Here is a 111504-nt window from a genome sequence, read left to right on the forward strand (position 1 = left end):
CATCGCAGGCTTGCCCCGCGATGGCGGTTTTACAGTTGTTGCAGCCGGGTCAGGACTTGGCTGGATGAATGATTCGTTCGATCTTGTCCTTGATCAGCAGCCGCTCCTTGCGCAATAGCGTGACGGTGTCATCGGTGGCGGCGGTGCGTTCAGCGACGTCCACCTCTTTGTCCTTGGCCTGGTAAGCCTTGTGTAGCTTGAGCAGCTCCGGGTCCTTGGCGCTCAGTGCGTGAAAGTCGTCAGGCTGGATGCTGAGGTCTGCGAACAGATCATGCGGTACGGGCATTTCTTCACCTCCGTCAGGGGTTGGACACTGGTGCAGAACCTTGAGGATAGCCGCGTTTGCCAAAGACGTGGGTGGGGGTGGTCCGGCAGCGATTGGCTGAACGTCGGCTGAATGAAAGGTAAACAAGTGTAATTGTTGCTGGATGTTGGAGTTTGTTGGCGGGTTTTTCACAAAAAAACGATGGTCTGCTTCCCACAATCCGCTTCGAATTGCCACGCGCTGAATCGCGCCTGGGCCAACATCAAACTCGATAGCGAAGACCATGCTGAAACTCGACAATCTGCGGACCGAATGGGTCACGTTACTGGCCAGCCTGTACCTGTTGATTGGCTTCAACAGCCTGCTCTGGAGTCACCTCCAGGCGGTGGTGCCGCCAGGGTTGACGGGGCTTTGGCTGATGCTGGCGTTTGCCCTGCTGATGCTGTTTGCGTTCAACCTGGTGTTGACCTTGATTGCCTTCAAGTATGTGTTGAAGCCGGTCTTGATGGTGCTGTTTGTCAGCGGTGCGGCAGTGGCTTACTTCATGAATCAGTACGGTGTGCTGATTGATGCAGGCATGTTCCGCAACGTTGCCGAGACCAACATCAGCGAAGTGCGTGATCTGCTCTCGTTGAAGTTCATCGGCTATATCGTGCTGCTGGGTTTGCTGCCGGCCGCACTGGTGTGGAAGGCGCCGATCGCCTATCGCCCGTGGCACCGCGAAGTGTTCGGCAAACTGCTGGTCGGGGGTGCCTGTACGGTGGCGTTGGGCGCGGTGGCCCTGGCTAACTATCAGGGCCTGTCTTCGCTGTTTCGCAACCACCACGAAATCCGCCTGATGCTCACCCCAAGCAACGTTGTTGGCGCCTCGTTTGGCTATGCCAGCGAGCGGTTGGGCAGTGCGGCCGCGCCGTTTCAGCGCTACGGCGAAGACGCCCGCCGCGATGCCGCTGCCTGGCAGCAGCACAAGCGCAAGTCGTTGACGGTGTTGGTAGTGGGTGAAAGCGCCCGCGCGGAAAACTTTGGCGTGCTCGGTTATGGCCGCGATACCACCCCGCGCCTGAGCAAGGAAGACGGCCTGCTGGGCTTCACCGATGTGCATTCGTGCGGCACCGAAACCGCTGTCTCGGTGCCGTGCATGTTCTCCGGCATGCCGCGCAAGGACTACGATGCCAGCGTCGCCCGTAACCGGGAGGGGCTGCTGGACATGCTCCAGCGCGCCGGCCTGACGGTGCAGTGGCGTGACAATCAATCAGGCTGCAAGGGTACCTGCGACCGCGTGCAGTTCGTCGACGTCAGCAACCTCAAGGACCCCGCCCTGTGTGCCGGCGGCGAGTGCCACGACGAAATCCTCCTGCAAGGCCTGGCCGAGCTGCTCGACAGCCTCGACCAGGACACCGTGCTGGTCCTGCACCAGATGGGTAGCCACGGCCCTGATTACTACAAGCGTTATCCGCAAGCGTTCGAGCAATTCACCCCGGTGTGCCGCAGCAATGCCCTGAACCAGTGCGATCAGCAGGCAATCATCAATAGCTACGACAACACCCTGGGTTACACCGACCACGTGCTGGCCTCGCTGATCGACCTGCTGCGCAGCCGGCAGGACAAAGTCGACACCGCCATGCTGTACCTGTCCGACCACGGCGAATCGCTGGGTGAGTACAACCTCTATCTGCATGGCACGCCGTACATGCTGGCGCCCGAGCAGCAACGCCATGTGCCGATGCTGGCGTGGTTCTCCGACAGTTACCGGCAGGACTTTGGCCTCGACAACGACTGCCTGGCGCGCCTGCGTGATGCCCCGCTGAGCCAGGACAACCTGTTCCACTCGATGCTCGGCCTGCTGCAGGTGCACAGCGCGGTCTACCAGCAATCACTGGACCTGTTCGCCGGCTGCCGGCCGTGGCTGGCGGCTGGCCGCTGACAGAAGCGCCGGGCGATGGTCGCCATGTTTCGCGTGCGCGGCCCACGGCGTATATACTGCGCGCCACTGTTTGTGGGAGAGCCTCGTGGCCAACGAAATACACTGGATCTGTGACGACCAGAGCCTGGCCGAGCACTGCCGGACCTGGCGCGAATTGCCCTTCGTAGCGCTCGACACCGAATTCATGCGGGTAGACACCTTCTACCCCAAGGCCGGGCTGCTGCAGGTTGGCGACGGTCAAAAAGCCTTTCTTATCGACCCGTTGCGGGTTCGTGACTGGCAGCCTTTGGCTGACCTGCTCGAAGACCCGCAAGTGGTCAAAGTGGTGCATGCCTGCAGTGAAGACCTTGAAGTTCTCCTGCGCCTGACCGGCAAGCTGCCACAGCCGTTGTTCGACACCCAGTTGGCCGCAGGTTACCTCAACATCGGTTTCTCGATGGGTTACTCGCGCCTGGTGCAGGACGTGCTCGGGCTCGATCTACCCAAGGGCGAAACCCGTTCTGACTGGCTGCAGCGGCCTCTGTCGGAAACCCAGGTCAGCTACGCCGCCGAAGACGCCGTCCACCTCGCCGAGCTGTTCACCGCGCTGCGCCCGCGGCTGTCCGATGACAAGTACGCCTGGGTGCTGGAAGACGGCGCCGAACTGGTTGCGCAGATGCGCCGTGAAGTCGAACCGCAGCTGCTCTACCGTGAGGTCAAGCTGGCCTGGAAGCTGTCGCGTCAGCAGCTGGCAGTCCTGCGTGAGCTGTCGGCCTGGCGCGAGCTTGAAGCGCGCCGCCGCGACCTGCCGCGCAACCGCGTGCTGCGTGAGCATTCGCTGTGGCCGATCGCCAAGACCCAGCCAGACAGCCTCTCGGCCCTGGCCAAGATCGATGACATGCACCCGCGCACCCTGCGTCAGGACGGCGAGTTCATCCTGCAATTGATCAAGCAGGCCGGCAGTGTGCCGGCTGAGCAGTATCCGCCAGCGCTGCCTGAGCCATTGCCGATCGAAGCCTCGGCCATCCTCAAGCGCCTGCGCGCCATCGGCCAGGCCGAAGGCGAGCGGCTGGGCATCGCCCCGGAGCTGATGCTGCGCAAGAAAACCCTCGAGGCGCTGCTCAAGAGCGGCTACCCCAATGGGCCCTATCAACTGCCCGATTCGCTGCGCGGCTGGCGTCGCGAGCGAATGGGCCAGGCGCTGCTGGATGATCTGGCCGCGCTCGGAGAATCCTCATGAAACGCATCTGCTCGATCTACAAGAGCCCGCGCAAAAACGAAATGTACCTTTACGTGCTCAAGGCTGACGGCCTGGAGCGGGTCCCAGCAGGTTTGCTGCCGGCCTTCGGTACGCCGATTCACGCCTTCGACCTGGTGCTGTCGCCGGAGCGCAAGCTGGCCCGGGAAGACATCGAACAGGTGCTGAACAACCTCGAGGCCCAGGGCTACCACCTGCAGATGCCGCCGCTCGAAGACGAGTACATCGAGCACCTGCCTGAAGAGCTGCTGCGCCGCAACGACCCGGTCTGATAGGCCCGCGCTGCCCATCGTTCGCCCAAGCGGCCCGCTACCCGGGCCGTTTTCCGTTATCTGCCAAGGTTGTCTTTTGAGATGCGCGTTCTGATCGCTGAACAGGATCATGCCAACTATGCCGGCCTGCTGGCCGCTGCCGCCCCCGACCTTGAAGTGCTGACCAGCGGTAACTCCGCCGAGTTGGCGCTATTGGCGCCGCAATGCCCGGTGTGGCTGGGTCAGCCAGACCTGCTGGCGACCCTGCTGCGCCAAGGCCATAAGCCAGAATGGGCGCAGTCGACCTGGGCGGGGATTACCCCGCTGCTGGCCGACGGCCTGACGCGTGACTACCGCCTGACCCGCGCTGTGAGCATCTTTGGCCAAGTCATGGCCGAATACATGCTGACCTACATGCTTGGCCACGAGCGCGAGGTGTTGTCGCGCCTGGTCAGCCAGGTCGAGCGGCGCTGGGATGAACGCCCTGGGCACAGCCTGCAAGGGCGCCAGGTGCTGATCGTTGGCACGGGCGATATCGGCCAGCGTGTGGCGGAGTTCCTCGTGCCGTTCGGCGTGACCCTGTACGGCGTTGCCAGCAGCGCCCGCGAGCAGGCGCCGTTTGTTGAAGTGGTTGGGCTCGATCAATTGCCACAGCGAGTCGAGCAGGCTGATTACGTAATCAACCTGTTGCCTGATACCCCGGCCACCCATGACCTGTATAACGCCGCCCTGTTCAAACGCTTCAAGCCCAGTGCGCTGTTGATCAACGCTGGTCGCGGTGTTTCGGTGGTGGACGCCGACCTGGTCGCAGCGTTGAAGGAAGGTCATCTGGCCGGCGCCGTGATCGACGTATGCCGGCAGGAGCCGCTGCCGCAACAACATCCGTTCTGGACGGCGTGGGGTTTACTGCTGACCGGGCACAGCTCCGCGCCGACCTCGCCTACGGCGATGGTGCGTTTGTTTGTCGAGAATCTGCGGGACTATTTAGCGGGGCAGGCACTGCGCGGCGAGGTGGATTTCCAGCGCGGTTATTGATGTGTAGCGCGGGGCGTCTGGAGCAAGCGTCGCCTCGCGCTGCGGTAGATCAGAGGCTGAAATCGCCTTCTGCAGCCAGCTCGGCCAGTGGCTTGCGCGGGCTAGGTACTTCACGGGCCTGCAGGCCTTCGGCGAGCGTGGCCTTGTCGCCCAGCTTGCCGATCGCGACCATCGCCTGCAGCTCATAGCCTTCGGGGATCTTCAGTTGTTCGCGGGCCATCGCCTGGTCAAAGCCGGCCATGCCGTGGGTGTGCCAACCGCTGAGGCTCGCTTGCAGCGCCAGGTGGCCCCAGGCCGAACCGGTATCAAATGCGTGCCACAATGCTGGCGACTCTTCGCTGGCACCGGGTGCGATAAAGCTGGTCTTGGAAATCACCAGCACCAGCGCCGAGGCGTGCTGGGCCCAGCTGCGGTTGAACGGCACCAGCAGCTCCAGGTAGCGCTGCCAGTTTGGCGTGTCGCGACGGGCATAAAGGAACCGCCACGGCTGCGAGTTATAGGCCGAAGGCGCCCAGCGCGCCGCTTCGAAGAAGCTCAGCAGGGTTACTTCGCTGATCGGCTCGGGGTTGAATGCGCGGGGCGACCAGCGATTGATGAACTGCTCGTTGATGGCGTAATCGGCAACGCGTGGGTTGGCGCTCATGACAGCTCCTGCAAGACACAAGGGGAAGCCGGCACGCTACTGCGTCTGGACACCCCTGACAAGCGGTCTGGCTTTGCCCAAGGCCAGGCTCTAGACTGGCGCCGCCGCCTGCTGCGGCCCAAGAACAACTGCGAGAAACCGTGTGATGATGGCCCAGACTGCGCCCTTCTGGCAGCGCAAGACGCTCGATCAACTCGACCCGCAAGAGTGGGAATCACTCTGCGATGGCTGCGGCATGTGCTGCCTGCAGAAACTCGAGGACGAGGACGACAACAGCGTCTACTACACCCGCATTGCCTGCAAACTGCTCGATCTGAACAGTTGCCAGTGCAGCGACTACCCTAATCGCTTCAAACACGTGCCCGACTGCATCCAGCTCACCCCGGGCAAGGCCGATCAGTTCAAATGGTTGCCGCCGACCTGTGGCTATCGGCTGGTCAGCGAAGGCAAGGACCTGCCCGCCTGGCATCATCTGGTCTGTGGCGACCGCACCCAGGTGCATGAGCAACGTATTTCGCAGTCCGGGCGCATGCTCAGTGAGAACGATGTGGCTGAAGACGACTGGGAAGACCATTTGATTTTCCGCGCCGGCTGAGCGCCGCGGTGATTGGCCTGTGCCGAACAAGGAGTTTGTCTATGCGTTGCCCTTTGCTGCTTGTTCTGGCGCTGGCGGCTTGCTCGCCAGCCTGGGCCAAGAAGGTCGATCTGGATTACCAGGTGCGCCTGCTGCCCAACAGTGGCCAGGCCGAAGTACGCCTGACCCTGGCTGATGGCAGCGCGGTGCGTAGCCTGGATTTTGCCTTGGGCAAGGCCAATGCCTACAGCGGTTTTCAGGCCGACGGCCAGTGGTCACAGCAGGGTGAGCGTGGCGTGTGGCGCCCGGCTGCGGGCAAGACCAGCCTCAGTTACCGCGTCCGGCTCGACAGTGCTGCATCAGGGGGTGCCTTCGAGAGCCGCATGACCGCGCATTGGGCGGTGTTCCGTGGCGATCAGTTGGTGCCGCCGGCACGTCTTGATCAACAGGACGGCACCGAGTTGGTAGCGCGCCTGGCAGTCGAGCTGCCTCCCGGCTGGAAGAGCGTGGAAACCGCCTGGCCGCGGATCGGCCAGCACAAGTTTCGTATCGATAATGTCTCGCGCCTGTTCGATCGGCCGACTGGCTGGATGCTCGCCGGTAACCTCGGCAGCCGCCGCGCGCGCCTGGGCGAAACCGACGTCACCGTGGCCGCGCCGCAAGGGCAGGGCATGCGCCGGATGGACACGCTGACGTTGCTGACGTTCGTCTGGCCTCAGTTGCAAGCGGTGTTCCCGCGCAATCCGCCCAAGTTGTTGCTGGTTGGCGCACGCGATCAGATGTGGCGGGGCGTGCGTGGCGAGCACAACTCATTGTTCATCCACAGCAACCGCGCCTTGATCAGCGAGAACGGCAGCAGCCCACTGCTGCGTGAGCTGGTCCAGCTGTTTGCGCAGATCAAGGTGCGCGATGACAGCGACTGGATCAGTGAAAGCCTGACTGACTACTACGCCACCGAACTGCTACGCCGGGCCGGCGGCATCAGTGATGATCGCTATGATGCCTGGCAGGCACGCCTGCACAAACAGGGCGCCAAGGTCACTCGGCTGGTGGCCAGGCAGGCTAACGCCGGGCAGATCGCGCGAGGCGTGCAGGTGTTGCAGGCATTGGATCGGGAGATCCGCCTGCACACTCAGAATAAACGCTCACTGGACGACGTCACCCAGGCGTTGATGCGCATGCCGAGTGTGAATACTGCAGAGTTCATCCAGATCAGCGAGAGCGTGCTTGGGCGCAGCTCAGACGTGCTTCAGAGCAAATTGCTACGCTAGCCCTGCTTGCACGCAGTTGGTGTAGGAGCGGCCTTGTGTCGCGAAAGGGTCGCATAGCGACCCCGGCATTTTGTGGTGCTGCAGAAATCCTGGGGCCGCTGCGCGACCCTTTCGCGATACAAGGCCGCTCCTACACAGGGCGTGTTACAGCTTCGGGGTATGGACGGGGTCGTCACCGGTTACGGTTACGCCGCGGGTAGCAGCGTCGGCACTGGCGCGAAGCACTTCCAGCTCGGCGGCGCCACGGTCAATGTCACCCTTCAGACGCTGGTATTCCTGACGATGACGCAGCCACCAGGCCTTGGTCGCACAACGGCCCTTGACCCCGCGTGCCAGCGCTAGGCCGCCAACGGCAACCTGCAGCAGGCCGATCACGCCGCCGTGGCGCATACCTTTGCTGATCATGAGGGCGCCACCGGCCAAGGAACTGGCGCGTTCCCAGCCATGCACGTTCTTTTCCTCGGTATGGGCATTGGAATCTAGATCAAGCATGAGCAGAGCCTCCAGGTAGGTTGGTAAATAACTGACCCTGGCGGTTGTCGCGCCGTTCATTTCATATGCCCAGCGGCCTGCCTGTTACTTGAATTTAGGCCCCGAGCGGGTGTTCAGGCCCTTGGCCAGGCGGTCGTAAAGCACCACGTTGACGGTTGCCGCAAGGTTCATGCAGCCTTCGGTGGGGATATAGATGGTTTCTTCGCACCAGGCGCGCACGTTTTCGTCGAGGCTGCCGTCTTCCGGGCCGAAGATATAGATGGCGCGATCAGGGTGGGTGTATTCAGGCAGGGGGCGGGCGCCGTCGACCAGCTCCACCGCCACCGGCGTGCAGCCCAGCGGGATGATGCGTTGCAGGTCGTCGATGCCGATCAGCGGAATGTCGTAATGCACCCGCTTGGTGTCGGTGACGAAATCACGCGCGCGCTCATACCGCTTGCCGGTGTAGAACACCGAACTGACGCCGTAACAACCCGCAGCGCGCATCACCGAACCGACGTTCTCTGCAGACTTGGGGTTGAACAGGCCGATGCAACTGTACCGTTTGTTCGCCACGTGCCGGGGCCCTTCGCAAAAAAAGACGCGATTATACGGGGTTGCCCGACCGCTGTGGGCTCAGTCTTTCTTGAGCAGACCGGCCAGCCCGGCGAACGGGTTGTGGGTAGCCTTGGCGATGCTCGGGGTGGCGGTCGAGCCTTCGCTGAAGTACTGCTGATCGGTGTAGCGCGAGTGCTCGTTGTCGTGGCAGTAAAGGCACAACAGCTCCCAGTTGGAGCCGTCCTGGGGGTTGTTGTCGTGGTTGTGGTCGCGGTGGTGCACGGTCAGTTCGCTCAGGCGCTTGCCTGCGAACTCACGGGCGCAGCGGCCGCAGACGTGCGGGTACATCTTCAGGGCCTTGTCGCGGTAGCCCATTTCCTTGTCGCGCTTGGCGTCAGCGATGATGCGGTCCAGGCGGGCGGTGGCGGAGAGGGTGGAACTCATGGTGTGACCTTTCTTGTAATCAGGCTGATGACGGTTATGGCGTTGAGTCTAGCGTGGTTACAGGCCAGGCGGACAGGCAAAAACCCGCAGATGGGCGTAGCCTGTAGATGAATTTTCGACAGGAGGTTGCCGATGCTCCACGCGATCCTCAGCGTACTGATCCTGCTCGCCGCGCCGCTGGCCGACGCTGCCGGGCAACAGCCACGCATTAGTACGCCGGTGCCCGGTGCTCCGGGTACCGCCACGCCCACGCCGTATCCGCAGATCACCCCGAGCGCGCCACCCAAAGCCTACGACAATCAACCCGGTGGGCCGCTGTTGCCACCGATGCCGCTGCCTAGCCCGCGCCGGGACGAGCCGCTGCCCGGCTTGCAGCAGGACGCGCCCAGGCCGCAGGGCAAAGACGACTAGACCTGCGCCAGGCGCTGGCCGTCCTGCATGCGCAGGCGTTTGGACAGCGCCACGGCGAGTGCGCGAATGATCCGCGCAGCGATGCGCGGCGCTTCGTTGAGCATCTTCTCCAGCGAATCCTTGCCCAGCGTCAGCAGCTGGCATTCGCTGGCGGCCACGCAACTGGCCGAGCGCCGCTCGCCGTCGAGCACCGCCATTTCGCCAAAGGCGCCACGGCGCAATACGGCGATTTCGACGGCCTGGCCACTGCTGTCGGTCTTGCGCACCGAAACCTGGCCGCGGTGCAGAATGCACATGAACGTGCCGGCGTCGCCCTCGGCAAAGATAGTCTCGCCGGCGCTCATGTTGCTCAGGCTGAAATAGCCGGCAGCGGCAGCAAATTCGCTGGCCTGCAAGGTGTCGAACAGGCCGCAGTCCATGAGCATGTCGCGGATTTCGGCATTGAGGTGGGAATGGTCGGACATGGTCTGGTCTTCTGCGCTTGGCGTGGCAGCGTTGATCACGCGGCCACGCAAGATTGTTCACGGTTGTGCATAGGACAACAGCAAAGCCGGTTTACACCACGCCGAGCTCATTGAGTACGAACGCATATTCCAGCGCTACATCGCGCAGCCCCTGATAGCGGCCGCTCATGCCACCATGGCCTGCACCCATCTCGGTCTTGAGCAGCAGCAGGTTGTTATCGGTCTTGAGCGTGCGCAGGCGTGCTACCCACTTGGCTGCTTCCCAATACTGCACACGGCTGTCGTTGTAGCCGGCCACTACCAGCATCGCCGGGTAGGCCTGAGCCTTGACGTTTTCATAGGGCGCGTACGCCTTGATCCTTGCATGCACCTCGGGTTGTTCAGGGTTGCCCCACTCGTCGTACTCGGTCACGGTCAGCGGCAGTTCAGGGTCGAGCATGGTGTTGAGTACATCGACGAACGGCACCTCGGCAATCGCGCAGCGGAACAGCTGCGGGCGCAGGTTGAGCACCGCGCCGATCAGCAATCCACCGGCGCTGCCGCCGCTGATCGCCAGTTGTTCCGGGCGGCTGACACCGGTTGCGATCAGGTGCTCGGCGCAGGCGATGAAGTCGTCAAAGGTGTTCTGCTTGTGTTCTTGCTTGCCAGCGCGGTACCAGGCCTCACCCAGCTCGCCGCCGCCGCGCACATGGGCAATGGCAAAGGCCACGCCGCGCTCGAGCAGGCTCAGCCGCGCATGGGAGAACCACGGGTCGAGGCTTTCGCCATAGGCGCCGTAGCCATACAGATAGAGTGGCACCGTCTTGCCGACGTCGTCGCGGCGGCGTACCAGGCTGATCGGGACTTGGGTGCCGTCGTTGGCAGTGGCCCACAGGCGTTCGCTGACGTAGGCGTCGGCGTCAAAGGCACCGAGCACCGGGGTCTGCTTGAGCACTGACTGCGCGCCGTTGGCCAGTTCCAGCTGGCGCACCTGGGCCGGGCGATTGAGTGCCTCGTAGCGCAGGCGGATGCGCGTGCTGGCAAATTCCAGGCTGTCTTGCACGTATAGGCTGTAGGCCGCATCCGGCAGCTCGACGCGGTAAGGCGCTTGGCTTTGCGGGCGTACTTCAATGATGGGCAGGCCGCCTTCACGCAGGCTCAGCGCCAAGGCACTGGCATTCAGGCTGAGGCCTTCGAGCATGATGTTGTCGCGGTGGGCTACCAGCACCTGCCACTGTGCACGGCTGGGCACTGCCGCAGAGGGCGCCTGGTACAGGGCGAAGTTGATACCGTCCTGGTTGCTGCGGATAAACCAGCGCCAGTCGCCATCGAGCTGGCCGTGATCGGGGAAGTATTCATGGCCTTCTTCGCGTGCAGCCAGGCAGGTGAACTCGGCCAACGGCGTCTCGGCATCCAGCACCCAGGCTTCGCTGGTGGTCTTGCTGTTGAGCAGCAGGATCAGCTGGCGCTCGGAGCTGGCTCGGTAGCAGTGCAGAAAGAAGCGCCCGTCGTCTTCTTCGAACACCGTATGCGCATCAGCCTCGCCCAGGCTGAACCGGCGCAGGCGGCAGGGGCGATGGGTGTCGTCGAGTTCGGCGAAGAACAGCGTGCGGCTGTCGTTGGCCCAGGTCATGCTGCCGTCGCAGTCCTCGAAGGGCAGGGTGGTGATGGCGCCAGTGGCCAGGTCCTTGACATACAGCGTGTAGGTTTCTTCGCCATTGGTGTCGAGGCTGTAGGCCAGCAGCTGGTGGTCGGGGCTTACATTGAACGCGCCAAGCGACAGGAAGCCGCCGGCCGCCAGCTCGTTCGGGTCAAGCAACAGCTGTTCGGCGCTGGTGTCGACGGTGTTGGAATCATCTGCCGGGCGTGGGCAGCGGTAGTGGCGCGGGTACTCATCGCCAGCAGTGGTGCGGGTGTAGTACAGCCATGGCCCCCACGGCGAGGGCAGCGACAGGTCGGTTTCCAGAATGCGCCCTTTGATTTCCTCGAACAGCTGCTCGCGCAACGGCGCCTGATCGGCCAGGCAGGCCTCCTGATAAGCGTTTTCGGCCTGCAGGTAGCCGAGCACTTCGGCGCTGTCGCGCTGCTGCAGCCAGGCGTAAGGGTCGTTACCGGGGGCTTGCTGGGCGATCGGGGCAGTAATAGCGGGCATGTATGGTCTCTGGCGAAAGCGAATAGGGCCGGGCGACAGTGGCACCGGTGATCACGGGCAGACAGGCACCTGTGCCTAAAAGTGTTTATCATAGGCATCTCTTCGCCTGGCTTGCACGAACACCATGACCGAGAACGACTATACCCTTGCCTGGGGCCTGTATGCGGTGGCCGCCATCGGCTGCCTGCTGGTGACCTTCAAGCTGACTGGCTGGATGTGGCGCTGGCTGCGCGAACCGCTGCGGGTGCTGGTTGCGGTGCTGCTGCTGACGCCGACGATTGTCGACCCGGTCAAGGAAAGCTTCGCCCCGGCCATTGCCATCAGCGCGCTGGATATCGCCTTCAAGGTTGGCAACAACGCCTGGCGCGCGGCGTCCGATCTGGCCATGTACGGCATGATCGCCTTTGCTTTGTATCTGTTGTTCGTGCTGTTGCGCTGGCCGCTGGAAAAACGCGCCCGTGAGCGCCGCGAGCAAGCTGATGCAGCTGCCAAGCGGCAAGCCGCAGAAGACAGCGAAGTGCTGGTCGAGGCGCCGGTTGCCGCCGATCGCCACGACCGTTACCGCAATGATCCGCCGGCACCGGCCGCGCCTGGCCGTGGCCGGGTCGAGCCACGTCTCTGAGGGGAGCTGCAAGGCATGTGCGAACTGCTCGGCATGAGTGCCAACGTCCCCACTGATATCGTTTTCAGTTTTTCCGGGCTGATGCAGCGCGGCGGCCGCACCGGGCCGCACCGCGATGGCTGGGGCATCGGCTTTTACGAAGGGCGCGGCCTGCGCGTGTTTCAGGACCCGGCAGCGAGCAGCGAGTCGGAAGTCGCCAAGCTGGTGCAGCGCTACCCGATCAAGAGCGAAGTGGTGATCGGCCACATCCGCCAGGCCAACGTCGGCAAGGTCTGCCTGAGCAACACCCACCCGTTCGTGCGTGAGTTGTGGGGGCATAACTGGTGCTTCGCACACAACGGCCAGTTGCCGCAGTTCAGCGGCCAGCGCACCTTCTACCGGCCGGTCGGTGATACCGACAGCGAGGCGGCCTTCTGCGACCTGCTCAACCGCGTGCGCGATGCCTTCCCCGAGCCGGTCGAGGTCGAGCAACTGCTGCCGGTGCTGGTCGAGGCCTGCGCCGAGCACCGCAGCAAGGGCGTGTTCAACTGCCTGCTGAGCAACGGCGACTGGCTGTTCTGCTTCTGCTCGACCAAGCTGGTGCACATTACCCGCCGCGCGCCGTTTGGCCCGGCCCGGCTCAAGGACGTCGACATGATCGTCGACTTCCAGGCCGAAACCACGCCCAATGATGTGGTCACGGTGATCGCCACCGAGGCCCTGACCGAGAACGAAACCTGGAACCGCTACGAACCCGGACAATGGGCGTTGTGGCGGCATGGCGAATGTATCGCCCACGGGCAAAGCTAAGGACGCGGCATGTTCAGAAGTTATCTGCGGTTGCTGTTGTTCACCTGCGGCCTGCTGGCCGGCATTCAGGTCCCTGGCCTGGTCAAGGATTACGGCCAGCGCGTCGAGGCCCGTGTGCTGGAGTCGCGCGAGGCCTTGTCCGGCTTCCAGGAAACCGCCCAGCGCTTCTTCAAAGGCGACCTGCAAGCGCTGCTGCAGCATTACCGCACCAGCGAGGATCCGGTATTCATCAGCGATGCCAACAGCATCGAGAGCCTGCTGGTCCGCAACCAGTTGCTGGAAAACGAGTGGCAGGCCATGCAGGGCTCGTGGCTGAGCCAGAGCTGGCACGTGCTGGCGCAGGCTGACCCGCAATTGCGCGAAGAGACCCTGAACAGCTACAGCTACCAGATTCTGCTGGTGCCCGAAGCCATCGGCTGGGGCCTGAGCGCAGGCTTTGTGCTGGCGTTCGTGGTCGAAAGCGTGCTGGTGCTGCTGGGCTGGGTCATCCTTGGCGGGCGGCGCAAGGTGGTCAAGGAAAGCTGGCGCTAAGCCGGCTGGCCGCCTCGGCGCCGCCGTACTCTGTTCTAGTCGATTCAGGAGTCCGCCCGATGCAAACCCTGCTTCTCAACTGCGACATGGGTGAAAGTTACGGCAGCTGGCGCATGGGTCTGGATGCCGAGGTCATGCCCTACATCGACTGCGCCAATATCGCCTGTGGTTATCACGCGGGCGACCCGAGCATCATGCGCCGCACCGTGGCCCTGGCCCTGCAGCATGGTGTGACCATTGGCGCGCATCCGGCCTATCCGGATCTGGTCGGCTTTGGTCGTCGCTCGATGGCCTGCAGCAATGAAGAAATCCGCGATCTGTTGCACTACCAGATCGGTGCACTGGACGGCATCTGCAAGGTCCAGGGCGGGCGCGTGGCGTACGTCAAACCGCACGGCGCACTGTACAACGACATGATGGCCGACCCAGTGAAATTGCGCGCCGTGCTCGAAGCCGTAGCCGCCTACGACAGCAGCCTGCCGCTGATGCTGATGGCTACTGCTGATGACCGTGCGGCGCAGCAGCTGGGCGAGGAGCTGGGTGTCACCTTGTGGTTCGAGGCATTTGCCGATCGTGGCTACACGGCCAGCGGCCACCTGCTGTCGCGGCGGCTGCCGGGGGCGGTGCACCATGAGCCGGCGTTGATCATCGAGCAGGCGCTGCGCCTGGCCCGTGGCGAGACGTTGCTGGCAGACGACGGCAGCGCGCTGCGACTGAACGCCAGCACCTTGTGCGTGCACGGCGACAACGACAGCTCGCTGGCGGCGGTACGGCAGATTCGCCAGGCCCTGGATGCGCTGGTGCAGCCATGAACCTGCGCATCGAGGCGGTGGCCATCGACAGCCTGATGGTGCGCCTGTTCGATCGCATAGATGAAGCCAACATGCCGTGGATCCTCGCTGCCAGCCAGCGCCTGAGCAGTGCCTTGGGCGCCGATCTGGTTGACCTGGTGCCGTCCTATACCACCGTAATGGTGCAGTTTCGGCAGTCGCCGACTGCGGCGCGAGGGCTGATTATCGAAGCGCTGCAAAATCTGCAGCCGGATGCAGGCGCGGCGGGGCGCAAGCACGAAATTGCCGTGTGGTATGACCCCAGTGTCGGCCCCGAATTGCCATTGCTGGCAGCGCGCAGTGGGCTGTCCGAGGCCGATGTGGTGCGCCTGCACAGTGAGCGTGAATACCCGGTATTTGCCCTTGGCTTTGCCCCAGGGTTCGGCTTCATGGGGCTGGTCGATGAACGCCTGGCCACGCCACGGTTGAGCACCCCGCGCAAGCGTGTGGCTGCAGGCAGCGTCGGCATTGCCGAGCGCCAGACGGCGGCCTACCCGGCAGTGTCGCCGGGCGGCTGGAACCTGATCGGGCGCACGCCAGTACGTCTGTTTGACCGCGAGCGCGAGGGCTACAGCTTGTTGCAGCCGGGTGACCATGTGCGTTTCGTCGCGGTGGACCACGCCGAATTCATCAGCCTGGGTGGCGACGACAGCCCGCTGGAGGGCCAGGCATGAGTCTGTTGATCGAGGCCAGCACGCCGCTGTGTCAGCTGCAGGATGGCGGGCGCTTTGGCGTGCGCCATCTCGGCGTGACCCAGGGCGGGGCGCTGGATTGGGTGGCGCTGCACTGGGCCAACTGGCTGCTGGATAACGCCTTGCAGGCGCCGGTGGTGGAAATTCCCTTGGGTGGTTTCAGCGTGCTCGCCCAGCGCGACTGCTGCCTGGCCTTGGCGGGCGCTGATCTGGATGCACGAATCGATGGCCTGCCGCTCAAGCCCTGGCGCAGTTTTCATCTGCGTGCAGGGCAGCGGCTGAGCTTTACCCAGCCTCTGCACGGTGCTCGTGCTTATCTGGCCGCGCTTGGTGGTTTTCAGGCCGAGGCGGTAATGGGCAGTTGCGCCACGGTTGTACGCGAACAGCTGGGCGGGCTTGATGGCCAAGGTTCGGCGCTGCTCAAGGGGCAGTTGCTGGCATGCGCCGAGGGCCTGCCGGCCGAGCGCGAGGTGCCAGCACAATCAAGGCCGGTGTACGCCGCCAAGCCTGCGCTGGATCTGGTAATGGGCGCGCAACTGGGGCAGTTCAGCGGCACCAGCCTGTTCGAGGCGTTCAACCGGGACTGGACCCTGGACAGCCGCGCCGACCGCATGGGCATGCGCCTGCTCGGGCCGCAACTGGTGTACCAAGGCGAACCGATGATCTCGGAGGGTATCCCGTTGGGCGCCGTGCAGGTTCCACCGGATGGCCAGCCAATCGTGTTGTTGAACGACCGGCAGACCATTGGCGGCTACCCGCGGCTAGGTGCATTGACGCCCTTGGCGCTGGCCCAGTTGGCCCAGTGCCTGCCGGGGGGGCAGCTGCGCTTCAGAGCGGTGCTGCAGGAGTTCGCCTGGCAGGAGCAGCAGGCTTACCTGCAACGCTGGAGCTGATCTGAACGGCCGGGGTTACTTGGCCAGGTACTTCATGGCGTCTTCCAGGCCCTGCAAGGTCAGCGGGTACATCTTGTCTTCGATCAGCTCGCGGATCAGGTGAGTCGACGTGGTGTGCTCCCAGGCCTGTTTGGGGTACGGATTGATCCACACCACCTTCTTGAATTTTTCCTTGATCCGCCGCACCCAGACATACCCGGCTTCCTCGTTCCAGTGCTCGACACTGCCGCCGGGCTGGGTAATTTCATACGGCGCCATGGCCGCGTCGCCGACGAACACCACCTTGTAATCATCGCCGTACTTGTGCAGCAAGTCGAAGGTGGCGAAGCGCTCGGCGTTGCGCCGCAGGTTGTTCTTCCACACCGACTCATACACGCAGTTATGGAAGTAGTAATACTCCAGGTGCTTGAACTCGGTCTTGCACGCTGAAAACAACTCCTCGCAAATGCGCACGTGGGCATCCATCGAGCCGCCTATGTCGAACAGCAATAGCAGCTTCACCGTATTGCGCCGCTCCGGGCGCATCTGGATATTGAGCAGGCCGGCATCGCGGGCGGTGTGGTCGATGGTGCCGTCGATGTCGAGCTCTTCGGCCGCGCCCTGGCGAGCGAACTTGCGCAGGCGGCGCAGGGCCAGCTTGATGTTGCGGGTGCCCAACTCGACCTGATCATCGAGGTTCCTGTACTCGCGCTGCTCCCAGACCTTGACCGCCTTGCCGCGGCGCTCGCCGGCGTCGCCAACGCGAATGCCTTCAGGGTTGTAGCCGCCGGAGCCGAACGGGCTGGTGCCGCCGGTGCCGATCCATTTGTTGCCACCGGCATGGCGTTTTTTCTGTTCTTCGAGGCGTTTCTTGAATTCTTCGATGAGCTTGTCCAAACCGCCCAACGACTGGATCTGCGCGCGTTCCTCATCGGTCAGCGAACGCTCGAACTCCTTGCGTAGCCAGTCTTCAGGGATCAGCGCCTCAAGGTGCCGGTCGAGGTTTTCCAGGCCTTGGAAGTACGCTGAAAAAGCCCGGTCGAACTTGTCGAAGTGGCGTTCATCCTTGACCAGAATGGTCCGCGCCAGAAAGTAGAACTCGTCCATGTCGGCGAATACCACCCGCTGCTGCAGGGCATTGAGCAGGTCGAGCAGTTCACGCACCGACACCGGCACCTTGGCCGCGCGCATTTCGTTGAACAGGTTGAGCAGCATGACTGGCTCCTGTCAGCGATTACCGCGCCGGCTCATGAACGCCAGGCGCTCGAGCAACTGCACGTCCTGCTCGTTCTTGACCAAGGCGCCGGCCAGCGGCGGGATGGCCTTGGTCGGATCACGCTCGCGCAGGACCGCTTCGCCGATGTTGTCGGCCATCAGCAGCTTGAGCCAATCGACCAGCTCGGAGGTCGAGGGTTTTTTCTTCAGGCCCGGCACCTTGCGCACATCGAAGAACACATCCAGCGCCTCGCTGACCAGTGACTGCTTGATGTTCGGGTAGTGCACATCGACGATCTTCTGCAGGGTGTCGCGATCAGGGAAGGCGATGTAGTGGAAGAAGCAGCGGCGCAGAAACGCATCCGGCAGCTCTTTTTCGTTGTTGGAGGTAATGATGATGATCGGGCGCTGCTTGGCCTTGATGGTCTCGTCGATTTCGTAGACGTAGAATTCCATCTTGTCGAGTTCTTGCAGCAGGTCATTGGGAAACTCGATGTCGGCCTTGTCGATCTCGTCGATCAGCAGAATGACCCGCTCTTCAGCCTCGAAGGCTTCCCACAACTTGCCCTTTTTAAGGTAGTTGCGCACATCGTGGACCTTGTCCACACCCAGCTGCGAGTCGCGCAGGCGGCTGACCGCATCGTACTCGTAGAGGCCTTGATGGGCTTTGGTGGTGGATTTGATGTGCCAGGTGATCAGCTTCGCGCCAAACGATGCCGCCAGTTGCTCGGCGAGCATGGTCTTGCCGGTGCCGGGCTCGCCTTTGATCAGTAGCGGGCGTTCGAGGGTAACTGCCGCATTGACCGCCAGTTTCAGATCATCGGTGGCGACGTAGTCGCGGGTGCCTTCGAACTTCATCAACCAATCCTCTGCAAGTGTCTGGGCCGGCCCAGGCAAGGCTATCTAAATGTGTACTGGACTATACGCCGCACCTGGGCAGCTGCAAACGCAGACCGGGTATTCAGTCTCTGAATGGTGCGTCGCGCCGCCTTTCATTCAGTGTCAGGCGCGGGCCTTTCATAGCGCGCACTGAACGCCTGGATGAAGCCATTGCGCAGGATCTGCAGAAACGCCTCGAAGCCATTGATGTTCTGCTGATGCACACTGCCGCTGAGCTCGACGCGGGTGGCGAACTGGTTTTCCGGCTGGTTTTTCAGCACGGTTTCGGTAGTGCCGACCACCGCTTCCCAGATCGAACGGAAAAAGCTTTTGTCTTTGTTCTCGACGTCTTGCTGCCAGTTGAATACTTCCACATTGCGCAGCAGCGGTTTGATGTAGCCCTTGAGTCGGCCTTTTTCGGCCTGAGCCTCGATCACCACGTCGCCGTTGCCGGCATTGAAGTCGAACTTGCCATAGGCACTGGCAAAGTCATTCATCTTGCGCAGTTCAATGCCAGTGGCGCGCAGGCGGAACTCGAAATCATCGAAGTCGCTGAACGGGTCAAAGGTCGCCTTGCTCTCCACCTTGGCATCGCCGAGCAGGCGCGCGGTGCCTTCGAAGCTGGCGTCGCGGCGGCCCTCGGCATCGCGCACATTGGTCAGGTTGCGGATGCTCGCCTGCAACTGCGTGGCCTTGAGCGTTACCGGCGGCTTGGAGTTGAAGTTGCGGAAGGTCAGCGTACCGTCATCGATGCGCACTTCGTTGAGGGTGATCGGCAGCAGTTTTTCCAGCTGCTGGCGCCAGTCGGTGCCTTGACCGGTCTGCGAGTTCTGCTTGTTGCCACCGTCGACGAAGTTAAGCTCCGGGCGCAGGAAGGTCACCTCGGCCACCACTGCGTGGTCGTACCACAGCGAATGCCAGCTCACCGAAAAGTCGACTTTCGGCGCATCGACAAACGGCACCGGTACCTTGCCAGTGGTCTTGACGATCTTAAGGCCGTTGATCTGGTAGGCGCCGCGCCACCACGCCAGGTCGACGTCGCTGACCTGGCCGCGGTAATCACCCATGTCGGCCAGTTTTTCGTTCAAGTAGTCCCGCATCAGGTAGGGCAGGGCCAGGTGCACGGCAAGCAGTATCACAAGCAGGCTGACCAGGGCGACCAGTGGCCGGCGATAGCGGGCTGTCATGAGGGCTCTCCAAAGCAGGTTGAGCGGTTGACCGCAGGCATCGCCGGGGAGTTCGACCGGGCTTTACGCTGCTGGCGGGCAGGCTTACCCTTGAGGCTTTCCCCGCTCGGTTAAGGACCCTGCCAATGAGCCGTATCTACGCAGACAACGCCCATTCCATCGGCAACACGCCGCTGGTGCAGATCAACCGCATCGCCCCGCGCGGGGTGACCATCCTGGCCAAGATCGAGGGGCGTAACCCCGGCTACTCGGTCAAATGCCGGATCGGCGCGAACATGGTCTGGGACGCCGAAGGCAGTGGCAAACTCAAACCGGGCATGACCTTGGTCGAGGCGACTTCGGGCAATACCGGTATCGGCCTGGCCTTCGTTGCCGCCGCCCGTGGCTACAAACTGCTACTGACCATGCCCGCTTCGATGAGCCTGGAGCGGCGCAAGGTGCTCAAGGCGCTGGGCGCCGAGCTGGTGCTGACCGAGCCTGCGCTGGGCATGAAAGGCGCCATCGACAAAGCCAACGAAATCGTTGCTTCGGACCCGCAGATGTATTTCCAGCCTGGCCAGTTCGACAACCCGGCCAACCCGGCTATCCATGAAAAAACCACCGGCCCGGAAATCTGGAACGACACCGACGGCGCGGTTGACGTGCTGGTTGCAGGCGTCGGCACGGGCGGCACCATCACCGGTATTTCCCGTTACATCAAGCACACCCAGGGCAAGCCGATCCTGTCAGTTGCGGTCGAGCCGGTGGCCTCGCCCCTGATCACCCAGGCGCTGGCCGGCCAGGAGCTCAAGCCCAGCCCGCACAAGATTCAGGGCATTGGCGCCGGGTTCATCCCGAAGAACCTTGATCTGTCGATTGTCGACCAGGTCGAGACGGTCAGCGATGACGAAGCCAAGGCCATGGCCCTGCGCCTGATGCAGGAGGAGGGCATTCTCTGCGGTATCTCCTGTGGTGCAGCGATGGCTGCGGCCGTGCGCCTGGCCGAAAAGCCAGAGATGACCGGCAAGACCATTGTGGTGATCCTGCCCGACTCGGGCGAGCGCTATCTGTCGAGCATGCTTTTCTCTGACCTGTTTACCGAGCAGGAAAACCAGCAGTAATATCAGGTGTCATGGCGGCCCTTGAGCAAACCGAGAGCCGCCTTGGATTCCCGGGGCAGGGCGTGTACCGCGCAATTGCCTGACCCCGCGCAATACCCCGCGAAAGCCTTTATTACAAAATCTTCAACATTGCTATCCGGCGCAACCTGTTTTTACTGCGGGCGGATGGGTTTATGATGTTCGGCTATCTGCAAGTGATGGCCTGATTTCCTACTCCAAGGAGTGTTGCATGAGCTTTTCCTTTGTCGCCAAGGCGGGTGTCCTGCTGGTGTTCTTCGGCAGCGTGCTGTACGTCCATTTGCGCGGCAAGGCGCGCTTGCCCGTGCTGCGCCAGTTCGTCAACCATTCGGCGCTGTTCGCCCCCTACAACAGCCTGATGTACCTGTTCTCCGGCGTGCCGTCCAAGCCATACCTGGATCGCCAGCGCTTCCCTGAGCTGGATGTGCTCAAGGACAACTGGCCGGTGATCCGTGAAGAGGCCATGCGCCTGTTCGACGAGGGCTACATCCGCGCCGCCGAAAAAGACAACGACGCAGGCTTTGGCTCATTCTTCAAGAAGGGCTGGAAGCGCTTCTACCTGAAGTGGTACGACAAACCGCTGCCGTCGGCCGAGGCGCTGTGCCCGAAGACCGTCGAGCTGGTCAGCAGCATCCCCAGCGTCAAGGGCGCGATGTTTGCCCTGCTGCCAGGTGGTAGCCACCTGAACCCACACCGCGACCCGTTCGCCGGTTCGTTGCGCTATCACCTCGGGCTGTCCACACCCAACTCCGACAACTGCCGCATCTACGTCGACGGCGAGCCGTATGCCTGGCGTGACGGGGAAGACGTGATGTTCGACGAGACCTTTGTGCACTGGGTCAAGAACGAGACCGACGTCACTCGGGTGATCCTGTTCTGTGACATCGAGCGGCCGCTGACCAGCCCGCTGATGACCCGCATCAACCGTAAGGTCAGTGCCTTCCTCGGCCGTGCTACTGCACCGCAGAACACCGATGACGAGCGCGTCGGCGGGATCAACCAGGCCTATGCCTGGAGCAAGCGCTTCAGCAACAAGCTCAGCACCCGGGTCAAACAGTTCAAGCGCGCCAACCCGAAGGCCTACCGCATTCTGCGGCCGATCCTGGCCGTACTGGTGGCTTACCTGCTGTATCGCTGGTTGTTCTGACTCAGCGAAACTCTGCGGGGATGGCGTGGCGCAACACGCCTTCCTCGAACTCCAGCGTTCCAGCTTCGCGCTGGGTCAGCAAGTAATAGAGCAAGGTGTCGAGCGACTGCGTCGGCGGCACCTGCACGGCCAGCATCTTCACCGCCTGCTCCACTTCGCTGGGGCAACCGAACTCGCTCAGCGCTGCGCGCACCGGCTCCAACGCCCCAGCTAACTTGACCAGCACGCGAAACACGCTGGCGCCGCCACTGTTGCTCAACGCCGCAAACCACACCTCGCCATCGGCTTCGCTGACGCTGATCAGGTCGCCGGGGGCGATGCCGTAGGCGTAGAACGGGATGCTGTCGATCAGGTAGCCAGCCTCTGTCTGCTGCGCCCACAGCCCTTCCACAGAAGCCGGAGGGTAGCCTTGCGCATCCTGCTCCAGGCGGAACAGGATCTTTTTGAACACCGGCGAGTGCTCCGTGCTCATGAGCGCGCCTGCGCCAGCGCGCGCGGTGCAGGCCTGAGTACCAGCCACAGCGCGACGCCGATCAGCAGCCCGCCGTACAGGTGGCCCATCGACAGCGACTCATCCAGCAACCAGGCGCCCCACAGCACGCCGAAGACCGGGATCAGGAAGGTCACGGTACTGGCCTTGACCGGGCCGATCTCGGCCAGCAGGCGGAAGTACAGGATGTAGGCAAAAGCCGTGCATAGCAGGCCCAGCCCGAGCAACGACAACCACACCTGCCAGCCGCCCCAACTGGCAGGTGGCTGGCTGAGGGCGCTCCAGGCGAACAGTGGGCTCAACAGCAAGGTTGCGCCGAGCATGCTGCCCAGGGCCGACAGGCGGCTGTCGAGGCCGCTGATCCAGCGCCGCGCGAGGTAGCCGGCAAAGCCGTAGCAGGTGGTCGCGGCCAGGCACGCCAGCGCGCCTTGCACCAGGGCCAGGTCCAGTGCCACCGGGCCGGCGCCACTGAGGATGCCGACGCCGAGCAGGCCAAGAAAAATCCCCGCCAGCTTGCTGACCGTCATTGGCTCGTGGAAGAACAATGCGCCGATCAGCACGCCCATCAGCGGCGTGGTGGCGTTGAAGATCGCCGAGTAACCCGCAGGCAGCACCTGCGCGGCCACCGAGTAGAACGTCGCCGGGATGCCCGAGTTGATCATGCCCAGCAGCAGGCAGGCGCCGAGCTTGCCGTTGAACTGCCATGGCACACGCGCCACGGCCAGGATCGCGATCAAGCCCAGGCACGCGATCGAGACCCGGAAAAACGCCGTCGGTACCGTACCGAGCTCCGGGGCGATGATGCGCATGAACAGGAAACTGGCCCCCCAGACAGCGGCAAGGGTCAGCAGGCGGGCGAGGGCGATGGGGCTCACGGGGTCTCCAGAATCAGGGCAGGGTGGGAGTGTACGTGAGTGCGCTGGACAGGTTCTTGTCCTTTCTTGCTGCGCTACTAAGCTGAGCGCTTGAACCCTGCAGAGGCATCGGTATGTCCCAGCACTGGCCCGCCAGCGAAATCGCCCGCAGGGTACTCGATGGCTTCGATAACTACCGCGAGCACTTCCGGCAGATAACCCTGGGTGCGCGCGAGCGATTCGAGCACGCTGACTGGCACGACAGCCAGCGGGCTGCAGCAGCGCGGATCAGCTTGTATGAGGAGAAGGTCGTCGAGGTCAACGGCTGGCTGCACAAGGGATTTGCCGAGGCGCTATTGCTCGATGTCGCACAATGGCCGTTGGTCAAAAGCGCCTACGTTGGGCTGATTGACCTGCGGCTGGACGATGAGCTAGCCGAGACCTGGTACAACTCGCTGTTTTGCAGCCTGTTCAGCCATGACCTGATCAGCGACAGCTGCATGTTTATCCACACCACCCGGCCGGCCCTGCGCGACCATCAGCGCGCTGCACAGACGCGCATTTATCAGGCCGACGGTAGCTTGAGCGGGTTGTTGCACCGGGTGTTTGCCGAGTACCCGTTCAGTGTCGACTATGCGGACTTGCCCAGCGACGTCAGCCGCCTTGAACAGCAACTGCGCCGCAGCTTGCCCGACTGGGTGTGCAAGGACCCGAGCCTGGCACTGGAGCTGTTTGCGCCAGTGCTGTACCGCAACAAAGGTGCGTATCTGGTAGGCCGTTTGTATACCCGGGATGAGCAGTGGCCACTGGTGATCCCACTGCTGCACCGCGAAGGTCATGGCCTCGAGGCGGACGCGGTGATCACCGACGAAGCCGAGGTGTCGATCATTTTCTCTTTCACCCGCTCCTATTTCATGGTCGATGTGCCGGCGCCGGCGGAGTTCGTCAGCTTTCTCAAACGTATTCTGCCCGGCAAACATGTGGCCGAGCTGTATACCTCGATTGGCTTCTACAAGCATGGCAAGTCGGAGTTCTATCGGGCGCTGATCAATCATCTGGCCAGCAGCGACGACCGCTTCGTCATGGCGCCGGGTGTGCGCGGCATGGTCATGAGCGTGTTTACCCTGCCGGGCTTCAGTACGGTGTTCAAGATCATCAAGGACCGTTTCGCACCGTCAAAAACAGTCGACCGCGCTACCGTGATCGACAAATACCGCCTGGTAAAAAGCGTCGATCGGGTCGGGCGCATGGCCGACACCCAGGAGTTCGCCGACTTTCGCTTCCCGCGGGAAAAGTTCGAGGCCGCGTGCCTTGCCGAGTTGCTGGAAGTGGCCCCGTCCACCGTGGTGCTGGAGGGCGACACGGTGCTGATCCGCCACTGCTGGACCGAACGGCGGATGACACCGCTGAATCTGTATCTGGAACAGGCCAGCGACGCCCAGGTGCTGGAGGCGTTGGAAGATTACGGCCTGGCGATCAAGCAGCTGGCGGCGGCCAATATCTTCCCCGGTGACATGCTGCTGAAGAACTTCGGCGTAACCCGCCATGGGCGGGTGGTGTTTTACGATTACGACGAAATCTGCTTTCTCGATGAGGTCAACTTTCGCCATATCCCGCCGCCGCGCTATCCCGAAGACGAGATGTCAGGCGAGCCGTGGTATTCGATCGGCATCCATGATGTGTTCCCGGAAGAATTCCCACCGTTTCTGTTCGCCGATATCGGCCAGCGCCGCCTGTTCAGCAAGCTGCACGGGGAGCTATACGACGCCGATTACTGGAAAGGGCTGCAGGCGGCCATTGCCGGCGGCAAGGTCATCGATGTGTTCCCTTATCGACGTCAGCCGCGCGAATGACGGTCAGCCCTTGAGGCATTTCAATTCACTGAAGCTGGTGCGCACCTTGCTCAGGCGCTCTTGCAGAAACTGACGCTGAGCGGGTGTGCTGTCCTTGATCAGGTCGACCAGCAGGCCGCGCGCCTGGAGTTCGGTGTTGTTGAACGCCTTGCGATAGTCCTGCGTCCACAGGCTTTCTTTGTGCTGCAGCAGCTGTGCGACGCGCGGTTCGAAGCTGGGCGTGGCGCGTTGCTGCATGGCCAGCAGCAACTGTTGCTGCCAGTGCGCGCGGTTGGCGATCCACTGGCGGTTCTGGTCGCCCAAGGCTTGCGACCAGTTCTGCACGCGCAGGCGCTGGGCGGCGTTGAGCTCGCCGAGCCAGGGCTTGATGCGTTTCTCCATACGTTCGGCGCGTTTGCTGATTTGCTTGGCCAGCGGCGTGTCGACGTAGGTGCGCTGGCGCTCGCGGATGTCATCCGCGAATGCCTGGCGCATCTCTTCGACCTGCTGATCATCCATGCCGCGCAGCAGCTCGACGGCGGACGGGGTGATTGCTTCGGTGACCCGGGCAATCGCCTCGCGGGCCTCTGCTGTGCGCTGCTGCAAGGCCTGATCGGTGACTTGATCCTCGGCAACCATCGCACGCATGCGGTCGAGCCAGTCGAGGTAGCCGGGCAGCTGTGTGGTGCAGTGCCACGCCAGATGCGCCTGCAAGCGCTGGTCGAGCCAGTTTTTCTGCTCGCGGTTCATGTCCAGATAATCGCCCAGCGACCACGGCACCAGCGTGTCGAGGTTGCGATAGGCAAGGTCGATGCGGCTGCAGCCGAGCAGGGTGGCGGCGCAGAGCAGGGCGACAAGGCTAAAGCGCAGGGCGTTGGTCAGGCAGACAGGCATGAGCGAATCCTTGCAAGAGCGTGCCAGCAATAGACGCAGCGGCGGGTTTGCAGTTCAGTCGAACCAGCGGTCGGGCGAGGCGGCGGGTTCAGGTGTAGAATAGCCGCCTTGTCTTGAGGAACATCGGAAATGGCTCTACTTGGGCGTTACAACAGTTTGCAAATCGTCAAGCACGTCGAATTCGGCCTGTACCTGGATGGCGGCGCCGACGGCGAAATCCTCCTGCCGCGGCGTTACATCCCCAAGGATACGCCCACCGAGCTCGATGACTGGCTCAACGTGTTCATCTACCTGGACAGCGAAGACCAGCTGATCGCCACCACCGAGAAGCCCAAGGTGCAGGTCGGCGAGTTCGCCAGCCTGAAGGTAAAAGATATCAATGGAGCTGGTATCTTCCTCGACTGGGGCCTGAGCAAAGACTTGCTGATGCCCTACTCGGAAGAGAAGCGCTCGCTGAAGATCGGCGATTACTGTGTTGTCCACGTCTACCTGGACAAACGCACCCGCCGCATCACCGCCACCGCGCGGCTGGACCGCTACCTCGACCTGACCCCGGCCGCGTACACCGCAGGCCAGCCGGTTGAGCTGCTGGTGGCCGATGAAACCGATCTCGGCTTCAAGGCGATCATCAACAACCGCCATTGGGGATTGATTCACAAGAACGAGATATTCAAGTTCCTGCGTTCGGGCATGCACGAGAAGGGCTTTATCAAGGAAGTGCGCCAGGACGGCAAGATCGCCCTGAGCCTGCAGCCGGTTGGTCAGGCCCTGGCCGATAGCCTGCAAGAGCAGATCATGGCCAAGCTGGAAGCTGCTGGCGGCACTCTGGCAGTGTGTGACAAGAGTGATCCGCAGGTGATCAGCGGCCTGTTCAACGTCAGCAAGGGCAACTTCAAGAAAGCCATTGGCGCGTTGTTCAAGGCCGGCCGTATCGTCATCCTTGACGATCGTATCGAGCGGGTCTGATCAGTCCTGGACGAAGGTGCGGAAGTCCAGCTGCTCGCCGCCCGGCCGGGTGTCGCGCAGCAGCGAATCGCGGTCAGCGCTGAGGGCCAGACTGATGGTCGAGCGGCGCTTGCCGGCGTTGCGCACTTCCAGTTGCTCCTGGTGCGCACGCAGGTAGTTGATCGGCACTTTCAAGTGCTGCAGCTCGTCTGACTCCGGGCTGTGCAGCAGCAGGTTGACCCAGTCAGGCTGGCCTTTGACCAGCAGCCGCATCGGGATGTCGAACCACCACAGGTTGCGCTTGAGGTCGAGGATGGCGAACAGGCAGTTGTCGCTGGTCAGCACCGGCCGGGCCAGCGCTTGGTTGCGCCGGGCGATGGCGGCGGGTTTGTCGAGTTTCATGCAGGTTCCTGCGGGTTGACGCTTGAGATGACCTGACATTGTGCGGGGTGGCGCGCGGGCGAGCAAGGCTTGCACACGCTGATGTCGCTTTACCCGGCTGCCTGCAATGGGCGGCTGTTTGCCGATGTTTCAGCGCCTGATGGTTTTGCGCGCAAGGCAATGATCGAGAAAAAAATGAAACTCTCGGCAAAGGCCACCGGTCGATTCGTATGTCGACGCGGTTATCTCGCGTCTTTGCCTAAAAGGAACTTCCCCATGAGTGGCACTAAAGACAAAGCGAAAGGCTTGGCCAACGAAGCGGTAGGTAACATCAAGCAAGGTGTCGGCAAGGTCACCGACAATGACAAGCTGCGTGCAGAAGGCAAGGCGCAGGAAGTCAAAGGCGAAGCACAGCAGAAAGTCGGCGATGTCAAAGACGCCGTTAAAAAGCCATAAGCGCTCATTCTTAGGAAAACGGCTACCCAAGGGTCGATGCCGGTTAAGTTAAGGTTTGAATGCTGATATTGGGGCTGCTCTGCAGCCCTTCGCGGGCAAGCCCGCTCCCACAGGATCGCGCACAGTCTGACTCCAGCACTGTACCTGTGGGAGCGGGCTTGCCCGCGAAGGGCCGTAGAGCGGCCCCAATTGCCTTTGATGAGCAATGAACAGCAACGCGCCTGGCGTGGTCTATTAGACTTGCATGCATACCATAAGGCCTGTCGCATCGTCGGCCGGCAGCCAAGATGATCGAGCGGCGAAAGGAGACGCTATGATTTTTAACGCCTTGCAGGGCCTCCCCCTGCACCGTGTGCTGGTGCGCACCGTCAGTGAGTTTCTCGATGACGAGATGTCCACCTACGCGTCGGCTCTGGCCTACCAGATGCTGTTTTCGCTGTTCCCGTTCCTGCTGTTCCTGATTGCCCTGATCGGTTTCCTGCACCTGCCTGACTTCTTCTCCTGGCTGCGCTTGCAGTCCGAGCTGGTGCTGCCACCGCAGGCACTGGAACAGGTCAATCCGGTGATCGACCAATTGCAGCAGTCCAAGGGTGGACTGCTCTCGGTGGGTATCGTGATTGCCCTGTGGACCGCCTCGGCCGGTGTGCGCTTGATGATGAGTGCGATGAACGCCGCTTACGACGTTCCGGAAGGGCGCCCGGTGTGGAAGCGCATCCCGCTGTCGATCTTCTACACCATCGGCATCGCCGGCATGCTCCTGGCAGCGGCGGCGTTGATGGTATTGGGCCCACAGGTAATGGAGTGGATTGCGGCGCAGGTGGGCATGCAGGAGTTCATCGTTACTCTGTGGACGATCGTGCGCTGGCCGGCAATCGTCGTGCTGATGATGGTCGCGGTGGCGTTGATCTACTACGTCATGCCGGACGTGAAACAGAAATTCAAGTTCATTACCCCAGGCTCGGTGCTGGCGGTGGTGGTGTGGATCATCGCCTCGCTGGGCTTTGGTTATTACGTCAAGACCTTCGCCGACTACAACGCCATGTACGGCAGCATCGGGGCAATTATCGTGCTGCTGCTGTACTTCTATATTTCAGCCGCCGTACTCTTGCTTGGCGCCGAGATGAACGCGGTGATCGAGCACATGTCCGCCGAGGGTAAAGACCCAGGCGAGAAGGACTTTGACGGCCACAAGCCGAAGGAGACCGTGTCTGTGCTGGGTCATGAGCGTCCGGTGGCGACTGAACCCCCGAGCCCAGAGCCGAACCGCTGATGATCCGTGACATCCTGAAAATGGGCGATGAGCGCCTGCTGCGCATCGCCCCGCCTGTTCCCGAACACCTGCTTGGCAGCGCCGAACTACAGCAGTTGATCACCGATATGTTCGAGACCATGCACCACGTCGGTGGCGTTGGCCTGGCCGCGCCGCAGATCGGTGTCGACCTGCAACTGGTGATCTTCGGCTTCGAGCACAGCGAGCGCTACCCGGACGCCGAGGCAGTGCCGCAGACCATTCTGCTCAACCCGGTCATTACACCGCTATCGAGTGAGACCGAGGAGGGCTGGGAGGGCTGTCTGTCGGTGCCGGGCTTGCGCGGTGTGGTGCCGCGGTTCACGCGCATCAGCTACAGCGGCATCGACCCTGAGGGCAACTTGATCGAGCGCGTCGCTGAAGGCTTCCATGCGCGGGTCGTGCAGCATGAGTGTGATCATCTGATCGGTCGCCTGTATCCATCGCGGATCCAGGACTTCTCCCGGTTTGGCTACACCGAGGTGTTGTTCCCTGGGCTGGACATCGGCGACGACTGATCACGGCCGAGCGCGACCAGGTTTTTGCTGCGCTGATAGCGCGCCAGACGCATGCTCAGCGCCTCGGGCAGATCATGCGCGGGGCCAAAGCCCAATCGCTGATAGAACGGCAGTAGCTCCGGGTGGCAGAACAGCCACACGGGGCCCGATGCAGTTGCCAGCGAGGCCTCGATCAACTGCCCAGCGATGCTACGCCCACGCCACTGTGGGTCGACCAGCAGCCCGGTCAGCCATTGACCGTGGCCGACCGGGCTCAAGCTCATCCCCGCAACGATTGCGCCCGCACGCGCTACCCACAGCGCGCCGCCGGCTGCCGAGCGCATGCGCGAGCCTTGCTGGCGATAGAAGTGATCAAGCAGGCGTTGCTCCAGTCCGCAGAGGGGCGCGTAGGTCAGGGCAGTCATCGTGTGTTCCAGTTCAGCGGTAGCGGGCGCCCGGGGGGGCAGACTGTTGCACATTGCGCAAGGCTGTATGTCCTACCGTGGGGTTCAAGTATTGCGTAACAGGCGTAAAATTGTCTCATCCCCTCAGCAGTACGACAAAGCGGGACCGGTACTTCGTGCCATCGGTGCACTCGATGACAACTTCTCCGCGCCAATGACGGCGGACTGAAGTCAATCGCTCAGCTTGATCGCCTCAAAGGCCAACTCTCATGAAAGCTCTACTGATTCTTGCACTCTTCGGTGTGTCCTCGTTCGCCTTCGCAAAAGAGGCTCAACCGGTGTCCAGCCCACCTGTGGCGGTGCAGTATGAATACGGCACCAACCTCGACATCAAACGTGTGATCAGCCTGTCGACCCTGCCCAATGTCTGCGATGTGGTGCCTGCCACCATGACTTACGAGGACCATCAGGGCCAGGTCCATACTCTGCAGTACCGGGCGATGGGTGAGGGTTGCAGCCAGGGCTGATCAGGCCTCGGCCAGTGCCTGACGGACGGCCTCCAGGCCTTGTTTGAGCTGTGCTCGGCTGGTGGCTGCCGACAGGCTGATCCGCACGGCCTTGACCTCATCCACACCAATCGCGAAAACGTTGCCGGGAACGACCTCGACCCCGCGCCTGCGGCAATCAGCGGCCAGCGCCTCGGCGCCGGCCGGTGCCGCTACCCATACGTGCGGTGAGGCCTGCCGGTCGTCGAGCAACGCCGCGCCCAATACACTGCGGGCCAGTCGCCAGCGCTCGGCGGTCTCCTGGCGGTTCCAGGCCAGGCGGCGGGCGGCAGTACCGTCGGCGATCCACTGGCAGGCGATATGCAGATCCAGCGGCGAGACCGACCAGTGACTCGCCTGGCTGTGCGGCTCGATCTGCGCGAGCAGGGACGGCTGGGCCACGATCCAACCCACGCGCAAGCCGGCGGCAACCGTTTTCGACAGGCTGCTTACCAGAATCCCGCGCCCCTCAAGCAAGGGGTACAGCGGTGGCTGCTCGCTCAGTGCGCCGTACACATCATCTTCGATCACCAACAGCTGATGGCGTTTGACCACCTCGGCGATGGCCTGGCGGCGTGCCGCGTCCATGCAGGTTGAGGTCGGGTTGTGCAGGGTCGGGGTGATCACCAGCACGCGGGCGCCGCTGGCACGCGTGACGCGGTCCAGCTCATCCGGACGCAGGCCGTGCTCATCCAGCGCCACGCCGTGCACTGGCAAACGCAATTGCCGGCACGCCGCCTTGATCCCAGGCGCCGTCAGCGCCTCGACCATCACCGCTTCACCGTCCTCGCACACTGACTGCAACACGCAGTTCAGCGCGTATTGCGCGCCGGCACACAGCAGCAGCTCGTCGGTCGCGAGAGTCAAACCGCGTTCGGCCAGCCAGCGTGCCCCGTGTACGCGCCCCGCCAGCAGTTGCTCAGGCCCCAGGTAATGCTCGAGCAAGCCAGACTGCTCGAGTTCTAGCAGCCTGTGCAGGCTGGCCTGCAGATCTCGGTTGTCGGGTTCGACCACTGGCACGTTGGTCGACAGGTCGATCACCGCTTGTTCTGCATCGTGGCGCTTGAGGCGGAACAGGGTGGCCTCCTTGCTGCCCGCCAGCACATAGGTACCACGCCCCACCGCGCCAGCGACCAGATGACGGGCAGCGGCTTCGCGGTAGGCTTGCTGGGTGGTGCTTGGGTTGAGCCCGAGCGCCCAGGCCAGGCGCCGCTGCGGCGGCAGGCGCTGGCCAACCTTGAGCTCACCGCGCTCGATGGCGTCGGCAATGGCATCGACCAGCGCCAGATAACGCGGCTGATCGCTGGCAGTCAGCGTCGGGATCCACATGAAATTGCCACCCATGCAATATATCGATTTACCCATACAATGCCCCGCGCCTAGGATCAGGGCAACTCACACGATGAAGGAAGATCGTCATGTTCGACCTGGCCGCACTGCGCGAAGCTGCTGATTTCGTCCACCAACACCTGCCCGCAACGCCGCAGCATGTCTGGCCGCTGCTGGCCGAGCGGGCCGGCTGCGAAGTGTGGGTCAAACACGAAAATCACGCTCCGACCGGCGCGTTCAAGGTGCGCGGTGGCCTGGTCTACGTGCGTTCGTTGTTGGCGCACGGGCAGCCGCCGAAAGGGCTGGTCACGGCCACACGCGGCAACCACGGCCAGAGCATGGCGTTGGCCGCGCGCCAGGCGGGTATCCCGCTGGTGATCGTCGTGCCGCAAGGCAACTCGCGGGAGAAAAACGCCGCCATGCGGGCCTTGGGCGCCGAGCTGATCGAGCATGGTGCCGACTTCGATCTGGCCCGCGAAGAAGCCGCGCGGTTGGCCAACGAGCTGGGCTACCAGATGGTGCCGTCGTTCCACCCGGAGCTGGTGCGCGGCGTGGCGACCTATGCCTTGGAGCTGTTCGATGCGGTCGCCGCGCTGGACTGCGTGTACGTGCCGATCGGCATGGGCTCGGGCATCTGCGGGTTGATTCAGGCGCGCAACCTGCTTGGGCTCAAGACCGAAATCGTCGGCGTGGTCTCGACTGCCGCCGACGCCTACGCGCAGAGCTTTGAGCAGGGCCGCATCGTCACCACCGCCACGGCCAACACCTTTGCCGATGGCATGGCCTGTCGGATGCCGCACCCGGATGCCTTTGCCCTGATCCATCAGCATGCCGCGCGGATCGTGCGGGTGACCGATGACGAGATCGCCGAGGCCATGCGCATTTACCACGAAACCACTCACAACACTGCTGAGGGAGCTGGCGCTGCAGGTTTGGCTGCGCTGTTGCAGGAACGTGAGCGGCAGAAGGGCAAGCGCGTTGCGGTGGTGCTCAGTGGCGCGAATATTGATCGTCAACGTTATGCGCAGGTCTTGAGCGGCTGAATACCCAGACGGCGCTGGCGTACTCTTGAACGGGTAAGTGAAGATCGGCGCAACCGGGAAGCAGGCAATTTCTTCCAATACCGGCGCCGTTGGCCTGTGGCTTAATCAGCGCCTCCTGATCTGTCGCGTAGCTATTACCCATGCCTTTTTCCAACGGATTTCTGCTGAGCCTGTCGCTGTGTCTGGACATCGGCATCGCCAATATCGCCATGATCACCCTGGCCATGCAGCGTGGCTTTCTTCAGGGATTCTGGTTGGGCCTGGGCACCTGCGTAGGTGACCTGATCTACGCCATCGCAGCATTGGCCGGGATGACCGTGCTGCTGCAGTTCGAGAGTGTGCGCTGGGTGCTGTGGCTTGGTGGTTCGGCGTTGTTGATCTGGTTTGCGCTGAAGATGCTGCTGGCCGCCTGGCGCGGCGGGCATCTGGATGCGCGCGCCGAGGTGGTGCTCGAGTCGGGTTGGCGCGAGTTTGCGCGAGGGGTGTTTCTGGCGATGTCGTCGCCGAGCGCGATCCTCTGGTTCGCTGCGGTCGGCGGTGTGCTGATCTCCCGCTCAGGCGCTGGCAGCTTGCTCGACGCGGTTGTGTTTCTCGGCGGTTTCTTCGCGGCCGGTCTGCTCTGGTGCGTGAGCTTGTGCGGTATTGCCAGCCACGGCGGGCGCTTGCTCGGTGACCGCTTGCTGACCTGGTCTTACCTGCTGTCGGCAGCGATTTTCTGCTACTTCGCGGTGTATGTGATCGTTTCAGGCTACCGCGAATTCATTCTTGCCGCCGCGTAATGTTGCGGCGTCACGCCATGTACCCGGCGAAACGCTGTGATGAAGTGGCTCTGGTCGTAGAAACCCAGGTCCAGCGCCACGTCCTGTGCGTGTTGGCCAAGACGTAACCGGCGCCGCGCTTCGATCAGGCGCAGTTGCATGTGGTACTGCAACGGGCCCAGGCCGGTGGCCTTTTTGAAGCAGCGTACGAAGTGATATTTGCTCAAGCCGGCGACCTGCGCCAGCTGCTCGAGAGGCAGCCGTTGCTGCAGATGCTCACGCATGAATGCCTGGCTGGTAGCGACGGCCGCTGACTGCTCATGGGCGGCGCTGGCGGGTTGCTCCAGCAATTGCGCGAGCAACAACAGCTCGGCCTGTTCGCGTTGCTCGTCACTGGCCCGGGCCAGCTCCAGCAACGCAGCAAACAGCTGCGGCCGCTGCAGCACGCCTTGCTGCAAACGTGGCGCAGTAGCGGTCGAGCGCAGATTGTCGGCGCTGATCAGTTGCGTGATCGCCGCTGGCGCCAGGTGCAGGCTGATGTATTCCACACCTGTCGTGGCAAATTCCGAACCCTGCACGGCCAGCGGGTTGTACAAGGTGATCTGGCCTGGCGCCACCTCCAGCTCGCGGCCATCGAGCCAAATCCGCTCCTGGCCACTGAGATTGGCGCCGATCACGTACTCGTCATGGGTATGCCGCGGGAAGCTGGCACCGCCTTGCGCGCGCACCCAGCTCAGCTCGAAATGCGGGCTTGCAGGCAGGGTTTCGCTGGTCAAAGGCATGGCAATACCCGTAGGCGGCAGCAGGAGTGCAGTGGCCAATGGTACCCGTCGACCAGGCTCAAAAAAATATTTTTCAGTGCCTGTCGATTTCGCCTCTCGCAATTCGACTAGTCATGAAGGCGCTGGATGATCCTGCGCTGCCCTGGTCGAGAGCCCAATAATGACTACTTCAACCGAATCGCTACTGCGTCAGCAGATCGACAGCTGGATGCAGGCCGTGCGCGAGCGTGACATCGATGCAATCGTTGCTCCCTACGCCGAAGACGTCGTCGCCTTTGACGCCATTCAGGCCCTGCACTTCAAGGGCAAGGCCGCCTACCGTGCGCACTGGGAAATGTGCATGGGCATGTGCTCGGGCGAGATGGTGTTCGAGATCCATCAACTGACCCTGCATGTCGACGACAACCTCGCCCTGGCCCACTGGCTCAATCGCTGCGGGCCGGCAGATGACGACAGCCAATGCGGCTTCATGCGCGTTACGGTCGGCTATCGTCGCAGTGGCGCGCAGTGGCAGGTCATCCACGAGCACTGGTCGGCGCCGTTCGACATGCAAACCCAGAAGGCGCTGTTCAACCTGCAACCTTGAGCTGAGCACGCCTGCTGTTATCGCCAAACGCACTGTCCACTGACGTTGGAGGCAATCATGAAATACCTGTGCCTGGTCTATTGTGACGAGGGGCTGCTGCACAGCTTGCCCGACAGCCCCGCCGATGCCGAATGCCAGGCTTATGCGCAGGCACTGGAGGGCAGCGGCCGCGTGCTCGCCGCGCAGGCGCTGCAGTCTGTCCAGGCCGCGACCACGGTGCGCGTGCGCAATGGCCAGATGAGCCTGACCGACGGGCCATTCGCTGACACCAAGGAACAGCTCGCCGGTTTCTATCTGGTCGAAGCGCGCGACCTCAATGAAGCATTGAGCATCGCCAAAGGCATCCCCGCCGCCCGAGTCGGCAGCGTCGAGGTCCGCCCGGTGCGCGAACTACAACCCTGAACGTGGAGCACAACAACAATGACGCACGCACACGCAGGCTCTGCAGTGGCCGAACATGAACTGTCCATCACGCGCCTGATCGACGCCCCACCGGCGAAGGTATTCCGCGCTTGGAGCGAACCGCAATGGCTGATGAAGTGGTGGGGCCCGCACGGCATGACCACCCCGGAATGCGAAATGCAGCTGTGGGTTGGCGGCTTGTTCCGGACCTTGATGCGCACCGCGGACGGCACCGAATACGATAACCAGGGTGTCTTCCTGGAAATCGTGGCGCCACGTCGGCTGGTCTTCACCGATGCGTTTCGGCCGGGCTGGATCCCCGCCGCCAAGGCCTTCATGACCGCAGTGGTGACCTTCGATGATGAACACGGCAAGACCCGCTATACCGCCCGCGCGCTGCACTGGAATGCCGAGGATTGCCGCGCCCACGAAGAAATGGGCTTTCACCAGGGGTGGGGACAAAGCCTGGACCGCCTGGTGGAGGTAGTCACTCAGCAGATGCCTGACTGATGCTCGGCGAACAGCTGCGTGAGGTGGTAGATGAGCTCTACCGACGAGACTCGCGGCGCATTCTGGCCACCTTGATTCGCCTGCTGGGTGATTTCGACCTGGCCGAGGAGGCCATGCACGAGGCGTTTTTCATCGCGGTCGAGCGCTGGCAGCGTGATGGCATCCCCAGCAATCCACGGGCCTGGCTGGTGTCGACCGGGCGCTTCAAGGCCATCGATCTGTTGCGCAGACATGCCCGTACCGATCATGCCCAGGCGGATCTGATCATGCTTGTGCCCAGCGATGACGACCCCGCTGATGAAGCGTTACTCGGCGATGACCGCTTGCGCCTGATCTTCACCTGCTGCCACCCCGCGCTGGCTGCGGATGTCCAGGTGCCGCTGACCCTGCGTGAAGTCTGTGGCCTCAGCACCGAGCAGATTGCCAGTGCCTTTGTCCAGCGTCCGGCAACCATTGCCCAGCGCATCGTCCGCGCCAAGGCGAAGATCCGCGATGCCGGTATCGCCTATCAGGTCCCCGAGCAGGCCGAGCTGCCAGAGCGTCTGGACAGTGTCCTGCGGGTGATTTACCTGGTCTTCAACGAAGGCTATTCAGCCAGCTCGGGTGAAGCGGTGGTGCGCCGTGAGCTGTGTGATGAGGCGATTCGGCTTGGTCGACTGCTGCTGCAACTGCTGCCAGCCCCGCAGGTAATGGGCCTGTTGGCGCTGATGCTGCTGCAAGCTTCCCGGCAAGCAGCGCGCAGTGACCTTGACGGTAACCTGGTGCTGCTCGATCAACAGGATCGCAGCCTGTGGGATCACCAGCAGATCGCCGAAGGCTGCCAGTTGGCCGAACAGGCGCTGCGCGCTGGCCCGGCCGGTATCTACAGCCTGCAAGCGGCAATCGCGGCCCTGCATGCAGAAGCGCTACGCCCGGCAGATACCGACTGGGCGCAGATCATTGGTTTGTACGATGTATTGCAGCGCCACTGGCCATCACCGGTGATCGAACTCAATCGCGCCGCAGCCCTGGCCAGACGCGATGGCCCGCAGGCGGGCTTGGTGCTGATCGAAGCGCTGTTGCAGCGCGGCGAACTGCTCGACTATCACCTGGCGCACGCCGCCTGCGCAGAACTGCACGGCCAACTGGGCCAGACCGAGCCGGCTCGCGCAGCGTGGCAGCGAGCCCTGATACTGACTCAACAAGGGCCGGAGCGGCGCTACATCGAGCAGCGCCTGCGCGACTTGCAGGGCCGCTAGAAGTCAGGCTTCGGCAACGCTCGGCTCGAAGGTCGGCGGCGTCACCAGCTGCACGGTCTGCTGCTTGCGCGGCGCGAGAATCTCGGCTTCGCCGGCAATCACCAGCTCACCGTTCTGGTTGTAGACGTTGGTGGCGATACGCACCTTGAACTTGGGCAGCTTTTCGAGGATCTCCAGGCGCACGGTCAGTGTGTCGCCGATTTTTACCGGCTTCTGGAAACTCATCTGCTGGCCCAGATACACCGTGCCTGGCCCGGGCAGGTTGCAGGCCACTGCCGCGCTGATCAGGGCGCCGGTGAACATGCCGTGGGCAATCCGCTCGCGGAAGATGGTCTTGGCAGCGTACTCGGCATCGAGGTGGACGGGGTTGTGGTCACCGGACATGGCGGCGAAGAGCTGGATGTCGCGCTCTTCAACGCGCTTTACGAACTCTTCATTTTTCTGACCCACTTCGAGGGCTTCGTAGGGGGTGTTGGTGACCTGGGTCATCAGGGCTTCCTTATTGGCGGACGGGGCCTGGCTATCATTCACTGCGAGCGGGGCGGCCAAGGGCCAGCGTCTGCTCGAGCCAGCCGAGAATGTCGGCGGTAACCTCGTCGCGATTGGTTTCATTGAGCAGTTCGTGGCGCGCCTGCGGGTACAGGCGCAACTGCACATGCCGGTTGCCGGTCGCGCTCAAAGCGACGGCCAGATCACTGAGACGCTTGCCGGCACTCACCGGATCACATTCACCGCCAATTATCAGTATCGGCAGGTTCGGATCGACCTGGGCAAGGTTGCTCGGCCGGCTGACTTGCGCCAGGCCTCGGAGCAGATCGAGCCACAACTGATTGCTGCAGCGAAACCCGCACAGCGGGTCGGCGATGTACTTGTCTACTTCGGCTTCGTCGCGGCTTAGCCAGTCGAATGGCGTCCGGGTAGGCTTGAAGGCATTGTTGAAGCTGCCGAACGAAAGCTTGTCGATCAGCGCACTGCTGGCCTCGGCGCCCTGGCGCCAGGCTTCGGCGCGGGCGATCAGGGCCGCGGCGCGATACAGCCTGGGCGGCTGCAGGTTGGAGCCGCTGAGAATAGCTCCGTGCACGCTGGCGCTGTGGTGCAGCAGGTAAGCCTGGACGATGTAGCTGCCCATGCTGTGGCCGAACAAAAACAGTGGCGTGCCAGGAAATCGCTCGCCGATGTGCTGGCTGAGCAGGCCGAGATCATTGACCACGGCATTCCAGCCATCCTTGCGGGCGAACAGGCCCAGACGACCGTTCTCGGCGGTCTGGCCATGGCCACGCTGATCAGGCGCGAGCAGGGCAAAGCCGGCGGCGCTCAGTGCCTGGCCCAAGCGCTGATAGCGCCCGCCATGCTCGGCCATGCCATGCGCCAGCAGCACCACGGCCTTGACCGGTGTGGCCGGCAGCCATTGGTGCAGGTACAGGTTGCTGTGCTCACTGGCGGCAACCCAGAGCGCATCGTAAGCCATGACCGCGTCCTTTTCTGTGCATGTTCCCCGACAGTGTACGCACTACCACTGAAATTGCAGGGCGGGCACAAATAAGATTCACAATGTTAATGGCGGCCCTTGGCGTGTTTGCCACCTCCCACTTACCTGCTAACGTCGGCTCAACGCCTGTCGCCCCGTGCAGCAGGTCAAGGACGCTCCAGGCCAAGAGGAACAATAATAAATGCATGCCGACTTCTGGAATGACAAACGCCCGGCGGGCGTGCCTTCCTCCATCGATATCAATGCCTACCGCAGCGTGGTCGATGTGTTCGAGCGCTCCTGCAAGCGCTTCGCCGACCGCCCGGCCTTCAGCAACCTCGGCGTGACCTTGAGTTATGGCGAGCTCGAACGCCACTCGGCGGCCTTCGCCGCCTGGCTGCAGGCCAATACCGACCTGGCCCCCGGCGATCGTATTGCCGTGCAGATGCCCAACGTGCTGCAGTACCCGATTGCGGTGTTCGGTGCGCTGCGGGCCGGGCTGATCGTGGTCAACACCAACCCGCTGTACACCGAGCGGGAAATGCGCCACCAGTTCAAGGATTCCGGCGCGCGTGCGCTGGTGTACCTGAATATGTTTGGCAGAAGGGTGCAGGAGGTGCTGCCCGATACCGGCCTTGAGTACCTGATCGAAGCGAAGATGGGGGATCTGCTGCCTACCGCCAAAGGCTGGCTGGTCAATACCTTGGTCGACAAGGTCAAGAAGATGGTCCCGGCCTTCGATCTGCCGCAGGCAAAGTCGTTCAAGCAGGTGCTGCGCGAGGGCAGGGTGTTGAGCCACACACCGGTGCCGCGCAGCCTCGACGATGTCGCCGTGCTGCAGTACACCGGCGGCACCACCGGCTTGGCCAAGGGCGCCATGCTGACCCATGCCAATCTGGTCGCCAACATGCTGCAGGTACTGGCGTGCTTCTCCCAGCACGGCGCCGACGGCCAGAAGATGATCAAGGAAGGCCAGGAGGTGATGATCGCGCCGCTGCCGCTGTACCACATCTATGCTTTTACGGCGAACTGCATGTGCATGATGGTCACCGGCAACCACAACGTGCTGATTACCAACCCACGTGATATCCCAGGGTTTATCAAGGAACTGGGCAAGTGGCGTTTCTCGGGCTTGATTGGCCTGAATACGCTGTTTGTCGCGCTGATGGACCACCCCGGTTTCAAGTCGCTGGATTTCTCGGCGTTGAAGGTCACCAACTCCGGTGGTACCGCGTTGGTCAAGGCCACCGCGGAGCGTTGGGAGAGCCTGACCAAGTGCCGCATCGTCGAAGGCTACGGCCTGACCGAAACCTCGCCTGTGGCCAGTACCAACCCTTATGGGCAGCTGGCGCGGCTGGGCACAGTAGGCATCCCGGTAGTGGCCACGGCGTTCAAGGTCATCGATGACGATGGCAACGAGTTGCCCTTGGGCGAGCGCGGCGAGCTGTGTATCCAGGGCCCGCAAGTGATGAAAGGCTACTGGCAGCAGCCCGAGGCAACGGCGCAGGCGCTCGACAGTGCAGGCTGGTTCAAGACGGGTGACATCGCCGTCATCGATCCTGATGGCTACACGCGGATTGTCGACCGCAAGAAAGACATGATCATCGTCTCGGGCTTCAACGTGTACCCGAACGAGATCGAGGATGTGGTGATGGCCCACCCGCAGGTCGCCAACTGCGCCGCAATCGGGGTGCCGGACGAGCGTTCCGGCGAGGCGGTGAAGCTGTTTGTGGTGGCCCGTGAAGGGGGCGTCAGCGTTGAAGAGCTGAAGGCCTACTGCAAGGCCAACTTCACCGGTTACAAAGTGCCCAAGCACATCGTCCTGCGCGATTCGCTGCCAATGACGCCGGTCGGCAAGATCCTGCGGCGCGAGCTGCGCGACATCGCCTGACCGGTCTGGCCTAGGCACTGCAGAGGCAAGCAGCGGCGACGCGCTTGCCTCTCTTTATATGCATAGCCAGTAGATCAACCCACAGCAGCCGGTTTGCGACATTTTGGCTAATTACTCTAAATATGACTTATATAATTCATTGAGTCATATTTGTGACCGTTTGGCCTGTTTTGGCCTCTAGGCGACCCTTGGCAAAGCTGATACTCTCGGCCCGCTTTCAGAGGATACGGTTTGCAATGAACCGGCGCCTTCTATCAATAATAAACGCATAAACGCGTATAAAGAATTCGCTGTTGCTCAAGGAGTTGGCTTCCATGATCGAAAATTTTTGGAAGGATAAGTACCCAGCCGGGGTAGCGGCGCAAATCAATCCTGATGAATTCCCCAATATCCAGGCGGTGCTCAAGCAATCCTGCCAGCGTTTTGCCGACAAGCCGGCCTTCAGCAACCTGGGCAAGACCCTGACCTATGCCGAGCTGTACACGCTGTCCGGCGCGTTTGCCGCGTGGCTGCAGCAGCACACTGACCTCAAGCCGGGCGACCGCATCGCCGTGCAGCTGCCGAACGTGCTGCAGTACCCGGTGGCGGTATTCGGTGCCATGCGCGCTGGCCTGATCGTGGTCAACACCAACCCGCTGTACACCACGCGGGAGATGGAACATCAGTTCAACGACTCTGGCGCCAAGGCGTTGGTGTGCCTGGCCAACATGGCCCACCTGGCTGAAAAGGTGGTGCCCAAGACCCAGGTCAAACACGTCATAGTCACCGAAGTGGCCGACCTGCTGCCGCCGCTGAAACGGCTGCTGATCAACAGCGTCATCAAATACGTGAAGAAGATGGTCCCGGCCTATCACCTGCCCAAGGCCGTACGTTTCAACGATGCCTTGGCCAAGGGCGCCGGCCAGCCGGTCAACGAAGCCAACCCGCAGGCCGATGATGTTGCCGTGCTGCAGTACACCGGCGGCACCACCGGGGTGGCCAAGGGCGCCATGCTCACCCACCGCAACCTGGTCGCCAACATGCTCCAGTGCCGTGCGTTGATGGGCGCCAACCTGCAAGAAGGCTGCGAGATCCTGATCACGCCGCTGCCGCTTTACCACATCTATGCCTTTACCTTCCATTGCATGGCAATGATGCTGATCGGCAACCACAACGTGCTGATCAGCAACCCGCGCGACCTGCCGGCGATGGTCAAGGAGCTCGGCAAGTGGAAGTTCAGCGGCTTTGTCGGCCTCAACACGCTGTTCGTTGCCCTGTGCAACAACGAAGGCTTCCGCGCTCTGGACTTCTCGGCACTGAAGATCACCCTGTCCGGTGGCATGGCCTTGCAGTTGAGCGTTGCCGAGCGCTGGAAAGCCGTAACCGGCTGCGCCATCTGCGAAGGCTACGGCATGACCGAAACCAGCCCGGTTGCTGCGGTCAATCCGGCTGAGGCCAACCAGGTCGGCACCATCGGCATCCCGGTGCCGTCGACGCTGTGCAAGATCATCGATGACAGCGGCCAGGAGCTTGCCCTGGGTGAGGTCGGCGAGCTGTGCGTCAAAGGCCCGCAGGTGATGAAAGGCTACTGGCAGCGCGAAGAGGCTACCGCCGAGATTCTCGATGCCGATGGCTGGTTGAAGACTGGCGACATCGCCTTGATCCAGAGCGATGGCTACATGCGTATCGTCGACCGCAAGAAGGACATGATTCTGGTGTCCGGCTTCAACGTCTACCCCAATGAACTTGAAGACGTGCTCGCCGGTTTGCCGGGTGTGCTGCAGTGCGCTGCGATCGGTGTACCGGACGAGAAGTCGGGCGAGCTGATCAAGGTGTTCATCGTGGTCAAGCCGGGCATGACCCTGACCAAGGAGCAGGTCATGGAGCATATGCGCGCCAACGTCACCGGCTACAAGGTGCCGCGTTATATCGAGTTCCGTGATGCCTTGCCAACCACCAACGTCGGCAAGATCCTGCGCCGCGAGCTGCGTGACGAAGAGCTGAAGAAGCAAGGCCTGAAAAAGACCGCCTGATCAGGTGGCGACTGCGTGGCAGCTGATGCCCGCGCAGTCGCCGCTGCAGCTGTCAGCGCAGTTTTTCCAGCATCTGGTAGTACCACATCCCCGCCGCCAGCAGCGGATTGCCGAGCAGGTCGCCCATTGGCACCTTGACGTGCTTGCAGCCGGCAAAGGTATCGAACTTCTCCAACGTTCCGGTCACCGCCTCAGCCATGATTTCACCCATGATGTGGCTGGTGGCAACGCCGTGCCCGGAATAACCCTGGCAGTACCAGACGTTGTCCGAGAGTTTGCCCAACTGCGGAATGCGGTTGACCACGATGCCCATCGCGCAGCTCCACTGGAACTCGATCGGCACGCCTTTGAGAGCGGGGAAGGTGCGCTCGATGCACGGCCGCAGCTCGCCGGCGATGTCCCGTGAATCCTTGCCGGAGTAGTTGGCGCCACCGCCGAACAGCAAGCGCTTGTCGGCGGTCAGGCGGTAGTAGTCGAGGACGAAGCGGCAGTCGTACACCGCCAGATCCTCCGGGTTGATCTGCTCGGCCAGTTCGCCCAGTGGCGCGGTGGTGACGATGCCGCCCATCGCCGGGAAGATCTTGCCCTTCAGTTGGCGCTTTTCCAGCTTGTGATAGACATCGCCGGCGAGCATCACCTGACGCGCCTCGATCCGGCCCTGGGCGGTGACCACTGCCGGGCGAGGGCCGTGAACGATGTCGAGTACCTCGGAATTCTCGAAAATCAGGGCGCCCATCGCGTGTGCCGCGCGCGCTTCGCCCAGGCACAGGTTGAGCGGGTGCAGGTGCAGGTTGCGCATGTTCTTCAGGCCGCCCAGGTACAGCGGGCTCTGCAGGTGGCGGGCAACCCCGTCGCGATCGAGCAACTCGAGCTGATCACCCATGCCACGGCGTTGGGCCTCGGCCTGAAAACTCTGCAGCTCGGCCATGTGCGATGGCTTCATCGCGGTGTGCAGGTGGCCGCGCTTGAGGTCGCACTCGATGCCGTAGCGTTGCACCCGTTGCTCGATGATCTCGTGGCCGCGCCAGCGCAGTTGCCAGATGAAGTCATCGACCTCGCTGCCGAGGCGCGCGCTCATCTGCTGGCGCATCGCCTCGTCGCCGGACAGGCTGCCCGTCACCTGGCCGCCGTTGCGCCCGCTGGCGCCCCAACCGATGCGATTGGTTTCGACAATGGCCACCTTGAGTCCACGTTCGGCCAGCTCGACCGCCGTGGCTACGCCGGTGAAACCGCCGCCGATGATCGCCACATCGACCTGGTGCGTACCCTGCAAAGTGGGGTACTGGCTGTGATCGTTGACAGTGGCGCTGTAGTAGGACGGCGCGCGCTGGGCCGAACCCTTGTTCAGTGCTGCGTTCATGCGAATTCCTTGAGATGAAAAGGGTAGGGCTCAGGCCTGGTGCAGGTACCAGCGCCAGTCCTGCTCGCCGACTTCGGCCATGAACTGGCGGTACTCGGCGCGCTTGACCTTGAGGTATACCCCGAGAAAATCCTCGCCGAGAGCCTCTTTGGCCCAGGTCGACTGCTCCAGTGCAGCGAGCACGGTCAGCCAGTCGGTGGGCAGGTGTTCGGTGGCCTGGGCATAACCGTTGCCCGTCACCGGCGCGCCGGGGTCGAGCTGTTCGCGCAGGCCCTGATGGGTGGCGGCGAGAATCGCCGCAGCCGCCAGATACGGGTTGGCGTCGGCGCCGCAGATGCGGTGTTCGATGTGCCGGCTGTTGGCCGGGCCGCCGGGCACGCGCAGGCTCACGGTGCGGTTGTCGACGCCCCAGGTCGGCGCCAGCGGCGCGTAGCTGTTGGCCTGGAAGCGGCGGAACGAGTTGGCGTTGGGGCAAAACAGCAACAGTGATTCATGCAGATGGCGAAGCATACCGGCGACTGCCTGGCGCAGCAGCGGCGTGCCGGCCGGATCTTCACTGGCAAACAGATTGTGACCCTCGGCGTCGGCCAGGCTCAGGTGCATGTGCATGCCGGTGCCGGCCAGGTCGGCGAACGGCTTGGCCATGAAGCACGCCTGCATGCCGTGGGCATGGGCAATGCCTTTGACCAGGCGCTTGTAGCGCACGGCCTGGTCCATCGCCGCCAGGGCGTCGCCGTGTTCCAGAGTGATCTCGACCTGGCCTGCGGCGTACTCGGAAATCGCCGTGCGCGCAGGGATGCCCTGGGCTTTGCAGGCGGCGTACAGGTCAGCCAGAAACGGCTCGATCTGCTCCAGTTCGCGCAGGCCATACACTTGGGTGGCGCGCGGGCGGCCGCCGTCGTTGTCCAGCGCGGGCTGCGGCCGGCCGTGGGCGTCGCGCTGCTGGTCGAGCAGGTAGAACTCCAGTTCGCAGGCCATCACCGGGTGGTAGCCGTCGGCCTTGAGCGCTTCGATGGTGCGCAGCAGGACGTGACGTGGGTCGGCAACACTGGCTGGCAGGCCTTCACGCGGGTGCATGCTGACTTGCACCGCCGCGGTTGGCACCCGCCGCCACGGCAGGCGCACCAGACTGCCTTGCAGGGGATAAGCGCGGCAGTCGATATCGCCGACGTCCCACACCAGGCCGGAGTTTTCCACGTCGTCGCCATTGATGGTCAAGCCAAGAATGGTGCTCGGCAGCGGCCTGCCGCTTTGGTAAACCGCCAGCAGTTCGTCACGGTGCAGCAGCTTGCCGCGGGGCACACCGTTGGCATCGAGGATGAACAGCTCGATCAGGTCGATATCAGGGTTGTTGGCCAGAAACTGTTCGGCCTGCTCAAGGGGAGCAAAGTGCATGGTGGATTCGCTCGCGGCTCATTGCTGAGGCGCACGGACCTGCGCGCAATGGGCGCCAGGCCGGACTCGGTAAACCGGCGCAGAGACGCCGGGTCTGGTCAGTGCAACGCGGGCGAAAGATCGGGCGGGCGGGCGTGGCGGCAGTGCCACAGGGCCCAGAAGGCGAGGATGATGTGCACCAGTGGATTTTCGCCGACACAGGCCCGGGCCTTCGGCAGCGAAGGGCGGGACGGCGGGCGTGCGGTGCGGGTGGGGACGCTCATGGGTTGATACTCCCATGGGCTGTAAGGTTGATTAAATCAGCGAATGGCTACCTTAAGTTAGCTACTGGCTAAACATTCGCGCCAGCCATGCTCGCTGAAGTTCACGCAACCCGCGCCCGGCGCTGAAAGCAAAGATTCGGCAAATCTGCGACAATCGCCCCTCTTCGAATGCCAATCATGTACCAGCAGGCTCACCTGCATCATTAAAAAGCCCCATGACTGATAACGCCATCGACCAGCTGCTGAACAATCTCGACCACGCCATGATCGCCGACCGTCATCGTCTGCGCCGGCAACTGCACGAGCTGCGCAAGCGCCCGGACGAGGCCAAGCTGGCCTTGTGGGCAGACAAGGTGCAAGCCTCGTTCGACAAAGTCAGCGCGCGCCAGGCGAGTGTGCCGAGTATCCGCTACGACGACAGCCTGCCGATTGCGGCCAAGCGTGACGAGATCAAAAAAGCCCTGAGCGAACACCAAGTGCTGATCATCGCCGGCGAAACCGGCTCTGGCAAAACCACCCAGCTGCCGAAAATCTGCCTGGAACTGGGCCGCGGCAGCCACGGCCAGATCGCCCACACTCAGCCGCGGCGGATCGCTGCGCGCAGCGTGGCCGCGCGGGTGGCCGAAGAGCTCGGCACGCCGCTGGGGGCATTGGTTGGCTATCAGGTGCGCTTTGAAGATCAGAGCGATGCCAACACCTTGGTCAAGCTGATGACCGACGGCATCTTGCTGGCTGAAACCCAGCATGACCGCTTTCTTGAGCGCTACGACACGATCATCGTCGACGAAGCCCACGAACGTAGCCTGAACATCGACTTCCTGCTCGGCTACCTGAAAACCTTGCTGCACCGTCGGCCCGAGCTGAAGCTGATCATCACCTCGGCGACCATCGACCTGGAGCGCTTCTCCAAGCATTTCGACGATGCGCCGATCATCGAGGTGTCTGGCCGGACCTATCCGGTCGACACCTGGTACCGGCCGCTGACCAGCGAGCATGACGAGGAAGGCAACCAGGTCGAAGAAGACCTCAGCGTCGATCAGGCGATTCTGGCCACCCTCGACGAGATCGCTGCGCACGAGCGCAGTGCCGGCAAGGGGCCGGGAGACGTGCTGGTGTTTCTGCCGGGCGAGCGGGAGATCCGCGATGCCGCCGAAATGCTGCGCAAGGCGCAATTGCGCCACACCGAAATCCTGCCGCTGTATGCGCGGCTGTCGCCGGCTGAGCAGCAGAAGATCTTCCAGTCGCACCCGGGCCGTCGCGTGGTACTGGCGACCAACGTCGCCGAGACCTCGCTGACCGTGCCGGGCATCCGCTACGTGATCGACAGCGGCACCGCGCGCATCAGCCGCTACAGCTATCGGGCCAAGGTCCAGCGCCTGCCGATCGAGGCGGTGTCGCAGGCCAGTGCCAACCAGCGCAAGGGCCGCTGCGGCCGGGTCGAGCCGGGCATCTGCATTCGCTTGTACAGCGAAGATGACTTCAATGGCCGGCCGGCGTTTACCGACCCGGAGATCCTGCGTACCAACCTCGCCGCAGTGATCCTGCAGATGTTGCATCTGCGCCTGGGCGATATCGATGCCTTCCCGTTCATCGAACCACCGGATGGCAAGGCCATCAGCGACGGCTTCAACCTCTTGCAAGAGCTGTCGGCGGTCAACCGCGAGAACCAGCTGACCCCGCTCGGACGGCAATTGGCACGCCTGCCGATCGACCCACGGCTGGGGCGCATGTTGCTTGAAGGCGCGCGCCTGGGCAGCCTGCAGGAAGTACTGATCGTCACCAGTGCGCTGTCGGTGCAGGACCCGCGTGAACGTCCACCCGAGCGTCAGCAGGCGGCCGATCAGGCCCATGCGCAATGGAAGGACGTCGACTCCGACTTCGCCGGGCTGGTGAATTTGTGGCGCGGTTTCGAAGAGCAGCGCCTGGCCCTGACCGCCAACCCGCTGCGCAACTGGTGCCGCAAGAACTTCCTCAACTACCTGCGCCTGCGCGAGTGGCGTGATGCTCATCGGCAGCTGGCGTTGATCTGCCGTGACCTGCAACTGACCGTGAACAAAGAGCCGGTCGATTATCAGCGCATGCACAAGGCAATCCTCAGTGGCCTGCTCAGCCAGATCGGGCAGAAGACCGAAGAGGGCGATTACCTCGGTGCGCGGCAGCGGCGCTTCTGGATTCATCCATCGTCCGGCATCGGTCGCAAGCGCCCGCAGTGGGTGATGGCCGCCGAGCTGGTCGAAACCACCAAGCTGTATGCGCGCATGGTTGCCAAGATCGAACCGGACTGGATCGAGCCGTTGGCCGGCCACCTGATCAAGAAGAACCACTTCGAGCCGCACTGGGAGAAGAAGCGTGGCCAGGTGGTCGCCTTCGAGCAGATCACCCTCTATGGGCTGATTCTGGTCGGTCGCCGCCCGGTGCATTACGGCCCGATCGATCCGGTGGTTGCGCGGGAGCTGTTTATCCGCGAAGGACTGGTTGGCGGCGAAATCCAGTCGCGGGCCAAATGCCTGACGGCCAACAAGCGCCTGCTCGAGCAGCTCGACGAACTCGAGGCCAAGGCCCGCCGCCGGGATATTCTGGCCGACGAAGAAACCCTCTACGGTTTCTACGAAGCACGCCTGCCGGCAGAGATTCACCAGACCGCGACCTTCGATGCCTGGTACCGCATGACCAGCCAGAAGGACGCCAACCTGCTGATCATGCGCGAAGAGGATGTGCTCGCTCGCGAGGCTAGCGAAGTCACTGCCGCGCAGTATCCGGACACCTTGAAGATCGGTGATCTGAGCCTGTCGCTGAGCTATCACTTCGAGCCCAATCATCCGCGCGACGGCGTCACCGTGCGGGTGCCGGCGCCGCTGTTGCCGAGCCTGCCGGGCGAGCGTCTGGAGTGGCTGGTGCCGGGCCTGCTCGAAGCCAAGTGCATTGCCCTGGTGCGCAGCCTGCCCAAGGCGCTGCGCAAGAACTTCGTGCCGGTGCCGGACTTCGTCAAAGCGGCGCTTTCGCGCATGACCTTTGGCCAGGGCAGCCTGCCTCAGGCCCTTGGCCAGGAGTTGCTGCGCATGACCGGTGCGCGCGTCTCGGACGAAGCCTGGGCCGAAGCCGTCGAGCTGGTCGAGAGCCATCTGCGGATGAACATCGAGGTGGTCGACGGCGAGGGCAAGTTCCTCGGCGAGGGCCGTGATCTGGCCGAGCTGACTGCACGCTTTGTTGCCGCCAGCCAGGCGGCGTTGGCCATGCCGCGTACCGAAAAATCCGACCAGCCGGTACAGGCCAAGGCCTTTACCCCGGTAGCCGAGACCGCCCAGCAGAAGATCGCCGGGTTGTCGATGACGGTGTATCCGGCGCTGGTCGAGGACAAGGGCGCGGTCCGTGAAGGGCGTTTTTCGACCCATGCCGAGGCCGAGTTCCAGCACCGCCGGGCGTTGCAGCGGTTGCTCCTGCAGCAGTTGGCAGAGCCGGCCAAGTTCCTGCGCAGCAAGCTGCCGGGGCTGACCGAGCTGGGCTTGCTGTACCGCGACATGGGCCGGGTCGAGGCACTGGTCGAGGATATTCTCCTGGCCAGCCTCGACAGCTGCATCCTCGACGGCGAGGCGCAGTTGCCACGCGATGGCGCCGGACTGGCGTCGCTGGCCGAGCGCAAGCGTGGCAGCTGGGCGGAGCATGCCGAGCGGCTGGCGCGCCTGAGCCTGGAGATCCTCAAGCTGTGGCATGGCCTGCAAAAGCGCTTCAAGGGCAAGATCGACCTGAGTCAGGCGGTGTCGCTGAACGACATCAAGCAGCAGTTGGCCAACCTGGTCTATCCAGGGTTTATTCGAGAGACACCGGCGCAGTGGCTCAAAGAGCTGCCGCGTTACCTGAAGGCGATCGAGCTGCGCCTGGAAAAGCTGGGCAGCCAGGTGCAGAAGGACCGGGTCTGGAGTGGCGAACTGGCCAACCTCTGGGCGCAGTACAAAGCCCGCGCCGACAAGCACGCCCAGGAAGGCAAGCGCGATGAGCAGTTGGTGCTGTATCGCTGGTTGCTGGAAGAGTATCGGGTGTCGTTATTCGCCCAGCAGTTGGGGACCAAGGTTGCGGTTTCGGACAAGCGCCTGAGCAAGCAGTGGAGCCAGGTAGAAGGCTAAATTGCTGAAGTTGTGGCAAACTCGCTGCAGGTTTTCAGCGAGACCTGGCCAGGCCGGCATGGGCAGCAATACGCCGATGCAGGTGTGGCCAGGCGCAACGTTCGAAGGCACCGCCTTCGGCCGTTCCAAGGCAGACAATTACAGGTTCAACTTGGTACCAAGGTGCCATTAGCCAAACCCTATTTCGGCCAACGCCCCAGCGTGATGGCCTTCGACCAGAGGAACGATCGTGCATAACGTCGTGATCAGCGGCACCGGCCTGTTTACTCCGGCCCAGAGCATTTCCAATGAAGAACTGGTGGAGTCGTTCAACACCTGGGTGCAGCAATTCAATGCCGACAACGCCGACGCCATCGAGCGTGGCGAGGTCGAGGCTCAGGCCGAATCCAATGCGGCCTTTATCGAAAAGGCTTCGGGCATCAAGAGCCGCTTCGTCATGGACAAGGCCGGCATCCTCGACCCGCAGCGGATGAAGCCGTTGCTGCCTGAGCGCAGCAACGAAGAACAGTCGATCCTCTGCGAGATGGCCGTGAGCGCGGCGCTGATGGCATTGCAACGCGCTGGCCGCACTGCGGCCGATGTCGATGGCGTGATCGTCGCCTGCTCCAACCTGCAGCGGCCATACCCGGCCATCGCCATCGAAGTGCAAGCTGCGTTGGGCATCCAGGGCTTTGCCTTCGATATGAACGTGGCCTGCTCCTCGGCGACTTTCGGCATCCAGACCGCCGCCAACAGCGTGCAGCTGGGGCAGGCGCGGGCGGTGCTGATGGTGAACCCTGAGGTGTGCACCGCGCACCTGAACTTCCGTGATCGCGACAGCCATTTCATCTTTGGTGACGGCGCTACGGCTGTGCTGATCGAGCGTGCCGACCTGGCGACCTCGGCGCATCAGTTCGAGATCGTCAGCAGCAAGTTGCTGACCCAGTTCTCCAACAACATCCGCAACAACTTTGGCTTCCTCAACCGCACTGCCGAAGACGGTGAGGGTGCTGCCGACAAGCTGTTCGTGCAGGAAGGCCGCAAGGTGTTCCGCGAAGTGTGCCCGATGGTGGCCGAGCTGATTGCTCAGCATTTGGCCGAGAACGATCTGCAGGCCAGTGACGTGCGCAGGTTCTGGCTGCATCAGGCCAACCTGAGCATGAACCATCTGATCGTGAAGAAGCTGGTCGGCCACGAGGTGGCTGAAGAGGATGCGCCGGTGATTCTTGATCGGTATGCCAATACCAGCTCGGCGGGCTCGGTGATTGCCCTGCATTTGTATCAGGATGATCTGCCCAAGGGCGCGTTGGGCGTACTGAGTTCGTTTGGGGCGGGGTATTCGATTGGCAGCGTGATCTTGCGCAAGCTGTGATCTAACAGCGAGGCTGCTTTGCAGCCCTTTCGCGACACAAGAGACCGCGCTAGCCAGTCATGCGCGGTCCTCTGTAGGAGCGGCCTTGTGTCGCGAAATGAGGGCGCAGCCCTCACTGGCGTACCATCCGGACGACCTGATCACACATCCCTCAGCGCCACCGCGACTACCGTATCCGAACCCCACATAAGGAGCAGGACATGGAAAGTCCCCACGCCCACAGCTTACGCCGTGGCCGAATATCCGAGCCCGGACGCTCATGTTTGCTCACCAATACGCGCGGGGATCGTGCGCAGAGTTGGTGGGTATTCGCATTGGGATTGTGTTTGGCTGTAGCGGCCCCGGTGAGGGCTGCGCCCTCATTTCGCGACACAAGGCCGCTCCTACAAGAAACCGCGGTGTAGGAGCGGCCTTGCCGGGGCGCCGGACCGGTCGGAAAGGGCCGCGAAGCGGCCCCAGATTACTCGGTTAGAACTTGGCTTCCAGATCCACCTGCAGGGTGTCGACATCGGCATTGCTGTTAGGCAGTTGCGACAGGTCGGTCTTGGCCATCAGGTAAGCAGCGCCCACCGAGAAGTTCTTGTCGATTTCGTAACCGACCTTGAACTTGTGCCCACGCGAACCGGTGTAGCCGTTGCCGAAGTCAGAGTCGGTGAACAGGCTGACCACAGCGTTGCGTTGCACGTCGCGGTAGTTGTAATCCAGGCTCCAGGCGCCCAGCTTGGTCTTCAGACCCGCCAACCAGGCCTGATCTTCGCCATCGGTGCTGTCGGTATTCTTCACGTACTGACCATAGGCCGAGAGTGGCAGCGCGAGGCCGGTCAGGTCGATCTGGCCAAAGCCTTCAACGAGGTTGAACTCGTTGGTGGTGTTGCCGAACGAGCGCAGGATGGTCGCTTCCTTGTCGTTGTCGTAACCGTAGATGCTGGCGCCAACGGTGACCTTGAGCGTGTCTGCCGGAGCGAAGCGTGCACCCAACTGGCCGTGGTAGACCTGCGCATCATGCTTGTACTGCACACCGTCGCCGTCGACGTTGTCCTTGAGGGTGTACTGACCGGCACTGGCAAACACCTCGGCACCGCCTAGGTCGGTCTTGTAGGTAGCCGCCACGCCTTCGGGGTTGATGTCGCTGTCCCAGATGATGTCGCCCATGCTCACCCACGGCTGAGCCATCTTGCCGCCGATCAAATGCAGGCCGGGCAGGGCAGTCGGGTGCCAGTCGAGGTAAGCCAGGTCGACCCACAGCGACTTCTTGTCGAAGTAGTTATCCAGGCTCTGGTTGGTCGAACGGCGGTCGGCGCTGCTACCGGTGGCAATGCGCACGCCTGCGTCGACCTGTGGGTTGATCTCGCTGTAGAAGCCGACGCGAGCACGCACGCGCTGACGGTCCTGGTTGCCGCTGGAGGCGTTCGGGTCGTCGACATTGACGTCTTCGTAACGCAGGCGCACATCACCTTTGATCTGGGTCTTGGAGCTCATGCGTTCGGCCTGGGCTTTCTGCGTGGCTTTTTCCTTGGTTTCCTGAGACAGGTCGGCCTGCAGCTCGTTGTACTGTGCCTGGTTGATCGAACCATTGGCGCGGAGCATCTCGAGCAGCTTGGCGTCGACTGCAGCACTGGCTGGAGTACTCAGAGCCAGCATCAGACCGGTCAGGCTCACTCCAGTTAGTGTAGAAACAAGACGCATAAAGTTCTCCCGTGTTGAGCAATATGGGGAGGCTTGGACGCCCACCCCCGAGTTGGCAATTCTGCGCAAAGCGCCTGAATAGACAGGTCGCCGCGGTTTCGAAAACAGGCGCAAGTATTGCGGGGGGCAATGACAGAATAATGTCTATTTAGTGGCACTGCGGTTAAACAGTCCGCCTGGATTTGTCAGTGGCGCCATCCTTGCCGGATACTGGCGGCCACCTCGACGAGCGCTTATATCGTGATCAGCCTGTACAGCCTTGCCCACATCCGCGACCTGCCAGCCGCTAGCTGGGATGCACTGGTGCCCGCTGGCCAGCCGTTTTTGCGGCATGCGTTTCTCAGTGCCATGGAAGACAGCGGCAGTGTGGTACGGGCCACCGGCTGGGCCGCCGAGCACTTGGTGCTGGAGCGCGACGGCGAGGTGCGCGCGCTGTTGCCGGCCTATCGCAAGTGGCATTCGTTTGGCGAGTATGTGTTCGACCATGGCTGGGCGGATGCCTGTGCCCGGGCCGGTATCGCCTACTACCCCAAGCTGCTCGGCGCGGTGCCGTTCAGCCCGGTCAGTGGCCCACGCCTGCTGACGCAGGATTCAGCCGACGGCTTGCTGTTGTTGCAGGCGTTGCCTGAATACCTGAACAAGGGCGGGTTGTCCGGCGCGCATATCAACTTCACCGACACCGCGCTGGACCAGACCATCGCCGGCTTGCCGGGATGGCTGGAGCGCCTCGGTTGTCAGTTTCACTGGCGCAACCGCGGCTATCGAGATTTCCAGGGCTTTCTCGACACGCTCAGCTCGCGCAAGCGCAAGCAGATGCGCAAGGAGCGTGAGCAGGTGGTTGGCCACGGTATCGACTTCCAGTGGTACCGCGGTGATCAGCTAAGTGAGCTGCAGTGGGACTTTGTCTACCTGTGCTACGCCAACACCTACACCATCCGCGGGCGGGCGCCGTATCTGACCCGTGAGTTCTTCAGCCTGCTGGCCGAGCGCATGCCCGAGGCCATCCGCGTGGTGATCGCGCGTCAGGCCGGCCGCGATGTGGCCATGGCCTTGAGCCTGGTCGGCGGCGACAGCCTGTTCGGGCGGTACTGGGGCTGCCTGGATGAGTTCGACCGGCTGCACTTCGAGACCTGTTTTTATCAGGGCATGGACTTCGCTATCGCTGAAGGGCTGCAACGTTTTGATGCTGGCGCGCAGGGCGAGCACAAGCTGATTCGCGGCTTCGAGCCAGTCATCACTCGCTCGTGGCATTACCTGCTGCATCCAGGCTTGCGGGAGGCGGTTGCGGAGTTTTTGCAGCAAGAGGGGGAGGGCGTCAGAGCTTACGCCGAAGAGGCGCGGGGCATGCTGCCTTATCGTCAGGAGTAAGGGTCAGCAAGGTGTACGCCGAGCCTGTGCAGGCCCGGCGCGACTAGGTTGTCAGTCGACCCCGACGAAGCCGCCCGTCTGGTGGTGCCACAAGCGTGCATACAAGCCCTGATGGGCGAGCAGTTCGGCGTGGGTGCCGGTCTCGACCACATGGCCCTGGTCAAGTACGACCAGTCGATCCATGCGCGCGATGGTCGACAGTCGGTGGGCAATGGCGATCACCGTCTTGCCCTGCATCAGCGTCTCCAGGCTCTCCTGAATAGCCGCTTCCACCTCTGAGTCGAGTGCCGAGGTGGCTTCGTCCATGATCAGGATCGGCGCGTTCTTCAGCAGTACTCGGGCAATCGCGATGCGCTGGCGCTGGCCACCCGAGAGCTTGACCCCGCGCTCGCCCACATGCGCATCGAAGCCAGTGCGGCCCTGCGAGTCGGACAACTGGCCGATGAAGTCATCGGCCCTGGCCCCGCGCACGGCGGCCCAGACTTCCTCGTCGGTCGCGTCGGGCCTGCCGTACAGCAGGTTGTCGCGGATCGAGCGGTGCAGCAAGGAGGTGTCCTGGGTGATCATGCCGATCTGTGCGCGCAGGCTGGCCTGGTTGACCTCGGCGATGTTCTGCCCGTCGATCAGGATGCGCCCGCTTTCAACGTCGTACAGACGCAGCAGCAGGTTGACCAGAGTCGACTTGCCGGCGCCGGACGGGCCGATCAGACCGATCTTCTCACCCGGACCAATATCCAGGTTCAGGCCATCGATGACCCTGCGACCCTTGCCATAGTTGAAGCCGACGTTGTCGAAGCGCACCGCGCCGCGCGTCACTTCAAGCGCTGGTGCCTGCGCCTGATCGGTGACCGTGACCGGCTGGGCAATGGTCTGCAGGCCGTCCTGGACCATGCCGATGTTCTCGAAGATGCCGTTGACCACCCACATGATCCAGCCCGACATGTTGATGATGCGGATCGCCAGGCCGGTCGCGAGGGCAATGGCACCCACGGTAATCAGCGAGTTGCTCCACAGCCACAGCGCTAGGCCGGTGGTGGTGACTACCAGCAAACCGTTGAGCGTGGTGATGACCACATCCATGCTGGTGATCACGCGCGAAGCCAGCTGGGTTTTCTCGGTCTGCTCGCTGATCGCTTCACGGGCGTACTGCTGCTCGTAGTCGGTATGGGCAAACAGCTTGAGGGTAGTGATGTTGGTGTAGCCGTCGACGATCCGACCCATCAGCTTGGAGCGGGCATCCGAAGACACCACCGCTCGCGCTTTTACCCGTGGCACGAAGTAGCAAAGTGCGCCGATGTAGCAGGCGATCCACACCAGCAGCGGTACCATCAGGCGCCAGTCGGCCTCGGCGAACAGCACCAGCGCACTGATCGCGTAGATCAGCACGTGCCACAGCGCATCCACCGCCTGCACCGCCGAGTCGCGCAGCGAGTTGCCGGTCTGCATGATGCGCTGGGCGATGCGCCCGGCGAAGTCGTTCTGGAAGAAGTTCATGCTCTGCTTGAGCACGTAGTTGTGGTTTTGCCAGCGGATCATGCTGGTCATGCCCGGGCTGATGGTCTGGTGCACCAGCAGGTCATGCAGGCCGAAAAATAGCGGCCTGATCAGCAGCACCACCACCAGCATCCACAGCAGCTCGGCGCCGTGCAGGCTGAAGAAGTTCGGGTCCGGGGTGCCCTGGGCGAGGTCGATGATCCGGCTCAGGTAGCCGAACATCGCCACTTCGATCAGCGCTGCGACCAGGCCGACGATCAGCAGGGCAACGAAGCTCGGCCAGACCTGACGCAGGTAGTACAGGTAGAAGGCCCACACCGTACTTGGTGGAGCCTCGCTCGGAGCATCACGGAAGATATCGATGAGCTTTTCGAAACGGCGGTACAGCATGGGCATTGCAACTCCTGTTCTACCCGACCGCAGGCAGTATCACGTCCCTGTGAAACCAGCGGTCAGTCGATGCGTTTGGCGGACTTGATGAACACTGGGTCAGCCGGGACATCACGCATGCCTTTTTTCACGGTGGTCTGCGAATTGACGATCTGATCGACCACTTCCATACCCTTGGTGACCTTGCCAAACACTGCATAGCCAGCGTCGCGGCCTGGGTCGAGGAAGGCGTTGTCATTCACGTTGATGAAGAACTGGCTGGTGGCCGAGTTAGGGTTGGACGTGCGCGCCATCGACAAAGTGCCGCGGGTGTTGCGCAGGCCATTGCTGGCTTCGTTCTTGATCGGGTCTTTGGTGTCTTTCTGCACCATCTGCTCGGTGAAGCCACCGCCCTGCACCATGAAGCCCGGAATGACCCGGTGGAAGATGGTGTTGTTGTAGAAGCCGCTGTCCACGTACTGCAGGAAGTTCTTGGTGCTGATCGGTGCTTTCTCGGCGTTCAGCTCGATTTCGACCGGACCGAAGCTGGTGTCGAGCAGCACGTGCGGGGTCTTGTCCGAGGCCAGGACGCTAGTGGCAAAAGCAACCGAACAGGCAGCGAGCAGAATTTTTTTCAGCATGGGCTCAAAGATCCTTGAGAGGTGGAAACGCTAGTGAGGAACTGCAGCAGGGTCTGGTTGAAGACCTCGGCTTGATCAAGCGGCGTAGCGTGCCGCGAATCTTCGATTACCGCCAGCCTGGCGTGCGGGATCCGCTCGACGTAACGCTGTTTTAGTTGTACCGGGGTGTAATCGTGGTCGGCGGCGATCACCAGTGTCGGACACTGGATCTGGCCGATGCGTTCCGCCACGCCCCAGTCGACGATGGCGTCGAAGCTCTTCAGGTAGGCGCGCTTGTCGTTGCGCGCCCAGCGCTGGATCATCTTCTCCCGCAGGTCGGCCTGCTCGGGTTTGGGGAACAGGCGCGCGGCCAGGCCCTTGCCCACCGTCTCGACACTCAGGGCGCGGGCCAGGGCCCAGCGCTTGGCCCACCAGACCCAATCGCTGCGGGTGCGCCGTTTGACCTCGGGGGCGCTGTTGACGATGCACAGGCTGCGCAACCAGCGCGGGTGATCGACGGCGAACTGAAAGCCGATCATGCCCCCCATCGACAAGCCAACCAGGTGCACCGGGCCGGTCTGCAGGTGTTCGAGCAGGGCCAGCAGGTCTTCGCTGAAAGTTGCGATCTGGTAGCCGTCGGTGGGTTTGTCCGAGCGGCCATGGCCGCGGCTGTCGAGCAGGATCACCCGGTAGTGCTGACTCAGCAGCGGCACCTGCAGCTCCCAGTCGAGGCTGCTCGAACCGAGGCCATGCAGCAGCACCAGCGGTTCGCCCTGACCGTATTGCTGGTAGTGCAGGGTGCAGCCTTCATGTTCGAAATAGGCCATGGGCGCGGGCTTCTCAGGCTTGTGGAGGGGCGGCGAAAGGCACGTCCAGCGGCGCGGTGTCGAAGCTGCGCAGCAGATCGATGAGGATCTGCGTGGCCGGGCCGAGGGCTTTCTCTTTGCTCGAGTAAAGGTAGAACAGTGGGTGGCGACTGCCACCTTGATCCAGTTGCAATGGCTTGAGCAGCCCCTCGCGCAGCTCGCGCTCGATCATGTGCCGCGGCAGCCAGGCAAAGCCCAGACCGCTGCCGACAAAGGTCGCGGCGGTGCCCAGGCTACCGACTGTCCAGCGCTGCTCGGCGCCGAGCCAGCCGACATCTTTCGGTTGAGCGCGGCCGGAGTCGCGGATCACCACCTGCAACTGGCTTTCCAGATCCTGGAAGGTGATCTCGCGGCCCAGTCGGTGCAGGCTGTGTTCCGGGTGGGCGACGGCGATGAACTCGACCGAACTCAGCTCGGTGCCCAGGTAACCGCCGATGCTGAAGCTGCTGATGGCAAGGTCGGCGATGCCTTCGTGGAGCACTTCTTCGACCCCGGACAACACCTCTTCGCGCAGGCGCACGCGGCAGCCGCGGCTTTGCGGCATGAACGCGCTCAGTGCGCGCACCAGGCGGGCGCTGGGGTACGCTGCATCGACTACCAGGCGCACCTCGGCTTCCCAGCCTTGTTCCATATGATGGGCCAGGTCTTCCAGCTGACTGGCCTGCTTGACCAGGTGCCGCGAGCGCCGCAGCAGCACGTTGCCGGCTTCGGTCAGCACAGCCTTGCGCCCGTCGATGCGCAGCAGCGGCACGCCGAGTTGCTCCTGCATGCGCGCCACGGTATAGCTGACCGACGATTGCGAACGGTGCAGGGCTTCGGCTGCCTGGGCAAACCCGCCGTGGTCGACCACTGCCTGCAGGGTTCGCCACTGATCAAGGGTTACGCGCGGCGCTTTCATCTTCGGCTCCTGTTGTCCTAAGCTGCGCTCTTTCAAGGAGAGCGCCCTGTGAAGAAATATTGTCTGGCTGTCTTGCTGTGCCTGCCATTGAGCGCAATGGCTTACCCGATCGATGTGACCAAGGACATCAGCGGGGTGAAGATCGACTACACCGCCTATGACACTGATCAGGACATCGGCAGCATTACCGTGAACAACTACGGCGAAGTGGCCGCGGCGTGCAAGGTCAGCTTTCGCAACGGCCCGGAAGCGCCTCGCGTGCGGCGCGTAGTGGTGCCGGCAAACAAAAGCGTGGACGTGACCGCGAAGTTCAACCGGCAGATCATCAAGCTGCGCATCGCGCTGAGCTGTCAGCCGCAATAAAACGGATAAATCGATAGATTGGCTCTACTTTTTACGCTTTTTTATCGATAGGTCAACCTCTAATCTCGCCTCCATTGAATCGCACCCCGTTTATGCCAATGGAGGCAGCATGTCCCACGTATTGATCATCGAAAGCAGCGCCCGCCAGCAAGATTCCGTGTCGCGCCAGCTGACCCGCGACTTCATCCAGCAGTGGCAAGCGGCGCATCCTGGCGACCAGATCAATCTGCGCGACGTTGCCGCCAACCCGCTGCCGCACCTTGACGCCGACCTGCTCGGCGGCTGGATGAAGCCTGCGGAGCAACGCTCCATGCCTGAGCAGGAGGCTTTCGAGCGCTCCAACCAGCTGACTGACGAACTGCTCGCCGCCGACGTGCTGGTGATGGCGGCGCCAATGTACAACTTCACCATTCCCAGCACCCTCAAGGCCTGGCTGGACCATGTGCTGCGCGCAGGTATCACTTTCAAGTACACCCCGACCGGACCGCAGGGCTTGCTGCAAGGCAAGCGCGCCATCGTTCTGACTGCCCGTGGCGGCATTCATGCCGGTGCCGGCAGCGATCATCAGGAACCGTACCTGCGTCAGGCCATGGCCTTCATCGGCATTCACGACGTGGAGTTCATCCACGCTGAAGGGCTGAACATGAGTGGTGATTTTCACGAGAAGGGCGTCAACCAGGCCAAGGCCAGGCTGGCCGCGCTGGCGTGAGTCACTGAGGCTTGATGTTGCCCGCTGCAGATCTGTTGCCCAGGGTGGCGCAACCGGCTAAGGTCGCCGCCTTGATTTGCGAGAGAGCACCATGGGCTACCTGATTATCGTCGCGCTGATCCAGGCGTTTTCCTTCAGCCTGATCGGCGAGTATCTGGCCGGCAACGTCGACAGCTACTTCGCCGTACTGGCGCGGGTGCTGTTGGCCGGGCTGGTGTTTCTGCCGCTGACCCGCTGGCGCCAGGTCGAACCGCGCTTTTTGCGCTCGATGCTGCTGATCGGTGCCCTGCAATACGGCGTCACCTACGTCTGCCTGTACCTGAGCTTCCGCGTGCTGACTGTGCCCGAGGTGCTGCTGTTCACCATCCTCACGCCGTTGCACGTGACCTTGATCGAAGACGCCCTGAACCGGCGCTTCAACCCTTGGGCGCTGGTGGCTGCACTGGTCGCAGTGGCGGGTGCGGCGGTGATCCGCATGGACAGCATCAGTGGCGAATTCTTCATCGGCTTCCTGCTGCTGCAACTGGCCAACTTCACCTATGCCGCAGGTCAGGTGCTGTATCGCCACCTGATCGCCCGCAACCCCAGCGACTTACCTCACTACAAACGCTTCGGCTACTTCTACCTCGGCGCGCTGCTGGTGGTGCTGCCGGCGTTTCTGCTGTTCGGCAATGCCCAGCGCCTGCCGAGCACCGATGTGCAGTGGCTGGTGCTGTTGTTCCTGGGGCTGGTGCCGACGGCGCTGGGGCTGTACTGGTGGAACAAGGGCGCCTGCCTGGTTTCTGGCGCAACGCTTGCGGTGATGAACAACCTGCATGTGCCGGTGGGCTTGCTGCTGAACCTGCTGATCTGGAACCAGCACGAGCCGCTTGGGCGCTTGCTGATAGGTGGCTTGATCATTCTGGCCTCGGTCTGGCTCAGCCGGCTGGGCAGCAATCACGCTGCGCCAGCCGTTGGCGGGGTCAGGCGATAGCCTGACCTTGATAGCGCTCGGCGACGACGGACTGGCGAATCTCTGCCAGCAAGCCTTGCCGGGCAAGCTGCAGCGCATCCCAGCGTGCAGCGTCCTGCAGGGGCGGGATGGTCACCGGCTCGCGGCGGTCGAAGCCGACCAGGGCAGCGTCGACCAGGTCGCCCACGGCCATCACCTCAGTCAGGGTATTGATGTCGATACCGGCACGATCCCAGATTTCCGTGCGTGTCGCTGCAGGCAGGACCGCCTGGACATAGACGCCCTTGGGCGCCAGTTCAAGGCTCAGCCCCTGTGACAGGAACAACACGAACGCCTTGGTCGCGCCGTACACGCTCATGCCGAATTCCGGCGCCAAGCCCACCACAGAACCGATATTGATGATCGCGCCGCTGCCGGTCTGCGCCAGCCGTGGCGCGATGGCGCTGGCCAGTCGAACCAGGGCGGTGGTGTTCAACGCGACCAGGTTGGCCACGCTGTCTGTTGATTGCTCGATAAAGCTGCCGGACTGCGCGGCGCCGGCGTTGTTGACGAGCAGGGTGATGCTGCTGTCATCGCGCAAGCGGGCTTCGACGGTCGCCAGGTCGCTGCTTTGCGTCAAGTCAGCCTGAATCACATCGATGGCCACGGCATATTGCTCGCGCAGCTGTGCGGCGAGGGCATCCAGGCGGGTCTTGTCACGGGCTACCAACACCAGATCATGGCCGCGCTGGGCGAAGCGCTCGGCGTAGGTTGCGCCGATGCCAGAAGAAGCGCCGGTGATCAGTACGGTTTCAGCATTGTTCATGGACGAGTACTCAATGTGAGTGGCTGTTGGGACGGTCAGATGGGGAAGCGGTTTATGATGTCGACCATAATCAAAACTGTCAACGGTTTTGATTATGGTCGACATCAGAGTATGCTGAGCCATCGTTACGAAGTCCCCGAGGCGCCCCATGAAGATCACCAAGACGCAATCACTCGCTAATCGCGCGCATATCGTCGAGACGGCTTCGCAGCTGTTTCGTGAACGCGGCTACGACGGTGTGGGTGTGGCCGAGCTGATGGCCACTGCCGGGTTCACGCAAGGGGGGTTCTACAAGCACTTTGGCTCAAAGGCCGACCTGATGGCCGAAGCGGCAGCGCTCAGCCTGGAGAGGTCTGCCGCCGGTGCGTGCACTATTGGTCTGGAGGAGTTCGTCAATCGCTACGTCTCCCGCGCCCACCGAGATGGCAGAGACACAGGCTGCACCGTTGCAGCCTTGGGTGGCGATGCTGCTCGTCAGTCCGATGAGGTCAAGGCGACCTTCGCCAGCGGCATCGAAAAGACCCTTGCAGCCCTTGAAGAGAAGTACCGGACGGGGACAGGGGCGACGCCCGAGCAGGCGCGCGCCAAAGTCGTGAGCCTGTTTACTCATGCCGTGGGTGCCGTCATGTTGTCGCGGGCGTGCCCGGATGACTCAGCGCTGGCAGATGAAATACTGCAAGCGTGCCGGGCCGAGCTGCTGGATGCGCTGGCTGCCGACTGAGCAAGGCTTGCGCGGCTGCGCAAACCTTGTGGTCATTTTCTCGGTGATCAGCTGGCGTGGTGCGGCAGCGGTGACAAGCCACTGCTCTTGATCGCCGCATCTGCCTGAGGCGAAGCGAGGTATTCAAGCAGTGCCTTGCCCGCTGCCTGATGCTGGCTTTTGCTGACCATCGCGCCGGAATACATGGTCATCTTCTGAGCCTCGGCCGGGATCAAGCCGACGATGTCGATGCCCGGTACCGGCTTGAGTTCGCTGAGCTGCTGAAAGCCGATCTGCGCCTGCCCGCGAGCGATCACTGCACCGACCGGTTCGGCCGGGATCATGTGGGCTTTGGCATCGAACTCCGACCCCAGCTGCATACGTGGGAACAACGTCCTGGACAGATAAACACCGCTGGCGCTGTCCGAATAGGCGACCGATTTGCTCTCCACCAGCACCTTGCGCAGGTTCTGCATCGTGCTGATGTCCGGCTTCGGCTCGCCCTGGCGCACGGCCATGGCAATGAACGATTTGCCCAGGTCGACGCGGCTGGCCTTGTCTGCCTGGCCGTCAGCGACCAGCGTGTCCAGCGCCGAGCCGACCATCAGGACCACGTCAGCGTCCTCACCCTTGGCCAGCCTGTTGGGGATCGCCTGCGGGGTGTCGCCCATCGACGGCGCCGCCAGAACATTCAGTTTGACCCCGAACTTTTTCTGGTAAGCCGGCGCCACTTCGCGAATCGCACCCATGATGCCGCCGGAGCTGAGCACGGTCAGGGTGTTCGTGTCGCCAGGTACGGCTTCAGCTGCCGAGCACGCGAAGGTGGCCAGCAACAGTGCCGCGCAGGACATCGTTCGAAGCATGGGAGTGTTCTCCGGAACAAAAGAATCCAGATTACTGAGGCGCAGCCCCCGGTTCAGTTAACGGGCCGTGAAGGATGTTTCATGTTCTGAGCAAGCGGCGTGAACGACTATTGCCTATGTCGGTACAGCAGGGCAGACGCTGCGGCATCGGGCACTGGCTTGCGAGGTGATAAATCGCGGGCAAAAGAAAGCCCGCTGCTAGGCGGGCAAGTTCAATCACACGTAGGGATAGCTAGAGATTGCGCCCCTTGCCGTGAAAATTAAGTGAAAGTGAAGTCAACACGCCGTCAGATTTCACACACGAGTCCGATGCCGGCTGTAGCGTTCAAATGGCTGCAGATTCAGCCTCTGAAGTAGGGTTTGGATATAGCGATTGATAACAAAGACGCATCAATCCATGAAAATTGAACACTAACTGTTTCAAAATGTGTCCCGCATACTCTAGTTTAGAGCGTAACAAGCATTTTAAGAATATCGCTGGAGATCCGTCATGCATGCTTCATCCCCCGCTGCGGGCACTGCCCGTTCCCGCGCCGCAGCCGTGTTCCGCGTCACCTCGGGTAATTTTCTCGAGCAGTTCGACTTCTTTCTGTTCGGCTTCTACGCCACTCAGATTGCGACCGCATTCTTTCCTGCGGCGAGTGAATTCGCTTCCCTGATGATGACCTTTGCGGTGTTCGGCGCGGGCTTCCTCATGCGCCCGCTGGGCGCCATTGTGCTCGGTGCCTACATCGATGACGTGGGCCGGCGCAAAGGTTTGATCGTGACCCTTTCGATCATGGCCAGCGGTACGCTGTTGATCGTGCTGGTGCCCGGATACGCCAGCATTGGCCTGTGGGCACCGGCCCTGGTCTTGCTCGGACGGTTGCTGCAGGGCTTCTCGGCTGGCGCCGAATTGGGCGGGGTGTCGGTCTACCTGTCGGAAATGGCCACGCCTGGGCGCAAGGGCTTCTACACCAGCTGGCAGTCCGGCAGCCAGCAAGTGGCGATCATCGTTGCCGCAGCACTGGGCTACGGCTTGAACCAGTGGTTGGCGCCTGAGCAGATCAGTGAATGGGGCTGGCGCGTACCGTTTGCCGTGGGCTGCATGATCATCCCGTTCATCTTCCTGCTGCGGCGCAGCCTGCAGGAAACCGAAGAGTTCGCCAATCGCACCCATCGTCCGACCATGAAGCAGGTGGTGGCAACACTGGCCAGCAACTGGGGTGTTGTCATCGGCGGCATGCTGATGGTGGCAATGACCACCAGCGCCTTCTACCTGATCACCGTGTATGCACCGACCTTCGGCAAGACCGTACTCAACCTGACCACCACCGACGCCTTGCTGGTGACGCTGCTGGTCGGCGTATCGAACTTCTTCTGGTTGCCCATCGGCGGCATGCTCAGTGACCGCTTCGGGCGCAAGCCGATGATGATAGCGATGACCGTGCTGACGCTGTTCACCGCTTACCCGGCGCTGTCGTATCTTGCTCAGGCAGCGAGCTTCTCGCACATGCTTGAAGTGCTGCTGTGGTTCTCGTTCCTCTATGCGCTCTACAACGGCGCAATGATCCCGGCGCTGACCGAGATCATGCCGGTCGAGGTGAAAGTGGCCGGGTTTTCGCTGGCTTACAGCCTGGCCACGGCGTTGTTTGGCGGCTTCACCCCAGCCATGTCGACCTGGCTGATCCACCTCACCGGTGACAAGGCTGCGCCCGCGTACTGGGTAACCTTCGCTGCTGGCTGCGCGTTGTGTGCCACGCTGGTGTTGTACCGCCGGGTCAAGACCGCTCAGCCACACGCGGCGGTTTGATCGGGTTGTGATGACGCCTGGCGGCTCAGCTGCCAGGCATCAGCCCGATGCGTCTTCCTGGAAGCCCTACTCTGGGCGAGCAAAGCCAATAGCCACTGGCTCACCAAGGTGAGTTTTTCTCGTGGCTGTCAAATCAGTGTAAGTGTCTGGCGCAGCACACTTATGCCAGCGGCACCCTGAGAACTGAGGTAAGTATGCTGGAGACGCCTGGCTTGACGAAAAATTGCAGGCAAAAGAAAGCCCGCTGCTAGGCGGGCTAAGGTCTATCACGTAGGGATGGGTATAGACTGCCAAGTCGCTCGTGAAAACTAAGTGAAAGGCTGGTCAACGGCGTGTCAGACCTGCGCCCCTTTTGCCTCGGATGCCTCTGGAGAATCGCCATGGCTGTTGCAAGCAACGATGATCGTCCCGTGTACCAGGCCGCCTGCCATTGCGGGACTGTGCAGTTTTCAGTGCGCTTGACCGATGGTGTGCGTACTGCGCGCCGGTGCAACTGCTCGCTCTGCCGCATGCGCGGTGCCGTTGCGGTATCAGCCAACCTGGACGATATCACCGTCACCCAAGGGCAAGAGGCGCTCACGCTTTATCAGTTCCACACGCGTGAAGCCAAGCACTACTTCTGCTCCAAGTGTGGCATCTACACCTTCCATCAGCGCCGTTCTGCGCCTGATCAGTACGGGGTCAATGTGGCCTGTATTGAAGGCATGAGCCCGTTTGATTTCCCTGAGGTGACTGTCAGTGATGGCCGCACTCACCCTAAAGACCGCGTAGATGGGGGCTCGCGAGTGGCAGGCTGGCTGCGCTACGAGAACAATCCTGAGTGATTATCCAGCTTGTCTACTCGGCTTCCGAAACTGGCGGATGATAGATGCGATCAGCGTGGACAGCTCGCTGCCCTGCTCGGGCTGCGTCTGCAGCAGCTTCAAGCCTGCGCAGCGATACTGGCTTTGCTTTGGAACATGGCGGTGTCAGCCTTGAAAATCAAATCGTCGAGGTCTTCACCATCTTCCGGATACCACGCCACCCCTAGGCTGGCGCTAACCTTGATTTGGCTGTTTGCCCATGGAATGGGCAAGGCGACGGCTTCGCAGATTTCCCCGGTTACGCGCTGGATATCGTTTCGGTGATGCGCGCCGTCGAGCAGCACGACAAATTCATCACCGCCCATGCGCGCCGCTATTTCAAACTCGCAAATATTGGATTTGATTGCCGAGGCTGCGTGGATCAGCATGGCATCGCCCGCCTGGTGGCCATAACGATCATTGATCTGCTTGAAGTGATTCAAGTCGATATAGCACAAGGCCAGATGCTCTCCACGCTTCTTTGCGTCGAGCAGCCTCTGACTAGCGAAGGGAATAAAACTATTTCGATTTGGTAAGCCAGTCAGGCTGTCATAGAAAGCCAGCTTGTGTACTTCCTCTTGGGCGAGTTTGCGCAACTTTATCTCGTTGCGTAGATGGCGCTGGGCATTCAACAGAATCAGAGCGAACATCAGGACAAGCGCAGAGCCGATGCTGACCAGAACAATGGTCTTGCGCAGTCGCTCGACGAGTTGCGGCGGGTTGGGGTCGTAGATGAAGTTTTCCAATCCGGCAATACTGTCGACCATGCCCAGTTCGAGGAAAGTCTCAGCCATACGTTGCCAGCGCCCTGGGTTCATATGACCGATCTCGATCAGGTCAGATACCACTAGCGGACGCATGGCCTCAGCTTCGAATTGCAAGTGCGCGCGACTTTTCTCCACCGAATACTGATTGAGCAGCAGGTCTATGATTTGCTCGGGGTTATCCATCGCGTAGCGCCAGCCGCGCAGGGTGGCGCGGCGGAAGGCCTCGACGCGCTGCGGATGCTCGTCAATCTCGGCCTGGCTGGTGAACAGGATGTCGCTGTAGAAGTCGATCCCGTAAGTAACGGGCGAGATGATGTTGTATGCCACGCCCCGTTCTTGCAGGTAGAAGGGCTCGTTGGTCAGGTATGAGTTGAACGCCGTCACTTTACCGCTGGCCAGATCCCCAATTTGAAAACTGCTGGGTATCAGCTGTAGTTTTTCGAGGGATATACCTTCGCTACGGAACATCGCCAGAAAATCGGCATCTGTCTGCGCATTCATCAGCATCAACGGCTTGCCGATCAGGTCGTGCACAGTGCGAACGCCTTGGTCTGTACGAGCCACGAGCACGGAAGGTGAGTGCTGAAAAATCACCGCCAGAGCTACCAAGGGCTTTCCATGCAGGCGTGCGTAGAGCAATTCACTATTGGCTTCGCCGTACTGGGCACGCCCAGAGAGCACTTCTTCGACCGGTGTGACATTGGGGCCGCCTTCGTGCAAGCGCACGTCCAGCCCTTCTTCCTGGTAATAGCCCTGAGCGATGGCGGCGTAGTAGCCCGCGAACTGGAACTGATGTTTCCAACGTAGCTGTACATCAATCACTTGCGCAGCACTATTCTCTTGAGTGACAGGGCTCGCCCACGCAGCCTGAGCCGAGAGCAGCACAAAACACAGCAGTCGACGCAGCCGAACCAGCAGAACTCTCTCCGGCCGGTCGAGCGCGTTAGAACAGCAACGGAGGCTGGGCATCGTGAAGGTCCGTTAATCGCGCTCGTGGTTGAGCGTGCAAGGCGTTGCAGGGCATGGGTCGGCATTGTGACATCGCGCATGCAGGGCCAGCAATCGCCAGCCACGATAACCAAAGCGGCCGTTATCCTCGCTTCGGCGTGGCTGGCGCCTGATTTCCTATAACAGGCAACTACTGGCCAAAAAGGGTCGGTCGGGCCCGACAGCTTTCGACCCCAAGCTGCCACCTACACACCACTGCTACCCTTTCGCTGAATTTGGATCGACGCGTAAGGAGGGAAAATGTTGAAGGATGCCTACCGCTATAAAGTGTGGGCCGATGAGCGCACCTTGGCCGCTTTGGCAGACTTTGAAGGAAAGGGCCAGGCCACGCCAGCGTTCGAATTCATGCGCCAACAGCTCAACCATATGGTCATAGTCGAGGAATTGTTCAAAGCTCGCCTGCTGGGCGAGCAAGCGCCGCATCCTGCAACTAATACCGCGGTCATTCCTGATCTGCACGCCCTCACACAGCGCCTGACCGCATGCGACGCGTGGGCCACCGATTACCTGGCGCGCATTACCCCGACGGAGCTTTGCAGCACTGTAAGTTTTGTGTTTTCGGATGGGCAGCATGGGACGTTGACGCGCCAGGAAATCCTCTTCCACCTCATCAACCACGGCACCTATCACCGGGGCGCGATTGGCCATGCGCTTGATCTGGTCGGAGGCAAACGTCCGGCTGATACCTACACCGTGTTCATTCATCGCGCCGAACCGCAGCGTCGCCAGTCGGCATCTGGATAGACGCGACATCTAGTGTTTCGAGATCTTCTGCTGGTGTCAGCGAAAGCCAGAGGGGATCATGACTTCGCGGCAACCGACGCCGAGTTTGAGCTGATCAACTACTACTTTCAGTCGTCCAGCGAAGGAGAAGGTCTCGCCAGCCGTCTCTAGCATTGCTTCGTGGCAGTGAACCAAATCTGTTTCGGTTGTGATATAGAGTTGCTTCACTATTGCATCACTAATGGTTTGTGTGCGAAGCTGATTGCCTTCAGTTTAAGGAGCAGCACCTGTGACCGACATCATCTCTCTCATCGAAAACTCAGCGAAGGCCAAAGGCGACTTGGTTTCCGCGTCAATCCGAATGCAGAAAGAGCTCTACTCTTTTATCGAAGGCCTGGCCGACCAGCTCGATCTCAGCCGGCAGGAAACAATGTTGAAGCTGCTCGAAAAAGGTGTCGAAGCTGCCAAAGCGGCGATGAAGCTCGACGACGAGGTAGAAGCTGCGGCGGAGATCGATGCACTCCCTGCGTCTAAATTCCACATCCTGAACACGAACAAGCGACACTCTGTGCAAGATCACGAGCGGATGCTCAGCGAGGGCTGCGCGGCAGCTTTTTACCACCCTTGGAAGCTCAACATTGATCGCATCCAGGCAGGCGACATCGTCTTCTTGTACGAGAACGGCAAGGGGATCGTCGCTTACGGTAAAGGTACTGGGGTGACGGAAACACGCATCCACGGTGGTTTCCTGGATGAATGCCACTTCCAGCGCCTGGAAGGCTTTGAAGTTCTGCCTAAGCCGATCTCGGCGGCGGAGATCAAAAAAACCCTGCAGAAGAATGTGGTGCTGTTGCGCACAATGTCAGCAATGCCGGAGGGTCATCTGCTGCTGGATCTGCTCAAGAAACGTGGTTGAGGTACCGAGATGCACCAGTGAAAAGCCCGCTCTTAAGCGGGCTTTTTTAGTTGCTTACAGGCCAGACCAACCTCTGACTTTGTTGGGGGAAAAGCGTGAAGCTGATGCCAGCATCTGATTATCGAATATGCTCACCGCCCATGCCAGCGTGAAAACGCTTGGCCTGCGCGCCCGCCGGAGCGAATCTCGGGTGTACAGACACAATGGCACGATCAAGCTTCGCATAAGCGACCTGTGACTGAGAAAGAAGGTACTCGCCGCCGCCGAACGATTTACCGTCTTTACCCTTCGGTAAAATTTCGACTCTGCAATCCACTAGCCATTCCCTGCGGGACTTCCAGATGTCCGAGAGGGGGTATGTTTCGATGCACTCAACGAATTCGCACAAGACGTTAACCTTGGCATGCGCGGCAAGCATCTCGTCATTCTCGTACAACTGCTCGAGGAAGAAGGGCTCGATGTGAGGCTCCAGGTGTTCATCCAAAAACAAACCTTCGTTCATGAATACCGGAGCTGCAATCGATTGACGGATAAAGTCAACCATCATCTCCACGTAGCGTCGGGCGGAGGTAGTTGGAAGATCATTCGCATGCAGGAGCGAGGCAGCTCTACGAATAGCGGCATAGTCGTCTAAGAAAACACCAACATCAGTACGTGCCAGCGTCTCTCGAAGATAGCCGGCCCGGAGTGCGAGGATACGATTCGTTTCGTACCCAAAAAGCGATGCAGCGACCTCGAAAAGCTGGGTTCTGGAAAGCTTTTCGAGACCAAGATCGGCTGCTTTTGCCTGGGTTTTGTAAACAGGTGTAGAAAGGAAATTAGCCATAGTAGGCTCCTCGGTGTAGTGGTTGGGGACTGTTGTTTTGAACAACGGCAACGATTTCCCGCATCAACACAGAGGTCGAAAGCAGAGGGGAGTGGTTCAGCTTGTGCCTTTTTGAGCGTTGCTACTGAGGCGGGCGGCCCATGGCGTAATACTACAACGTAGGCCCTGGTTGTCCAGCTGCTTAAAGAAAGGACACAAAAAAGCGGCTACTGAAAACCAGAGCCGCTGCACTGCTGAGCAGTAAGCTGGGCGAGCCCAGCGCGAGAGAGAGGGGGTATTGCCGCCCCACCCCCAGGCGGTGACCACGATCTACTGCAGATACAGCTCCAACCTTCGGTTAAAGCCGATTCGTCTCCTGGAGTTTTTCCAGCTTGTCCAAGATCTTGGATTTGGCGTTGTCCAACATCGTCGGGTTGGTTAGAGGCGACAGTTCATCTCGCGGTTTTTTGCCGAGGAAATAGCTGATGCGCTCGCCGTTTGCGCCCGATGGATGGGGTAGGCCGTCAAGAAGCTGCTCGGCATTCAGCAGACCTTTGGCCTGCAGGTGCAGGAAGACATCCGTCACCTTTGGCCCCAGCGGCACATACAGGCATTTGGTACCCAGGGCTCTGATTTCTTCCACCAGATGAGTTTCGACCTGGTGTCTCAAGCTGGAGCGGCTGAGGATGGCTGGGCCACCGCTGTAGTTCTGACCGTCAATGAACACTGGATAACGCAATGCCGAGGTGTAGTGCACAAGGTGGCGGTGCGTATCGAACAGTCGTGCACAGCTGTCGATGCCTAGCAGCGTTTGGACACCCACGTGATCCAGCATGTTGACCAGGTTGTTTCGCATCGGCCCGGCGAAGCTGGCGGTTGCCTTGGCGGCTTCCCTGGCCTGCTCGACAGAAGCCCCTTGGCGAAGTTGTCTGCAAGCCTCATCCAGGGCGCGGCTGGCTTGTTGCAACCCTGGTGTGATGCCGCACAGCACGATACGGGCATCGGTGTTGATGTGGTCGAAGGGGGCATAGAAGGTTTGCAACTTGCCTTCCGACGACAACAACAGCTCCGCTGGCAGGCCGTTGCTAAAATTGTGTTTTGTAGTAGCAAGCAGGGTGCTGAATTGTTCGAGGCTCATGGTCACTTCCTATGTTGATTGGCAGTTGAGTTAGTCAGCACGGGTAGCGATGAAGCCCCGGCGTCCTTTTAACCAGCGCAGCGCCTCATCCGAGTCGACCACCGTCTGGCTCTGCTCTTTCCGAGTTTTCAGCTGATCAGCTGCAGTGGGCTGGGCGGCATTACGTACTGCTCTTTCGGTCATCTGCCCCAGCACTGCAATCTCCTTGAGAGTCAGGTATCCGCTGTTGTCTTCACCCGACAAGAACATAGGTAGTGCTTCGTCATTCTGAAATGCCGGGTAGGTATCCAGGTCAAGGCGTGCCCGGATCAGAGCGTGGAACAGAATTTTTTCGAGCCCTCTGGGTAAACACATCTCGCGGTCGCCAATGATTGGCGAGAAGACTTCGATGTCGGGCCTCGCAGACAGGACGAGGGTGGCCAAACGCCCCCAGCTATCGTTCATTCGGTCTTGCTCTGCACCATTCAATGAAAGTTTCAGCCGACCATTGATTGCGTAGTCAAAGCAGTCTCTAGCTGCCGCCTGAACCGGGATCTCACCTTGGTAAATCTGATCGAGAGCCGCCAGGCTTGCAGGGTCTATTTGGCCATGAAATTTCATCAGTGAGGCTCCCAGCGAACCCCAATAGACGTCGTGCGACTCCTGGAGAATCTCGTCCAGATCGAGCTTCTCCTCAGGTGAAACAAAGTTTTTTTCGAACTGGTTACGCCAAAAGGTGCTCATCGTGTGCTCCGTCTGCTCGGAAGGTATAGGCAGAGATTAGAGGTGAAATAGTACATGGTCAATGATTAATTTATGACATATGTTGTGATTTAATGGTCGCTATCGTCAGAGAGGCTCTCCCTTCTCGAGGGCGCCGTGGAGCACTGCACGAGGATATCTATACGCGCACTTGCCGGCGTACGCAGTAACTCGAGGGCTGACTTTCATCGCTTTCGTCGTAGCTGCGTTCGCAATCGCCTGTGCGTGGGGGCACGCCCTGAGCGCACTTCGCATCAAGGACTACCCGAACCTGCCATCCTCCCGTCCGACTAGCGAATATCTGATTGCGGTGGATGTTGAAGCGCAGAAGAAGCACATCTACAACTGCTACATTGATACGCTTGAGGCGCTCAAGGTCACCGTAGCTGAGAAGGCCAAGCCACTGGATCTCGCGTACCAGGAAATCATTATCGGGGCGGGTGCCTTTGCGGCGCTCGCTGTTCAACAAGCGGCCTTTGATCGTTCGTAATACTGTGAAGGACAACCCGTGCCTGCATCGTTTCGATATTGCGCATGAGCTGGGTCACTTGGTCATGCACCAGGGCATTGAGACCGGATGCAGAGCAACCGAAGCGCAGGCTAACCAGTTCGCCAGTGCACTCCTGATGCCACGGGCAAGCTTTGGTGGTGAGTTCCCATCGATGCGTGGGCAGTATCTGAACTGGACGGCGTTGGGTGAGCTGAAGCTTCGCTGGAAGGTGAGCCTCAAGGCGATTATTTATCGTGCGCAGACGCTAAACCTGATCACGCAGGATCAGGCGCGCTCAGGCTTTACCTACCTTAGCCGCAACGGTTTTACCAAGCGAGAAGAGTTGGACGAGCACATTGAGAAGGAGGCTCCGAGCCTCGTTCAGAGAGCGGTAGATCTCTTGGATCACGCCTCCTGGCGAAGGATCTTGAAGAGCGCCGGTCTCACCGACGCTCTGGTAAAGGAGCGCTTTATGCTCAAGGTTCCGGTTTCGCCACTGGCTTTGGTTACCTAATTGAAACGACTAAAGGCAAAGGGACTCAGCCTCAACTTCACTTACTGCACCCAGTCACCAGGAGCCGTCGTGACGCGCAACATCAGGGCGATGATCATGCCAGATGACCCCATCATGATTGACGCGGTGGGGGCTATGGGTAAGCGCCCGGCGAACTCACCTTCCGAACTCCAGCTTTTAGTGCGATGGTGTCCGCGTATTTATAAATAGACACCATCGTCACTAAGGTTTGAAAGCAGCTAGACGAGCTTGCCAAGCATTTGAAATACGAGAATTACAAAGCTATGCTCATGACGAGCCGCCACGGCCTTTAATCACCCAGCGAATCTACATGCAACAAAAGGCATTTTCCATCTCGCTTAACGACAATACTGATCGGTCTTGATGTTTCGCCCTCATCAAAAGAAATTTCCACCTTAAGGTGCTGATCGCCAAACGTCTTAAGTTCAGCGATAAGCTCCGCCACTGTCTTGCCTCGATTTTCCCAGTCTACTCTGTTGCTCATTCAATCACCGACACGATTCAAATTTTATCAAAAGTTTCGTCACGTCTTGACTTACGGCAAGCGTCAGGCGAACTCACCTTGCGTAACTCAAGCCGGCACCCACTGGTGCGGCAGCAATTGCCCGATCTCTCTGGCCCGCTGTGTCGGCAACCGCGTCAGCACATCCTTGAGATAGGCATATGGATCATGCCCGTTCATGCGCGCTGACTGGATCAAACTCATGATGGCCGCAGCCCGTTTACCACTGCGCAGCGTAAGCGTCCGGTTAAGTCACCTTGACGCAAGGGCTGGGAGGTAGCTCCGAGAGCGTAAGCATTGGCCAGACCTTCAACCAGTTTTTGGACGTGACGCGGTCTTGATAGATAGCATTTTTATCCGTAGCGAACCTTCCTGCTGGCCGGATTATCAAGTCAAAAAGATCATCAAAGCCCAACGGTGCAGCGATTTCATATGTGCCGTCCTCCCGCAGTCTTATCGCTAGCGCTGTGGCAGTTTCTGGCCAGTAACGCATTGCATCGGTCGCCGACTGATAGGGCTCATCGCCGTTCTGAATATGCATTCTCGCTTGGTTTTTCACAGACCACAGTACGTTCGGGTCTAGGCTCTGTACGAAATCCCGAGAAACCCAATCGGCATCCCTCGGAAGCTGATTTTTTGTAAGGTTTCCAACCATCTACGGAAAGGAATCCTGTGATGGCAAAGCGTTACGAACTCTCGGATGAGGCTTGGGCTGTGGTTGCTGATCTCTTCACCGAAACCCATGGCCGGGGGCGGCCCCGCCTGAGCGACCGCCTGATGCTCGATGGCGTGCTCTGGGTGCTCTGCTCAGGTGCTGCGTGGCGAGATATGCCGGAGCGCTTTGGCCCGTGGTCAACGGTGTATCAACGGTTTCGGGTTTGGCGAAACCAAGGCACGTTTGATCAGATGCTCATACGCTTGCACCTGAGGTTGAATGAGCAAGGTTTGATTGATCTACAGACCTGGATGATCGACTCAACTGCTGTACGCGCAACCCGAGCCTCATCAGGCGCCGGGAAAAAAGGGGGCTTGACGAGCCTGCCGATCACGCTCTAGGCCGCAGTCGCGGTGGCCTGACAACCAAAATCCACATGCCCTGCGACGCCAACGGGACACCGTTGCGCTTCCTCCTCTCTGGCGGTCAAGCCAGTGACATCAGCTACGCCCGCCCCCTGTTGGACGAGGTCAGCATTCCATCGAGCCAATGTGGCCGCCCGCGTAAACGCTGTAAATGGTTGCTTGCCGACAAGGGCTACGATGCCGAAGCGCTACGCCGTTATTGCGACCGATATCGAATACAACCCGTCATCCCGCTGCGCTCGATGAAGCGCAAACCCAAGCCTGGCTTACCAAGGCTGTTTGATAGGCCCAAGTACCGACAGCGCAACATCATCGAGCGCATGTTTGGCTGGCTGAAAGAGAACCGACGCATCGTGACGCGCTTCGACAAGCTCGCGAAGAGCTATGCCGCTATGGTCTCGCTGGCTTGTTCCATGCGGTGTTTGCGACATCTCTTTTCGTACAGAGCCTAGACGGGGTCAATGCGGCTTGTATCGAACGCTCTGACCAAAAATCGCAGGCAAAAGAAAGCCCGCTGCTAGGCGGGCCAAGGTCTATCACGTAGGGATGGCTATAGATTGCCAAGTCGCTCGTGAAAACTAAGTGAAAGGCAGGTCAACGGAACGTCAGACCTGCGATTTGGCGCAAATTTCACGCCTCACTCATCTCTTCCAACCGCCGCGGCGCCGGCTCAGGCGCCGCACGCCCGGCCAGGCCAATACGCATGTCATTACCACTCGGCTGCTGATAAACACTCAGGCCGAACTCCGGCAGCACCGCCAGTAGATAGTCGAACACATCGCCCTGAATCCGCTCGTACTCGGCCCACGCGGTCGTGCGAGTAAAGCAGTAGATTTCCAGCGGCACGCCTTCGGCGGTGGGCTGCATCTGGCGGACCATGCAGGTCATGTTCGGGTGCACGTCGGGGTGGGCTTTCAGGTAGGCCAGGGCAAACGCGCGGAAGGTACCGATGTTGGTCAGCTTGCGCCGGTTGGCCGAGAGATCGGCGACCAGGCCCTGGGCTTCGTTCCAGTCCTGCAGCTCTTTGCGCTTGCTTGCCAGGTAGTCGCCCAGCAGGCGTACACCGGCCAGGCGCTGCTCTTCTTCGAGGGTGAGGAAGCGTACGCCGGCGGCGTCGATGAACACGCTGCGTTTGATCCGGCGGCCGCCGGATTGCTGCATGCCGCGGTAGTTGCGGAACGACTCGCTCATCAGGCGCCAGGTGGGGATGGAGACGATGGTCTTGTCGAAGTTCTGCACCTTGACCGTGTGCAGGGTGATGTCGACCACGTCACCGTCGGCGCCGACCTGAGGCATTTCGATCCAGTCGCCGACATGCAGCATGTCGTTGCTGGTCAACTGTACGCTGGCGACGAACGACAGCAGGGTGTCTTTATAGACCAACAGCAGTACCGCCGACATGGCGCCCAGACCCGACAGCAGCAGCAATGGCGAGCGGTCAATCAGGGTGGCGATGATGACGATGATGCTGAATACCCACAGCACCATCTTGGCCAGCTGCACGTAGCCTTTGATCGAGCGGGTGCGGGCGTGTTCGGTGCGCGCATAGATGTCGAGCAGGGCATCGAGCAGGCATGCCAGCGCCAAGGTCATGAACAGCAGGGTGAAGGCCAGCGCGACGTTGCCCAGGAAGTGCTGGGCGGTGGCGCCGAGCTCCGGCACCAGCTTCAGGCCGAACTGGATGATCAGCGACGGCGTGGTTTGCGCGAGGCGATGAAATACCTTGTTGTGGCGCAGGTCGTCGAACCACCTGAGGGCTTGTTGGCGGGCCAGCAGGCGGCTGGCATGCAGCACCAGAAACCGCGCCAGGCGGCCGAGAATCAGCGATACCAGCAGCAGCACACCCAGGCCAATGGCGGCGTGCAGGGTCGGGTGTTGATCGAGAGTGCCCCAGAGATCAAGGGCGTTGAACCAGAGTCGTTGAATGTCCATAGGCTAAAAAAGCGGTCTGTATTGCGGAACGAGGGCTAATTAGAGCGCGGATCGGGGCAAAGTTGCCAAAAGAAATTCGGTTCTGGCGGCGGAAAACGGTACCCTATGCAACTTGAATTTACGCACTTGCCCGAGGTTACCCCCGTGTTTTCCCAATTCGCCCTGCATGAACGCATCCTTAAAGCCGTGGCCGAGCTGAAATTTGTCGAGCCGACTCCGGTACAGGCTGCGGCCATCCCCTTGGCGTTGCAAGGGCGAGACCTGCGGGTAACGGCACAAACCGGCAGCGGCAAGACCGCTGCGTTCGTCCTGCCGATGCTCAACCGCCTGGCAGACCTGGGCGGCCCCCGCGTTGAGATCCGTGCGCTGATCCTGCTGCCGACCCGTGAGCTGGCTCAGCAGACCCTGAAGCAGGTCGAGCTGTTCTCGCAGTTCACCTACATCAAGTCGGGGCTGGTCACCGGCGGTGAAGACTTCAAGGAACAAGCGGCCATGCTGCGCAAGGTGCCGGACGTGCTGATCGGCACCCCAGGGCGCCTGCTCGAGCAGCTCAACGCCGGCAATCTCGACCTGTCGCATGTGCAGGTACTGGTACTGGACGAAGCCGACCGCATGCTCGACATGGGTTTTGCCGAAGACATGGAGCGTCTGTGCAAAGAGTGCGAGAACCGCGAGCAGACCCTGCTGTTCTCTGCCACCACCGGCGGCGCCGCGCTGCGCGATATCATCGGCAAGATCCTCAAGGATCCAGAGCACCTGATGCTCAACAGCGTCTCGCAGCTGGCTGAAGGCACCCGTCAGCAGATCATCATGGCTGACCATGACCAGCACAAAGAGAAGATCATCCACTGGCTGCTGGACAACGAAACCTTCCAGAAGGCGATCATCTTCACCAACACCCGCGTAGCTGCCGACCGTGTCTATGGTCACCTGGTGGCCAAGGACATCAAAGCGTTCGTGTTGCACGGTGACAAGGACCAGAAAGACCGCAAACTGGCCATCGAGCGCTTCAAGCAAGGCGGCTCCAAGGTGCTGGTAGCAACCGACGTAGCGGCCCGTGGCCTGGACATCGACGGCCTCGACCTGGTGATCAACTTCGACATGCCGCGCAGCGGTGACGAGTACGTACACCGTATCGGCCGTACCGGGCGTGCCGGTGGGGAAGGTCTGGCGATCTCGCTGATCACCCACAATGACTGGAACTTGATGTCGAGCATCGAGCGCTACCTCAAGCAGCAGTTCCAGCGCCGTCTGATCAAGGAAGTCAAAGGCACCTACAACGGGCCGAAGAAGGTCAAGGCGTCCGGCAAGGCCGTCGGCGTCAAGAAGAAAAAAGTCGACAAGAAGACTGGCGAGAAGAAGGCTGCTGCCAAGCGCAAGCCAACTGCCAAGCCGCGTCCTAACGCGCCATTGGCCAGTGTCGATGGCATGGCTCCGCTGAAAAAGCGCGCGCCCAAGCCAGAGTAAGTCCCTCCGGGGTCGCGTTCGCGGCCCCTGATCTGCGCCCGCCCTTCAAGCGGCGGGCTGCAGTTGATCTAGCCGCAGGCGTTGCGCCTGATCACTCCGCTTTCTTCTCCGCAGTTTTCAGCTCCTGCAGACGGTGCTCGATCAGCTGGCACTTGTCCGGCACATCCTTGCTTTCAGTCGCCAGGTCCATGCCCTGCAACTCGTCGTTGATTTCCTTGGCCTTTTGCGGGTTTTGCTCAGTCAGTTGGCTGACCACCTTGGCCAGCTCTTCGCGTTTGGCGGTGGCTTCTTCCGGCGTGCAGGCCCAGCTTGGCAGGGCGATGCACAGACCGACGGCAATGGCACAGCTGCTTAGGATTTTCACGGGTTGACCTCCTTGTTGGCGTTATCCGGTTGAGGGGCCAGCGGCTGGAAAGTTCATGTGGTCAGGCCTTCTGAACGCTTGCCAACACCCGCATGTCCCACCCTGTGTACCTCTTTCCGTCCACAGCAAGGAGCCATCGCCATGAGCCACTACGACTGGGATTTGATCGAACGCCTGTTGCACGAAGTGCAAAACGGCGCTGAACAAAGCTTCACGCCTCGCCCTTACGCCGAACAACACGCCGCCGCGCTGGCTGCCAAAGGCCAGCCCGTGGGTGACCTGGACCAGCTGAAAACCCGCGCCTGCGAATACGAAAAGCTGCTGCTCGATCGCGGCTACATTGCAAGCCGCCCGGAAGAAGAGGGCGGTAACGGTGAAAATTTCATGCTCACCGAGCGTGGTTCGCGCCTGCTCAGCATGATCGACAGCAGCATCCCCGGCTTCGAGCACCCGCGTCAGGTGTTGGATGAGCAAGCCGATGCGCTGGATCAGCCGACCTTCGATCACGTGTCGTCGAAGGCGCAAATCGCTGGCGGTGCAATTTAGGCTGGCCGGGCCGGGCTTCGGCGTCCGATAATCGCAGTCTGATCCACTTATCTGCCGAGCCCTGCCCATGCCTGCGAATCACACCGAGGCCCGCCTATGAGCGCGGCCCGCAAGAACCCTGATGCCTTTGCCCTGCAATTGATGCTCGGTTTGTGTCTGATCTGGGGCAGTCAGCAGGTCATGATCAAATGGGCCGCTGCGGATATCGCCCCAGTGATGCAGGCGGCGTTTCGCTCTGGCATCGCTGCGCTGCTGGTCGGCCTGCTGATCTGTTGGAGGGGCGGCTGGGGGCAGGTGGGTAGCACTTGGCGCGCGGGGTTGCTGGCGGGCGCTTTGTTTGGCCTGGAATTCATGTTCATTGCCGAGGGGCTCAAGCTGACTTCGGCGGCGCATATGTCGGTGTTCCTGTATACCGCGCCGATTTTTACCGCCTTGGGTTTGCACTTCATGCTGCCCAGCGAGCGCCTCAGGTTGCTGCAGTGGCTGGGCATCCTGCTGTCGTTCGCGGGTATTGCGTTAGCGTTTGCGGGAGGCGTGCAGCTGGATCAGATTGATGGGCGAACGCTGCTGGGTGATGCCTTCGGTGTGCTGGCTGGCTTGGCCTGGGGAGCTACTACTGTGGTCGTGCGCGGCTCGCGGTTGTCTGAAGCGCCGGCGACCCTGACCTTGTTCTATCAGTTGATGGTGGGTTTTGTCGGATTGCTGATGATTGCTCTGCTCACTGGGCAGATCGGCATGGTCACGCTTACGCCGCTGGCGATGGGTAGTGTGCTTTTCCAGGGCGTGGTGGTGTCGTTTGTCAGTTACCTGACCTGGTTCTGGTTATTGCGTAAGTACCTGGCTTCGAACCTGGCAGTGTTCTCTTTCATTACTCCGCTGTTTGGCGTGACCTTTGGTGTGCTATTGCTGGGTGAGCCGTTGAGCGTGAATTTTGTGCTCGGTGCGTTGATGGTTTTGGCCGGAGTAGTGTTGGTCAGCGCTGAGCCTTGGGTGCGTCGGCAGTTGCGCAAGGTGGTTGGTTGAGGCGGTTAATGTCGCAGCAACCCCCCTCCAAACGCCGCTTGCAACAGGGAGAAACAGTTGACCGGCGGTCGGAACAGCCCGCCGCTGCTTGATCCCTGTCAAAATCGGCCTTATGTATAGGATTAGACGCATGCGTAATGCAGGACATAGGACTATGATCTGTATGAAACATCGAATGATCGATTTGCCGTGAGGCTGACCCGTGAAGGGGGCACTATGAAAACACCACTGTTCAACTGGCTCCATGACCTGGCTGTCGCCTTGGGTCTGATACCGCCACCGCTGCAGCCGGTGCCGATCCCCACCGACGAAGAGCAGCGCAAACGCCAGCCTCGTCGCCGTTGAAACGAAAAGGCCGCCGCATTTGACTATGCAGCGGCCTTTGTCTTTTCAGCGCAGTGCAGTCAAATCAGGCCAGATTTGCGCTAGCCACCGGCCGCCGCGACAGCAGGCTGACCAGCACAAAGCTCACCAGGCCAACCGCCAGGCTATAGTAGATCGGCGTATTGGCATCCAGGCCATCCTTGACCATGAACAACAGCGCGGTGGCAAAGCCCAGCGACATGCTGGCGATGGCTCCTGCGGTAGTTGCGCGCTTCCAGAAAATCGCGCCCATCAGCGGGATCAGCATGCCGCCCACCAACAGGTTGTAGGCCAAGGTCAGAGCGCTGATTACATCATTCACTGCCAGGGCGATGGCCAACACCACCAGGCCGGTGAGTAGGGTGAACAAGCGGCTGGTGGCCAGGCTCGATTGCTTGCCACCGCGCAGCTTGGGCAGCAGGTCTTCGGTGACCGTGGTCGAGGCCGCCAGCAGGCCGGCACTCGCGGTCGACATCATCGCCGCCAACGCGGCAGCCATCAGCAGGCCGCGAATGCCGTCAGGCAGGGTGGTCTTGATCATGGCGGCGAAGGCGTTGTTGGGGTTGGCCAGGTCCGGCAGCAGCACATGTGCCGCCATGCCGATCAGGGCGCAGGCCAGGCCGTACAACACGCAGTAGACACCCGCAGTGGTACCGGCGCGCTGGCAGACTTTTTCATCCCGCGCGGTGAACACCCGCTGCCAGATATCCTGGCCTATGAGGATGCCGAAGAAGTAAATCAGGAAGTAGGTGAGGATGGTGTCCCAGCCGATGGTGGTCCAGTTGAAGCTGGACGCCGGCAGTTGCGCCACCAGTTGATCCCAACCGCCGACCTTGTACAGGCACACCGGCAGCAGGATGAACATCAGGCCGACGGTCTTGATCACGAACTGAACGATGTCGGTCAGGGTCAGCGACCACATGCCGCCAATGGTCGAGTAGATCACCACCACGCCACCGCCGAGCAGCACCGACAGCCAGAACGGCAGGTCGAGCAGCACTTGCAGCACGGTGCCCATGGCCAGGGTTGAGGTCACTCCGATCATCAAGGCATAGGCCAGCATGATCAGCGCGCTGGCCTGGCGCGCCATCGGGTTGTAACGCCGCTCCAGCACCTGGGTCACGGTGAAGATGCGCAGGCGCAGCAGCGGTTTGGCCAGGAACAGGTTCAGCGCAATGATGCCCAGACCCAGTGCGGCGCAGAGCCAGAAGCCGGAGATGCCGTGTACATAGCCCAGGCGGACGGTGCCGACGGTCGATGCGCCGCCGAGGACGGTGGTGGCCATGGTGCCCATGTACAAGGTCGGGCCGAGGTTGCGCCCGGCCACCAGGTAGTCTTCATGGGTTTTCGCGCGGCGCATGCCGTACCAGCCCAGAGCGAGCATGCCGGCGGCATAGATCAATACAACGATGATGTCCAAGGCCATTGGGGGTCTCCCGATTATCATTATTATGGCGAGATCAAGTGCCCGGGCAGCCTCACGGTGCCCGGCGGTATCAGCAAGTACGGGTGGGCCTGTCACTGGCCCATGCAAGCAGCGCGACTGCAATCGAGCGCGCTGTCGACATCCTTAGCGGCGCGCTACACCTGGCAGTACGCAAAGCATTTCAAACAGCAGGTTGGCGCCCAGCAGCGAGGTGTTGCCGGTGGTGTCGTAAGGTGGGGAGACCTCGACCAGGTCACAGCCGATCAGGTCCAGGCCCTGACAGCCGCGGATGATTTCGATGGCCTGAATGGTGGTCAGGCCGCCAATTTCCGGGGTGCCGGTGCCGGGCGCCCAGGCCGGGTCGATGCCATCGATGTCGAAGGACAGATATACCGGGCCACCCGCGACCTTCTCACGCACTTCAGCCATCAACGGCTCCAGCGACTTGTGCCAGCACTCTTCGGCCTGCACTACGCGAAAGCCCTGGCGGCGGCTCCAGTTGAAGTCATCGGCCGTGTAGCCTTGGGCGCGCAGGCCAATCTGCACGACCCGGTCGCAATCGAGCAGGCCTTCTTCGACGGCGCGGCGGAAGGTGGTGCCGTGGGCGATCTTCTCGCCGAACATGTGGTCGTTGACGTCGGCGTGGGCATCGATGTGCACCAGGCCGATCTTGCCGTGTTTTTTGTGCAGCGCGCGCAGAATCGGCAGGGTGATGGTGTGGTCACCACCCAAGGTCAGCGGGATCACGTTGTGTTCGACGATGGTGTCGTAGGCTTCTTCGATGATGCGCACGGCATCCAGCAGATTGAAGGTGTTGATCGCCACATCGCCGATATCGGCAACCGACAGCGAGTCGAACGGCGCGGCGCCGGTGGCCATGTTGTAGGGGCGGATCATGACTGATTCGGCGCGGATCTGGCGCGGGCCGAAGCGGGTGCCGGAGCGCAGCGAGGTGCCGATGTCCAGCGGCACGCCGACAAACGCGGCGTCCAGGCCTTCAGGGCTTTGCAGGTGGGGCAAGCGGAGCATGGTGGCGATGCCGCCGAAACGCGGCATTTCGTTGCCGCCCAGTGGTTGGTGCAGAGTCTTGTCCACAGTGGGCCTCATCAGTCGGTCGATTGTTATGGTTGTTCGAACCTGGGCCAGCATGCTGCAACTGAGGGCAGCGGGCGGCGAGCAGGGTCATTGCGGGCAGTCTGCGCAAGCTGGTGGCCGAGAAGAATCGCTACCGACAAATACTTAGTTCAGGAATCTCTGAACTAAAGGCCGCCGCCAAGGTAGACTCCGCCCATTGCCACTTGCCCACTGCGGACCGATCACCACCATGGCCTCGTCACTGCCCGACCCGAAACTGCTGCGGATCTTTGTCAGCGTGGTGCGCCACCAAGGCTTTGCAAATGCCCAGCGTGAGCTGAACCTGTCGACGTCGGCCATCAGCACCTACATGAGCCAGCTGGAGGCGGGGTTAGGCATCGTGCTCTGCCACCGTGGCCGCGGTGGCTTCAGCCTGACCAGCAAGGGCGAGCTGTTCCACCAGGAGACGCTGCGCCTGCTGGCCGAGCTGGATGGTTTTGAACAGTACGCCGCGGCGCTCAAAGGTGAATTGCGCGGCACGCTCAACCTTGGCGTGCTCGACTCGACCGTAGGCGATCGCGCCTTGCCGCTGGCAGAGGCGATTGGCGCCTACAGCCAGGAGCATCCGGCCGTGCACCTGCACTTGTCGGTGTCCAGTCCATACGAGCTGCAGCTGGGGGTGCAGGACAACCGCCTGGACCTGGCCATCGGTGCGTTTTCTTCGCGCATGAGCGGTCTGGTCTATCAACCGCTGTATCGCGAGCAGCATTGGCTCTACTGCAGCAACCGCCATTCGTTGTTCGCCGAAAGGCGGATTCCGGAGCCCGTCATTACCCAGCAGCGCATGGTTGGGCGAGGCTACTGGAGCCAAGCCGAGCTGGCCCGGCACGGCTTCAAGCATAGCGCGGCAACGGTGGAAAGCATGGAGGCGCAGCTGATCCTGATCCTGTCCGGCGCCTATATCGGCTATCTGCCCGAGCACTATGCACAGGCGTGGGTCGACAAGGGCGATTTGCGCGTATTATCGCCCGCCACATTTGGTTACCAAGCCCCGTTCTCCCTGATCATCCGTCGCGGCCGTAGCCGCGAACCATTGATTCAGACATTCCGTGATTTGCTCAAAAGTCAGCTGAACGTCAGCTGATAAACGCCTGGATGAATGCACTCCGTCAGGAACGGTAAATTTCCTACAAAAGTGCCTGCTGACAGGCTTTAGCTCTGCTAAATATTGATTGGCCCCTGATGAATTTCCATCGTTTGCACACGCAAGGATTGCCTTGATGCGCCTGAACTTGCCCGTTACCGAGCATGAAAGAACCTTCCCCAACGAACAGCGGCTTATTTCCACTACCGACCTCAATAGCCGCATTACCTATTGCAACGACGCATTCGTGGCCATCAGTGGTTTTACCTACGATGAACTGGTCGGACAAACCCACAACCTGGTGCGCCATCCAGATATGCCGGCGCCGGTATTTGCGCTGATGTGGGACACCATCAAACAGGGCAAACCGTGGATGGGCGTGGTCAAGAACCGCGCCAAGAACGGTGACTTCTATTGGGTCAGCGCGTATGTCACGGCGGTGTACGAAAACGGCCGCATCAGTGGTTATGAGTCGGTCCGCTCGGTGCCCAGCCGTGAACAGATCAGCCGTGCGGAACGGCTATACGCCCGCCTGCGCAGTGGCCAGCGCGCAGTGTCGTGGTCGACGCGTGTGCTGCACGGGGTTGGCCAGAGCTGGCCAATACTGGCCGCTGCTGCGCTGTCTACTGCAGGCTATCTCTGGCTCGCGCCGCAGGCTGCGATCGGCGTGCTGCTGGCCAGCCTGCTGGGTGCCGGCTATGCGCTGAACCGCCTGCACGCTCGCGCTCTGCAGCGCACCCTGGACGAACACCCGAAAGCCTTCACCGACCCGTTGGTGGCCCTGACCTACAGCGATAACCGCGGCCTGCATGGCCAGCTGGACCTGGCCATCATCAGCGAAGAGGCGCGCTTGCAGACGGCGCTGACCCGCCTGGTCGATGCAGGTGTCGGGGTCAAGGCACGTGCAGCGCAGTCTGCTGGATTGTCCGATGCCCAGGCGCAGATGCTTGACCGCCAGCGCAGCGAAACCGAGCAATCGGCAACCGCCATTGCGCAGATGGCTGCGACTATCCAGGAGGTTTCGCAAAACGTGCAGAGCACTGCCCATGCTGCCGGTGACGCTGACCAACTGGCCCAGCACGGCAGCCAGCTGGCTCAGCAAAGCCTGCAGGCGATGGGCAGCATGAGCGAGGCGGTCAATGACATCGGCCAGGCCGTGCACGCCTTGGCTCAGCAGACGCAGTCGATTGGCAGCGTGGTCGATGTGATCACGTCGATTGCCGAACAGACCAACCTGCTGGCGCTTAACGCGGCTATCGAAGCTGCCCGCGCGGGCGAGCAGGGCCGTGGCTTTGCCGTGGTCGCCGACGAGGTGCGCTCACTGGCCCAGCGCACGCGCACCTCGACCGACGAGATTCACCAGATCATCAGCAGCCTGCGTGCGGGCGCCGAGCGTGCGGTGTCGTCGGCTAGCCGTGGTGAACAGATCTCCCGCGACAGCGTGCACAGTGTCGAAGCGGTGCGTGAGGCGCTGAGCGGCATTGCCCAGGCGGTCAGTCGCATTACCGGCATGAGCCAGCAGATGGCGACTGCTTCGGAACAGCAAAGCCACGTCGCCGAAGATATCAACCAGCAGATCACGCGCATTTCCCACCTGTGCGACGAGAGTGCCGGACAGGCCAGGCAGGGCGCCGAGATCAGCCAGGACCTGGAGCAGATGGCCGAGTACCTGCACAGCCTGGCCGAACGTTTCAACCGCTGACCACCTCCCGAACCCACATGGACGTGGGCGCTGTATGTTCTTCTCGAGTGGCTATGGCACACTGGCGCCCTCCAGGAGAACCCGATGTCCAGACCCCGCTGCGAACGCTGCAAGCGCGCGCAAGACCATTGCTTATGCCCGCTGATCCCCCGCCTCGACAGCCGTACCCGGGTCGTCCTGTTGCAGCACCCCAGTGAAACCGCGCATGCGCTGAATACTGCTCGCCTGGCCGCGCTCGGCCTGGTCAATGCACAGCTGTGGGTGGGGGAAGTGTTTGCCCAGCTGCCGGAGTTGCTGGCAACGCCGGGGTATCGGCCGGTGCTGTTGTTTCCCGGTGACGAGGCGCAGGCACTGACCGCGTATGCGTCACCTGATGAGCAGCCGTTGCTATTGATCGTGCCGGATGGCACCTGGCGCAAGGCGCGCAAGCTGTTGTACCTGAATCCGCTGCTGGCAGCGCTGCCACGGGTGACCCTTGCGCAGGTGACAGCCTCGCGCTATCGCCTGCGCAAGGCGCCGGAGGAGGGCGCCCTGGCCACCATCGAAGCCGTGGTGCAGGCGCTCAACGCGCTGGAGCAGCCGCGGTGTTTCGACGAGCTGCTGCGCCCGTTCGACGCTTTGATCGAAGGCCAGATCCGCGCCATGGGTCGCGACACCTTCGAGCGCAACCACGGTTGCTGAATCAACGTTCGCGCATGGCCTCGGTGCGGGCCTTGAGCACCGGTTTGAGCAAGTAGTCGAGTACGCTTTTCTGCCCGGTGATGATATCCACCGTGGCGACCATCCCTGGAATGATCAGCAATGGCTTGTTGTCGCCGCCCAGGTGATTCTTGTCGGTGCGCACCTGGATCAGGTAGAACGCGTTGCCCTTGTCATCGGTCACGGTATCGGCGCCGATCAGCTCCAGCTTGGCCTTCAGCCCACCATAGATGGTGTAGTCATAGGCGCTGAACTTGACCATCGCGGTCTGCCCCGGGTGCAGGAAGGCGACGTCCTGCGGGCGCACCTTGGCTTCGATCAGCAGGTTGTCCTCGATTGGCACGATCTCCACCAGGTCGCTGCCCGGCTGGACCACGCCGCCGATGGTGTTGACCTTGAGCTGCTTGATGATGCCACGCACCGGTGACACCACCGTGGTGCGCTTGACCCGGTCGTCGATGGCGATGCTGGTGGCGCTGATCTTGGACAGGTCAGTGCGCTTGTCGTTGAGTTCCTTGGCCGCCTCCGAGCGGAAGGTGGCATCGGCTTCCTGGATCTTGCTCTTGATTTCTGCCACTGCCGCATCTGCCCGCGGAATGGCCAGGCTGGTGGCGTTGAGCTGACCGCGGGCTTCGACCGTGCGCTGCTTCAAACGCAAAATCTCCACCGGCGAAATCGCTCCGGTGCCCACCAATGGCGAAGACATGTTCAGTTCTTGCTGGAGCAAGCCCAACGCCGAACGGTACTGATCGACCTTGGAGCGGAACTCGGCCAGTTCCTGGGTCTTCTGCCGCAGTTGTTCGTTGAGCGTCTGCTTCTCGCTGGTCAGCCGCCGTTGCCGGGACTGATACAGCGCCAGCTCGTCCTCGGCCACCTGTGGCGCCTTGCTGCGAATCTCGTCCGGTACGGTGAACGGACGCCCTTCAGCCTCCGCCGAGAGCCGTTCGACCTGCGCCGTCAGTGCGTAGCGGTCGACCTCGCTTTCGCCCTTGTTGGACAGAAAGCGGGTGTCGTCAAGGCGCAGCAGGGTTGCGCCCTTGGCGACCATCTGGCCTTCACGCACGAAAATCTCGGTGACGATGCCGCCCTCAAGGTTCTGTACCACCTGGACCTTGCCCGAGGGGATCGCCTTGCCCTCACCGACAGTCACCTCATCGAGCACCGCCAGGCTCGCCCAGGCCAGCGCAACCAGCAGCAGCGCCGCCGCCAGCCACACCGTCAGGCGCGATAGGCGCGGCGAGTCCTGCAGCGTGGCGCCGGCCAGTTCGGGCATGTAGTCGCGCTCGGCAGTGTTGCCGGCACCTTGGAAATAACTGCGCAAGAAGGCCATCGGACTACTCCTCAAAAGCGTCTACAGCGCGGCGCCAATGCGCCCTTTGCGCAGCGCATCGATGACTGCATCCTTCGGCCCGTCGGCAACGATCTTGCCGTTGTCCAGCACCAGCAGGCGGTCGACCAGGCTCAGCATCGAGGTCCGATGCGTGACCAGAAGTACGGTCTTGCCCGGCACCCAGTCGAGCAGGCGCTGGCGCAGTTGCTCTTCGCTGCTGTTGTCCATGTGGCTGGTGGGCTCGTCGAGGATCAGGATCGGCGGCTCCAGCAGCAGCGCCCTGGCCAGCAGCACGGCCTGGCGCTGGCCGCCCGAGAGCAACTGGCCGCGTTCACCCACCGGGCGGTCGAAACCCTGCGGATGCTGGCGCGCCAGTTCGGTCACGCCGGTCAGTTCGGCCACCTCGAGCATGCGTGCGTCGCTGACGTGGCGGGCACCCAGGGTGAGGTTGTCGCGCAGGCTGCCAGCCAGCAGCGGCAGATCGTGGGCGACGTAGCCGATCTGGCTGCGCAGGTCGGCGATGTCCAGCTGGCGCAGGTCGAGGTTGTCCAGCAACACCTGGCCTTCATCAGGATGATAGAAGCCCATCAGCAACCGACCCAAGGTGCTTTTGCCCGAACCGCTGCGGCCGACGATACCGATGCGCTCGCCGGGCTGCAGGGTCAGGTTGACGTCATTCAGCGCCGCAGCCGTCTGGCCAGGGTAGCGGAAGCTGACATGGCTGACGGCCACGCCGCCCTTGAGGCTGGTGTGCTCCAGCGCCTGTTGCTCGGCCTGGCGCTCTTGCGGCAAGGCCATCAGCGCATCGGTGCTGCGCATGGTTAGCTGCGCTTGCTGATAGCGGGTGATCAGCCCCGCGATCTGGCCCAGTGGTGCCAGGACCCGGCTGCCGAGCATGTAGGTAGCCACCAGTGCGCCGACACTGAGGTTGCCGGCGATGATGCTGTAGACCCCGGCAACGATCGTTGCCATGCCGCAGAACTGTTGGATGAACAGCGTACCGTTGCTGGCCAGCGAAGACAGGTTACGTGCGTGCGCATCGAGCCGGGCAATCGCGCCGTTGGTCTGCTCCCAATGGTACTGGCGCTCACTTTCAGCGCCGTTGGCCTTGAGCGTTTCCAGCCCACCCAGCGTTTCGATCAACAGGGCCTGGCGCACTGCTCCCAGGCTCAGGCTTTTTTCCACGGTGTCGCGCAGGCGGATCTGGATGATCAAGGCAAAACCAACTGCGAGCGGGAAGGCAATCAGCGGGATCACCACCAGCCAGCCGCCCAGCAGGCCAACCACCACCAGCATCAACGCCACGAATGGCAGGTCGATGATGCTGGTCAAGGTGACCGCCGTGAGAAACTCGCGCAGCCCCTGGAAGTCGTGAATGCTCTGGGCGAAGCCGCCGATGGTGGCCGGGCGCGCCTTCATCGACATGCCGGTGATGCGTTCGAACAGGGTTGCCGAAAGGATCAGGTCGGTCTTCTTGCCGGCCTGGTCCAGCAGGTGCGCGCGGACCATGCGCAGAACCATTTCAAAGGCGGTGCCGATGAACAACCCTGCCACCAGCACCCACAAAGTCGAGACTGCCTGGTTGGGCACCACTCGGTCGTAGGTCTGCATGACGAACAGCGGCACCATCAGGCCCAGCAGGTTGATCAGCAGGCTGGCCAGCAAGGCATCGCTGTACAGCCAGCGGGAATGGCGCAAGGTGTCGCGAAACCAGGCATCGACCCTCGGCATCAGCGGGGTGCGCAGGTTTTCCAGAGTGTGCCGCGGGCGGGCAAACAGGGCATGGCCGGCGTAGGCCTGTTCCAGCGCCTCGCGCTCGACCCATTGCTCGCCGCCTTCGGCCTCGGACGGCAGGATCAACGCGCGGCCGTCTTCGCCAAAGCGCTGTAGAACAGCACAGCGGCCGTCTTTGAGCAGCAGCAATACAGGAAGGTTGAGTGTGGAAATTGCGCCCAGCTCACGCTTGAGAATCCGCGCTTGCAGGCCTGCGCGGGCTGCGGCTCTGGGCAATAACTCGGGCCCCAGCCGCTGGCTGGCCAACGGTAGGCCGCTGCACAAGCTGGCACGGCTGGCGGGGCAGCCGTGCAGTTTGCACAGAATCAACAGGCCATCGAGCAACGGATCGTCAACGTCCAGCCGGGGCTGGGCATTTTGCATACTGGTCACGATGGCCTACTCCTGCCGCAATGGAGGGTGTACGGCTACATCCGAAACGTTGCTCGATAACGGTCAACGCATTTCGGGCAACTTCGCTTCGCTGCGTACTTCAGTCTTGGCGATGGCTTCTGCCGGCAGCGCAATACGCTGTTTGCTGAGCAATTCACCCATGGTCGAAAGTACGCGGTACATCGAGTATTCCTCGGTGTAACGCACCTCGGTGTAACGGCGGTTGGCGTTGTACAGCTCGTTCTCACTGTCGAGTACGTCGAGCAGGGTACGCTGACCAAGACCGAACTGATCCTGATAGGCGGCACGCACGCGCTGGGTGGTTTCAGCGTATTCGCGCGCGGTCGGCGTCTGCTTGCGCGCGTTGTTCATGGCGTTCCACGACAGGCTCAGGTTCTCGTTGAGTTCGCGCAGGGCGTTGTTGCGGATGTCCAGCGCCTGGTTGATCTTGTGCGAGTCCGACTGCAGGCGAGCTTTGTCGCTGCCGCCGCGGAACAGGTTGTAGTTCAGCTCGACGCCTGCCTGCCAATCGTTGTTGCTGTGGCCGCGCTCGCCGCCCAGGTTGTTGTTGGCGCCGGTGGCCAAGATGGCGTCCAGACGCGGGTAGAAGGTCGACTTGGCGACTTCGTACTGCTTCTCGGCGGCATTCACATCGGCCTGAGCCGAACGCAGGTACGGGTTGTTTTCCTGCATGCCGCGGCGTGCGTCTTCCAGCGTGCTCGGCATTTCCACCTTGATGGTCGAAGGGGTTTCCAGCTCGTCCGGCATCAGCCCGACCACGCTGTAGAAGTTGGCTTCGGCGTCAGCCAGATCGACTTCGGCGGTGTCCAGGTTGTTTTCAGCCAGGGCACGACGTGCGCGCGACTGATCGAGGTCAGCACTGCTGCCGACACCGCGCTCGGTGCGCAGGCCGATCTGGTCGTTGACGCGCAGGTGCGCTTGCATGTTGTTCTTGGCCAGGGTCACCAGTTCGCGACGCTTGAGCACTTCGAGGTAGACCTCGATGGTACGCAGGGCGACGTCCTGGGCGATTGCCTGAGTGTAGTAGGCACGAGAGTTGGAAACCGCTTCGGTACGGCCGACTTCGTTGGAAGTGTTGAAACCGTCGAACAGCATTTGGCGCAGACGCAGCTCGGACTGGGTGTAGTTCATGGTTTCTTTGTTGTGGTTGCGCGTGCCGTCAGCGTTCAGACCACGGGTGTTGAGGTTGTCGGAGCGCTGGCGACCGTAACCTGCAACCAGATCGACGCTTGGGTAGAACCCGCCACGGGCGAATTTCACATCTTCGTCGGCAGACAACCGGCTGTTGCGATAGGAACTGATTTGCGGGTGATGATCCACGGCGTTCTGAACGGCTTCGGTGATCGACATCGCCTGAATGTTGGCACTCGCCATGGCCAACAGGATTGCACTGGTGATGGGGGTAAGAACGCGCATGGGGTACATCTCCATTGTCTCTAAAAGTGTCCAGCATTCGCCAAAAAAATGACGATTATTATGAGGTAGACCGTTTCAAGTTTGTAACAACAGAGCTAAGAACATTTAACGCGCGAGCTAAGAAGATTTGTTCATAAGGTCTATGCGAAAAAAAACTTATGCGGTCTAAAGAATCCGCGACATTGTTCTACTCAACGGGCCTATAAATCAAGCTGTAGTCAGCGGTTTTAGGTCATTGCAACAAGTTCCAGAACTTTTGCAGCTAAGAACTCAGTGAAAACGGGCCGTGTCGGAATTTGGCGACAATTAATTGTCACTCTGTAGTAGCAAAATTCCATCATCTCTATCGGCTTGGCCTGCGCAGTGTAGAGCTGTTTGCTGACTTTTGGCGTTTGATTGACGCCTTTATTCGGCCTGGCGCCACTGTGTTTTTGCTGCATTCAAGCTGCAGGATCCGTTCGGCAGGGGAGACGTAGGGCATGGCTAAATTTATCGGAGTGGTCAGCAAGGTGGTCGGCCAGGTTTTCGCGGTCGACAGCGACGGCAGCCGCCGCCTGTTGGACGAAGGCGACCGACTCTATGCTGGCGAACAGCTCGAAACCGGTAACGCCGGAGCCATTGCGGTGCGCCTGGACAACGGCGCAGAGCTGACCCTGGGCCGCGACAGCAGCCTGCAGATGTCGCCAGAGCTGCTGGCTAATCAGGCCGCCCATGTGCAGACCGACGACGTCGCCCCCAGCCAGGCGCAGCTGACCGATGTCGAGCGCTTGCAACAAGCCATCGCTGCGGGTGCCGACCCTAGTGAAGAGGCCGAGGCTACCGCGGCTGGGCCCAATGGAGGTGCCCCAGGCGCTTTGGGCGGCGGCCACAGCTTTGTCATGCTGACTGAAGTTGCCGATCGCGTAGACCCTACGGTTGGCTTCCCGACTGCGGGCTTCAACGGTGTACCGCTGTTGGTCAATGGCTACATTGGTGACCTCGATCCGACCAGTTCCGACGATGTGCTGCCGCCCGCGTCCCCACCTCCGGTGAATCCGCCAGACAACCCGGTCACCCTGCAAGGCCTTGATGTCAGCCCCGGCGAACTGATCCTCGACGAGGCCAACCTGCCCGACGGCTCCGACAGCAACCCGGCGGCGCTGACCCAGCAAGGCTCGTTCACCGTTATCGCCGCCGACGGCGTGTTCAATCTCAGCGTAGGTGGCATCAACGTAGTCACCGGCGGGGTGGTTACCGGTATTGGCCAATCCATCACCACCGCCCTTGGCAACACCCTGACCATCACCGGCTACAACCCGGCGACCGGCGTGGTCAATTACAGCTACACCCTTAACGGCACTGAGCAGCACGCCAACGGTGGCGGCAGCAACCTGATCGGCGAGCAGTTCCCGGTGCAGGTCAGCGACAGCGATGGCGATGTAGCCAGCGGCAGCCTCGACGTGATCATTCGTGACGATGTGCCCAAAGCGGTGAATGACAGCAACGCAGTGACAGCCACCGAGCAGCAGCTTGAGTTGACCGGCAACGTACTCAACAACGATGTGCAGGGCGCCGACCGGGTCGTCGGCGGGCCGGTGATTGCCGGTACCTTCAGCGGCACCTACGGCACATTGGTGCTGGCTGCGGACGGTAGCTACACCTATACCCTCAACGCCGATGACCCTGATTTCAAAGGGCTCAAAGGTGGCGGCAGTGGCACCGAGAGCTTTACCTACACCATCAGAGACGCCGACGGCGATACCAGCAGCGCGACCCTGACGCTGAACATCAGCAATCTCAACGACCCAGTGACGATCGGCGGGCTGGATGTCGCCGGTGGTGAGCTGATTGTCTATGAAAAGAATCTGGTCGATGGCAGCGCGTCAGACGGCGCTGCGCTGACGCAGAACGGAACCTTTACCGTTGCCGCGCCAGATGGCTTGCAGAGCCTGAGCGTGGGCGGCATCACGGTAGTCAGCGGCGGCGCAGCAGGCGGTTTCCCACAGTCGATCACGACCGCGCTGGGCAACACACTGACCATCACCGGCTACAACCCGGCCACAGGCGTGGTGAGCTACAGCTACACGCTGCTCGACAATGAAGCCCACGCCACCGGCAACGGCAACAACAGCCTGGGCGAAACATTTGTCGTGACAGCCCAGGACAGCGATGGCAGCACTGCCTCGGCCAACCTTGACGTGAGCATTGTCGACGATGTGCCCAAGGCGGTGGATGACACCAACGCGGTAACGGCCACAGAACAGCAGGTGGAACTCAGCGGCAATGTCCTCAGCAATGACGTACAAGGCGCTGACCGGGTCGTGGGTGGCCCGGTGGTTGCCGGCACCTTCACTGGTACCTACGGCACGCTGGTGCTGGCTGCGGATGGCACCTACACCTACACCCTCAACGTTGACGATGCCGATTTCAACGGCCTTACCGGCGGTGGCAATGGTATCGAGACCTTCACCTACACCATCAAAGACGCTGACGGTGACACCAGCAGTGCGACCCTGACCCTGAACATCAGCAACCTCAATGACCCGGTAACACTTGGCGGCCTCGACGTGAGCGGAGGCGAGGTTACCGTTTACGAGAAAAACCTGATCGATGGCAGCGCAGCTGACGGCCCGGCCCTGCAACAAGGCGGCACCTTCACGGTGATTGCGGCGGATGGCCTGCAATCTTTGAGCGTCGGCGGCATCAACGTAATCAGTGGCGGCGTAGCCGCAGGCTTCCCGCAGACGATCACTACCGCGCTGGGCAACACCCTCACCATCACCGGCTACAACCCTACGACAGGGGTGGTCAGCTACACCTACACCTTGCTCGACAACGAAACCCATCCGGATGGCAACGGCACCAATGGGTTGCAGGAAAGCTTCACGGTCGTTGCCAAGGACACCGACGGCAGTACCGCCACTGGCAGCCTCGATGTAACCATCGTCGATGATGTGCCGCAGGCGCACTGCGACTTCGCCAGAGTCGAAGCAGGCGGTCAGGTCAGCGGCAACGTGCTGGCCAATGATGTGATTGGCGCCGATGACTTGGCCGATGGCCGCTATGTAGTTGGCGTGCGTGCCGGCTCGGATACCTCCACGCCGGCCTCTGGACAGTTGGGCGTCAATGTCCAGGGCACCTATGGCTACATCACGCTGGATGCCGAAGGTAACGGCGTTTATCACGCCTACCCGAACAGCAATGCACCGGCTGGTGCTACCGATGTGTTTGTCTACACCATCCGCGATGCTGACGGCGATCAGAGCACCACGACCATTACCATCAACGTCAACAACTGCCAGATGATCGCCGGGCAGGATACTGACGTTACAGTGTATGAAAACGCCTTGGACATGACCAAGGACGGCAACGACCTCGCGCCTGGCACCGTCACCGGCAGCCAACCTGGCTCGACCGGCGAAACAGCCAGTGGGACCTTGGTCGGTTCGGTCACAGGCGGCGTTGGCGCTTTGACCTACAGCCTGGTTGGCAACACTGCAGGGCAATTCGGGCAGATTCAGGTCAACGCCGATGGCTCCTACACCTACACCCTGACCTCGCCGGCGAATTCGCCGACCCATCAAAATGACGGGCCGAACGTCATTACCGAGAGCTTTACCTATCAGGTCAAGGATTCGCTCGGTAATACCACCACCAGCAACATCGTCATCAGCATCGTCGACGACGTGCCCCAAGCGCACTGCGACGTTGCGCGAGTGGAAATGGGTGGGCAGGTCAGCGGTAACGTACTGCTCAATGATGTGATCGGCGCGGATGTTTCTGCCGATGGCAAGTACGTGGTCGGCGTGCGGGCCGGTTCAGATACTTCGACGCCTGCTTCTGGCCAACTGGGCGTTAACGTCCAGGGCACTTACGGCTACATCACCCTCGATGCCGAAGGTAACGGGGTTTACCACTCGTACCCGAACAGCAATGCTCCAGAAGGCGCGACGGATACCTTCGTCTATACCATTCGCGACGCTGACGGCGATGAGAGCACCGCGACCGTCACCATTAACGTGCTCAACTGCCAGATGGTTGCTGCACAAGACCACGATGTCACCGTCCATGAAAACGCTCTGGACCTGACCAAGGACGGCAACGACCTGGCGCCCGGCACCGTCACCGGCAGCCAACCTGGCTCGATTGGCGAAACAGCCAGTGGGACCTTGGTCGGTTCGGTCACAGGCGGCGTTGGGGCTTTGACCTACAGCCTGGTGGGCAACACTGCAGGGCAATTCGGGCAGATTCAGGTCAACGCCGATGGCTCCTACACCTACACCCTGACCTCGCCTGCGAATTCGCCGACCCATCAGAACGACGGGCCGAACATCATTACCGAGAGCTTTACCTACCAGGTCAAGGACTCGCTCGGTAATACCACCACCAGCAACATCGTCATCAGCATCGTCGATGACGTGCCACAGGCGCATTGCGATGTTGCTCGTGTGGAAATGGGTGGGCAGGTCAGTGGCAACGTGCTGCTCAATGATGTGATCGGCGCGGATGTTTCTGCCGATGGCAAGTACGTGGTCGGCGTGCGGGCCGGTTCAGATACTTCGACGCCTGCTTCTGGCCAACTGGGCGTTAACGTCCAGGGCACTTACGGCTACATCATCCTCGATGCCGAAGGTAACGGGGTTTACCACTCGTACCCGAACAGCAATGCTCCAGCAGGCGCGACGGATACCTTCGTCTATACCATTCGCGACGCTGACGGCGATGAGAGCACCGCGACTGTCACCATTAACGTGCTCAACTGCCAGATAGTTGCTGCACAAGACCACGATGTCACCGTCCATGAAAACGCTCTGGACCTGACCAAGGACGGCAACGACCTGGCGCCCGGCACCGTCACCGGCAGCCAACCTGGCTCGTCCGGCGAAACAGCCAGTGGGACCTTGGTCGGTTCGGTCACAGGCGGCGTTGGGGCTTTGACCTACAGCCTAGTAGGCAACACCGAAGGGCAATTCGGCCAGATCCACGTAAACGGTGACGGCTCATACACCTACACCCTGACCTCGCCTGCGAATTCGCCGACCCATCAGAACGACGGGCCGAACATCATCACCGAGACCTTTACCTATCAGGTCAAGGATTCGCTCGGTAATACCACCACCAGCAACATCGTCATCAGCATCGTCGATGACGTGCCCCAAGCCCATTGCGACGTTGCCCGAGTGGAAATGGGCGGTCAGGTCAGCGGTAACGTACTGCTCAACGACGTGATCGGCGCGGATGTTTCTGCCGAGGGCAAATACGTGGTCGGTGTGCGCGCTGGGTCCGATACCTCGACGCCTGCCTCTGGCCAACTCGGCGTCAATGTCCAGGGCACCTACGGCTACATCACCCTCGATGCCGAAGGTAACGGGGTTTACCACTCGTACCCCAACAGCAATGCCCCAGAGGGCGCCACGGATACCTTCGTCTACACCATCCGTGATGCCGACGGTGACCAGAGCACCGCGACGGTCAGTATCAACGTGCTCAACTGCCAGATGGTGGCGACACCGGATCACGACGTCACTGTCTACGAAAACGCTCTGGACCTGAACAAGGACTGCCACGACCTGGCTCCGGGCACTGTGCTCGGCAGCCAGCCGGGATCGGCCGCTGAAACAGCCAGCGGCACCTTGGTTGGCGCCGTGAGCGGCGGCGTAGGCATCCTCACCTACAGCCTGGTCGGCAATGCCGAGGGCCATTTCGGCCAGATCCAGGTCAACGGTGATGGCTCTTACACCTATACCCTGACTTCGCCTGCCAGCACTTCGCCGCAACAGAACGATGGCCCCAATATCGTCACCGAAACCTTCACCTATCAAGTCAAGGACTCGCTCGGCAACACCACCACCAGCAACATCGTCGTCAGCATTGTCGATGACGTGCCCCAAGCCCACTGCGACTTCGCCAATGTGGTCGAAGGCAGCAGCGTGACGGGCAACCTGCTGTGGAATGACGTGATCGGCGCCGACGTCTCTGCCGCTGGCCAGTATGTGATCGGGATCCGCGCCGGCAGCGACACCTCGACTTCTGCTGTGGGCCAGCTCGGCACAGAGGTGCAAGGCGCTTATGGTTACGCAACGCTGGATGCCAACGGTAATGGCGTTTATCACGCCAACCCCAACAGCGTGTCACCGGCTGGAGCTACCGACACCTTCGTCTACACCATCCGTGACGCCGACGGTGATGAAAGCACTACGACGGTGACCTTCAACGTCCAGGACGCCAGCCAGGCGGGCTGCGCTGATGGAGCTGTTGGCGCTCGCTCGGCGGCCACTGACAAAGCGGCGCCGATCCGGTTCGACGTTGACGAACACAAAGCCACCGGCTCGCTCAAGGAGCTTGCTCGCAGCGCGTTCGCTGCCAACAGCGGCGCCATGACCTCCGCGCTGGTGGTGGCCGGCTATCTGGCGCAGATGGGCAGCAGCCACGCCGGCGAGCAGGACGTGTACACGGTGGCCCTGCGCAAGGGTGAGACGCTCACCCTCGACCACGATCGCGCGCTGGGCAACTTGCTCATGGAATGGAAAGGCGCAGCTGGCAGCTATCACCCTGTGGCGGACGGCGGCAGCTTCACCGCCAGCCACGATGGCCTGTACAGCATCCAGCTGACCAGCACGACCGACAGCACTGCCCCGGCGCAGGACAGCTTCAAGCTCAGCCTGCTGATCGATTCGAGCAATGTCCAAGGCCAGAGCCACCCTGTCGGCCAGACAGTTGGCAGCGACCCGGCAACTGGCACTGCAGACATCGTCTACCACGCAGACAGCACTGGCAGCGCGCTGACCGCCGATACGTTGTTGGCGGTGGAGGATGGCAAAGGCGAGGCGGAGCTGGTAAGCAGCCCAGGCAATGACCTGCTCGAAGGCGGTCACGGTATTGATACCGTCAGCTATGCCACAGCCAAGGCAGGCGTAGTGGTCGACCTCAACCTGGTGGGCCAGCAGGATACCGGCGGCGGTGGGCTGGACACCCTGGTCAGGATCGACAACCTGATCGGCTCGGACTACCACGACACCTTGATTGGCAACGCCAATGACAACGTGCTGATTGGCGGTCGGGGTGATGACCTGCTGACCGGGGGCGGCGGCAATGACACCTTCGTCTGGCAGAAGGGTGACACCGGCCACGACACTGTGACTGACTTCACGCCAGGCGCTGATCATCTTGACCTGTCGCAATTGCTTCAGGGCGATGGTGGCGCGGCGGCTTCACTGGATGACTTCCTGCACTTCAAGGTCAGCGCAGCGGGAGGTACGGTGGTGTCGACCATCGAAGTCAGCAGCGTGGCCGGTGCGGCACCGAGTCAGACCATCGACCTGGCCGGCGTCGACCTTGCCCAGCACTATGGCGTAACGGCGGGGGCGGGTGGACTGATTGCATCCGGGCATGACACCGCAACCATTATCAACGGCATGCTCAACGATCATTCGTTGAAGGTGGATACCGTCTAAGGTTGTTTGACTCATCTTGAGCCCGCTGGGGCCGCTTTGCGGCCCTTTCGCGACACAAGGCCGCTCCTACAGGGACCGCGCTAGTCAGTCATGCGCGGACCCTGTAGGAGCGGCCTTGTGTCGCGAAAGGGCTGCGCAGCAGCCCCGGCTATCTCAATTGGATCAACGATATCTCATAGTTCGCAAGGTAGGTGAGTGCCGGCCTGGCAGTGCCCTGGAGGACGGGCTCAACTGCGGCGCAGGGTCTTCTGCTTGAGAATGTACAGGCTCACCAGCACTGCGCTGGTGAGCATGAACAGTCTTGCCCAAAAGAGTGGCACCAGATAGCAGGACAAACCGATACTGGCCCACATCAGGCCAATAGCGTAGACCTTGCCCTTGAGCGGGATCCCTTCACCACCGAGGTAGTCGCGAATCCACGGTCCCAACTGCGGGTGATTGACCAGCCAGGCGTGGAAGCGCGGCGAGCTGCGGGCGAAGCAGGCGGCCGCCAGCAGCAGAAAGGGGGTGGTTGGCAATACCGGCAGGAAAATCCCCAATACCCCCAGCGCAACGCTGAGCCAGCCAGCGGCCAGCAACAGGTAGCGCATGACTGCTGTCAGTGATGGCGCGGCTTGAGCAGGGCTGGCTTTTCTTCCGGAGCGTGCAGCAGCAGGTACAGCGCGGTCAGGGCTTCCGGAATCTGCACGATCATGTCGTCCTGCAGGTTGGCGTCCTTGGCAATGTCTTCAAACTCTGGCTGCTCATCGAACAGACCCGAACCGACCATGATCGGCAGCAGCATTTCGCTGACTTCTTCTTCGGCGTTCTCGAACCAGGCTTCTTCACGCAGGAACACGCCTTCCATGAAGCCGATGCACCAGCCGCGCAGATCGGAGTCGTCCGGGTCTTCACCCAGGTCGAGGTCGCACGGCAGCTCGAACTCTTCGTCACTGGCCAGTTGACGGCTGATGTGGGCCTTGAGGGCGACCAGCGTGGCTTCGATTTCGACCCGCTGCGCGTCGCTGCTGTACTTGGGCTCTTCGGCAAACAGCGCGTCGATCCATTCGCGGTCAGGAACGGCCTCGGAAGTGATCGAAAGCGCGGTCAGGTAGCCGTGGGCGGCGACGTAATCCAGCGCTTCTTCGTGCAGCTCGTCGGCATCGAGGAAGACTTGCAGGCGGGTCAGTTGCTCGGCGAAGGACATTACGGGGCTACCTTGAAGAATAAACGATAACGAATTCTAGCACCTTGCTGCGATCACGGGGCAAAGGGAACGTCTGTCACCGTAGCGTCCTTTAGCACTCGTCGCTGGGGTATAATCCGCGGTTTTCAGCCGGGCACAGTGTTTGTGCGGCCCTTGGCAAAAGCTGCTTACGCATTCGCGCGTGTGCCGGACGAGTTTATCGTCCAGCCTGTGTTCGGGAATGATACGGCGATTTCGGAGTTTGCAATGCTCGAACAGGCTCAGCGCGTCCTCAAGGACATCTTCGGCTACGACAGTTTCCGGGGGCGCCAGGCAGCGATCATCGAATGTGTGGCCAATGGCGGCGATGCCTTGGTACTGATGCCTACCGGCGGCGGCAAGTCGCTGTGCTTCCAGGTCCCTGGCTTGTTGCGGCCCGGCTTGACTGTGGTGGTATCGCCACTGATCGCCTTGATGGACGACCAGGTTGCCACCCTCGACGAACTCGGCGTGGCCGCGGCAGCCCTGAATTCGACCCTGAGTCCCGAGCAGCAACGCGAGCTGGCCGGGCGCTTGCGCCGCGGCGAGGTGAAGATGCTCTACCTCGCGCCTGAGCGCTTGGTGCAACCACGCATGCTCGAGTTCCTGCAGGGCCTCGACGTATCGCTGTTCGCCATCGACGAAGCGCACTGCGTGTCGCAGTGGGGCCATGACTTCCGGCCTGAGTACCTGCAATTGGGCCAACTGGCCGAACAGTTTCCGCATGTGCCGCGCATCGCCCTGACCGCCACCGCCGACATGCGCACCCGCGAAGAGATCGTCCAGCGTCTGCACCTGCAGGGCGCCGAGCGCTTTCTGTCGAGCTTCGACCGACCGAATATCTTTTACCGCATCGTGCCCAAGGAAGCGCCGCGCAAACAGCTGATGGCGTTTCTGGGCGAGCGCCGCGGCAACGCCGGGATCGTCTACTGCCTGTCACGCAAAAAGGTTGACGAGACCGCAGCGTTTCTCTGCGAACAGGGCTTTCCTGCACTGTCCTACCATGCCGGCCTGGCCGCCGACACCCGTGCCAGCAACCAGCGCCGCTTCCTCAACGAGGAAGGCCTGATCATGGTTGCGACCATTGCATTTGGTATGGGCATCGACAAGCCCAACGTGCGCTTCGTTGCCCACCTCGACTTGCCCAAGTCGCTCGAGGCGTATTACCAGGAGACTGGTCGTGCCGGTCGTGACGGCTTGCCCGCCGACGCCTGGATGGCCTACGGCCTGCAAGATATGGTCATGCTCAAGCAGATGTTGCAGAACTCCGAAGGTGACGAGCGTCACAAACGGGTCGAGCAGCACAAACTCGACGCCATGCTGGCCCTGTGTGAAGAAACCCGCTGCCGCCGACAGTCGCTGCTGGCCTACTTCGACGAAGTCCTCGAACAGCCCTGCGGTCACTGTGACAACTGCGTCGACAAGGTGCAGACCTGGGACGCAACCGAGCCTGCACGTCAGGCCCTGTCGGCGGTGTTTCGTACCGGTCAGCGCTACGGCGTTGGTCATCTGGTCGATGTGCTGCTGGGCAAGGACAACGAGAAGATCCGCAGCTTTGGTCACGAGAAGCTCTCGGTCTACGGCGTCGGTAAGTCCCTGAGTGAACATGAGTGGCGCTCGCTGTTCCGCCAGCTGGTCGCGCGTGGCCTGGTCGATATCGACCTCGAAGGCTACGGCGGCCTGCGCCTGTCCGACAGCTGCCGGCCATTGCTGCGTGGCGAGGTCAACCTGCAGCTGCGTCGCGACCTCAAACCACAGACCAGTGCCAAGAGCTCCAGCGGTGGCAGCCCGGCCAGCCAGTTGGTGCGTGGCGAAGAGCGCGAGATGTGGGAAGCCTTGCGCACCCTGCGGCGCAAGCTGGCTGAAGAGCACAGCGTACCGCCTTACGTCATCTTCCCCGATTCGACGTTGCTGGAAATGCTCCGCAGTCAGCCTGCAAGCCTTGCCGACATGGGTCAGGTCAGTGGTGTCGGCGCGCGCAAACTGGAGCGCTATGGCCAGGCGTTTCTCGAGGTGCTCAACGGCGGCGAGAGCACGCAGGCGCCAAAGGTGGTGCTTGACCTTCGCCACGAACTGGTAAGCCTGGCGCGGGCGGGCATGACGCCGATGCAGATTGCCGGCCAGCTCAATTGCAGCGAAAAGAATGTCTACAGCCTGTTGGCCGAGGCGCTCGGCCGTCAGGAACTTAGCCTGGACCAGGCGCTGGACTTGCCCGAAGACCTGATGATGGAAGTGCAGGATGCCTTCCTTGATGGCGAAGGCGAGCTACCGCCGGTGGCGGAGATCGCAGCGCAATTCGCCCAGCGCGTGCCGGAGGGTGTGCTGTATTGCATCCGCGCTGCGCTGGCGGCAGAGTTTGAGCTGTAACCAGGCGCGATGCCGCTGAGCGCGGCATCTGGCTGATCCTTGTCATATTTTTTGATGATTATCGGACATTTCCGTGACGCCCAGCCTTGCCTGGAGCGCAAGGCCATGATTAGCTGGCTAATAATTAGTTCTATCCATCGAGTTGTTTATGCCGCTTACCGACAATCAACACCGCTTTGGCATGCAACTGGCCCAGATGTCCCGGGGCTGGCGCGCTGAACTGGATCGCCGACTGGCCGGGCTGAATCTGTCTCAGGCTCGCTGGTTGGTGCTGTTGCACCTCGCTCGCTTCGCCGAAGCTCCGACCCAGCGTGAACTGGCGCAGAGCGTGGGCGTTGAAGGCCCAACGCTGGCGCGCCTGCTCGACAGCCTGGAAACCCAGGGTCTGGTGCGCCGCCAGGCGGTGCTGGAAGATCGTCGTGCCAAAAAGATTCTGCTCTGCCCACCCGCCAAGCCGCTGATTGAGCAAATCGAAACCATCGCCAACCAGCTGCGTACCGAACTGTTCAGCGGGGTAGACGAGGCTGACCTGGATATCTGCATGCGGGTCCACGCAAAGATTCTCGGCAACCTGGAAAAATCCTGAGGCGACGCCAGGGCTGCCATGCAGAGGCAGCCCTGGCCGCGTTCAATCAGAACGTGTGGCCCAGATTGAGATATACCGCTTTCTGCTGCTCGCTGTTGGCCCCATAACTGAGGTTCAACGGCCCTAGCGGCGTCTCCAACCCTAAAAATATGCTCGCGGCGTTGATGTAGCCACTGTCGAAGTCATTGTCGTTGTTCCAGGCCCGGCCGCGTTCGAGCGAGCCGCCGATGTACAGCGGGAAGTCCAGCGGCAGGTAGGCGCGTGGCGTCAGGCGCCGGTAATAGACCATCCGCATCAGGCTGATGTTCTGCCCCGACACCGAATCCTGACGGAAGCCCGACAGCTGCCGGGCGCCACCGAGCACGAAGCTCGAAGTGACCACGTCGGCGTCGTTCAGCGTGCGTCCGTAGCGCCCGCCAAGCACCAGCGTGTCGGCGCCGCTGCTGAGTGCCTTGTCCACGTTCAGCTCCCACTGACGATAGTTGCTGTCCGAATCCAGCGACTTGTCGTAGTTGCGCAGAGTCAGGCCGATGTCTTCGCCACTGTGCGGGAAGTACACGTTGTCCAGCGTATCGAACGAGTACTTGAGCTCGTAGAAACCTTCGTTGAAGCTGACCGAGGGCAGGTCCTGATCACCAATGCGAACGTCGGCGTTGCCCCAGGCCTTGCCCACGCCTGCACGCACCTCGCCATAGGTACCGATCTGGCGGCCGAGGTTGATGCCGAAACCATAGCGTTGCAGGCGGTATTCGGCGATCGGGTCATTTTCCAGTGTCGCTTCGATGTTCTGTGAACCCAGATCCAGATACGGCGCGACGAAATATCGCGAACCGATGTCCAGCGGCTGATAGAACTCGCTGTACAGCTCTTGCTGATCGCCGATCTGCGCCCGCGTCAGCCATTCACCGCCCAGCCGATTGATGCCATTGATGCGGTAGCTGGCGCCGAGGTTGAAGGCGCTGTCGCCGCGCATGTCGTCCGACAGGTTGAGGCCCAGGCGTAGGTAGTCGGTACCGCCCCGTTTGCCGCTGGCCTTGATCACCAGGGTGTTGTCGTCGCCCTTGTGCACCACGCGGTACTGCACACCGTCAAAGTAATCCAGGCCATACAGGGTACCCATGTCGGTCTGCAGACGCTCCAGCTCCAGTGGCTCGCCAATCGGCTGGCGAACGTAGTAGCGGATCACGTCGTCGCTGACCTTCGAATCATTCTCGACCTTGATTGCGGTAATCACCGGGGTGCGCTGGCGCGGCGAGCGGGCGATGGCGAGCTGAGTATCGCCCTCAGCCTGGCGCAGTGTAGCCAGCCGGGCATCAAGAGCACGGGTGGCGCGGTAGCCGGCCTCGATCATCTCGTCGGTGCGGCCGAAGTCAGTGACGCCGAATGCCGCCAAGGGCGGCTGAATCAGGATGTCATCGCGGTGCAGGTTGGCCAGTTGCTCTTCGGAGTTTCGCCGGGTCATCAGGGTGATCGACTGGTTGAGCACATCCACTACCGTGTTCAGTTGCTTGCGGTCGCGCAACGGAGTACCGATGTCGACCACAATGGCCAGATCGACGCCCATCTCGCGGGCGACATCCAGCGGGATGTTGTCGACCATGCCGCCGTCGACCAGCAAGCGCCCATCCATCTCGACTGGGGCGAACACCGCCGGGATCGACATGCTGGCGCGGATCACCTGCGGCAGGTGGCCACGGCGGAACACCACTTTTTCGCCACTGGCGATATCGGTTGCGACGGCGCGGAAGGGGATCGGCAGTTTGTCGAAGTCGCGGGTATCAGCGGTGTGGGCCAATTTGCTTTCCAGCAGCAGGGCGAGGTTCTGACCCTGGATCACCCCCAGCGGCAGGCCCAGGCTGCCGTCGTCGCGAAAGCTCAGCTTCTGCTTGACCAGAAAATCGCGATCATCCTGCTTGCGCCGGAACGGCACGTCCTTGCGCGGTGGCGCATCGGACAGCGCCTGCTGCCAGTCAAGTGTGGTGGCGAGTTTTTCCAGCTCTTCGACGCTGTAGCCCGAGGCATACAGGCCGCCAATGACCGCCCCCATGCTGGTGCCGGCAATGGCATCGACGCGCACGCCTTGCTCTTCCAGCGCCTTGAGCACGCCGATGTGCGCCAGGCCCCTGGCTGCGCCGCCAGATAGCACCAGGCCGACCTTGGGCCGGGTGTGTTCGGCAGCTGTGATCGGCAAACAGGTAAGCAGCAGCATCAGGCACAACAGCAAGCGGTGCATCGTCCAGTCTCAAAGCAGAGGGAAAGGCCGCTAGTATAAGCGGCCAACACTCTGGAGATAGCTGATCATGTCTGCGAGCAAGCCCGAAATAGTCATCAATTATTGCACTCAGTGCCAATGGCTGCTGCGCGCCGCCTGGCTGGCGCAGGAGCTGCTCAGCACCTTTGCCGACGATCTGACCCGGGTCGCGCTGGAGCCAGGCACTGGTGGCGTGTTCCGGGTCACCTGCAACGGTGTGCAGATCTGGGAGCGCAAGGCGGATGGCGGCTTCCCCGAGGCCAAGCAGCTCAAACAGCGCGTACGCGACCAGATCGACCCGCAGCGCGACCTCGGCCACAACGATCGCTGATCAGCTGCCCTGGGTTGCAGGCTTGGCGGCGCTGGCCGGCTCGCTGGCCAGGCGGCTGGAGAGGATGATCGCCAGCACGATCAAGGCGCCGCCGGCGAGCATGGTCAGCGAAGGCCGCTCGGCGAATAACGCCCAGGCCACGGCGATGCCATAGACCGGCTCCATGCCGAACACCACGGCGGCGGTGCGCGCCTTGATCACCGCCAGCGCAGCGACGAACAGGCTGTGCGCGATGCCGGTACAGAACACCCCAAGCAGGCTGATCCAGAGCCAGTCGACAGCGCGAACGTCGGCCAGACCCGGCGCTGCGAACGGCACCAGGCACAGCGCTACCACCAGATTCTGCCAGAGCGCTGCCTGCGCCGCCGGCAAGCGCGCGCCACCCGCGCGGTTGGTCAGCGACAGCAGCGAGAACAGTAGCCCCGAAAACAATGCCCAGAGCAGGCCACTGGTGGCCTCGCTGGCCAGGTCGAAGGCGGGCGTGACGAGGATCAGGCCGATGCTCACCAGCACGACCAGCATCAGCTCGTTGCGACGGATGCGCTCGCGAAACAACAGCCCTTCAAGGATCACCGTGAACGCCGGGAAGCTGGCAAAGCCCAGGGTGGCGATGGCCACGCCGGCAACCTTGACCGCGATGAAAAAGCTCACCCAATGACCGGCCAGCAACACGCCGCCAAGCAGCAGACGGCGCACATCAGCGCCTTTGAGTGGTTGCCAGGTCTGACGCATGAACTGGGCAAACAGACCCAGCGCCAGCACGGCGAAGGCGGCACGGCCAAAAACAATGATGGCCGGGCTGGCCGAGACAGCGAGCTTGCCGAATACACCGGTCAGGCCAAACAGCAGCGCGCCGATGTGCAGAGCGCCGAGGGCGGTGCGGGGTGTCATGGGAGTCCTCTGTGCGGACCGCTGGCGATAGGTACGAGGCGTGGCGCAGCGATGGCTGATGACAGGTGCGAGCCAGTTTAAGCGCAGGCGGGGGCGCTGTCTGTGGCCAATTCGCCCATCCCGTGCCGCGCATCAGCGTGTACGCAGCCCTGGCGCCTTACAAGCTGACCTTGCCCAGCAAGACGTCACGGAACATCGCGAAGTCGCCGATCAGGCTATACCACGGATGATCGAACGTCGCCGGGCGATTCTTCTCGAAGACAAAATGCCCGATCCAGGCAAAGCCATATCCGGCAACCGGGATCAACAACAGCAACAACCATTTGCCGCTGGCAATGGTGTAGGCGAGCAGTGCTATCACCAGGCTGGTGCCGACGAAGTGCAGCCGCCGGCAGGTGGGGTTGCTGTGCTCGCCGAGGTAGAAGGGGTAGAACTCGGCAAAACTGCGAAACTGCGCTGTGCGGTCCATTATTTCGCTCCCTGAGCAACTGCTTATGGCGTGGGTACACGGCGTGGAGCCTGATTAGAGTCTAGAGTCATAGGCAAAGCGGGCCAGTGACAATAAGCGCCAATTGAGTATCCTTGGCATTCACCGCAGGAGCGGTCAGCACAAGAAGCCGGTTATGAGTGAAAGAACCACATCCGCCAGCTGGGCATCCGGCATCGTCAAGGCCCTCGAGCTGGAAGGCCTCGACTGCCAGGCCATGTTCAAGGAACTCGGCCTGGACTTCGCTGCGCTGGATGACCCGGACGCGCGCTTCCCGCAGGATTCGATGACCCGCCTGTGGCAACTGGCGGTCGAGCTGTCGGGTAACCAGGCGATCGGCTTGAACATGGCGCGGGTGGTACGCCCGGCATCGTTTCATGTGGTCGGTTATGCGTTGATGTCCAGCCGTACCCTGGCCGAGGGCTTCGAACGGCTGGTGCGCTACCAGCGGATCATCGCCGAAAGTTCGGACCTGAGCTTCCGCCTCGGGCCTGAGGGTTACTCGCTGGTGCTGACCGTGCACGGCGATCACCTGCCGCCAACCCGCCACAGTGCCGAAGCCTCGCTGGCGTGCGCGCTGGCGCTGAGCAAATGGTTGAGCGGGCGACCGATCCAGCCGCGGCGCGTGCTTATCCAAGGGCCACAGCCTGACGACATCGAGCCTTACAAGGTAGCCTTTCACTCGCCGCTGGTATTTGGCGCTGCTCACGACGCGTTGGTGTTCGAGCGGGCCGATATGGAAGCGCCATTGCCCACCGCCAATGAAGCCATGGCGGTGTTGCATGACCGCTTTGCCGGCGAATATCTGGCGCGCTTCTCGGAAAGCCGCGTCACCCACCGGGTGCGGCAGGTGTTGTGCCGGATCCTGCCCCAGGGCGAGCCCAAACGCGAAACCGTGGCGCAGGCGCTGCACATGTCTCAGCGCACCCTGCAGCGGCGTTTGCAGGAGGAGGGCACCAGTTTCCAGACGCTGCTCGACGACACCCGTCGCGAGTTGGCCGAGCAGTACCTGGCCCAATCAGGCATGACCCTGCTCGAAACCGCCTACTTGCTGGGCTTTTCCGACCCGAGCAATTTCTACCGGGCATTCCGCCGTTGGTTCGACGCCACCCCCAGCGAATACCGCTCGCGGCTGGGCGCCGAGGCGGTTAGTGACGCCAGAACGCCGGCATACATAGAACCAGCACGGTGATGATTTCCAGCCGGCCGAGCAGCATGCCGCCGGCCAAAATCCACTTGGCGGCATCCGGTAAAGTGGCGTAGTTGCCCGCTGGGCCAATCACTTCGCCCAGGCCCGGGCCTACGCCGGACACAGTGCCCGCGGCGCCGGTCAGCGCTGTCATCCAGTCCACCCCCAGCAGCGACAGCAGCAGGGCGATTACGCAGATGGTGATGGCGAAGAAGAACGAGAAAGTCAGAATCGAGCGGACGATCTCTTCATCCAGGCGATGGCCGTTGTACTTCTGCTTGATCACCGCGCGCGGGTGGATCAACTGATTGAGGCTGGCCTTGAGCAGGATGTAGGCGACCTGAAAGCGGAAGATCTTGATCCCGCCGGCCGTCGAGCCGGAGCAGCCACCGATAAAGCCCAGATAGAAAAACAGCATCAGCGAGAAGTTGCCCCACAGGCTGTAGTCGCCCAAGGCGAAACCGGTGGTGGTAACGATCGAGGTGACGTTCAGCGCGACGTGGCGCAGGGCATCCAGCCAGTGCAGTTCGGTGGTTGCCCAGTACCAGGTGCCAAGTGCCAGCCAGGTGATCACCAGCAGGCCCAGCAAGCCCTGCACCTGTTGATCCTTGAACAGCGCTCGGCGATTGCCGCGCAGCGTCGCCACATACAGCGTGAACGGCATGCTGCCGAAGATCATCACCACTACCGCAACCCAGTGCACGGCCGGGATGTCCCACTTGGCCAGCGACAGGTCCGAGGTGGAAAAACCGCCGGTGGAGATCGCCGACATGGCGTGGTTGATCGCATCGAACAGGCTCATGCCCGCCCACCAGAACGCCAGGCTACCGAGGAAGGTAATGCCGACGTACACCAGCACGATCGACTTGGCGACCATGTGCGAGCGCGGCATGACCTTCTCCGAGCGGTCCGAAGACTCGGTCTGGAACAGGCGCATGCCACCAATGCGCAGCAACGGCAAGATCGCCACCGCCATGGCGATAAAGCCGATACCACCCAGCCAGTGCAGCATCGAGCGCCACATGAGAATGCCAGGAGACATGGTGTCCAGCCCGCTCAACACCGTCGCACCGGTGGCGGTAATCCCCGACATGCTCTCGAAAAAGGCGTTGGTATAGCTGATGTGCTGAGTCAACAGGAACGGCAACGCCGCGAACACGCAGACGATCAGCCAACTGCTGACGGTGAGCAGGTACATGTCGCGTGGGCGCAGGTGCACGTGCTCGGGGCGGCCTGGGATGATCAGCGCCAGGCCGGCGATGAAGGTGATCAGGCTTGACCAGAGAAACGACGGCATGTCGCCGGTGCGTTCGAATACCAGCAGGGTGGCCATCGGCACGACCATGCTGACCGCCAGGGTGATCAGGAAGATGCCGATGATGAAACCAATGATTCTTAAGGTCGGCAACGCCATGTGATCTGCTCTGACTCGAATCGGAAAGGGCGCCATTCTACCTGTGGGGCTGGTTAAGTAAACGCCCTTGGCAGATGCAGCGGTGCTGCCATGGCAGGCGCCGATAGTGCAGAATGGCAGCACTTTTTATCTGCCAGGAGGGTAGCCGATGGAGGCTCTCGACGCATTGCTCAACCGTGTATCCGTGCCACGCCTGACCGAGCCGGCGCCCAATGCGGCGCAACGCGAGGGGTTGTTCCAGGCGGCGTTGCGTGCGCCGGACCACGGCCAGCTGCGCCCATGGCGCTTTCTGACCATCGAGGGCGAAGGCCGGGCAAAGCTTGGTGAGCTGTTTGCCGAAGCGCTGGCCAATAAAGGCGACGCCAGCCAGGCCGCACTGGACAAGGCGCGCGCCATGCCGCTGCGCGCACCGCTGCTGATCGTGGTTATCGCGCGTCTGCAGGATCACTTCAAGGTGCCCAAGTCCGAGCAGCGGCTGGCCGCCGGTTGCGCTGCCCACGGCATCCTCATCGCCGCCCATGCACAAGGTATCGGCGCTGTCTGGCGTACCGGCGACATGGCTTTCGACGCCCATGTTCATCAAGGCCTGGGGCTGGAGGCCAACGAGGAGTTGATAGGCTACCTGTACCTCGGAACGCCGCTCAACGAGCCCCGCACCGCGCCTGTGCTGGACACGGCCGACTTCGTCCGCGCCTGGGGCTGAGTCGTGCAAGGGGCGCTCTGCGCCCGCCGCTTTCGGTGTAAAGGAGCGCTCGATCAACTGCCAACGACGGCCGTGACCGGGAACTCCAGACGAGCAACGAAGCCTCCCTGGGCATGATTGCTCAGGATCAGGCTGCCACCATGCCGCTCGGCTGCACGCCGGGCTATCGCCAGACCAAGCCCATGACCGGCGGAGTCCTGTCCCGGTGCACGGAAGAACGGCTCGCCGAGTTGAGCAAGATACTCCGACGCAACCCCTGGACCATGGTCACGCACCGTTATCAGCACCCGCTGCTGCTCAAGCCTGGCGCTGATCTCGATCGGTTTGCCGCTGGGATTGAAGCGCAATGCGTTGCGCACCAGGTTATCCACGGCGCGCTCGACCAGCGTCGGCCAGCCCTGCAAAGTCAGCCCGGGCGCGGCTTCCAGGCGAATCTCCTGCTCCGGCGCACTCAGTTGCGCGTCCTTGCGCACACTGCCCAGCAGAGCGTTGACGTCGATCGGCTCAACCAACGCCTGCTCGGCATCGACTCGGGCCAGGGCAAGAATCTCGCTGATCAGGTCTTCCAGTCGGTCGCATTCGCGGGTCAAGCGCGGCCACAGGGCTTGGCGCTGCTCGGGTTGCGCGCGTTCGGCCAGCGCCAGGGCGATACGCAGGCGCGCCAGCGGTGAGCGCAGCTCGTGCGAGACGTCGCGCAGCAACTGGCGCTGGCTGCCGATCAAACTCTGCAGGCGCGCGCCCATCTTGTTGAAGTCGGTCGCCAGCACGCCGAACTCGTCACGCCGGGCCGCCAGTTGGGCCAGGCTGTTCTGCTGGTAGCTGGTCTGGCCAAGGTCATGCACGGCGCCGCGCAGGCGGCTCAGCGGGCGGGTAATCGACAGCGTCACCAACAGGCTGAACAAGGTCAGCACCACCAGGGCGATGCCGAGCGCGCTGAGTGGCCAGAGCAGGCTTTCGCGGTGCCAGGCATCCAGCTCCGGGTGCGGGATGCGGTAGATCAGCAGGTAGGTCTCGCCGCTGCTGGGGCTGGTGTATTCCTCGGTCAATCGGCGCCACGGCAAGCGCCGCTGGTCATTGTGCTGGCGCGCTTCAAAATCGGCCGCACGGCGCGGGAAGGTGCCCGGCACCACCGCATCGCCGGCGTCGTTGAGTACCTGCACATCGACCTTGTAGCGCTGCTTGCGCCGTTCCAGAAAGCGCTGGGCCGAGGCCACGCCGTCTTGTTCATAGTGCTGTGCCCAGCCGCTGGCCAGGGTATTCAGGCCTGGGTGACGGCTGAGGATCCAGTTGTCCTGGTTGAGCATATGGCCAAGCAGGATCGACAGCCCTGCGACCAGGGCGATGGCTAGCCAGAAACTGGCCAGGATGCGCCAGAACAATGAACGCAAGACGAGACCTCCACAAACGAGAAAAGCCCGGCCCGCTTCTGAGCGGGCCGGGCAGTGGGTTACAGCTTACTGAGCCTTGCCGGCTTTTTCAGCTTTCCAGGCCTGGAATTCCTTCCATTCAGCCTTGCGTGCAGCGCGTTCTTTCTGCTGCGCGTCGAACATCTTCTGTTGCTCGGGCTTGAGCAGGCCGCGGATCTCGCTGTCGGTCTTGTCGTGACGGGCCTTGAGCTCGTCCTGCATGGCTTTTTTATCGGCCGCCGGCAGTTTGTCCAGGTAGCGCTTGGTAATCTCGCGCTGGGCTTTCATGCCGTCGCCCTTGAGCTTGCCGATCTGTTGGCGTTGCTCCGGAGTCAGGTCGAGCTGGGCGTAAGGCGCATTGCCGCGGTGATGCGGGCCGTCGTGACGTGGACCGCCGTCTGGCATGGCCATGGCTACGGTTGGCAGGGCAGCGGCAAACATCAGAGCGATCAGGGTCTTGCGCATGGTGTTTCTCCTCTCATGGGCCGGTTGTTACCGGATGAGCCCAGTTTAGGGAGATCAAGGTCAGGCGCAGTCAGGTCAAGGTAAAGGCAGGGTAAAGAGGTTGCAGGGCGTTGCGGCTCTCTAGAGCGAAAGGCAAACCGCGTCGCGCGGCTTGCCTGTGTCTGCTGCTGGGCTCAGAGGCTGTAGTAATAGCCACGGCTGCGCAGGGCGACGATGCGCGGGCGGCCGTCGGGGTGGGGCCCAACTTTACGGCGCAGATTGCTCACGTGCATGTCCAGGCTGCGGTCATACAGCGTCAGTTTGCGGCCAAGGCTGATCTGGGCCAGCTCCTGTTTGTCCAGCGGCTCGCCAGGCTGGCGCAGCAGCGCCTCGAGGATGCGGCTCTCGGACAAGGTCAAGGTCATCTCGCGACCTTC

Annotated in this window: 105 protein-coding genes and 2 pseudogenes (1 of these 107 only partly in view); 56 read left to right on the plus strand and 51 right to left on the minus strand. The window is 61.7% G+C overall.

The features are described from left to right. Positions 1-49 precede the first annotated feature (49 nt). Positions 50-286, minus strand: coding sequence for a YdcH family protein (locus tag CXQ80_RS06000; protein ID WP_101317476.1), 237 nt, complete (start codon positions 284-286; stop codon positions 50-52). A gap of 262 nt (positions 287-548) precedes the next feature. On the opposite strand from CXQ80_RS06000, the gene CXQ80_RS06005 reads away from it, so the two are divergent. The 4 genes from CXQ80_RS06005 to CXQ80_RS06020 all read left to right on the plus strand — a co-directional run bounded on the left by CXQ80_RS06005 (position 549) and on the right by CXQ80_RS06020 (position 4712). Then, the gene (locus tag CXQ80_RS06005; RefSeq protein ID WP_101317478.1) at positions 549-2189 is read left to right on the plus strand and encodes a phosphoethanolamine transferase; all 1641 of its coding nucleotides are present in this window, start codon (positions 549-551) and stop codon (positions 2187-2189) included. An 85-nt stretch (positions 2190-2274) separates the two neighbouring features. Then, the gene (rnd, locus tag CXQ80_RS06010) at positions 2275-3408 is read left to right on the plus strand and encodes a ribonuclease D (protein ID WP_101317480.1); all 1134 of its coding nucleotides are present in this window, start codon (positions 2275-2277) and stop codon (positions 3406-3408) included. Continuing rightward, complete coding sequence (locus CXQ80_RS06015) at positions 3405-3698, plus strand: YcgL domain-containing protein (protein WP_101317482.1); 294 nt, start codon at positions 3405-3407, stop codon at positions 3696-3698. Before rnd ends, CXQ80_RS06015 begins: the two co-directional genes overlap by 4 nt. An 81-nt stretch (positions 3699-3779) precedes the next feature. Continuing rightward, positions 3780-4712 carry a D-2-hydroxyacid dehydrogenase gene (locus CXQ80_RS06020; RefSeq protein ID WP_101317484.1) on the plus strand — a complete coding sequence of 311 codons (933 nt, stop codon included), beginning with the start codon at positions 3780-3782 and terminating at the stop codon, positions 4710-4712. Positions 4713-4761: 49 nt separating this feature from the next. On the opposite strand, the gene CXQ80_RS06025 is transcribed toward CXQ80_RS06020, so the two are convergent. After that, positions 4762-5355, minus strand: a complete 594-nt coding sequence (locus tag CXQ80_RS06025; protein ID WP_101317486.1) for a nitroreductase family protein — start codon at positions 5353-5355, stop codon at positions 4762-4764. 145 nt (positions 5356-5500) lie between these two features. Between CXQ80_RS06025 and CXQ80_RS06030 the strand changes: the two genes are divergently transcribed. Further along, positions 5501-5950 (plus strand): YcgN family cysteine cluster protein, encoded by a 450-nt coding sequence (locus tag CXQ80_RS06030; RefSeq protein WP_101317488.1) that lies wholly within the window; start codon positions 5501-5503, stop codon positions 5948-5950. Between the two features lie 41 nt (positions 5951-5991). After that, the gene (locus CXQ80_RS06035) at positions 5992-7200 is read left to right on the plus strand and encodes a hypothetical protein (RefSeq protein ID WP_101317490.1); all 1209 of its coding nucleotides are present in this window, start codon (positions 5992-5994) and stop codon (positions 7198-7200) included. 144 nt (positions 7201-7344) lie between these two features. Here CXQ80_RS06035 and CXQ80_RS06040 read toward each other — a convergent pair whose 3' ends face one another. From CXQ80_RS06040 to CXQ80_RS06050, 3 genes are all read right to left on the minus strand, one after another. Beyond that, the gene (locus tag CXQ80_RS06040; protein ID WP_101317492.1) at positions 7345-7692 is read right to left on the minus strand and encodes a DUF2892 domain-containing protein; all 348 of its coding nucleotides are present in this window, start codon (positions 7690-7692) and stop codon (positions 7345-7347) included. Positions 7693-7776: 84 nt separating this feature from the next. After that, positions 7777-8247: an RNA methyltransferase gene (locus CXQ80_RS06045; RefSeq protein WP_101317494.1), complete on the minus strand. Its 471-nt coding sequence runs from the start codon at positions 8245-8247 to the stop codon at positions 7777-7779. A gap of 60 nt (positions 8248-8307) precedes the next feature. Further along, positions 8308-8673, minus strand: a complete 366-nt coding sequence (locus CXQ80_RS06050; protein WP_101317496.1) for a YajD family HNH nuclease — start codon at positions 8671-8673, stop codon at positions 8308-8310. 132 nt (positions 8674-8805) lie between these two features. Between CXQ80_RS06050 and CXQ80_RS06055 the strand changes: the two genes are divergently transcribed. Continuing rightward, entirely contained in the window at positions 8806-9084 is a 279-nt protein-coding gene (locus CXQ80_RS06055) for a hypothetical protein (RefSeq protein WP_101317498.1), read from the plus strand. On the opposite strand, the gene CXQ80_RS06060 is transcribed toward CXQ80_RS06055, so the two are convergent. Together CXQ80_RS06060 and CXQ80_RS06065 are read right to left on the minus strand one after the other, a co-directional pair. Beyond that, positions 9081-9548 (minus strand): cyclic nucleotide-binding domain-containing protein, encoded by a 468-nt coding sequence (locus CXQ80_RS06060; protein WP_101322960.1) that lies wholly within the window; start codon positions 9546-9548, stop codon positions 9081-9083. The genes CXQ80_RS06055 and CXQ80_RS06060 overlap by 4 nt on opposite strands. 91 nt (positions 9549-9639) lie before the next feature. Continuing rightward, positions 9640-11679 (minus strand): S9 family peptidase, encoded by a 2040-nt coding sequence (locus CXQ80_RS06065; RefSeq protein ID WP_101317500.1) that lies wholly within the window; start codon positions 11677-11679, stop codon positions 9640-9642. A 124-nt stretch (positions 11680-11803) separates the two neighbouring features. Between CXQ80_RS06065 and CXQ80_RS06070 the strand changes: the two genes are divergently transcribed. Genes CXQ80_RS06070 through CXQ80_RS06095 form a run of 6 tightly spaced genes read left to right on the plus strand, consistent with a single transcriptional unit; the run spans position 11804 to position 16036 of the window. After that, positions 11804-12301: an MFS transporter gene (locus CXQ80_RS06070; RefSeq protein ID WP_101317502.1), complete on the plus strand. Its 498-nt coding sequence runs from the start codon at positions 11804-11806 to the stop codon at positions 12299-12301. A 15-nt stretch (positions 12302-12316) separates the two neighbouring features. Continuing rightward, on the plus strand, positions 12317-13090 hold the full coding sequence (locus CXQ80_RS06075; RefSeq protein ID WP_101317504.1) for a class II glutamine amidotransferase: 774 nt from the start codon (positions 12317-12319) through the stop codon (positions 13088-13090). A 9-nt stretch (positions 13091-13099) separates the two neighbouring features. Further along, positions 13100-13621, plus strand: a complete 522-nt coding sequence (locus tag CXQ80_RS06080) for a DUF2937 family protein (protein ID WP_101317506.1) — start codon at positions 13100-13102, stop codon at positions 13619-13621. Between the two features lie 59 nt (positions 13622-13680). Next, entirely contained in the window at positions 13681-14433 is a 753-nt protein-coding gene (locus CXQ80_RS06085) for a 5-oxoprolinase subunit PxpA (protein ID WP_101317508.1), read from the plus strand. Next, on the plus strand, positions 14430-15125 hold the full coding sequence (gene pxpB, locus CXQ80_RS06090; RefSeq protein ID WP_101317509.1) for a 5-oxoprolinase subunit PxpB: 696 nt from the start codon (positions 14430-14432) through the stop codon (positions 15123-15125). Before CXQ80_RS06085 ends, pxpB begins: the two co-directional genes overlap by 4 nt. Then, on the plus strand, positions 15122-16036 hold the full coding sequence (locus tag CXQ80_RS06095) for a biotin-dependent carboxyltransferase family protein (protein ID WP_101317511.1): 915 nt from the start codon (positions 15122-15124) through the stop codon (positions 16034-16036). The genes pxpB and CXQ80_RS06095 overlap by 4 nt, the downstream gene beginning before the upstream one ends. Before the next feature lie 15 nt (positions 16037-16051). On the opposite strand, the gene CXQ80_RS06100 is transcribed toward CXQ80_RS06095, so the two are convergent. The 3 genes from CXQ80_RS06100 to CXQ80_RS06110 all read right to left on the minus strand — a co-directional run bounded on the left by CXQ80_RS06100 (position 16052) and on the right by CXQ80_RS06110 (position 19296). Further along, positions 16052-17230: a VWA domain-containing protein gene (locus tag CXQ80_RS06100; protein WP_101317513.1), complete on the minus strand. Its 1179-nt coding sequence runs from the start codon at positions 17228-17230 to the stop codon at positions 16052-16054. Positions 17231-17242: 12 nt separating this feature from the next. After that, the gene (locus CXQ80_RS06105; RefSeq protein WP_101317515.1) at positions 17243-18088 is read right to left on the minus strand and encodes a MoxR family ATPase; all 846 of its coding nucleotides are present in this window, start codon (positions 18086-18088) and stop codon (positions 17243-17245) included. 134 nt (positions 18089-18222) lie between these two features. Then, complete coding sequence (locus tag CXQ80_RS06110) at positions 18223-19296, minus strand: DUF748 domain-containing protein (RefSeq protein WP_101317517.1); 1074 nt, start codon at positions 19294-19296, stop codon at positions 18223-18225. A 125-nt stretch (positions 19297-19421) separates the two neighbouring features. Here CXQ80_RS06110 and cysK point away from each other — a divergent pair, with 125 nt between their 5' ends. Both cysK and CXQ80_RS06120 read left to right on the plus strand, forming a co-directional pair. Beyond that, positions 19422-20396 carry a cysteine synthase A gene (gene cysK / locus CXQ80_RS06115; RefSeq protein ID WP_101317519.1) on the plus strand — a complete coding sequence of 325 codons (975 nt, stop codon included), beginning with the start codon at positions 19422-19424 and terminating at the stop codon, positions 20394-20396. 229 nt (positions 20397-20625) lie between these two features. Beyond that, on the plus strand, positions 20626-21561 hold the full coding sequence (locus CXQ80_RS06120; RefSeq protein ID WP_101317521.1) for an aspartyl/asparaginyl beta-hydroxylase domain-containing protein: 936 nt from the start codon (positions 20626-20628) through the stop codon (positions 21559-21561). Position 21562: 1 nt separating this feature from the next. On the opposite strand, the gene CXQ80_RS06125 is transcribed toward CXQ80_RS06120, so the two are convergent. Both CXQ80_RS06125 and CXQ80_RS06130 read right to left on the minus strand, forming a co-directional pair. After that, a complete protein-coding gene (locus CXQ80_RS06125; protein ID WP_101317523.1) occupies positions 21563-22033 on the minus strand; it encodes a DUF4265 domain-containing protein in 471 nt (156 codons plus the stop codon). Further along, on the minus strand, positions 22030-22926 hold the full coding sequence (locus CXQ80_RS06130) for a DMT family transporter (RefSeq protein ID WP_101317525.1): 897 nt from the start codon (positions 22924-22926) through the stop codon (positions 22030-22032). The genes CXQ80_RS06125 and CXQ80_RS06130 overlap by 4 nt, the downstream gene beginning before the upstream one ends. A 113-nt stretch (positions 22927-23039) precedes the next feature. On the opposite strand from CXQ80_RS06130, the gene aceK reads away from it, so the two are divergent. Then, a complete protein-coding gene (aceK, locus tag CXQ80_RS06135) occupies positions 23040-24758 on the plus strand; it encodes a bifunctional isocitrate dehydrogenase kinase/phosphatase (RefSeq protein ID WP_101317528.1) in 1719 nt (572 codons plus the stop codon). Positions 24759-24761: 3 nt separating this feature from the next. Here the strand turns inward: aceK and CXQ80_RS06140 are convergent, their stop codons facing one another. Then, entirely contained in the window at positions 24762-25631 is an 870-nt protein-coding gene (locus CXQ80_RS06140; RefSeq protein WP_101317530.1) for a DUF6279 family lipoprotein, read from the minus strand. Positions 25632-25760: 129 nt separating this feature from the next. Here CXQ80_RS06140 and CXQ80_RS06145 point away from each other — a divergent pair, with 129 nt between their 5' ends. Next, the gene (locus CXQ80_RS06145) at positions 25761-26597 is read left to right on the plus strand and encodes a S1 RNA-binding domain-containing protein (RefSeq protein ID WP_101317532.1); all 837 of its coding nucleotides are present in this window, start codon (positions 25761-25763) and stop codon (positions 26595-26597) included. Here CXQ80_RS06145 and CXQ80_RS06150 read toward each other — a convergent pair whose 3' ends face one another. After that, positions 26598-26978, minus strand: a complete 381-nt coding sequence (locus CXQ80_RS06150) for a hypothetical protein (RefSeq protein WP_101317534.1) — start codon at positions 26976-26978, stop codon at positions 26598-26600. It lies immediately after the preceding gene. A gap of 255 nt (positions 26979-27233) precedes the next feature. Between CXQ80_RS06150 and CXQ80_RS06155 the strand changes: the two genes are divergently transcribed. The 3 genes from CXQ80_RS06155 to def all read left to right on the plus strand — a co-directional run bounded on the left by CXQ80_RS06155 (position 27234) and on the right by def (position 29219). Next, positions 27234-27413, plus strand: a complete 180-nt coding sequence (locus CXQ80_RS06155; protein WP_101317536.1) for a CsbD family protein — start codon at positions 27234-27236, stop codon at positions 27411-27413. 313 nt (positions 27414-27726) lie between these two features. Next, entirely contained in the window at positions 27727-28683 is a 957-nt protein-coding gene (locus CXQ80_RS06160) for a YihY/virulence factor BrkB family protein (RefSeq protein WP_101317538.1), read from the plus strand. Further along, positions 28683-29219: a peptide deformylase gene (gene def / locus CXQ80_RS06165; RefSeq protein WP_101317540.1), complete on the plus strand. Its 537-nt coding sequence runs from the start codon at positions 28683-28685 to the stop codon at positions 29217-29219. Before CXQ80_RS06160 ends, def begins: the two co-directional genes overlap by 1 nt. Here def and CXQ80_RS06170 read toward each other — a convergent pair. Further along, positions 29174-29542: a GNAT family N-acetyltransferase gene (locus CXQ80_RS06170; protein WP_101322961.1), complete on the minus strand. Its 369-nt coding sequence runs from the start codon at positions 29540-29542 to the stop codon at positions 29174-29176. The genes def and CXQ80_RS06170 overlap by 46 nt on opposite strands. Positions 29543-29871: 329 nt before the next feature. On the opposite strand from CXQ80_RS06170, the gene CXQ80_RS06175 reads away from it, so the two are divergent. Beyond that, complete coding sequence (locus CXQ80_RS06175; RefSeq protein WP_101317542.1) at positions 29872-30129, plus strand: DUF2790 domain-containing protein; 258 nt, start codon at positions 29872-29874, stop codon at positions 30127-30129. Here CXQ80_RS06175 and CXQ80_RS06180 read toward each other — a convergent pair whose 3' ends face one another. Next, the gene (locus CXQ80_RS06180; RefSeq protein ID WP_224786464.1) at positions 30130-31491 is read right to left on the minus strand and encodes a PLP-dependent aminotransferase family protein; all 1362 of its coding nucleotides are present in this window, start codon (positions 31489-31491) and stop codon (positions 30130-30132) included. It abuts the gene before it with no gap. Between the two features lie 74 nt (positions 31492-31565). On the opposite strand from CXQ80_RS06180, the gene CXQ80_RS06185 reads away from it, so the two are divergent. Both CXQ80_RS06185 and CXQ80_RS06190 read left to right on the plus strand, forming a co-directional pair. Beyond that, a complete protein-coding gene (locus tag CXQ80_RS06185) occupies positions 31566-32519 on the plus strand; it encodes a threonine dehydratase (RefSeq protein WP_101317544.1) in 954 nt (317 codons plus the stop codon). Positions 32520-32659: 140 nt separating this feature from the next. Continuing rightward, the gene (locus CXQ80_RS06190) at positions 32660-33298 is read left to right on the plus strand and encodes a LysE family translocator (RefSeq protein WP_101317546.1); all 639 of its coding nucleotides are present in this window, start codon (positions 32660-32662) and stop codon (positions 33296-33298) included. Here CXQ80_RS06190 and CXQ80_RS06195 read toward each other — a convergent pair. Further along, positions 33268-34059: an AraC family transcriptional regulator gene (locus CXQ80_RS06195; RefSeq protein WP_101322963.1), complete on the minus strand. Its 792-nt coding sequence runs from the start codon at positions 34057-34059 to the stop codon at positions 33268-33270. The two genes, CXQ80_RS06190 and CXQ80_RS06195, sit on opposite strands and share 31 nt — an antisense overlap. A 160-nt stretch (positions 34060-34219) precedes the next feature. Between CXQ80_RS06195 and CXQ80_RS06200 the strand changes: the two genes are divergently transcribed. The 4 genes from CXQ80_RS06200 to CXQ80_RS06215 are packed head-to-tail and all read left to right on the plus strand — an operon-like array spanning position 34220 to position 36795. Next, a complete protein-coding gene (locus CXQ80_RS06200) occupies positions 34220-34645 on the plus strand; it encodes a nuclear transport factor 2 family protein (protein WP_101317548.1) in 426 nt (141 codons plus the stop codon). Between the two features lie 57 nt (positions 34646-34702). Then, on the plus strand, positions 34703-35047 hold the full coding sequence (locus CXQ80_RS06205; protein ID WP_101317550.1) for a YciI family protein: 345 nt from the start codon (positions 34703-34705) through the stop codon (positions 35045-35047). 18 nt (positions 35048-35065) lie between these two features. Continuing rightward, complete coding sequence (locus CXQ80_RS06210; RefSeq protein WP_101317552.1) at positions 35066-35557, plus strand: SRPBCC family protein; 492 nt, start codon at positions 35066-35068, stop codon at positions 35555-35557. Beyond that, on the plus strand, positions 35557-36795 hold the full coding sequence (locus tag CXQ80_RS06215; RefSeq protein WP_101317554.1) for an RNA polymerase sigma factor: 1239 nt from the start codon (positions 35557-35559) through the stop codon (positions 36793-36795). Before CXQ80_RS06210 ends, CXQ80_RS06215 begins: the two co-directional genes overlap by 1 nt. A gap of 3 nt (positions 36796-36798) precedes the next feature. Here the strand turns inward: CXQ80_RS06215 and CXQ80_RS06220 are convergent, their stop codons facing one another. Together CXQ80_RS06220 and CXQ80_RS06225 are read right to left on the minus strand one after the other, a co-directional pair. Then, entirely contained in the window at positions 36799-37284 is a 486-nt protein-coding gene (locus CXQ80_RS06220; protein ID WP_101317557.1) for a MaoC family dehydratase, read from the minus strand. A 34-nt stretch (positions 37285-37318) separates the two neighbouring features. After that, positions 37319-38263 carry an alpha/beta hydrolase gene (locus tag CXQ80_RS06225; protein ID WP_101317559.1) on the minus strand — a complete coding sequence of 315 codons (945 nt, stop codon included), beginning with the start codon at positions 38261-38263 and terminating at the stop codon, positions 37319-37321. Between the two features lie 202 nt (positions 38264-38465). Here CXQ80_RS06225 and fadD2 point away from each other — a divergent pair, with 202 nt between their 5' ends. Then, complete coding sequence (fadD2, locus tag CXQ80_RS06230; protein ID WP_101317561.1) at positions 38466-40154, plus strand: long-chain-fatty-acid--CoA ligase FadD2; 1689 nt, start codon at positions 38466-38468, stop codon at positions 40152-40154. Positions 40155-40468: 314 nt separating this feature from the next. Then, entirely contained in the window at positions 40469-42166 is a 1698-nt protein-coding gene (fadD1, locus tag CXQ80_RS06235; protein ID WP_101317563.1) for a long-chain-fatty-acid--CoA ligase FadD1, read from the plus strand. A gap of 52 nt (positions 42167-42218) precedes the next feature. On the opposite strand, the gene CXQ80_RS06240 is transcribed toward fadD1, so the two are convergent. Then, positions 42219-43526: an FAD-binding oxidoreductase gene (locus tag CXQ80_RS06240; RefSeq protein ID WP_101317565.1), complete on the minus strand. Its 1308-nt coding sequence runs from the start codon at positions 43524-43526 to the stop codon at positions 42219-42221. 30 nt (positions 43527-43556) lie between these two features. Continuing rightward, a complete protein-coding gene (locus CXQ80_RS06245) occupies positions 43557-44921 on the minus strand; it encodes a glutamine synthetase family protein (protein WP_101317567.1) in 1365 nt (454 codons plus the stop codon). Positions 44922-45399: 478 nt separating this feature from the next. Here CXQ80_RS06245 and hrpA point away from each other — a divergent pair, with 478 nt between their 5' ends. After that, positions 45400-49305, plus strand: coding sequence for an ATP-dependent RNA helicase HrpA (gene hrpA, locus CXQ80_RS06250; RefSeq protein WP_101317569.1), 3906 nt, complete (start codon positions 45400-45402; stop codon positions 49303-49305). A gap of 229 nt (positions 49306-49534) precedes the next feature. After that, on the plus strand, positions 49535-50656 hold the full coding sequence (locus CXQ80_RS06255; RefSeq protein ID WP_101317571.1) for a beta-ketoacyl-ACP synthase III: 1122 nt from the start codon (positions 49535-49537) through the stop codon (positions 50654-50656). A gap of 468 nt (positions 50657-51124) precedes the next feature. Here CXQ80_RS06255 and CXQ80_RS06260 read toward each other — a convergent pair whose 3' ends face one another. Beyond that, positions 51125-52342, minus strand: coding sequence for a putative porin (locus CXQ80_RS06260; RefSeq protein WP_101317573.1), 1218 nt, complete (start codon positions 52340-52342; stop codon positions 51125-51127). 240 nt (positions 52343-52582) lie between these two features. Here CXQ80_RS06260 and CXQ80_RS06265 point away from each other — a divergent pair, with 240 nt between their 5' ends. Beyond that, positions 52583-53710 carry a GNAT family N-acetyltransferase gene (locus CXQ80_RS06265; RefSeq protein WP_101317575.1) on the plus strand — a complete coding sequence of 376 codons (1128 nt, stop codon included), beginning with the start codon at positions 52583-52585 and terminating at the stop codon, positions 53708-53710. A 51-nt stretch (positions 53711-53761) separates the two neighbouring features. On the opposite strand, the gene CXQ80_RS06270 is transcribed toward CXQ80_RS06265, so the two are convergent. From CXQ80_RS06270 to CXQ80_RS06285, 4 genes are all read right to left on the minus strand, one after another. Further along, the gene (locus CXQ80_RS06270) at positions 53762-55594 is read right to left on the minus strand and encodes an ABC transporter ATP-binding protein (protein WP_101322964.1); all 1833 of its coding nucleotides are present in this window, start codon (positions 55592-55594) and stop codon (positions 53762-53764) included. Positions 55595-55656: 62 nt separating this feature from the next. Next, a complete protein-coding gene (locus CXQ80_RS06275) occupies positions 55657-56214 on the minus strand; it encodes a peptidylprolyl isomerase (protein ID WP_101317577.1) in 558 nt (185 codons plus the stop codon). Next, complete coding sequence (locus CXQ80_RS06280) at positions 56208-57020, minus strand: alpha/beta fold hydrolase (RefSeq protein WP_101317579.1); 813 nt, start codon at positions 57018-57020, stop codon at positions 56208-56210. Before CXQ80_RS06280 ends, CXQ80_RS06275 begins: the two co-directional genes overlap by 7 nt. Positions 57021-57033: 13 nt before the next feature. Then, complete coding sequence (locus CXQ80_RS06285; protein ID WP_101317581.1) at positions 57034-57957, minus strand: LysR family transcriptional regulator; 924 nt, start codon at positions 57955-57957, stop codon at positions 57034-57036. A gap of 48 nt (positions 57958-58005) precedes the next feature. Here CXQ80_RS06285 and CXQ80_RS06290 point away from each other — a divergent pair, with 48 nt between their 5' ends. The 3 genes from CXQ80_RS06290 to CXQ80_RS06300 all read left to right on the plus strand — a co-directional run bounded on the left by CXQ80_RS06290 (position 58006) and on the right by CXQ80_RS06300 (position 60002). After that, entirely contained in the window at positions 58006-58320 is a 315-nt protein-coding gene (locus CXQ80_RS06290) for a 3-phosphoglycerate kinase (protein ID WP_101317583.1), read from the plus strand. Positions 58321-58429: 109 nt separating this feature from the next. After that, on the plus strand, positions 58430-59029 hold the full coding sequence (locus tag CXQ80_RS06295) for an FMN-dependent NADH-azoreductase (RefSeq protein WP_101317585.1): 600 nt from the start codon (positions 58430-58432) through the stop codon (positions 59027-59029). Between the two features lie 91 nt (positions 59030-59120). Continuing rightward, the gene (locus CXQ80_RS06300) at positions 59121-60002 is read left to right on the plus strand and encodes a carboxylate/amino acid/amine transporter (protein ID WP_101317587.1); all 882 of its coding nucleotides are present in this window, start codon (positions 59121-59123) and stop codon (positions 60000-60002) included. On the opposite strand, the gene CXQ80_RS06305 is transcribed toward CXQ80_RS06300, so the two are convergent. Next, positions 59992-60786, minus strand: a complete 795-nt coding sequence (locus CXQ80_RS06305) for an SDR family oxidoreductase (protein WP_101317589.1) — start codon at positions 60784-60786, stop codon at positions 59992-59994. The genes CXQ80_RS06300 and CXQ80_RS06305 overlap by 11 nt on opposite strands. Positions 60787-60934: 148 nt before the next feature. On the opposite strand from CXQ80_RS06305, the gene CXQ80_RS06310 reads away from it, so the two are divergent. Beyond that, a complete protein-coding gene (locus tag CXQ80_RS06310; RefSeq protein WP_101317591.1) occupies positions 60935-61507 on the plus strand; it encodes a TetR/AcrR family transcriptional regulator in 573 nt (190 codons plus the stop codon). 47 nt (positions 61508-61554) lie between these two features. Here the strand turns inward: CXQ80_RS06310 and CXQ80_RS06315 are convergent, their stop codons facing one another. Further along, positions 61555-62349 (minus strand): substrate-binding domain-containing protein, encoded by a 795-nt coding sequence (locus CXQ80_RS06315; RefSeq protein WP_101317594.1) that lies wholly within the window; start codon positions 62347-62349, stop codon positions 61555-61557. 490 nt (positions 62350-62839) lie between these two features. On the opposite strand from CXQ80_RS06315, the gene CXQ80_RS06320 reads away from it, so the two are divergent. Then, complete coding sequence (locus CXQ80_RS06320; protein ID WP_101317597.1) at positions 62840-64141, plus strand: MFS transporter; 1302 nt, start codon at positions 62840-62842, stop codon at positions 64139-64141. A gap of 380 nt (positions 64142-64521) precedes the next feature. After that, complete coding sequence (locus CXQ80_RS06325) at positions 64522-64965, plus strand: GFA family protein (RefSeq protein ID WP_101317599.1); 444 nt, start codon at positions 64522-64524, stop codon at positions 64963-64965. Between the two features lie 98 nt (positions 64966-65063). Here CXQ80_RS06325 and CXQ80_RS06330 read toward each other — a convergent pair whose 3' ends face one another. Beyond that, a complete protein-coding gene (locus tag CXQ80_RS06330) occupies positions 65064-66719 on the minus strand; it encodes a GGDEF domain-containing protein (RefSeq protein WP_101317601.1) in 1656 nt (551 codons plus the stop codon). A gap of 279 nt (positions 66720-66998) precedes the next feature. Between CXQ80_RS06330 and CXQ80_RS06335 the strand changes: the two genes are divergently transcribed. Both CXQ80_RS06335 and CXQ80_RS06340 read left to right on the plus strand, forming a co-directional pair. After that, a complete protein-coding gene (locus CXQ80_RS06335; RefSeq protein ID WP_101317603.1) occupies positions 66999-67502 on the plus strand; it encodes a DinB family protein in 504 nt (167 codons plus the stop codon). A gap of 268 nt (positions 67503-67770) precedes the next feature. Continuing rightward, positions 67771-68397 (plus strand): hypothetical protein, encoded by a 627-nt coding sequence (locus CXQ80_RS06340; protein WP_101317605.1) that lies wholly within the window; start codon positions 67771-67773, stop codon positions 68395-68397. A gap of 118 nt (positions 68398-68515) precedes the next feature. Here the strand turns inward: CXQ80_RS06340 and CXQ80_RS06345 are convergent, their stop codons facing one another. The 3 genes from CXQ80_RS06345 to CXQ80_RS06355 all read right to left on the minus strand — a co-directional run bounded on the left by CXQ80_RS06345 (position 68516) and on the right by CXQ80_RS06355 (position 71063). Continuing rightward, positions 68516-69223, minus strand: coding sequence for a hypothetical protein (locus tag CXQ80_RS06345; protein WP_101317607.1), 708 nt, complete (start codon positions 69221-69223; stop codon positions 68516-68518). A gap of 337 nt (positions 69224-69560) precedes the next feature. Continuing rightward, the gene (locus tag CXQ80_RS06350; protein WP_101317609.1) at positions 69561-70340 is read right to left on the minus strand and encodes a hypothetical protein; all 780 of its coding nucleotides are present in this window, start codon (positions 70338-70340) and stop codon (positions 69561-69563) included. Between the two features lie 30 nt (positions 70341-70370). Continuing rightward, a complete protein-coding gene (locus CXQ80_RS06355) occupies positions 70371-71063 on the minus strand; it encodes a hypothetical protein (RefSeq protein WP_101317611.1) in 693 nt (230 codons plus the stop codon). A 169-nt stretch (positions 71064-71232) separates the two neighbouring features. Between CXQ80_RS06355 and CXQ80_RS06360 the strand changes: the two genes are divergently transcribed. Then, complete coding sequence (locus tag CXQ80_RS06360; protein ID WP_101317613.1) at positions 71233-71571, plus strand: hypothetical protein; 339 nt, start codon at positions 71233-71235, stop codon at positions 71569-71571. After that, a pseudogene (locus tag CXQ80_RS06365) lies at positions 71537-72085 on the plus strand (ImmA/IrrE family metallo-endopeptidase); the annotation flags it as partial. The gene CXQ80_RS06360 and the pseudogene CXQ80_RS06365, both read left to right, overlap by 35 nt. Positions 72086-72395: 310 nt before the next feature. Here the strand turns inward: CXQ80_RS06365 and CXQ80_RS06375 are convergent. The 3 genes and pseudogenes from CXQ80_RS06375 to CXQ80_RS06385 form a co-directional block, all read right to left on the minus strand. Then, the gene (locus CXQ80_RS06375; protein WP_082434994.1) at positions 72396-72590 is read right to left on the minus strand and encodes a hypothetical protein; all 195 of its coding nucleotides are present in this window, start codon (positions 72588-72590) and stop codon (positions 72396-72398) included. A gap of 87 nt (positions 72591-72677) precedes the next feature. Further along, positions 72678-72845: pseudogene (locus tag CXQ80_RS06380) on the minus strand (transposase domain-containing protein); the annotation flags it as partial. Positions 72846-72855: 10 nt separating this feature from the next. Then, entirely contained in the window at positions 72856-73263 is a 408-nt protein-coding gene (locus CXQ80_RS06385; protein WP_256585699.1) for a nucleotidyltransferase family protein, read from the minus strand. Positions 73264-73283: 20 nt separating this feature from the next. Here CXQ80_RS06385 and CXQ80_RS06390 point away from each other — a divergent pair. Then, positions 73284-74140 (plus strand): IS5 family transposase gene (locus CXQ80_RS06390; RefSeq protein ID WP_101317615.1). Its coding sequence is split into 2 segments (ribosomal slippage): positions 73284-73625 and positions 73628-74140, totalling 855 coding nucleotides; the frame shifts between segments, so codons are not numbered across the junction. A gap of 178 nt (positions 74141-74318) precedes the next feature. On the opposite strand, the gene CXQ80_RS06395 is transcribed toward CXQ80_RS06390, so the two are convergent. Continuing rightward, the gene (locus CXQ80_RS06395) at positions 74319-75620 is read right to left on the minus strand and encodes a mechanosensitive ion channel family protein (RefSeq protein ID WP_101317617.1); all 1302 of its coding nucleotides are present in this window, start codon (positions 75618-75620) and stop codon (positions 74319-74321) included. Between the two features lie 105 nt (positions 75621-75725). Here CXQ80_RS06395 and CXQ80_RS06400 point away from each other — a divergent pair, with 105 nt between their 5' ends. Next, a complete protein-coding gene (locus CXQ80_RS06400) occupies positions 75726-77087 on the plus strand; it encodes a DEAD/DEAH box helicase (RefSeq protein ID WP_101317619.1) in 1362 nt (453 codons plus the stop codon). Positions 77088-77178: 91 nt separating this feature from the next. Here CXQ80_RS06400 and CXQ80_RS06405 read toward each other — a convergent pair whose 3' ends face one another. Then, positions 77179-77451 carry a hypothetical protein gene (locus tag CXQ80_RS06405; RefSeq protein ID WP_101317621.1) on the minus strand — a complete coding sequence of 91 codons (273 nt, stop codon included), beginning with the start codon at positions 77449-77451 and terminating at the stop codon, positions 77179-77181. Positions 77452-77592: 141 nt separating this feature from the next. On the opposite strand from CXQ80_RS06405, the gene CXQ80_RS06410 reads away from it, so the two are divergent. The 3 genes from CXQ80_RS06410 (at position 77593) to CXQ80_RS24940 (ending at position 79365) form a co-directional block, all read left to right on the plus strand. Continuing rightward, positions 77593-77997: a transcriptional regulator gene (locus CXQ80_RS06410; RefSeq protein WP_101317623.1), complete on the plus strand. Its 405-nt coding sequence runs from the start codon at positions 77593-77595 to the stop codon at positions 77995-77997. Between the two features lie 96 nt (positions 77998-78093). Beyond that, positions 78094-79020 carry a DMT family transporter gene (locus CXQ80_RS06415; RefSeq protein WP_101317625.1) on the plus strand — a complete coding sequence of 309 codons (927 nt, stop codon included), beginning with the start codon at positions 78094-78096 and terminating at the stop codon, positions 79018-79020. A 216-nt stretch (positions 79021-79236) separates the two neighbouring features. Beyond that, entirely contained in the window at positions 79237-79365 is a 129-nt protein-coding gene (locus CXQ80_RS24940) for a PA1414 family protein (protein ID WP_256585700.1), read from the plus strand. A 64-nt stretch (positions 79366-79429) separates the two neighbouring features. Here the strand turns inward: CXQ80_RS24940 and CXQ80_RS06420 are convergent, their stop codons facing one another. Next, the gene (locus tag CXQ80_RS06420) at positions 79430-80809 is read right to left on the minus strand and encodes a sodium:solute symporter (RefSeq protein WP_101317627.1); all 1380 of its coding nucleotides are present in this window, start codon (positions 80807-80809) and stop codon (positions 79430-79432) included. Positions 80810-80953: 144 nt separating this feature from the next. Beyond that, on the minus strand, positions 80954-81904 hold the full coding sequence (speB, locus tag CXQ80_RS06425) for an agmatinase (protein ID WP_101317629.1): 951 nt from the start codon (positions 81902-81904) through the stop codon (positions 80954-80956). Between the two features lie 229 nt (positions 81905-82133). Here speB and CXQ80_RS06430 point away from each other — a divergent pair, with 229 nt between their 5' ends. From CXQ80_RS06430 to CXQ80_RS06440, 3 genes are all read left to right on the plus strand, one after another. Further along, a complete protein-coding gene (locus CXQ80_RS06430; RefSeq protein ID WP_101317631.1) occupies positions 82134-83027 on the plus strand; it encodes a LysR family transcriptional regulator in 894 nt (297 codons plus the stop codon). Between the two features lie 136 nt (positions 83028-83163). Beyond that, positions 83164-84729, plus strand: coding sequence for a PAS domain-containing methyl-accepting chemotaxis protein (locus tag CXQ80_RS06435; protein ID WP_101317633.1), 1566 nt, complete (start codon positions 83164-83166; stop codon positions 84727-84729). Positions 84730-84813: 84 nt separating this feature from the next. Further along, positions 84814-85410, plus strand: a complete 597-nt coding sequence (locus CXQ80_RS06440) for a tRNA-uridine aminocarboxypropyltransferase (protein ID WP_101317635.1) — start codon at positions 84814-84816, stop codon at positions 85408-85410. Position 85411: 1 nt separating this feature from the next. On the opposite strand, the gene CXQ80_RS06445 is transcribed toward CXQ80_RS06440, so the two are convergent. The 3 genes from CXQ80_RS06445 to CXQ80_RS06455 form a co-directional block, all read right to left on the minus strand. Beyond that, positions 85412-86758, minus strand: coding sequence for an HlyD family type I secretion periplasmic adaptor subunit (locus CXQ80_RS06445; RefSeq protein ID WP_101317637.1), 1347 nt, complete (start codon positions 86756-86758; stop codon positions 85412-85414). A 21-nt stretch (positions 86759-86779) separates the two neighbouring features. Beyond that, the gene (locus CXQ80_RS06450; protein WP_101317639.1) at positions 86780-88915 is read right to left on the minus strand and encodes a type I secretion system permease/ATPase; all 2136 of its coding nucleotides are present in this window, start codon (positions 88913-88915) and stop codon (positions 86780-86782) included. Between the two features lie 72 nt (positions 88916-88987). Further along, positions 88988-90361, minus strand: coding sequence for a TolC family outer membrane protein (locus CXQ80_RS06455; protein WP_101317641.1), 1374 nt, complete (start codon positions 90359-90361; stop codon positions 88988-88990). Positions 90362-90840: 479 nt separating this feature from the next. On the opposite strand from CXQ80_RS06455, the gene CXQ80_RS06465 reads away from it, so the two are divergent. Next, positions 90841-97794 (plus strand): retention module-containing protein, encoded by a 6954-nt coding sequence (locus CXQ80_RS06465; RefSeq protein ID WP_101317645.1) that lies wholly within the window; start codon positions 90841-90843, stop codon positions 97792-97794. A gap of 227 nt (positions 97795-98021) precedes the next feature. Here the strand turns inward: CXQ80_RS06465 and CXQ80_RS06470 are convergent, their stop codons facing one another. Both CXQ80_RS06470 and CXQ80_RS06475 read right to left on the minus strand, forming a co-directional pair. After that, positions 98022-98384 (minus strand): YbaN family protein, encoded by a 363-nt coding sequence (locus CXQ80_RS06470; RefSeq protein WP_101317648.1) that lies wholly within the window; start codon positions 98382-98384, stop codon positions 98022-98024. Positions 98385-98392: 8 nt separating this feature from the next. Continuing rightward, positions 98393-98980: a YecA family protein gene (locus CXQ80_RS06475; protein ID WP_101317650.1), complete on the minus strand. Its 588-nt coding sequence runs from the start codon at positions 98978-98980 to the stop codon at positions 98393-98395. A gap of 246 nt (positions 98981-99226) precedes the next feature. Here CXQ80_RS06475 and recQ point away from each other — a divergent pair, with 246 nt between their 5' ends. Both recQ and CXQ80_RS06490 read left to right on the plus strand, forming a co-directional pair. Continuing rightward, a complete protein-coding gene (gene recQ / locus CXQ80_RS06485) occupies positions 99227-101365 on the plus strand; it encodes a DNA helicase RecQ (protein ID WP_101317652.1) in 2139 nt (712 codons plus the stop codon). A 148-nt stretch (positions 101366-101513) separates the two neighbouring features. Further along, on the plus strand, positions 101514-101951 hold the full coding sequence (locus CXQ80_RS06490) for a MarR family transcriptional regulator (protein ID WP_101317654.1): 438 nt from the start codon (positions 101514-101516) through the stop codon (positions 101949-101951). A gap of 46 nt (positions 101952-101997) precedes the next feature. Here the strand turns inward: CXQ80_RS06490 and CXQ80_RS06495 are convergent, their stop codons facing one another. Then, positions 101998-104184 carry a patatin-like phospholipase family protein gene (locus CXQ80_RS06495; protein ID WP_101317656.1) on the minus strand — a complete coding sequence of 729 codons (2187 nt, stop codon included), beginning with the start codon at positions 104182-104184 and terminating at the stop codon, positions 101998-102000. Positions 104185-104251: 67 nt separating this feature from the next. On the opposite strand from CXQ80_RS06495, the gene CXQ80_RS06500 reads away from it, so the two are divergent. Continuing rightward, complete coding sequence (locus CXQ80_RS06500) at positions 104252-104533, plus strand: SelT/SelW/SelH family protein (RefSeq protein WP_101317658.1); 282 nt, start codon at positions 104252-104254, stop codon at positions 104531-104533. Here the strand turns inward: CXQ80_RS06500 and CXQ80_RS06505 are convergent, their stop codons facing one another. Next, on the minus strand, positions 104534-105424 hold the full coding sequence (locus CXQ80_RS06505; RefSeq protein ID WP_101317660.1) for a DMT family transporter: 891 nt from the start codon (positions 105422-105424) through the stop codon (positions 104534-104536). 157 nt (positions 105425-105581) lie between these two features. After that, positions 105582-105893, minus strand: coding sequence for a DUF962 domain-containing protein (locus CXQ80_RS06510; protein WP_101317662.1), 312 nt, complete (start codon positions 105891-105893; stop codon positions 105582-105584). A 154-nt stretch (positions 105894-106047) separates the two neighbouring features. On the opposite strand from CXQ80_RS06510, the gene CXQ80_RS06515 reads away from it, so the two are divergent. Then, positions 106048-107103, plus strand: coding sequence for an AraC family transcriptional regulator (locus CXQ80_RS06515; RefSeq protein WP_101317664.1), 1056 nt, complete (start codon positions 106048-106050; stop codon positions 107101-107103). Here CXQ80_RS06515 and CXQ80_RS06520 read toward each other — a convergent pair. Beyond that, complete coding sequence (locus CXQ80_RS06520; RefSeq protein ID WP_101317666.1) at positions 107060-108514, minus strand: TrkH family potassium uptake protein; 1455 nt, start codon at positions 108512-108514, stop codon at positions 107060-107062. The genes CXQ80_RS06515 and CXQ80_RS06520 overlap by 44 nt on opposite strands. 148 nt (positions 108515-108662) lie before the next feature. Here CXQ80_RS06520 and CXQ80_RS06525 point away from each other — a divergent pair, with 148 nt between their 5' ends. Then, on the plus strand, positions 108663-109217 hold the full coding sequence (locus CXQ80_RS06525) for an NAD(P)H nitroreductase (protein WP_101317668.1): 555 nt from the start codon (positions 108663-108665) through the stop codon (positions 109215-109217). A gap of 53 nt (positions 109218-109270) precedes the next feature. Here CXQ80_RS06525 and CXQ80_RS06530 read toward each other — a convergent pair whose 3' ends face one another. The 3 genes from CXQ80_RS06530 to CXQ80_RS06540 all read right to left on the minus strand — a co-directional run. Next, complete coding sequence (locus CXQ80_RS06530) at positions 109271-110605, minus strand: HAMP domain-containing sensor histidine kinase (protein WP_101317670.1); 1335 nt, start codon at positions 110603-110605, stop codon at positions 109271-109273. Positions 110606-110671: 66 nt separating this feature from the next. Further along, entirely contained in the window at positions 110672-111088 is a 417-nt protein-coding gene (locus CXQ80_RS06535) for a Spy/CpxP family protein refolding chaperone (protein ID WP_101317672.1), read from the minus strand. A 173-nt stretch (positions 111089-111261) separates the two neighbouring features. Further along, on the minus strand, positions 111262-111504 hold the 3' end of the coding sequence (locus CXQ80_RS06540) for a response regulator transcription factor (RefSeq protein WP_101317674.1). The gene runs 435 nt beyond the window's last position; 243 of the gene's 678 nt are visible here — the last part of the coding sequence; its start codon lies beyond the right edge, outside the window — the gene reads right to left on this strand; the stop codon is at positions 111262-111264.

The organism is Pseudomonas sp. 02C 26 (assembly GCF_002843585.1).
In the GTDB taxonomy this organism is placed as follows: Bacteria; Pseudomonadota; Gammaproteobacteria; order Pseudomonadales; family Pseudomonadaceae; genus Aquipseudomonas; species Aquipseudomonas shirazensis.

Excerpts from the sequence above, each read along its gene's own strand:
- CXQ80_RS06000 (WP_101317476.1), bottom strand. The coding sequence starts at position 286 with ATGCCCGTACCGCATGATCTGTTCGCAGACCTCAGCATCCAGCCTGAC.
- CXQ80_RS06005 (WP_101317478.1), top strand. The coding sequence starts at position 549 with ATGCTGAAACTCGACAATCTGCGGACCGAATGGGTCACGTTACTGGCC.
- CXQ80_RS06015 (WP_101317482.1), top strand. The coding sequence starts at position 3,405 with ATGAAACGCATCTGCTCGATCTACAAGAGCCCGCGCAAAAACGAAATG.
- CXQ80_RS06020 (WP_101317484.1), top strand. The coding sequence starts at position 3,780 with ATGCGCGTTCTGATCGCTGAACAGGATCATGCCAACTATGCCGGCCTG.
- CXQ80_RS06025 (WP_101317486.1), bottom strand. The coding sequence starts at position 5,355 with ATGAGCGCCAACCCACGCGTTGCCGATTACGCCATCAACGAGCAGTTC.
- CXQ80_RS06030 (WP_101317488.1), top strand. The coding sequence starts at position 5,501 with ATGATGGCCCAGACTGCGCCCTTCTGGCAGCGCAAGACGCTCGATCAA.
- CXQ80_RS06035 (WP_101317490.1), top strand. The coding sequence starts at position 5,992 with ATGCGTTGCCCTTTGCTGCTTGTTCTGGCGCTGGCGGCTTGCTCGCCA.
- CXQ80_RS06040 (WP_101317492.1), bottom strand. The coding sequence starts at position 7,692 with ATGCTTGATCTAGATTCCAATGCCCATACCGAGGAAAAGAACGTGCAT.
- CXQ80_RS06050 (WP_101317496.1), bottom strand. The coding sequence starts at position 8,673 with ATGAGTTCCACCCTCTCCGCCACCGCCCGCCTGGACCGCATCATCGCT.
- CXQ80_RS06055 (WP_101317498.1), top strand. The coding sequence starts at position 8,806 with ATGCTCCACGCGATCCTCAGCGTACTGATCCTGCTCGCCGCGCCGCTG.
- CXQ80_RS06060 (WP_101322960.1), bottom strand. The coding sequence starts at position 9,548 with ATGTCCGACCATTCCCACCTCAATGCCGAAATCCGCGACATGCTCATG.
- CXQ80_RS06065 (WP_101317500.1), bottom strand. The coding sequence starts at position 11,679 with ATGCCCGCTATTACTGCCCCGATCGCCCAGCAAGCCCCCGGTAACGAC.
- CXQ80_RS06070 (WP_101317502.1), top strand. The coding sequence starts at position 11,804 with ATGACCGAGAACGACTATACCCTTGCCTGGGGCCTGTATGCGGTGGCC.
- CXQ80_RS06075 (WP_101317504.1), top strand. The coding sequence starts at position 12,317 with ATGTGCGAACTGCTCGGCATGAGTGCCAACGTCCCCACTGATATCGTT.
- CXQ80_RS06080 (WP_101317506.1), top strand. The coding sequence starts at position 13,100 with ATGTTCAGAAGTTATCTGCGGTTGCTGTTGTTCACCTGCGGCCTGCTG.
- CXQ80_RS06085 (WP_101317508.1), top strand. The coding sequence starts at position 13,681 with ATGCAAACCCTGCTTCTCAACTGCGACATGGGTGAAAGTTACGGCAGC.
- pxpB (WP_101317509.1), top strand. The coding sequence starts at position 14,430 with ATGAACCTGCGCATCGAGGCGGTGGCCATCGACAGCCTGATGGTGCGC.
- CXQ80_RS06095 (WP_101317511.1), top strand. The coding sequence starts at position 15,122 with ATGAGTCTGTTGATCGAGGCCAGCACGCCGCTGTGTCAGCTGCAGGAT.
- CXQ80_RS06100 (WP_101317513.1), bottom strand. The coding sequence starts at position 17,230 with ATGCTGCTCAACCTGTTCAACGAAATGCGCGCGGCCAAGGTGCCGGTG.
- CXQ80_RS06105 (WP_101317515.1), bottom strand. The coding sequence starts at position 18,088 with ATGAAGTTCGAAGGCACCCGCGACTACGTCGCCACCGATGATCTGAAA.
- CXQ80_RS06110 (WP_101317517.1), bottom strand. The coding sequence starts at position 19,296 with ATGACAGCCCGCTATCGCCGGCCACTGGTCGCCCTGGTCAGCCTGCTT.
- cysK (WP_101317519.1), top strand. The coding sequence starts at position 19,422 with ATGAGCCGTATCTACGCAGACAACGCCCATTCCATCGGCAACACGCCG.
- CXQ80_RS06120 (WP_101317521.1), top strand. The coding sequence starts at position 20,626 with ATGAGCTTTTCCTTTGTCGCCAAGGCGGGTGTCCTGCTGGTGTTCTTC.
- CXQ80_RS06125 (WP_101317523.1), bottom strand. The coding sequence starts at position 22,033 with ATGAGCACGGAGCACTCGCCGGTGTTCAAAAAGATCCTGTTCCGCCTG.
- aceK (WP_101317528.1), top strand. The coding sequence starts at position 23,040 with ATGTCCCAGCACTGGCCCGCCAGCGAAATCGCCCGCAGGGTACTCGAT.
- CXQ80_RS06140 (WP_101317530.1), bottom strand. The coding sequence starts at position 25,631 with ATGCCTGTCTGCCTGACCAACGCCCTGCGCTTTAGCCTTGTCGCCCTG.
- CXQ80_RS06145 (WP_101317532.1), top strand. The coding sequence starts at position 25,761 with ATGGCTCTACTTGGGCGTTACAACAGTTTGCAAATCGTCAAGCACGTC.
- CXQ80_RS06150 (WP_101317534.1), bottom strand. The coding sequence starts at position 26,978 with ATGAAACTCGACAAACCCGCCGCCATCGCCCGGCGCAACCAAGCGCTG.
- CXQ80_RS06155 (WP_101317536.1), top strand. The coding sequence starts at position 27,234 with ATGAGTGGCACTAAAGACAAAGCGAAAGGCTTGGCCAACGAAGCGGTA.
- CXQ80_RS06160 (WP_101317538.1), top strand. The coding sequence starts at position 27,727 with ATGATTTTTAACGCCTTGCAGGGCCTCCCCCTGCACCGTGTGCTGGTG.
- def (WP_101317540.1), top strand. The coding sequence starts at position 28,683 with ATGATCCGTGACATCCTGAAAATGGGCGATGAGCGCCTGCTGCGCATC.
- CXQ80_RS06170 (WP_101322961.1), bottom strand. The coding sequence starts at position 29,542 with ATGCGCTCGGCAGCCGGCGGCGCGCTGTGGGTAGCGCGTGCGGGCGCA.
- CXQ80_RS06175 (WP_101317542.1), top strand. The coding sequence starts at position 29,872 with ATGAAAGCTCTACTGATTCTTGCACTCTTCGGTGTGTCCTCGTTCGCC.
- CXQ80_RS06180 (WP_224786464.1), bottom strand. The coding sequence starts at position 31,491 with ATGGGTGGCAATTTCATGTGGATCCCGACGCTGACTGCCAGCGATCAG.
- CXQ80_RS06185 (WP_101317544.1), top strand. The coding sequence starts at position 31,566 with ATGTTCGACCTGGCCGCACTGCGCGAAGCTGCTGATTTCGTCCACCAA.
- CXQ80_RS06190 (WP_101317546.1), top strand. The coding sequence starts at position 32,660 with ATGCCTTTTTCCAACGGATTTCTGCTGAGCCTGTCGCTGTGTCTGGAC.
- CXQ80_RS06195 (WP_101322963.1), bottom strand. The coding sequence starts at position 34,059 with ATGCCTTTGACCAGCGAAACCCTGCCTGCAAGCCCGCATTTCGAGCTG.
- CXQ80_RS06200 (WP_101317548.1), top strand. The coding sequence starts at position 34,220 with ATGACTACTTCAACCGAATCGCTACTGCGTCAGCAGATCGACAGCTGG.
- CXQ80_RS06205 (WP_101317550.1), top strand. The coding sequence starts at position 34,703 with ATGAAATACCTGTGCCTGGTCTATTGTGACGAGGGGCTGCTGCACAGC.
- CXQ80_RS06210 (WP_101317552.1), top strand. The coding sequence starts at position 35,066 with ATGACGCACGCACACGCAGGCTCTGCAGTGGCCGAACATGAACTGTCC.
- CXQ80_RS06215 (WP_101317554.1), top strand. The coding sequence starts at position 35,557 with ATGCTCGGCGAACAGCTGCGTGAGGTGGTAGATGAGCTCTACCGACGA.
- CXQ80_RS06220 (WP_101317557.1), bottom strand. The coding sequence starts at position 37,284 with ATGACCCAGGTCACCAACACCCCCTACGAAGCCCTCGAAGTGGGTCAG.
- CXQ80_RS06225 (WP_101317559.1), bottom strand. The coding sequence starts at position 38,263 with ATGGCTTACGATGCGCTCTGGGTTGCCGCCAGTGAGCACAGCAACCTG.
- fadD2 (WP_101317561.1), top strand. The coding sequence starts at position 38,466 with ATGCATGCCGACTTCTGGAATGACAAACGCCCGGCGGGCGTGCCTTCC.
- fadD1 (WP_101317563.1), top strand. The coding sequence starts at position 40,469 with ATGATCGAAAATTTTTGGAAGGATAAGTACCCAGCCGGGGTAGCGGCG.
- CXQ80_RS06240 (WP_101317565.1), bottom strand. The coding sequence starts at position 43,526 with ATGAACGCAGCACTGAACAAGGGTTCGGCCCAGCGCGCGCCGTCCTAC.
- CXQ80_RS06245 (WP_101317567.1), bottom strand. The coding sequence starts at position 44,921 with ATGCACTTTGCTCCCCTTGAGCAGGCCGAACAGTTTCTGGCCAACAAC.
- hrpA (WP_101317569.1), top strand. The coding sequence starts at position 45,400 with ATGACTGATAACGCCATCGACCAGCTGCTGAACAATCTCGACCACGCC.
- CXQ80_RS06260 (WP_101317573.1), bottom strand. The coding sequence starts at position 52,342 with ATGCGTCTTGTTTCTACACTAACTGGAGTGAGCCTGACCGGTCTGATG.
- CXQ80_RS06270 (WP_101322964.1), bottom strand. The coding sequence starts at position 55,594 with ATGCTGTACCGCCGTTTCGAAAAGCTCATCGATATCTTCCGTGATGCT.
- CXQ80_RS06275 (WP_101317577.1), bottom strand. The coding sequence starts at position 56,214 with ATGCTGAAAAAAATTCTGCTCGCTGCCTGTTCGGTTGCTTTTGCCACT.
- CXQ80_RS06280 (WP_101317579.1), bottom strand. The coding sequence starts at position 57,020 with ATGGCCTATTTCGAACATGAAGGCTGCACCCTGCACTACCAGCAATAC.
- CXQ80_RS06285 (WP_101317581.1), bottom strand. The coding sequence starts at position 57,957 with ATGAAAGCGCCGCGCGTAACCCTTGATCAGTGGCGAACCCTGCAGGCA.
- CXQ80_RS06295 (WP_101317585.1), top strand. The coding sequence starts at position 58,430 with ATGTCCCACGTATTGATCATCGAAAGCAGCGCCCGCCAGCAAGATTCC.
- CXQ80_RS06300 (WP_101317587.1), top strand. The coding sequence starts at position 59,121 with ATGGGCTACCTGATTATCGTCGCGCTGATCCAGGCGTTTTCCTTCAGC.
- CXQ80_RS06305 (WP_101317589.1), bottom strand. The coding sequence starts at position 60,786 with ATGAACAATGCTGAAACCGTACTGATCACCGGCGCTTCTTCTGGCATC.
- CXQ80_RS06310 (WP_101317591.1), top strand. The coding sequence starts at position 60,935 with ATGAAGATCACCAAGACGCAATCACTCGCTAATCGCGCGCATATCGTC.
- CXQ80_RS06315 (WP_101317594.1), bottom strand. The coding sequence starts at position 62,349 with ATGCTTCGAACGATGTCCTGCGCGGCACTGTTGCTGGCCACCTTCGCG.
- CXQ80_RS06320 (WP_101317597.1), top strand. The coding sequence starts at position 62,840 with ATGCATGCTTCATCCCCCGCTGCGGGCACTGCCCGTTCCCGCGCCGCA.
- CXQ80_RS06325 (WP_101317599.1), top strand. The coding sequence starts at position 64,522 with ATGGCTGTTGCAAGCAACGATGATCGTCCCGTGTACCAGGCCGCCTGC.
- CXQ80_RS06330 (WP_101317601.1), bottom strand. The coding sequence starts at position 66,719 with ATGCCCAGCCTCCGTTGCTGTTCTAACGCGCTCGACCGGCCGGAGAGA.
- CXQ80_RS06335 (WP_101317603.1), top strand. The coding sequence starts at position 66,999 with ATGTTGAAGGATGCCTACCGCTATAAAGTGTGGGCCGATGAGCGCACC.
- CXQ80_RS06345 (WP_101317607.1), bottom strand. The coding sequence starts at position 69,223 with ATGGCTAATTTCCTTTCTACACCTGTTTACAAAACCCAGGCAAAAGCA.
- CXQ80_RS06350 (WP_101317609.1), bottom strand. The coding sequence starts at position 70,340 with ATGAGCCTCGAACAATTCAGCACCCTGCTTGCTACTACAAAACACAAT.
- CXQ80_RS06355 (WP_101317611.1), bottom strand. The coding sequence starts at position 71,063 with ATGAGCACCTTTTGGCGTAACCAGTTCGAAAAAAACTTTGTTTCACCT.
- CXQ80_RS06375 (WP_082434994.1), bottom strand. The coding sequence starts at position 72,590 with ATGAGCAACAGAGTAGACTGGGAAAATCGAGGCAAGACAGTGGCGGAG.
- CXQ80_RS06385 (WP_256585699.1), bottom strand. The coding sequence starts at position 73,263 with ATGGTTGGAAACCTTACAAAAAATCAGCTTCCGAGGGATGCCGATTGG.
- CXQ80_RS06395 (WP_101317617.1), bottom strand. The coding sequence starts at position 75,620 with ATGGACATTCAACGACTCTGGTTCAACGCCCTTGATCTCTGGGGCACT.
- CXQ80_RS06400 (WP_101317619.1), top strand. The coding sequence starts at position 75,726 with ATGCAACTTGAATTTACGCACTTGCCCGAGGTTACCCCCGTGTTTTCC.
- CXQ80_RS06410 (WP_101317623.1), top strand. The coding sequence starts at position 77,593 with ATGAGCCACTACGACTGGGATTTGATCGAACGCCTGTTGCACGAAGTG.
- CXQ80_RS06415 (WP_101317625.1), top strand. The coding sequence starts at position 78,094 with ATGAGCGCGGCCCGCAAGAACCCTGATGCCTTTGCCCTGCAATTGATG.
- CXQ80_RS24940 (WP_256585700.1), top strand. The coding sequence starts at position 79,237 with ATGAAAACACCACTGTTCAACTGGCTCCATGACCTGGCTGTCGCCTTG.
- CXQ80_RS06420 (WP_101317627.1), bottom strand. The coding sequence starts at position 80,809 with ATGGCCTTGGACATCATCGTTGTATTGATCTATGCCGCCGGCATGCTC.
- CXQ80_RS06430 (WP_101317631.1), top strand. The coding sequence starts at position 82,134 with ATGGCCTCGTCACTGCCCGACCCGAAACTGCTGCGGATCTTTGTCAGC.
- CXQ80_RS06435 (WP_101317633.1), top strand. The coding sequence starts at position 83,164 with ATGCGCCTGAACTTGCCCGTTACCGAGCATGAAAGAACCTTCCCCAAC.
- CXQ80_RS06440 (WP_101317635.1), top strand. The coding sequence starts at position 84,814 with ATGTCCAGACCCCGCTGCGAACGCTGCAAGCGCGCGCAAGACCATTGC.
- CXQ80_RS06445 (WP_101317637.1), bottom strand. The coding sequence starts at position 86,758 with ATGGCCTTCTTGCGCAGTTATTTCCAAGGTGCCGGCAACACTGCCGAG.
- CXQ80_RS06450 (WP_101317639.1), bottom strand. The coding sequence starts at position 88,915 with ATGCAAAATGCCCAGCCCCGGCTGGACGTTGACGATCCGTTGCTCGAT.
- CXQ80_RS06455 (WP_101317641.1), bottom strand. The coding sequence starts at position 90,361 with ATGCGCGTTCTTACCCCCATCACCAGTGCAATCCTGTTGGCCATGGCG.
- CXQ80_RS06465 (WP_101317645.1), top strand. The coding sequence starts at position 90,841 with ATGGCTAAATTTATCGGAGTGGTCAGCAAGGTGGTCGGCCAGGTTTTC.
- CXQ80_RS06470 (WP_101317648.1), bottom strand. The coding sequence starts at position 98,384 with ATGCGCTACCTGTTGCTGGCCGCTGGCTGGCTCAGCGTTGCGCTGGGG.
- CXQ80_RS06475 (WP_101317650.1), bottom strand. The coding sequence starts at position 98,980 with ATGTCCTTCGCCGAGCAACTGACCCGCCTGCAAGTCTTCCTCGATGCC.
- recQ (WP_101317652.1), top strand. The coding sequence starts at position 99,227 with ATGCTCGAACAGGCTCAGCGCGTCCTCAAGGACATCTTCGGCTACGAC.
- CXQ80_RS06490 (WP_101317654.1), top strand. The coding sequence starts at position 101,514 with ATGCCGCTTACCGACAATCAACACCGCTTTGGCATGCAACTGGCCCAG.
- CXQ80_RS06495 (WP_101317656.1), bottom strand. The coding sequence starts at position 104,184 with ATGCACCGCTTGCTGTTGTGCCTGATGCTGCTGCTTACCTGTTTGCCG.
- CXQ80_RS06500 (WP_101317658.1), top strand. The coding sequence starts at position 104,252 with ATGTCTGCGAGCAAGCCCGAAATAGTCATCAATTATTGCACTCAGTGC.
- CXQ80_RS06505 (WP_101317660.1), bottom strand. The coding sequence starts at position 105,424 with ATGACACCCCGCACCGCCCTCGGCGCTCTGCACATCGGCGCGCTGCTG.
- CXQ80_RS06510 (WP_101317662.1), bottom strand. The coding sequence starts at position 105,893 with ATGGACCGCACAGCGCAGTTTCGCAGTTTTGCCGAGTTCTACCCCTTC.
- CXQ80_RS06515 (WP_101317664.1), top strand. The coding sequence starts at position 106,048 with ATGAGTGAAAGAACCACATCCGCCAGCTGGGCATCCGGCATCGTCAAG.
- CXQ80_RS06520 (WP_101317666.1), bottom strand. The coding sequence starts at position 108,514 with ATGGCGTTGCCGACCTTAAGAATCATTGGTTTCATCATCGGCATCTTC.
- CXQ80_RS06525 (WP_101317668.1), top strand. The coding sequence starts at position 108,663 with ATGGAGGCTCTCGACGCATTGCTCAACCGTGTATCCGTGCCACGCCTG.
- CXQ80_RS06535 (WP_101317672.1), bottom strand. The coding sequence starts at position 111,088 with ATGCGCAAGACCCTGATCGCTCTGATGTTTGCCGCTGCCCTGCCAACC.